At 72.5% G+C, this 112327-nt stretch carries 108 protein-coding genes (1 of these 108 cut by a window edge); 57 read left to right on the forward strand and 51 right to left on the reverse strand.

Features of this window, described 5'->3' with window-relative positions:
• Nucleotides 1–230 precede the first annotated feature (230 nt).
• From IF22_RS0121935 to IF22_RS0121945, 3 genes are all read right to left on the reverse strand, one after another.
• Nucleotides 231–1418: a mechanosensitive ion channel family protein gene (locus IF22_RS0121935; protein WP_030334931.1), complete on the reverse strand. Its 1188-nt coding sequence runs from the start codon at nt 1416–1418 to the stop codon at nt 231–233.
• Nucleotides 1419–1501: 83 nt separating this feature from the next.
• Nucleotides 1502–2323 carry a DUF1206 domain-containing protein gene (locus IF22_RS0121940; RefSeq protein ID WP_030334933.1) on the reverse strand — a complete coding sequence of 274 codons (822 nt, stop codon included), beginning with the start codon at nt 2321–2323 and terminating at the stop codon, nt 1502–1504.
• Between the two features lie 58 nt (nt 2324–2381).
• Nucleotides 2382–2726 (reverse strand): hypothetical protein, encoded by a 345-nt coding sequence (locus IF22_RS0121945; RefSeq protein WP_387221952.1) that lies wholly within the window; start codon nt 2724–2726, stop codon nt 2382–2384.
• A gap of 117 nt (nt 2727–2843) precedes the next feature.
• Between IF22_RS0121945 and IF22_RS0121950 the strand changes: the two genes are divergently transcribed.
• Together IF22_RS0121950 and IF22_RS0121955 are read left to right on the forward strand one after the other, a co-directional pair.
• On the forward strand, nt 2844–4070 hold the full coding sequence (locus IF22_RS0121950) for a cysteine desulfurase-like protein (RefSeq protein WP_030334937.1): 1227 nt from the start codon (nt 2844–2846) through the stop codon (nt 4068–4070).
• Nucleotides 4067–4354 carry a GNAT family N-acetyltransferase gene (locus tag IF22_RS0121955; protein WP_030334940.1) on the forward strand — a complete coding sequence of 96 codons (288 nt, stop codon included), beginning with the start codon at nt 4067–4069 and terminating at the stop codon, nt 4352–4354. The genes IF22_RS0121950 and IF22_RS0121955 overlap by 4 nt, the downstream gene beginning before the upstream one ends.
• A 9-nt stretch (nt 4355–4363) precedes the next feature.
• Here the strand turns inward: IF22_RS0121955 and IF22_RS0121960 are convergent, their stop codons facing one another.
• Nucleotides 4364–5851 (reverse strand): glycoside hydrolase family 3 protein, encoded by a 1488-nt coding sequence (locus IF22_RS0121960; RefSeq protein ID WP_030334942.1) that lies wholly within the window; start codon nt 5849–5851, stop codon nt 4364–4366.
• Between the two features lie 217 nt (nt 5852–6068).
• Here IF22_RS0121960 and IF22_RS36200 point away from each other — a divergent pair, with 217 nt between their 5' ends.
• The 4 genes from IF22_RS36200 (at nt 6069) to IF22_RS0121985 (ending at nt 9532) form a co-directional block, all read left to right on the forward strand.
• Nucleotides 6069–6194, forward strand: a complete 126-nt coding sequence (locus IF22_RS36200) for a hypothetical protein (protein WP_256443624.1) — start codon at nt 6069–6071, stop codon at nt 6192–6194.
• Nucleotides 6195–6281: 87 nt separating this feature from the next.
• Nucleotides 6282–7232, forward strand: a complete 951-nt coding sequence (locus tag IF22_RS0121975; protein ID WP_030334944.1) for a TIGR03557 family F420-dependent LLM class oxidoreductase — start codon at nt 6282–6284, stop codon at nt 7230–7232.
• Between the two features lie 76 nt (nt 7233–7308).
• A complete protein-coding gene (locus IF22_RS0121980; protein WP_030334946.1) occupies nt 7309–8940 on the forward strand; it encodes a RecQ family ATP-dependent DNA helicase in 1632 nt (543 codons plus the stop codon).
• Nucleotides 8941–9028: 88 nt separating this feature from the next.
• Complete coding sequence (locus IF22_RS0121985; RefSeq protein WP_030334948.1) at nt 9029–9532, forward strand: hypothetical protein; 504 nt, start codon at nt 9029–9031, stop codon at nt 9530–9532.
• On the opposite strand, the gene IF22_RS0121990 is transcribed toward IF22_RS0121985, so the two are convergent.
• Complete coding sequence (locus IF22_RS0121990; RefSeq protein ID WP_030334950.1) at nt 9522–11111, reverse strand: MFS transporter; 1590 nt, start codon at nt 11109–11111, stop codon at nt 9522–9524. The two genes, IF22_RS0121985 and IF22_RS0121990, sit on opposite strands and share 11 nt — an antisense overlap.
• A gap of 83 nt (nt 11112–11194) precedes the next feature.
• On the opposite strand from IF22_RS0121990, the gene IF22_RS0121995 reads away from it, so the two are divergent.
• Complete coding sequence (locus IF22_RS0121995; protein WP_030334953.1) at nt 11195–11956, forward strand: TetR/AcrR family transcriptional regulator; 762 nt, start codon at nt 11195–11197, stop codon at nt 11954–11956.
• A gap of 8 nt (nt 11957–11964) precedes the next feature.
• Entirely contained in the window at nt 11965–12999 is a 1035-nt protein-coding gene (locus IF22_RS0122000) for a helix-turn-helix domain-containing protein (protein WP_030334954.1), read from the forward strand.
• 152 nt (nt 13000–13151) lie between these two features.
• Here the strand turns inward: IF22_RS0122000 and IF22_RS0122005 are convergent, their stop codons facing one another.
• Genes IF22_RS0122005 through IF22_RS0122040 form a run of 8 tightly spaced genes read right to left on the reverse strand, consistent with a single transcriptional unit; the run spans nt 13152 to nt 21782 of the window.
• Nucleotides 13152–14135, reverse strand: a complete 984-nt coding sequence (locus IF22_RS0122005) for a DNA topoisomerase IB (RefSeq protein ID WP_030334955.1) — start codon at nt 14133–14135, stop codon at nt 13152–13154.
• The gene (locus tag IF22_RS0122010) at nt 14119–15072 is read right to left on the reverse strand and encodes a glycosyltransferase family 9 protein (RefSeq protein ID WP_030334956.1); all 954 of its coding nucleotides are present in this window, start codon (nt 15070–15072) and stop codon (nt 14119–14121) included. Before IF22_RS0122010 ends, IF22_RS0122005 begins: the two co-directional genes overlap by 17 nt.
• Nucleotides 15069–15770 carry an SDR family oxidoreductase gene (locus tag IF22_RS0122015; RefSeq protein ID WP_030334959.1) on the reverse strand — a complete coding sequence of 234 codons (702 nt, stop codon included), beginning with the start codon at nt 15768–15770 and terminating at the stop codon, nt 15069–15071. Before IF22_RS0122015 ends, IF22_RS0122010 begins: the two co-directional genes overlap by 4 nt.
• Complete coding sequence (locus tag IF22_RS0122020; protein WP_036412071.1) at nt 15767–17227, reverse strand: PfkB family carbohydrate kinase; 1461 nt, start codon at nt 17225–17227, stop codon at nt 15767–15769. Before IF22_RS0122020 ends, IF22_RS0122015 begins: the two co-directional genes overlap by 4 nt.
• Before the next feature lie 16 nt (nt 17228–17243).
• Nucleotides 17244–17936 carry a D-sedoheptulose-7-phosphate isomerase gene (locus IF22_RS0122025; RefSeq protein WP_030334963.1) on the reverse strand — a complete coding sequence of 231 codons (693 nt, stop codon included), beginning with the start codon at nt 17934–17936 and terminating at the stop codon, nt 17244–17246.
• On the reverse strand, nt 17933–19150 hold the full coding sequence (locus IF22_RS0122030) for a glycosyltransferase (RefSeq protein WP_030334965.1): 1218 nt from the start codon (nt 19148–19150) through the stop codon (nt 17933–17935). The genes IF22_RS0122025 and IF22_RS0122030 overlap by 4 nt, the downstream gene beginning before the upstream one ends.
• Nucleotides 19135–20109: a glycosyltransferase gene (locus IF22_RS0122035; protein ID WP_030334967.1), complete on the reverse strand. Its 975-nt coding sequence runs from the start codon at nt 20107–20109 to the stop codon at nt 19135–19137. The genes IF22_RS0122030 and IF22_RS0122035 overlap by 16 nt, the downstream gene beginning before the upstream one ends.
• The gene (locus IF22_RS0122040) at nt 20106–21782 is read right to left on the reverse strand and encodes an HAD-IIIA family hydrolase (RefSeq protein WP_030334969.1); all 1677 of its coding nucleotides are present in this window, start codon (nt 21780–21782) and stop codon (nt 20106–20108) included. The genes IF22_RS0122035 and IF22_RS0122040 overlap by 4 nt, the downstream gene beginning before the upstream one ends.
• Nucleotides 21783–21936: 154 nt before the next feature.
• Between IF22_RS0122040 and IF22_RS0122045 the strand changes: the two genes are divergently transcribed.
• From IF22_RS0122045 to IF22_RS0122055, 3 genes are all read left to right on the forward strand, one after another.
• Nucleotides 21937–22377, forward strand: coding sequence for an SRPBCC family protein (locus IF22_RS0122045; RefSeq protein WP_030334971.1), 441 nt, complete (start codon nt 21937–21939; stop codon nt 22375–22377).
• Between the two features lie 2 nt (nt 22378–22379).
• The gene (locus IF22_RS0122050) at nt 22380–23381 is read left to right on the forward strand and encodes an SDR family oxidoreductase (protein WP_030334972.1); all 1002 of its coding nucleotides are present in this window, start codon (nt 22380–22382) and stop codon (nt 23379–23381) included.
• Nucleotides 23382–23530: 149 nt separating this feature from the next.
• Nucleotides 23531–24298, forward strand: coding sequence for a polyprenol monophosphomannose synthase (locus tag IF22_RS0122055; protein ID WP_030334974.1), 768 nt, complete (start codon nt 23531–23533; stop codon nt 24296–24298).
• A 106-nt stretch (nt 24299–24404) separates the two neighbouring features.
• Here IF22_RS0122055 and IF22_RS0122060 read toward each other — a convergent pair whose 3' ends face one another.
• Complete coding sequence (locus IF22_RS0122060; protein WP_030334975.1) at nt 24405–26018, reverse strand: phytoene desaturase family protein; 1614 nt, start codon at nt 26016–26018, stop codon at nt 24405–24407.
• Between the two features lie 72 nt (nt 26019–26090).
• Here IF22_RS0122060 and IF22_RS0122065 point away from each other — a divergent pair, with 72 nt between their 5' ends.
• A complete protein-coding gene (locus IF22_RS0122065) occupies nt 26091–27524 on the forward strand; it encodes an aldehyde dehydrogenase family protein (RefSeq protein WP_030334977.1) in 1434 nt (477 codons plus the stop codon).
• Nucleotides 27525–27594: 70 nt separating this feature from the next.
• On the opposite strand, the gene IF22_RS0122070 is transcribed toward IF22_RS0122065, so the two are convergent.
• Nucleotides 27595–27996 carry a ChaB family protein gene (locus IF22_RS0122070; protein ID WP_030334978.1) on the reverse strand — a complete coding sequence of 134 codons (402 nt, stop codon included), beginning with the start codon at nt 27994–27996 and terminating at the stop codon, nt 27595–27597.
• Between the two features lie 178 nt (nt 27997–28174).
• Between IF22_RS0122070 and IF22_RS0122075 the strand changes: the two genes are divergently transcribed.
• The 4 genes from IF22_RS0122075 to IF22_RS0122090 all read left to right on the forward strand — a co-directional run bounded on the left by IF22_RS0122075 (nt 28175) and on the right by IF22_RS0122090 (nt 30549).
• Nucleotides 28175–29161 (forward strand): YihY/virulence factor BrkB family protein, encoded by a 987-nt coding sequence (locus tag IF22_RS0122075; protein WP_030334980.1) that lies wholly within the window; start codon nt 28175–28177, stop codon nt 29159–29161.
• A 99-nt stretch (nt 29162–29260) separates the two neighbouring features.
• Nucleotides 29261–29677, forward strand: a complete 417-nt coding sequence (locus tag IF22_RS0122080) for a DUF2795 domain-containing protein (RefSeq protein ID WP_030334982.1) — start codon at nt 29261–29263, stop codon at nt 29675–29677.
• 52 nt (nt 29678–29729) lie between these two features.
• On the forward strand, nt 29730–30191 hold the full coding sequence (locus tag IF22_RS0122085) for an SRPBCC family protein (RefSeq protein ID WP_030334984.1): 462 nt from the start codon (nt 29730–29732) through the stop codon (nt 30189–30191).
• A gap of 97 nt (nt 30192–30288) precedes the next feature.
• A complete protein-coding gene (locus IF22_RS0122090) occupies nt 30289–30549 on the forward strand; it encodes a hypothetical protein (protein ID WP_030334986.1) in 261 nt (86 codons plus the stop codon).
• On the opposite strand, the gene IF22_RS0122095 is transcribed toward IF22_RS0122090, so the two are convergent.
• Complete coding sequence (locus IF22_RS0122095; RefSeq protein WP_030334987.1) at nt 30507–31805, reverse strand: MFS transporter; 1299 nt, start codon at nt 31803–31805, stop codon at nt 30507–30509. The two genes, IF22_RS0122090 and IF22_RS0122095, sit on opposite strands and share 43 nt — an antisense overlap.
• Before the next feature lie 158 nt (nt 31806–31963).
• Between IF22_RS0122095 and IF22_RS0122100 the strand changes: the two genes are divergently transcribed.
• Nucleotides 31964–32173 carry a hypothetical protein gene (locus IF22_RS0122100; RefSeq protein WP_030334989.1) on the forward strand — a complete coding sequence of 70 codons (210 nt, stop codon included), beginning with the start codon at nt 31964–31966 and terminating at the stop codon, nt 32171–32173.
• Here the strand turns inward: IF22_RS0122100 and IF22_RS0122105 are convergent.
• Nucleotides 32170–32619, reverse strand: a complete 450-nt coding sequence (locus IF22_RS0122105) for a hypothetical protein (protein ID WP_030334992.1) — start codon at nt 32617–32619, stop codon at nt 32170–32172. The genes IF22_RS0122100 and IF22_RS0122105 overlap by 4 nt on opposite strands.
• A 163-nt stretch (nt 32620–32782) precedes the next feature.
• Between IF22_RS0122105 and IF22_RS0122110 the strand changes: the two genes are divergently transcribed.
• The gene (locus IF22_RS0122110) at nt 32783–33136 is read left to right on the forward strand and encodes a DUF6401 family natural product biosynthesis protein (RefSeq protein ID WP_030334993.1); all 354 of its coding nucleotides are present in this window, start codon (nt 32783–32785) and stop codon (nt 33134–33136) included.
• A gap of 73 nt (nt 33137–33209) precedes the next feature.
• On the opposite strand, the gene IF22_RS0122115 is transcribed toward IF22_RS0122110, so the two are convergent.
• Nucleotides 33210–34019, reverse strand: coding sequence for a mechanosensitive ion channel family protein (locus IF22_RS0122115; RefSeq protein WP_051708712.1), 810 nt, complete (start codon nt 34017–34019; stop codon nt 33210–33212).
• A 198-nt stretch (nt 34020–34217) separates the two neighbouring features.
• Between IF22_RS0122115 and IF22_RS0122120 the strand changes: the two genes are divergently transcribed.
• The 3 genes from IF22_RS0122120 (at nt 34218) to IF22_RS0122130 (ending at nt 38458) form a co-directional block, all read left to right on the forward strand.
• Nucleotides 34218–36347: an ATP-binding SpoIIE family protein phosphatase gene (locus IF22_RS0122120; RefSeq protein ID WP_030334997.1), complete on the forward strand. Its 2130-nt coding sequence runs from the start codon at nt 34218–34220 to the stop codon at nt 36345–36347.
• Nucleotides 36348–36378: 31 nt separating this feature from the next.
• Nucleotides 36379–37056: an HAD family hydrolase gene (locus IF22_RS0122125; RefSeq protein ID WP_030334999.1), complete on the forward strand. Its 678-nt coding sequence runs from the start codon at nt 36379–36381 to the stop codon at nt 37054–37056.
• A gap of 106 nt (nt 37057–37162) precedes the next feature.
• Complete coding sequence (locus IF22_RS0122130; protein WP_030335001.1) at nt 37163–38458, forward strand: cation:proton antiporter domain-containing protein; 1296 nt, start codon at nt 37163–37165, stop codon at nt 38456–38458.
• Between the two features lie 76 nt (nt 38459–38534).
• On the opposite strand, the gene IF22_RS0122135 is transcribed toward IF22_RS0122130, so the two are convergent.
• The gene (locus IF22_RS0122135; RefSeq protein ID WP_030335003.1) at nt 38535–39488 is read right to left on the reverse strand and encodes an NAD(P)/FAD-dependent oxidoreductase; all 954 of its coding nucleotides are present in this window, start codon (nt 39486–39488) and stop codon (nt 38535–38537) included.
• Between the two features lie 84 nt (nt 39489–39572).
• Between IF22_RS0122135 and IF22_RS0122140 the strand changes: the two genes are divergently transcribed.
• Nucleotides 39573–39785 (forward strand): DUF3072 domain-containing protein, encoded by a 213-nt coding sequence (locus IF22_RS0122140; protein ID WP_030335005.1) that lies wholly within the window; start codon nt 39573–39575, stop codon nt 39783–39785.
• A gap of 9 nt (nt 39786–39794) precedes the next feature.
• On the opposite strand, the gene IF22_RS0122145 is transcribed toward IF22_RS0122140, so the two are convergent.
• Both IF22_RS0122145 and IF22_RS0122150 read right to left on the reverse strand, forming a co-directional pair.
• Nucleotides 39795–40295, reverse strand: a complete 501-nt coding sequence (locus tag IF22_RS0122145) for a metallophosphoesterase family protein (RefSeq protein WP_030335007.1) — start codon at nt 40293–40295, stop codon at nt 39795–39797.
• Between the two features lie 105 nt (nt 40296–40400).
• Complete coding sequence (locus IF22_RS0122150) at nt 40401–42230, reverse strand: glycoside hydrolase family 15 protein (RefSeq protein WP_030335009.1); 1830 nt, start codon at nt 42228–42230, stop codon at nt 40401–40403.
• A gap of 112 nt (nt 42231–42342) precedes the next feature.
• Between IF22_RS0122150 and IF22_RS0122155 the strand changes: the two genes are divergently transcribed.
• The gene (locus tag IF22_RS0122155; protein WP_030335011.1) at nt 42343–42930 is read left to right on the forward strand and encodes a YflT domain-containing protein; all 588 of its coding nucleotides are present in this window, start codon (nt 42343–42345) and stop codon (nt 42928–42930) included.
• Between the two features lie 46 nt (nt 42931–42976).
• Here the strand turns inward: IF22_RS0122155 and IF22_RS0122160 are convergent, their stop codons facing one another.
• Both IF22_RS0122160 and IF22_RS0122165 read right to left on the reverse strand, forming a co-directional pair.
• Nucleotides 42977–43564, reverse strand: a complete 588-nt coding sequence (locus IF22_RS0122160) for a DUF1684 domain-containing protein (RefSeq protein ID WP_030335013.1) — start codon at nt 43562–43564, stop codon at nt 42977–42979.
• A gap of 33 nt (nt 43565–43597) precedes the next feature.
• The gene (locus tag IF22_RS0122165; protein ID WP_030335014.1) at nt 43598–44167 is read right to left on the reverse strand and encodes a TetR/AcrR family transcriptional regulator; all 570 of its coding nucleotides are present in this window, start codon (nt 44165–44167) and stop codon (nt 43598–43600) included.
• A 48-nt stretch (nt 44168–44215) separates the two neighbouring features.
• Here IF22_RS0122165 and IF22_RS0122170 point away from each other — a divergent pair, with 48 nt between their 5' ends.
• Nucleotides 44216–44704 (forward strand): FBP domain-containing protein, encoded by a 489-nt coding sequence (locus IF22_RS0122170; RefSeq protein WP_030335017.1) that lies wholly within the window; start codon nt 44216–44218, stop codon nt 44702–44704.
• An 89-nt stretch (nt 44705–44793) separates the two neighbouring features.
• Here IF22_RS0122170 and IF22_RS0122175 read toward each other — a convergent pair whose 3' ends face one another.
• Entirely contained in the window at nt 44794–45327 is a 534-nt protein-coding gene (locus tag IF22_RS0122175) for a GNAT family N-acetyltransferase (RefSeq protein ID WP_030335019.1), read from the reverse strand.
• Between the two features lie 157 nt (nt 45328–45484).
• Between IF22_RS0122175 and IF22_RS0122180 the strand changes: the two genes are divergently transcribed.
• Both IF22_RS0122180 and IF22_RS0122185 read left to right on the forward strand, forming a co-directional pair.
• Complete coding sequence (locus tag IF22_RS0122180) at nt 45485–45967, forward strand: MarR family winged helix-turn-helix transcriptional regulator (RefSeq protein WP_030335021.1); 483 nt, start codon at nt 45485–45487, stop codon at nt 45965–45967.
• An 11-nt stretch (nt 45968–45978) separates the two neighbouring features.
• Entirely contained in the window at nt 45979–46965 is a 987-nt protein-coding gene (locus IF22_RS0122185) for a pirin family protein (RefSeq protein WP_030335023.1), read from the forward strand.
• Between the two features lie 64 nt (nt 46966–47029).
• Here the strand turns inward: IF22_RS0122185 and IF22_RS36205 are convergent, their stop codons facing one another.
• The gene (locus IF22_RS36205) at nt 47030–47158 is read right to left on the reverse strand and encodes a hypothetical protein (protein ID WP_256443318.1); all 129 of its coding nucleotides are present in this window, start codon (nt 47156–47158) and stop codon (nt 47030–47032) included.
• Between the two features lie 134 nt (nt 47159–47292).
• On the opposite strand from IF22_RS36205, the gene IF22_RS0122195 reads away from it, so the two are divergent.
• Complete coding sequence (locus IF22_RS0122195) at nt 47293–48882, forward strand: phospholipase D family protein (RefSeq protein ID WP_030335024.1); 1590 nt, start codon at nt 47293–47295, stop codon at nt 48880–48882.
• Here the strand turns inward: IF22_RS0122195 and IF22_RS0122200 are convergent.
• On the reverse strand, nt 48831–49580 hold the full coding sequence (locus IF22_RS0122200) for an acetoacetate decarboxylase family protein (RefSeq protein WP_030335025.1): 750 nt from the start codon (nt 49578–49580) through the stop codon (nt 48831–48833). The genes IF22_RS0122195 and IF22_RS0122200 overlap by 52 nt on opposite strands.
• A 377-nt stretch (nt 49581–49957) precedes the next feature.
• Between IF22_RS0122200 and IF22_RS0122205 the strand changes: the two genes are divergently transcribed.
• Complete coding sequence (locus IF22_RS0122205) at nt 49958–50782, forward strand: SigB/SigF/SigG family RNA polymerase sigma factor (protein WP_030335027.1); 825 nt, start codon at nt 49958–49960, stop codon at nt 50780–50782.
• A 115-nt stretch (nt 50783–50897) separates the two neighbouring features.
• Here IF22_RS0122205 and IF22_RS0122210 read toward each other — a convergent pair whose 3' ends face one another.
• Genes IF22_RS0122210 through IF22_RS0122220 form a run of 3 tightly spaced genes read right to left on the reverse strand, consistent with a single transcriptional unit; the run spans nt 50898 to nt 53671 of the window.
• Nucleotides 50898–51488 carry a GNAT family N-acetyltransferase gene (locus IF22_RS0122210; RefSeq protein ID WP_030335029.1) on the reverse strand — a complete coding sequence of 197 codons (591 nt, stop codon included), beginning with the start codon at nt 51486–51488 and terminating at the stop codon, nt 50898–50900.
• Nucleotides 51485–52996, reverse strand: a complete 1512-nt coding sequence (locus tag IF22_RS0122215; protein ID WP_030335031.1) for an APC family permease — start codon at nt 52994–52996, stop codon at nt 51485–51487. Before IF22_RS0122215 ends, IF22_RS0122210 begins: the two co-directional genes overlap by 4 nt.
• Before the next feature lie 48 nt (nt 52997–53044).
• A complete protein-coding gene (locus IF22_RS0122220) occupies nt 53045–53671 on the reverse strand; it encodes a GOLPH3/VPS74 family protein (RefSeq protein ID WP_030335033.1) in 627 nt (208 codons plus the stop codon).
• Between the two features lie 140 nt (nt 53672–53811).
• Between IF22_RS0122220 and IF22_RS0122225 the strand changes: the two genes are divergently transcribed.
• The 3 genes from IF22_RS0122225 to hrpB are packed head-to-tail and all read left to right on the forward strand — an operon-like array spanning nt 53812 to nt 57489.
• Nucleotides 53812–54678: a helix-turn-helix domain-containing protein gene (locus tag IF22_RS0122225; RefSeq protein WP_280940610.1), complete on the forward strand. Its 867-nt coding sequence runs from the start codon at nt 53812–53814 to the stop codon at nt 54676–54678.
• Nucleotides 54679–54719: 41 nt separating this feature from the next.
• Complete coding sequence (locus IF22_RS0122230; RefSeq protein ID WP_030335036.1) at nt 54720–54920, forward strand: DUF397 domain-containing protein; 201 nt, start codon at nt 54720–54722, stop codon at nt 54918–54920.
• Nucleotides 54921–54948: 28 nt separating this feature from the next.
• Nucleotides 54949–57489 (forward strand): ATP-dependent helicase HrpB, encoded by a 2541-nt coding sequence (gene hrpB, locus IF22_RS0122235; protein WP_030335038.1) that lies wholly within the window; start codon nt 54949–54951, stop codon nt 57487–57489.
• A gap of 8 nt (nt 57490–57497) precedes the next feature.
• Here the strand turns inward: hrpB and IF22_RS0122240 are convergent, their stop codons facing one another.
• On the reverse strand, nt 57498–58223 hold the full coding sequence (locus tag IF22_RS0122240) for a PP2C family protein-serine/threonine phosphatase (RefSeq protein ID WP_030335040.1): 726 nt from the start codon (nt 58221–58223) through the stop codon (nt 57498–57500).
• A 273-nt stretch (nt 58224–58496) separates the two neighbouring features.
• Between IF22_RS0122240 and IF22_RS0122245 the strand changes: the two genes are divergently transcribed.
• On the forward strand, nt 58497–61106 hold the full coding sequence (locus IF22_RS0122245) for a glycoside hydrolase family 9 protein (protein WP_030335042.1): 2610 nt from the start codon (nt 58497–58499) through the stop codon (nt 61104–61106).
• A gap of 65 nt (nt 61107–61171) precedes the next feature.
• Here the strand turns inward: IF22_RS0122245 and IF22_RS0122250 are convergent, their stop codons facing one another.
• Nucleotides 61172–61828: an HAD family hydrolase gene (locus IF22_RS0122250; protein ID WP_030335044.1), complete on the reverse strand. Its 657-nt coding sequence runs from the start codon at nt 61826–61828 to the stop codon at nt 61172–61174.
• Nucleotides 61829–62037: 209 nt separating this feature from the next.
• On the opposite strand from IF22_RS0122250, the gene IF22_RS0122255 reads away from it, so the two are divergent.
• Nucleotides 62038–62952 (forward strand): hypothetical protein, encoded by a 915-nt coding sequence (locus IF22_RS0122255; RefSeq protein WP_030335045.1) that lies wholly within the window; start codon nt 62038–62040, stop codon nt 62950–62952.
• A 474-nt stretch (nt 62953–63426) separates the two neighbouring features.
• On the opposite strand, the gene IF22_RS0122265 is transcribed toward IF22_RS0122255, so the two are convergent.
• From IF22_RS0122265 to IF22_RS0122285, 5 genes are read right to left on the reverse strand one after another with little or no spacing between them, the layout of a single operon-like run.
• Nucleotides 63427–63684, reverse strand: a complete 258-nt coding sequence (locus tag IF22_RS0122265) for a UBP-type zinc finger domain-containing protein (RefSeq protein ID WP_030335049.1) — start codon at nt 63682–63684, stop codon at nt 63427–63429.
• Nucleotides 63681–65252, reverse strand: a complete 1572-nt coding sequence (locus IF22_RS0122270; protein ID WP_030335050.1) for a Na+/H+ antiporter — start codon at nt 65250–65252, stop codon at nt 63681–63683. Before IF22_RS0122270 ends, IF22_RS0122265 begins: the two co-directional genes overlap by 4 nt.
• Before the next feature lie 37 nt (nt 65253–65289).
• Nucleotides 65290–66255, reverse strand: coding sequence for a TIGR03885 family FMN-dependent LLM class oxidoreductase (locus IF22_RS0122275; protein ID WP_030335052.1), 966 nt, complete (start codon nt 66253–66255; stop codon nt 65290–65292).
• Between the two features lie 52 nt (nt 66256–66307).
• Nucleotides 66308–67723 (reverse strand): NADP-dependent succinic semialdehyde dehydrogenase, encoded by a 1416-nt coding sequence (locus tag IF22_RS0122280; RefSeq protein ID WP_030335055.1) that lies wholly within the window; start codon nt 67721–67723, stop codon nt 66308–66310.
• Between the two features lie 12 nt (nt 67724–67735).
• Nucleotides 67736–67999: a DUF6343 family protein gene (locus IF22_RS0122285; RefSeq protein WP_030335057.1), complete on the reverse strand. Its 264-nt coding sequence runs from the start codon at nt 67997–67999 to the stop codon at nt 67736–67738.
• 122 nt (nt 68000–68121) lie between these two features.
• Here IF22_RS0122285 and IF22_RS0122290 point away from each other — a divergent pair, with 122 nt between their 5' ends.
• The gene (locus IF22_RS0122290) at nt 68122–68715 is read left to right on the forward strand and encodes an antibiotic biosynthesis monooxygenase (protein WP_030335059.1); all 594 of its coding nucleotides are present in this window, start codon (nt 68122–68124) and stop codon (nt 68713–68715) included.
• A gap of 119 nt (nt 68716–68834) precedes the next feature.
• A complete protein-coding gene (locus IF22_RS0122295; protein WP_030335062.1) occupies nt 68835–69689 on the forward strand; it encodes a GDSL-type esterase/lipase family protein in 855 nt (284 codons plus the stop codon).
• A 15-nt stretch (nt 69690–69704) separates the two neighbouring features.
• On the opposite strand, the gene IF22_RS0122300 is transcribed toward IF22_RS0122295, so the two are convergent.
• The 3 genes from IF22_RS0122300 to IF22_RS0122310 form a co-directional block, all read right to left on the reverse strand.
• A complete protein-coding gene (locus IF22_RS0122300; protein ID WP_030335064.1) occupies nt 69705–70460 on the reverse strand; it encodes an EcsC family protein in 756 nt (251 codons plus the stop codon).
• 49 nt (nt 70461–70509) lie between these two features.
• Complete coding sequence (locus tag IF22_RS35475) at nt 70510–70656, reverse strand: hypothetical protein (protein ID WP_167337326.1); 147 nt, start codon at nt 70654–70656, stop codon at nt 70510–70512.
• Nucleotides 70657–70762: 106 nt separating this feature from the next.
• Nucleotides 70763–71617, reverse strand: a complete 855-nt coding sequence (locus IF22_RS0122310; protein WP_030335065.1) for a hypothetical protein — start codon at nt 71615–71617, stop codon at nt 70763–70765.
• A 419-nt stretch (nt 71618–72036) separates the two neighbouring features.
• Here IF22_RS0122310 and IF22_RS0122320 point away from each other — a divergent pair, with 419 nt between their 5' ends.
• From IF22_RS0122320 to IF22_RS0122330, 3 genes are read left to right on the forward strand one after another with little or no spacing between them, the layout of a single operon-like run.
• Nucleotides 72037–72957: a proteasome assembly chaperone family protein gene (locus IF22_RS0122320; RefSeq protein WP_030335067.1), complete on the forward strand. Its 921-nt coding sequence runs from the start codon at nt 72037–72039 to the stop codon at nt 72955–72957.
• A 37-nt stretch (nt 72958–72994) separates the two neighbouring features.
• Nucleotides 72995–73792 carry an exodeoxyribonuclease III gene (locus IF22_RS0122325; protein WP_030335068.1) on the forward strand — a complete coding sequence of 266 codons (798 nt, stop codon included), beginning with the start codon at nt 72995–72997 and terminating at the stop codon, nt 73790–73792.
• Nucleotides 73793–73809: 17 nt separating this feature from the next.
• Nucleotides 73810–74127 (forward strand): antibiotic biosynthesis monooxygenase family protein, encoded by a 318-nt coding sequence (locus IF22_RS0122330; RefSeq protein WP_030335071.1) that lies wholly within the window; start codon nt 73810–73812, stop codon nt 74125–74127.
• A 191-nt stretch (nt 74128–74318) separates the two neighbouring features.
• Here IF22_RS0122330 and IF22_RS0122335 read toward each other — a convergent pair whose 3' ends face one another.
• The gene (locus tag IF22_RS0122335; protein ID WP_030335072.1) at nt 74319–75287 is read right to left on the reverse strand and encodes a zinc-binding dehydrogenase; all 969 of its coding nucleotides are present in this window, start codon (nt 75285–75287) and stop codon (nt 74319–74321) included.
• A 316-nt stretch (nt 75288–75603) separates the two neighbouring features.
• Here IF22_RS0122335 and IF22_RS0122340 point away from each other — a divergent pair, with 316 nt between their 5' ends.
• Nucleotides 75604–76479, forward strand: coding sequence for an alpha/beta fold hydrolase (locus IF22_RS0122340; RefSeq protein ID WP_030335074.1), 876 nt, complete (start codon nt 75604–75606; stop codon nt 76477–76479).
• A 140-nt stretch (nt 76480–76619) separates the two neighbouring features.
• Here IF22_RS0122340 and IF22_RS0122345 read toward each other — a convergent pair whose 3' ends face one another.
• Both IF22_RS0122345 and IF22_RS0122350 read right to left on the reverse strand, forming a co-directional pair.
• Nucleotides 76620–77285: a class F sortase gene (locus IF22_RS0122345; protein ID WP_030335076.1), complete on the reverse strand. Its 666-nt coding sequence runs from the start codon at nt 77283–77285 to the stop codon at nt 76620–76622.
• Nucleotides 77286–77589: 304 nt separating this feature from the next.
• Nucleotides 77590–78297 carry a hypothetical protein gene (locus IF22_RS0122350; RefSeq protein WP_030335078.1) on the reverse strand — a complete coding sequence of 236 codons (708 nt, stop codon included), beginning with the start codon at nt 78295–78297 and terminating at the stop codon, nt 77590–77592.
• 130 nt (nt 78298–78427) lie between these two features.
• Here IF22_RS0122350 and trmB point away from each other — a divergent pair, with 130 nt between their 5' ends.
• From trmB to IF22_RS33300, 4 genes are all read left to right on the forward strand, one after another.
• Entirely contained in the window at nt 78428–79135 is a 708-nt protein-coding gene (gene trmB, locus IF22_RS0122355) for a tRNA (guanosine(46)-N7)-methyltransferase TrmB (protein ID WP_030335080.1), read from the forward strand.
• A 102-nt stretch (nt 79136–79237) separates the two neighbouring features.
• On the forward strand, nt 79238–81751 hold the full coding sequence (locus IF22_RS0122360) for a DEAD/DEAH box helicase (RefSeq protein WP_030335082.1): 2514 nt from the start codon (nt 79238–79240) through the stop codon (nt 81749–81751).
• 156 nt (nt 81752–81907) lie between these two features.
• A complete protein-coding gene (locus tag IF22_RS0122365) occupies nt 81908–82552 on the forward strand; it encodes a hypothetical protein (protein WP_030335083.1) in 645 nt (214 codons plus the stop codon).
• Between the two features lie 727 nt (nt 82553–83279).
• A complete protein-coding gene (locus tag IF22_RS33300; protein ID WP_051708713.1) occupies nt 83280–83633 on the forward strand; it encodes a hypothetical protein in 354 nt (117 codons plus the stop codon).
• A gap of 128 nt (nt 83634–83761) precedes the next feature.
• Here IF22_RS33300 and IF22_RS0122375 read toward each other — a convergent pair whose 3' ends face one another.
• The 5 genes from IF22_RS0122375 to IF22_RS0122395 are packed head-to-tail and all read right to left on the reverse strand — an operon-like array spanning nt 83762 to nt 89826.
• Nucleotides 83762–84709, reverse strand: a complete 948-nt coding sequence (locus IF22_RS0122375) for an ABC transporter substrate-binding protein (RefSeq protein ID WP_030335085.1) — start codon at nt 84707–84709, stop codon at nt 83762–83764.
• On the reverse strand, nt 84709–85560 hold the full coding sequence (locus tag IF22_RS0122380) for an ABC transporter ATP-binding protein (RefSeq protein WP_030335087.1): 852 nt from the start codon (nt 85558–85560) through the stop codon (nt 84709–84711). Before IF22_RS0122380 ends, IF22_RS0122375 begins: the two co-directional genes overlap by 1 nt.
• Before the next feature lie 19 nt (nt 85561–85579).
• Nucleotides 85580–86767 (reverse strand): FecCD family ABC transporter permease, encoded by a 1188-nt coding sequence (locus IF22_RS0122385; protein WP_245233708.1) that lies wholly within the window; start codon nt 86765–86767, stop codon nt 85580–85582.
• A complete protein-coding gene (locus IF22_RS0122390; RefSeq protein WP_030335090.1) occupies nt 86764–87810 on the reverse strand; it encodes a FecCD family ABC transporter permease in 1047 nt (348 codons plus the stop codon). The genes IF22_RS0122385 and IF22_RS0122390 overlap by 4 nt, the downstream gene beginning before the upstream one ends.
• 60 nt (nt 87811–87870) lie before the next feature.
• A complete protein-coding gene (locus IF22_RS0122395; protein ID WP_030335091.1) occupies nt 87871–89826 on the reverse strand; it encodes a multicopper oxidase family protein in 1956 nt (651 codons plus the stop codon).
• Nucleotides 89827–89944: 118 nt separating this feature from the next.
• Between IF22_RS0122395 and IF22_RS0122400 the strand changes: the two genes are divergently transcribed.
• Nucleotides 89945–90304 (forward strand): YciI family protein, encoded by a 360-nt coding sequence (locus IF22_RS0122400; RefSeq protein ID WP_030335093.1) that lies wholly within the window; start codon nt 89945–89947, stop codon nt 90302–90304.
• Between the two features lie 11 nt (nt 90305–90315).
• Here IF22_RS0122400 and IF22_RS0122405 read toward each other — a convergent pair whose 3' ends face one another.
• Nucleotides 90316–90708 carry a cytidine deaminase family protein gene (locus IF22_RS0122405; RefSeq protein WP_030335095.1) on the reverse strand — a complete coding sequence of 131 codons (393 nt, stop codon included), beginning with the start codon at nt 90706–90708 and terminating at the stop codon, nt 90316–90318.
• A gap of 155 nt (nt 90709–90863) precedes the next feature.
• Here IF22_RS0122405 and hrpA point away from each other — a divergent pair, with 155 nt between their 5' ends.
• Nucleotides 90864–94910, forward strand: coding sequence for an ATP-dependent RNA helicase HrpA (gene hrpA / locus IF22_RS0122410; protein ID WP_030335097.1), 4047 nt, complete (start codon nt 90864–90866; stop codon nt 94908–94910).
• A gap of 6 nt (nt 94911–94916) precedes the next feature.
• Here the strand turns inward: hrpA and IF22_RS0122415 are convergent, their stop codons facing one another.
• Nucleotides 94917–95846 carry a LysR family transcriptional regulator gene (locus tag IF22_RS0122415; protein ID WP_030335099.1) on the reverse strand — a complete coding sequence of 310 codons (930 nt, stop codon included), beginning with the start codon at nt 95844–95846 and terminating at the stop codon, nt 94917–94919.
• Between the two features lie 83 nt (nt 95847–95929).
• On the opposite strand from IF22_RS0122415, the gene IF22_RS0122420 reads away from it, so the two are divergent.
• From IF22_RS0122420 to IF22_RS0122455, 7 genes are all read left to right on the forward strand, one after another.
• A complete protein-coding gene (locus tag IF22_RS0122420) occupies nt 95930–96613 on the forward strand; it encodes a succinate dehydrogenase cytochrome b subunit (RefSeq protein ID WP_081883961.1) in 684 nt (227 codons plus the stop codon).
• A 1-nt stretch (nt 96614) separates the two neighbouring features.
• A complete protein-coding gene (locus IF22_RS0122425; protein WP_030335103.1) occupies nt 96615–98552 on the forward strand; it encodes a fumarate reductase/succinate dehydrogenase flavoprotein subunit in 1938 nt (645 codons plus the stop codon).
• Nucleotides 98549–99313, forward strand: coding sequence for a succinate dehydrogenase/fumarate reductase iron-sulfur subunit (locus IF22_RS0122430; RefSeq protein ID WP_030335105.1), 765 nt, complete (start codon nt 98549–98551; stop codon nt 99311–99313). The genes IF22_RS0122425 and IF22_RS0122430 overlap by 4 nt, the downstream gene beginning before the upstream one ends.
• 733 nt (nt 99314–100046) lie before the next feature.
• The gene (locus tag IF22_RS0122440) at nt 100047–101231 is read left to right on the forward strand and encodes a zinc-dependent alcohol dehydrogenase (RefSeq protein WP_030335107.1); all 1185 of its coding nucleotides are present in this window, start codon (nt 100047–100049) and stop codon (nt 101229–101231) included.
• Nucleotides 101232–101247: 16 nt separating this feature from the next.
• Entirely contained in the window at nt 101248–102177 is a 930-nt protein-coding gene (locus IF22_RS0122445; RefSeq protein ID WP_030335110.1) for an SDR family NAD(P)-dependent oxidoreductase, read from the forward strand.
• A gap of 101 nt (nt 102178–102278) precedes the next feature.
• A complete protein-coding gene (locus IF22_RS0122450; RefSeq protein ID WP_030335112.1) occupies nt 102279–103283 on the forward strand; it encodes a serine hydrolase in 1005 nt (334 codons plus the stop codon).
• Nucleotides 103284–103443: 160 nt separating this feature from the next.
• Nucleotides 103444–104538: an MBL fold metallo-hydrolase gene (locus IF22_RS0122455; protein ID WP_030335114.1), complete on the forward strand. Its 1095-nt coding sequence runs from the start codon at nt 103444–103446 to the stop codon at nt 104536–104538.
• Between the two features lie 13 nt (nt 104539–104551).
• On the opposite strand, the gene IF22_RS0122460 is transcribed toward IF22_RS0122455, so the two are convergent.
• Nucleotides 104552–106063 (reverse strand): deoxyguanosinetriphosphate triphosphohydrolase family protein, encoded by a 1512-nt coding sequence (locus tag IF22_RS0122460; protein ID WP_030335115.1) that lies wholly within the window; start codon nt 106061–106063, stop codon nt 104552–104554.
• A gap of 124 nt (nt 106064–106187) precedes the next feature.
• On the opposite strand from IF22_RS0122460, the gene IF22_RS0122465 reads away from it, so the two are divergent.
• Nucleotides 106188–108662: a Tex family protein gene (locus tag IF22_RS0122465; protein WP_030335117.1), complete on the forward strand. Its 2475-nt coding sequence runs from the start codon at nt 106188–106190 to the stop codon at nt 108660–108662.
• Between the two features lie 198 nt (nt 108663–108860).
• Here the strand turns inward: IF22_RS0122465 and IF22_RS0122470 are convergent, their stop codons facing one another.
• Nucleotides 108861–109808 (reverse strand): DUF389 domain-containing protein, encoded by a 948-nt coding sequence (locus IF22_RS0122470; RefSeq protein ID WP_030335119.1) that lies wholly within the window; start codon nt 109806–109808, stop codon nt 108861–108863.
• A gap of 415 nt (nt 109809–110223) precedes the next feature.
• Between IF22_RS0122470 and IF22_RS0122475 the strand changes: the two genes are divergently transcribed.
• The 4 genes from IF22_RS0122475 to IF22_RS0122495 form a co-directional block, all read left to right on the forward strand.
• Entirely contained in the window at nt 110224–110403 is a 180-nt protein-coding gene (locus IF22_RS0122475; RefSeq protein ID WP_030335121.1) for a hypothetical protein, read from the forward strand.
• Nucleotides 110404–110426: 23 nt separating this feature from the next.
• A complete protein-coding gene (locus IF22_RS0122480) occupies nt 110427–110882 on the forward strand; it encodes a hypothetical protein (RefSeq protein WP_036412082.1) in 456 nt (151 codons plus the stop codon).
• A 291-nt stretch (nt 110883–111173) separates the two neighbouring features.
• Nucleotides 111174–112211 (forward strand): MraY family glycosyltransferase, encoded by a 1038-nt coding sequence (locus IF22_RS0122490; protein ID WP_051708714.1) that lies wholly within the window; start codon nt 111174–111176, stop codon nt 112209–112211.
• Nucleotides 112180–112327, forward strand: the start of a protein-coding gene (locus IF22_RS0122495; protein ID WP_081883963.1) for an NAD-dependent epimerase/dehydratase family protein. Its footprint extends 953 nt past the window's final position; 148 of the gene's 1101 nt are visible here — the first part of the coding sequence; it begins with the start codon at nt 112180–112182; its stop codon lies beyond the right edge, outside the window. Before IF22_RS0122490 ends, IF22_RS0122495 begins: the two co-directional genes overlap by 32 nt.

The following is a 112327-nucleotide window of genomic DNA, read 5'->3' on the forward strand; positions in this document are numbered from 1 at the left end:
GCCCCGGCCCCGCCCCCGCCCCCGCCCCGCAGCGGCGATCATGAGGTTGGCGGGGACAAATCAGGCGTACGCACCCGTCAGTCCCATGATCGTCGGGGTCTGCCGGGCAAGATCGCGCTTGATCCTGGTTGTAGGGGCCTCGACCGCTGTGGAGGCCACTACAACCAGGAAGTTGCACGATCTTCCGGGGCGCGCGGGGCGCGGGCGGGGCGCGCGGGCGGGGCGGGGTGCTACTGGCGGGATTCGTCGGGGCCCACGAAGGCTTCGCTGCGGGCGTCGCCGTCGTCGCTGCCGCCGAAGACCCGGGCGTCGTCGGGCGCCTCGGTATCGGAGGGACGCCGGGCCGGGCGCCGCGGCTGCACCCACTGCCAGGACAGGTTGCTGGTGGAGTCGCCCAGCTCGGTGCGCAGCCGGGGCATCGCGGTCGGGCGGTTGTCCCGGATCCAGGCGACCAGGTGCTCCCGCACGAGGCAGCGCAGGTCCCACAGACTGCCCGCGTCGGCGGCGCTGACCAGCGCGCGCAACCGCACCGTCCCGCCGGTGGCGTCGGTGACCTGGAGGACGCAGACCCGCCCGTCCCACAGCTCGGTGCCCTCGACGAGTCGGCGCAGCTCCTCACGCATGGTCTGCACCGGCACCGCCCAGTCCACGTCGAACTCGGCGGTGCCGAGCACCGCCGCCTCGGTCCGGGTCCAGTTCTGGAACGGCTTGCTGGTGAAGTACGAGGTGGGCAGGATCAACCGTCGGTCGTCCCAGATCTGCACCACCACGTAGCTGAGGGTCAGCTCCTCGATGCGCCCCCACTCCCCCTCCACGACGACCACGTCGTCGAGCCGGACGGCGTCGCTGAAGGCGAGCTGGAGGCCGGCGAAGACGTTGCCGAGCAGGCTCTGTGCGGCGAGCGCGGCCACCACACCGACCACACCGGCGGAGGTCAGCACACCGGCGCCGATGCCCCGCACGCTGGGGAAGGTCATCAGCATCACGCCGACGGTCAGGATGACGATCACCGCGATGGTCAGTCGGCGCAGCATCACCACCTGGGTCCGTACCTGCCGGGCGTGCCGGTTGTCGGGCACGTCGACCCGGAACCGGGCCAGCGCGGTGTCCTCCACGACGACCAGCAGGCAGGCGACCAGCCAGGCCAGTGTGGCGATGACACCGAGGATGAGCAGGTGCAGCAGGAGCCGCCGCCAGCCCTCGCCCACCGCGTACCCCGTGGTGAAGCGGACGGCGAACTGCACGGCGAGGACCGTCGCGGCGACCTGGAACGGGCGGTGCGCGTGCTCGGTCAACTCGGTCAACAGCAGTGACCGGCGACCGAAACGCCGGGTCAACCGGTGGACGACCTCGACCAGGAACAGGGCGACCGCCGCCGCGACGAGCGCGGCGACGGCCGTTTCGAGATAGTTCTGCACGGCTTCGGTGCTCCCCTTCAACCAGACGTCGGGCACTCCGGGCAAAAGCCCAAGAGTGCCCGACGGCCTAGGAATCGACCAGTTCAGACCTTGCGGTACCGGGACTGGAGGAAGCAGTAGACGCCGAAGGCGGCGATGCCCAGGGCGACCAGGGTCAGCAGGAACGTGCCGTACGACTGCTCACGCAGGGTGTGCAGCGCGGCGTCCAGACCACGGGCCTTCTCCGGGTCGTAGTTCACCGCGGCCACGATGACCAGCAGACCGGCGATGCCGTACGCGACACCCTTGGCCACATACCCGGCCATGCCCAGCCGGCGGGCCAGCTGGCGGGTCTTCGGGTTCATCTCGCCGGTCTTCAGGTGCTTCTCGAACTTCTTGAGCGCGCCGTAGATCACCAGGCCGACACCGATCGCGGCGAGCACCAGCCCGGCCAGGCCGACGAGCCAGCGGCCACCGCTGGAGGTCATCAGTTTGCCGGTCAGCGCCTCCTGCTGGTCGGCGCTGTTCGACCCGGCGTCGGAGAAGACCTTGAAGGCGGTCCAGGCGAAGTAGAGGTAGACGATGGTCCGGCCGGCCGACGCGAGCCGTTCCATGACCCGTTCCTTGCCGCGCTCGGCGCGGTGCCCGACCGCCGCCTCCAGCCCCTGCCAGATCGCCATCGCGAGCAGGCCGATCGCGACGGCGATGACGAGGAACTTGCCGAGGGGCTGTTGGGAGAGGGTACGCAGCGCGCCGGACTGGTCGCCGTCGTCGGACGACGTGCCGAACGCGATCTGCAACGCCAGCCAGGCGAAGAGCAGGTGCACGATGCCGTAGCCGATGAAGCCGGCCCGGGCGAGGAGTTCCAGCCACCGGCTGTCCGCCGTACGGGAGGCGGTGGCTTCGGCGTTACGGGTAAGTGACATGGCGCCACAATCTCCGTTTACGAAGATTTCCAAACGTCGGCCACCCCGCCCGCCCGGGTCAGCTCCCCGGGTTACGCGATACGCGGATCTTGATCTGCTGGTCGGTGACGCTGTCCAGGGTCACCGCGAAGCCGCCGGCCTCGGTGGCCTGCTGCCCGGTGGTGAGGGTGAGCTGCTCGCCGGCGACCTCGACGGTCACCTGGTCGCCCTCGGCGCCGACCAGCTTGGCCTCGACACCGAGGATGGTGGCGCTCGCGTCGACACCCCGCTCGAAGGTGACGGTGCAGGCGTCCAGCCCGCAGTCGGTGGAGGCGCCCTGGGAGCTGCACCCGGCGAGCACGGCGAGGCCGAGCGCCAGACCGGCGAAGAGACCGGCGGCGCGGCGGACGGAGGGCATGGGCATGGTGGCGGGTTGGTTCGTCACCTCGCCAAGAGTACGAGACGCCCGCGATGTCACAGTCGATCGGTGATCACCCGGTGGCCGGACGGTGTCGCGGGAGCACCGGCTAGGGTCCGGGACATGCCGTTCGACATCGCCCGTACCCGGGCCGCGTACCCCGCCCTGACCGAGGGCTTCGTCCACTTCGACGGTGCCGGCGGCACCCAGACCGCGGCCGGTGTGATCGACGCGGTCACCGCTGCCATGCGGATGGCGGTCGGCAACCGCAGCGCCGCCAACGTGGCCGGCCGCCGGTCGTTGGAGCTGGTGGCCGAGGCCCGTTCGGCGGTGGCCGACCTGCTCGGCGCCGACCCGGCCGGGGTGGTGCTCGGCCCGAGTGCCACAGCGTTGACGTACACCATGGCCCGCACGCTCGGCGCGACCTGGCGCCGGGGTGACGAGGTGGTGGTCTCCCGGCTCGACCACGACGCGAACGTGCGGCCGTGGGTGCAGGCGGCCGAGGCGGCCGGCGCGACGGTGCGCTGGGCGGAGATCGACCGGCAGACCGGCGAGCTGCCCGCCGCCCAGTACGCCGACCTGGTCGGCGAGCGGACCCGGCTGGTGGCGGTGACCGCCGCCAGCAACGCCATCGGCACCATGCCGGACGTGCCGGCGATCGCCAAGACCGCGCACGCGGTCGGCGCGTTGGTCTACGTCGACGGGGTGCACTCGGTACCGCACGTCCCGACCGACCTGACCTCGCTCGGTGCCGATGTGCTGGTCACCAGCGCGTACAAGTGGTCCGGGCCGCACCTGGCGGCGATGGTGGCGGACCCCGCTCTCTGGGCGACGCTGCGCCCGGCGAAGCTGCTGCCGTCCTCCGACGCGGTGCCGGAGCGCTTCGAGTACGGCACGCCGAGCTTCCCGCTGCTGGCCGGGGTGGCCGCCGCGGTGGATCACCTGGCCGGGCTGGATCCGGACGCGGTCGGGGACCGGCGGGCCCGGCTGCGGGCCGGGCTGGCCGCCGCCCAGGCCCACGAGGAGGCGCTGCTGGACCGGCTGCTCGCCGGGCTGGCGCAGCGCCCGGCAATCACCGTCTACGGCTCGCCGGCCCGGCGCTGCCCGACGGTCTCGTTCCGGGTCGCCGGGATGTCACCAGCGGCCGTCCAGGAGGCGTTGGGCGCCGCCGGGCTCTGTCTCTCCGTCGGCGACTACTACGCCTACGAGTACTTCCATCTGATGGGTCTGCGCGACAGCGGCGGCGCGGTGCGGGCCAGCATCTACCACTACAACACCGCCGACGAGGTGGACCGGTTGCTGGGCGAACTCGACGCGCTGGCCGACGCGGCGGGGAGAATGGCCGGATGAGCACCCTGGTCGAGGACAACCCGGCGAAGCACCGTTTCGAGATCCTGGTCGACGACGCGCTGGCCGGCTACACCGCGTACCTGATGCGCGGTGAGGTCCTGGTCTTCACCCACACCGAGGTGGACCGGGGCTTTCAGGGCAAGGGGGTCGGCGGCGCGCTGATCCGCGGCACGCTGGACCAGCTCCGGGCGCGCGGTGCCACGGTGGTGCCGCAGTGCCCCTTCATGGCCGCGTTCATCGACAAGCACCCCGAGTACGCCGATCTGGTCGCCGACCTCCCGTAGCCGGGCGGGTCAGCGGGCGCCGCTGAGCACCTCGGCGGCGGCCCGTCCGCTGGCCCGGGTGGCGCTGTGGGTGGCCAGGTGCACCGCCCCGGTGACCAGCTCGGGCACGCCCAACTCGACCACCACCGCGTCCGGGCGGACGGCCAACGCGCGGTGCACGGCGGCGCGCATCCAGTCGTGGCGGTGCAGGTCCCGGACGACCAGGACCAGCGGCCGGGTGCCCGCCCCGGCGCCCGGGTCCGCCGGCACGTCGGGTTCGGCGTAGCGGACGGTGCTGGTGCCGGGCAGCAGCTCGCCCAGCGGCCCGCCGATGCCCCAGGGGGTCTCGGCGCCGATGGCGATGTTGCGCAGCGGCTCGAACTCGACGACGTGTGCGGCGCTGGTCAGTGGCAGCGCGCCCGTCGCGCCCGGGGCGGCGGTGACCCGGACGGCCCGGCGGGCGGCGACCAGCCCGACGTCGGCAGCGCGCGCCGCGGCGGAGCCGGTGCCCCGGGCGGCCACCGTCCAGGCGGCGAGTTGACCGACGCGCTTGGCGGCCTCGGCGAGCCGTTCCTCGGGCAACTCGCCGGAGATGACGGCGGCCACGATGGCGTCGCGCAGCTCGCGGGCGGCCTGCTCGTCGGCCCGTTCGCCACCGATGCAGATCGCGTCGGCACCGGCGGCGAGGGCGCGGACCGTCGCACCGGCGAAGCCGTACCGGTCGGCGACCGCGCGCATCTCCATCGCGTCGGTGACCACCACGCCGGAGAAGCCCAGCTCGTCGCGGAGCAGGCCACCGAGGATGCGCTGACTCAGCGTCGCCGGCAGCTGCGGGTCGAGCGCGGGCACCAGCAGGTGACCGGTCATCACCGCCTGCACACCGGCGGCCACGGCGGCGCGGAACGGGGCCAGTTCGCAGGCGTCCAGCCGGGCCCGGTCGGCGGTGATCCGGGGCAGGTCGTGGTGTGAGTCGACGCGGGTGTCGCCGTGCCCGGGGAAGTGCTTGGCGCAGGCCGCGACGCCGCCGGCCTGGAGCCCGCGGACCCAGGCGGCGGTGTGTCGCGCGACCAGCGTCGGGTCGGTGCCGAAGGAGCGGACACCGATCACCGGGTTCGCCGGATTGGAGTTGACGTCGGCGTCCGGGGCGTAGTTGAGGGTGACGCCGGCCGCGGCCAGTTCGACGCCGAGGTCCCGGGCGACGGCCTCGGTCAGCGCCGGGTCGTCGACAGCGCCGAGGGCGAAGTTGCCGGGCCGGGAGCTGCCGTGGACCGACTCCAGCCGGGTGACGTCGCCGGCCTCCTCGTCGATCGCCACGATGACGTCCGGCCGTTCCGCGCGCAGCGTCGCGGTGAGCGCGGCCACCTGCTCGGTGTCGACGACGTTGCGGGCGAAGAGCACCACCGAGCCGAGGCCGTCGCCGAGCCAGCGGCACACCCACGGCGGCGGGGTCGTGCCGACGAAGCCGGGTTGCAGGACGGCGGCGGCGAGCGCCCGGAGGTGCCCGGTGGTCGTGGTCACCGCGCCCCCTCGCAGTGGCCGACGTCGATCGCCGACGACGGTGCGCCCCCGTCGACCCGCTGGTTGCGCTCGCTCATGCGGCCCCCGTACCCCATCTCTCACGCGCCCTCGGCGCACCGCCACCGGCAGGCGGTCCTGCCATGGTCACACTGAGCGATTCAATAGTCAATAAACCTTACAGTTGCCTGGCGGCCCGCTCCCCGGGGAGAGTGCGGGGATGGATCCCGTCCCGCTGGCCGACGCGACGAGCCCGGCCGACATCCCCGGCGTACGCCTGCTCGGCCTGGTGGTCGGCGCTCTGCTGCTGCTCGCCGCGATCCGGGCGATGTTCGGTCGACGCTGACCCGGTCCACGGCGAGCACCGGTGTGACCCGGCCCCACCGGGGTACGGCTCTGCCCATCAGCAGTCCGCGCGCCGAAGGGGTAAGTCATGAAGATCGGATACTTTCTGTCCAGTGAGGAGTTCACGCCAGCCGAGTTGCTGGAGCAGGCGCGCGGTGCCGAACGGGCCGGCTTCGAGGCGCTGTGGATCTCCGACCACTACCACCCCTGGGTGGACGCCCAGGGCCAGAGCCCGTTCGTCTGGTCGATGATCGGCGCGCTCAGCCAGGTCTGCTCGCTGCCGGTGACCACGGCGGTGACCTGCCCGACGGTCCGGATCCACCCGGCCGTGATCGCCCAGGCGGCGGCGACCAGCGCGGTGCTGCACGGCGGACGGTTCGTGCTCGGCGTCGGCACCGGCGAGGCGCTCAACGAACACATCTTCGGCGACGCCTGGCCGCAGGCCGACGTCCGGCTGGAGATGCTGGAGGAGGCCGTCGAGGTGCTGCGCGCGCTGTGGGGCGGCGACTTCGTCAGCCACCACGGCAAGCACTACACGGTGGAGCAGGCCCGGATCTACACGCTGCCCGACGCTCCCCCGCCGATCTACGTCTCCGGCTTCGGGCCGAAGGCGATCGACCTGGCCGCCCGGATCGGCGACGGCTACGTCAGCACGATGCCCGACGGTGAGATGGTCCGGCGCTTCCGCGAGAACGGCGGCGGCGACAAGCCGTGCCAGGCCGGCTTCAAGGCGGCGTACGCCGACAGCGAGAACGAGGGGATGCGGATCGCGTACGAGCGTTGGCCCAACGCCGGGGTGCCCGGTGAGCTGTCCCAGGTGCTGCCCTCGCCGCGGCACTTCGAGCAGGCCAGCGAGCTGGTCAGGCCGGAGATGCTGAAGGAGGCGTTCGTCTGCGGCAACAGCGCCGACGCGCACCTCGAAATGATCGACAAGTACGCCAAGGCCGGCTTCGACGAGGTCTACGTGGCCAACACCGGCCCGCACTACCAGGGACTGTTCGACCTCTACGAGCGCGAGGTCCTGCCCCGGCTGCGCTGAGCTGCGGGAGGCAGCCGAGCCCATGATCGCCCGAAGGCGTTTCGGCGGTCAGGGGCTCGGGTACCTCCGGCCCTCGATGAAACTGTCCACGCACTCGATGACGTTGCGCCGCGCGGCCCGCAGTCTTTTCGGCTGGAAGGCGCTGCGGCCCAACCAACTGGCCGCCATGCGCGCGGTGATGAAGCGGCGCGACGCCCTGGTGGTGTTGCCCACCGGCGCCGGCAAGTCGGCGATCTACCAGATCCCGGCCAGCCTGATCCCCGGCCCCACGGTGGTGATCTCCCCCCTGCTGGCCCTCCAACAGGACCAGATCGCCTCCCTCAACGAGCGGCAACGCCCGGAGCTGCGGGCGGTGCGGATCAGCTCGAACGAGTCGCCCACCCAGCAGGCGGAGGCGATCACCGAGGTCCGCGAGGGCCGGGCGGAGTTCCTCTTCATCACCCCGGAACAGCTCAGCAACCCGGAACGAATGGCCGAGGTCGCGGCGCTGAAGCCGGCGCTGGTGGCGATCGACGAGGCGCACTGCATCTCGGCGTGGGGCCACGACTTCCGCCCCGACTACCTGGCGCTCGGGCACCTCATCGACGGCATCGGCCGACCGCCGGTGGTCGCGTTGACCGCCACCGCATCCCCTCCGGTCCGCGACGACATCATCGCCCGGCTGCGGCTGCGCGAGCCGGAGGTGGTGGTCTCCGGGCTGGACCGGCCGAACCTGTTCGTCGAGGTCGCGCACTGCCCCACCGAGGACTACCGGTGGCGGCGGCTGATCGCGCTGCTCCAGGACGACGAGCGGCCCGGGATCATCTACGTGCCGACCCGTCGCGCCGCCGAGGAGTTGGCCACCCGGTTGACCGACGCCGGCTTCCCGGCGCAGTTCTACCACGGTGGGATGGCGGCCGGCGCGCGCGCCGAACTGCACGAGGCGTTCCTCGCCGACCAGGTCCCCATCATGGTGGCGACGTCGGCGTTCGGCATGGGCATCGACAAGCCGAACATCGCCTGGGTGGTGCACATGGCGCTGCCGGACTCACCGGACAGCTACTTCCAGGAGATCGGCCGGGCCGGGCGCGACGGGCAACCGGCCCGGGTGCTGCTGCTGTGGCAGGCCGAGGACGTGGGCCTGCAACGGTTCTTCAGCGGCGGCCTGCCCGACGTCGACGAGCTGCGCGACCTCGCCGCGCTGCTGCGCAAGAAGGCGGCCACCAAGACCGAACTGCGCGAGAGCACCGGCCTCGGGCCGCGCAAGCTGGGCCAGTACCTCTCCCTGCTGGAGCAGATCGGCGCGGCCGAGCCCCGCGCCCGGCAGCGCATCGGCGCGCCCCGGTACTCCCCCACCCCGGCCGACGCCGCGGCGGCGGCGCTGGCCGAGGCGGAGCGCCAGCAGACGGTGACCCGGTCCCGCACCGACATGATGCGCGCCTTCGCCGAGACCCTGGCCTGCCGCGGGCAGACCCTGCTGGCGTACTTCGGTGAGCAGATGACGCAGGTCTGCGGGCACTGCGACAACTGCCACAACGGCACCAGCGTGGCCGACCACGGCGCGGTCGGGCCGTTCCCGGTGCACAGCCAGGTGCGTCACCCCGAGTGGGGCCCCGGCCTGGTGCTCTCCTACGAGGACGACAAGATGACGGTTCTCTTCGATGAGGTCGGGTACAAGACGTTGTCGGTGCGCGTGGTGTCCGAACAGGGCCTGCTGACCCTGGACTAGCCTGACCCGGGCACCGGTGTCGGGCCCGGTGGATCGACCAAGCAGAGCACCGATTGATCAAGCAGAGCAGGGCGGAAGGGGCGTTGCCGTGATCGAGCAGCCGGCGTACACCGGGTTCGGGTTCTCCGACGAGGAGTGGGGGCTGCTGGTCGGCCTCCCGCAGTCGGTGCTGACCGCGGCGAGCGCCGCCGAGTCCGACGGCACCCGCCGGACCATGGCGGAGAACGCGGCCGGGCTGGAGACCATCGCCGCCGGCCGGGAGTCGGCCAGCCCGCTGGTCGCCGCCGTGGCCGGTGAGATCGTCACCCGGGTCGGCGACCCGGAGACCGGTGAGGAGCTGCCGGTCATCGCGCCCGCCGACCCCGGGGCCTACCTCGACGACGTGCTGCTGCGGGCCGGCCAGGCGGCCGAACTGCTGGCCGCGCGGGTCGACGAGGGTGAGGCCGGCGCGTACAAGCACTGGCTCGTGAAGATCGCCGAGCAGGTGGTGGGCGCCGCGTCCAGCGGTGGGTTGCTGGGCATCGGCGGCGAGTCGGTCAGCGACTCCGAGCGGCGTTTCCGCGACCGGCTCGCGCACGTGCTCATCGACTGACCGACGACAACGAGGTGTCGGCCGGACCGGTCGGCTCGGCGGCAAACGCCGCGGAGTCGGCCGGTCGGACGCCGCGCAGCGCGGCCAGCGCGGTGACGGCGCCCAGCAGCATCACCGCCATGGCGGCGTACGCGGCCAGGTGCAATCCGTCGGTGAACGCGACCCGGGCGGCGTGCAGCAGCGCGTCGGCCAGTTCCGCCGGCAACCCCTGGGCGACCGCGAGCGCACCGCCCAGGGTCTCCTGGGCCGCGTCGCCGGCGTCGGTGGGCAGCCCGGCGGGCAGGCCGTCGACGATCTCGCGGCGGTAGACCGCCGCGCCGACGCTGCCCAGGATCGCCATTCCCAGCGCGCCGCCCAGCTCACTGCTGGACTCGGTCAGCGCCGACGCGACACCGGCCTGCTCAGGCGGCGCCGCGCCGAGGACCAGCTCGGTGACGAGAGACATCACCATCACCAGGCCGCCCGCGTAGACGCTGGCGCCGACGAGCAGCAGCCACAGCGGCGTCTCCGGCGTGACCCGGGTCAGCACCACGAAGCCGACCACGGCGATGCCGAAGCCCGCGCCGATCAGGTACGCCCGCTCGACGCGCTGGGCGAGGGCTGCGGCTGCCGGCGCGACCCCGCCCACCGCGAGCGACGGCACCAGGCTCCACAGTGCCGCCCGCAGCGGGCTCAGGCCGAGCACCAACTGGAGGTGCTGGGTGGTGAAGATGGCGAATCCGACCAGGGCGAACATCGCCAGCAGGTTGACCGCGAGCGACCCGGCGAAGCCGCGTCGGCGGAACAACGCGAGGTCGACCATCGGGTACGCCCGGGTCCGCTGCCGGTGCAGGAAGAGCGCGCCCACCAGCACACCGCCGACGATGGCGAGCACCCGCAGCGGGCTGACGCCGTCGCGGGCCATCTCCTTGATGCCGTAGATCACCGGCAGCAGCGCGCCGAGCGACAGCGCCGCGCTGATCAGGTCGAACCGCCCGGTCGCCGGGTTGCGGAACTCGGGCACCAGCAGCGGGGCGAGCAGGAGCAGCATCAGCATCGCCGGGATGTTGATCAGGAAGATCGAGCCCCACCAGAAGTGCTCCAGCAGGATGCCGCTGAGCACCGGGCCGAGGGCGATGCCGCCGGTCAGGGTGGCGGTCCAGACGCCGATGGCCGTGCCGCGCTGCTTGGCGTCGTGGAACATGTTGCGCACCAGGGCCAGCGTCGAGGGCATCAGGGTGGCGCCACCGACGCCGAGGAGGGCGCGGGCGGCGATCAGCGTCGCGGTGCTGTCGGCGTACGCGGCCAGCAGCGACGCCGCCCCGAACGCGGTGGCACCGATCAGCAGGAGCCGGCGTCGGCCGATCCGGTCACCCAGAGCGCCCATCGTGATCAGCAGCCCGGCCAGCACGAAACCGTAGATGTCGAAGATCCAGAGCTGCTCGGTGGCGCTGGGGCGCAGCTCCGCGCTGATGAACGGGACGGCGAAGTAGAGCACCGACACGTCCATCGAGACCAGGAGCAGCGCCAGCATCAGCACCGCGAACCCGATCCACTCCCTCCGGCCGGCGCGCGCTGCCGGTGTGGTGGTGGTCTTCATGATCATCCTTCTTTCTGCGTATGCCATACGCTGTTATGCGTAGACCATACGCAGAACTAGGATGGCGAGGCAAGGGAGGAAATGTGGCGGCGAAGACAGACGACAGCGGGCCCGTACTCCCGCCGGCCATCGAGAGCGCCTGGGGGCTGCGGGAGCGACCACCCAAGGGGCCCCGGCCGGGAATGAGCGTGCCCACCATCGTGGACGCCGCGGTCCGGGTGGCCGACGCCGACGGCCTGGCCGCCGTGTCGATGAGCCGGGTGGCCAAGGAGCTGGGCGCCGCGACCATGGCCCTCTACCGGTACGTCGGCTCGAAGGACGAACTGCTGATGCTCATGGTGGACTCCGGGTACGGCCCCTCCCTCGGCCCGCCCGGCCCGCGCGACGACTGGCGTACCGGCCTCACCCGGTGGGCCTGGGCCGAACACGAGGTGCTGCGGCGACGGTCCTGGCTGCTGCACGTCCCGATCAGCGGCCCACCGATCACCCCGCAGCAGCTCGGCTGGATGGAGGACGGGCTGCGCTGCCTCGACGGCACCGCGCTCGGCGAGAACGAGAAGATGTCGGTGCTGCTGCTGATCACCGGGTACGTCCGCAACGAGGCAACCCTCACGTCGCAGATCGCCGAGGGCAGCCGGGCGGCCGGCGTCGAGCCCGCCGAGATGATGCCCGGGTACGCCCGGCTGGTGGGCCGGCTCATCGACCCGGCCCGCTTCCCCGCGCTGCACCGGGTGCTCAGCGCCGGCGTGCTCAGCCAGGACGACCACCCCGACGACGAGTTCGCCTTCGGTCTGGACCGGATCCTCGACGGCGTCGAAGCGCTGATCCAGCGCCGAGCGGGTTAGGGCGCCCGATGCTGGCGAGAGACACCATCGACACCACGGTTCTGCCGCCGCGCGAACGGTTCGGCATGTGGCTGGACCTGGTGGCGCGCACCTCGGCGCCGCTGCGCATCCGGTCCGCGCACAGCGACGACTTCGCCGCCCGCGCCGACTTCACCGACCTCGGCCCGGTCCAGCTCGTGCAGTACGAATACCCGTCGCTGGACGCCACCCGGACCCGCAAGCTGGTCCGCCAGTCCGACCCGGAGCTGTACATCCTCGCCCTCACCACCGGCGGCATCGGCACCTCCAGCCAGGACGGTCGCCACAGCGAGATCCTCTCCGGCGAGTTCACCTTCTACGACGGGTCCCGGCCGCACGACGTCTGCCACCACGCCACCGAGCCCGAGCGGGACCAGGCCACCTCGATCATCACGCTGATCCCGCACGCCGCCCTGCCGCTACCGCCACAGCGGATGGCCGCGCTCTACGGCGGCCGGATGTCCGGCAGCGAGGGGATCGGGGCGCTGCTGGCGCAGTTCCTGCTCCAGGTGACCGGGCACCCCGAGCAGTACCACGCCGCCGACGCCGGACGGCTCGGCGCGGTCGGGCTCGACCTGGCCACCACCATGCTCGGCCGGCACCTCGTCGCCGAGGATGCCGTGCCCACCGAGGTCCGCCGCCGGGCGCTGCTCACCCAGGTGCAGGCGTACATCCACCGCCACCTCGGCGAGGTGACCCTCGACCCCCAGGTCGTCGCCGACGCCCACCACATCTCGGTGCGGTCCCTGCACCGCCTGTTCGAGGGCGAGGACGCCACAGTGGCGTCGTACATCAGGGACCTGCGACTGGCCCGGTGCCAACGCGACCTGACCGACCCGGCGCTGCGCAACCAGCCCGTGCAGACCATCGCGGCGCGGTGGGGGTTTCCCCACAAGGCCCACTTCAGCCGGGCGTTCAAGGCCGCCTACGGAATGACCCCGCAGGAACACCGCGACAACGCCTCGGATCTGGCGCGGATCGTCAACCGTCAGGCGTCCACCGTCAACTCGGGACCGGCAGACTGACACCGGCGCGGCCGACCATCGCCTGGTGGGCCGCAACGGGGGCCGTGGCGAGGCGCCCGCCGCGCGAGCGGCGGGCGGCCGCCCGGTGGCACCCTGCTCAAGCCCGAGACTCCGACCCCGTCGCGCCTCCCCAGAATCGCCGGCGGGGCCGGTCAGGCCCCCTCCAGCAGCTTCAGGACGACCCGCTCCGCCTCCTCGCGAGGCGCCAGCGGATCCACCGCCGCCACCACCCCCTCGTGGTAGAGGTCGACCACCCGAGGGTCCACGTACGACGCCCGCGCCACCGTCGGCGTGTTGCCCAGCAGCTCAGCCACCTCCCGCATCACGGCGACCACCGCCTTGCGCCGGGCGGTCACCGAACGGGCCGGGCCGGCGGTGGCCAACTCGGTGGCCGCCAGCACCGTGGCGTGCCAGGTGCGGAAGTCCTTCGCGGTCATCTCCCCACCGCTGGCGTCGCGCAGGTAACCGTTGACCTCGTCGCTGCGCACGTCGCGCCACTCCCGGCCGTCCCAGTAGCCGAACAGCCGCTCCGCCCGGCGCCGGCGACGGCGCAGATTGACGAGCACCTGGCACAGCTCCGGGTCCTCGATCCGGCGTACCTGCTCGATGCCCCCCTTCGCGGGGAACACGAACACCACGCAGCCGCGCCGGGACCGGGCGTGCTCGGGGCGCAGGGTGGACACCCCGTAGGTCGGGTCGTCGCCGTTCGCGTACTGGTCGCTGCCGACCCGGAACATCCCCATGTCGAGCAGCCGGGCCACCGTCGCCAGCACCCGGTCCCGGCCCAGTCCACGGCCGTCCAGGTCGCGCCCCACCCGCTCCCGCAGCGCCGGCAACCGCCGGGCCACCTCCAGCATGTGGTCGAACTTCGCCTCGTCCTGCTTCTCCCGCCACCGGGGGTGGTAGACGTACTGCTTGCGCCCGGCCGCGTCGATCCCGATCGCCTGGATGTGCCCGTTGGGATGCGGCGCGATCCAGACGTCCTGCCAGGCCGGCGGGATGACCAGCTCCCGCAGCCGGGCCAGCACCTCTGGATCCCGCACCGGCGCCCCGGACGGATCGACGAACAGCCAGCCCCGTCCGCGACGACGCCGTCCGTACCCCGGTCGACCCGGGTCGCTACGCCGCAACCGCACCGGAGACCCGCACCACCCTCTCCACCTCGGCCACCGCGGCCAGCACCTCGTCGAGGTGCAGAGCCGCCATCGTCGGGTGGCTTCCTACCCCGTCCCACCTGGGCCAATCCCCCGCACCGGCCCACAACACCCGGTGCCGTGGCCGGTCCGGTGGTGGCCCCCAGTGCGCCGGTGGCACCGGCCCGAAGAGAATCACCGACGCGGTGCCGTACCCGGTGGCCAGATGGGCGACGCCGGTGTCCCCGCTGACCACCAACCGGGCGTCGGCCACCAGCGCGGCGAGCCCGCCGAGGTCGGTCCGGCCGGCCAGAACCGCGTCCGAGGTCAGGCCGGCCGCCTCGGCCACCCGGGTTGCCAACTCCCGTTCGTCGGCCGAGCCGGTGAGCAGCACCCGGTGCCCCTGGTCGGTGAGCGTCCGGGCCAGCGCGGCGAACCGCTCGGCCGGCCACCGTTTGGCCGGGATCTTGCTGCCCGGGTGCAGCACCGTGGCACCGCTGGGCAGCCCCGCCGACCCGGGCCGGCGCAGGCTGAGGTCGGCCCGGTCGGCCGGGATGTCGTACCAGGACAGCAGCCGGCACCACCGGTCCACCTCGTGCTCGTCGGCGGCCCAACGCGGGCCGTCGGCACAGCCGGCGTCCGCGTTGGCGAAGGCGAGCAGCCGACCGGGTCGGGTGGCCGCGAGCAGCCGGTGCGACTGCGGACCGCGGCCGTGCAGGTTGACCGCGACCCGCGGGGCCGACCCGACCCGCAGGGGTCGGTCCAGCCCGGTGGTGTCCACCAGCCGGTCCACCCCGCCGACCAGGTCGACCAGCGGAGCCAGCCCGGCCGGCGCGGCGAGCGCCAGCTCCCGCGAGGGGTACGCGGCCCGCAGCGCCCGCAGCGCGGGCACCGCGGTCACCAGATCGCCGACGCCGAGGGCGCGCAGCACGAGGATCACGGGTACGAGGTCTCCTGCTCGGCGCAGACCACCATCTCGCGCACCGCGCAACCGGCCGGCTGGCTGAGCGCGAACATGATCGCGGCGGCGGTGTCGGCGGGCTCGTTGAGGATCGCGTCCGGCCCCGGCTTGTACTGCGGGTCACGTTCGTCGAAGAACGCGGTGCGCATCCCACCCGGGATGAGCAGGGTGACGCCGACCTGACCGGCCAGCTCGGCGGCGAGGGCTCGGGTGAACCCCACCACCCCGAACTTCGCCGCGCAGTACGCGGTGGCGTCGCTGACCGCCTTGACGCCCAGGGTGGAGGCGACGGTGACGACGCGCCCCCGAGAGGTCAGCAGGAACGGCAGCGCGGCCCGGATCACCGCCGCGGTGGCCAGCAGGTCCACGGCGACGATCCGGTCCCAGGTCTCGCCCGGCAGGTCGGCGAGCCGGCCCGGCACGTCGGTGCCGGCGGCGGTGACCACGGCGTCCAGGCCACCGGCCTGCTCGGCGAGATGCCGGGTGGCCGCCTCGGCGGCGCGCGTGTCGGCCAGGTCGCACTCGGTCCAGGACACCCCGTCGACCGGCGGCTGCCGGTCCAGCACGAGCGGTCGGCCACCGGAGGCGGCCACCGCGGCGACCACGGCGGCACCGAGCCCGCTGGACCCGCCGGTGACCAGGACGGTGGGCCCGGCACCGGGCCGCGTGCCGGTCATCGGGTCCGCTCCGCGAGGGTGCGGACGATCAGGTCGGTGGTGGACCGACCGTCCAGGTAGGGCACCACCACCGTGTTCCCACCCCACCGGCGTACGACCTGCGCCTCGGGCAGGACGGCGGAGGCGTCCCCACCACCGGTGGCGTAGTCGCCGCCCTTGACCCAGACGTCGGGGCGTATCCAGGACAGCGCCGCGTCCGGGGTCGGCTCGTCGAAGATGAGGACCGCGTCGACGCAGCTCAGCGCGGCCAGCAGCCGGCCGCGGTCACCTTCGGACTGCACCGGCCGGTCCGGCCCCTTCAACCCGGTCACGCTGGCGTCGGAGTTCAGGCAGACGATCAGGCAGTCACCGAGCTGCCGGGCGGCCTCCAGGGTGGCCACGTGCCCGGCGTGCAGCAGGTCGAAGCACCCGCCGGTGGCCACCACGGTGCCGCCAGCGGCGCGTACCTCGTTGAGGAGCGTGGCGACGGCGGCGACCCCCACCCGGTCAGCCACCGCACCACCTCGTGGTCCGCTCTGGAGAACGCGCGGCCCCGACGTGCTCCCGGCCCGCACCTCGGGCCCCGACGGCGGCAGCGCCGCCGCCACTCCCCCACCCGCCACGTACGCGGACGCCTCGGCGACCGCCACCTGCACCGCCTCGGAGACCAGCGCCCCCTGGGCCAACGCGAGGCTGGCGGCCGCCGCGAACCGGTCGCCGGCACCGCAGGTGTCCCCCTCGGCGCTACCCGGCGTCGGCACCACCAGCGGCGTCGACCCCGCGTGGCAGAGCAGCGCGCCGTCACCGCCCAACGTCACCGCGACCGCGCCGGCCCGCCAGCGTCGCCGCAGCCCCTGTGCGCCGCGCGACGCGGTGGCCAGTCGGGAGGCGCCGGGCAGCGCGGGGACCAGCTCGCGCACCTCGGACTCGTTCGGGGTGGCCAGGTGGACGCCGGGCACCGCCGCCGGGCCGCGCGGATGCGGGTCCCACACCACCGGCGCGCGGGTGGCGGCCAACGCGTCGCGCAAGGCGAGCTGCCGGGCCACCCCCCGGCCGTAGTCGCTGACCAGCACCGCCGACGCCGACGCGATCACCCGCAGCACCTCGTCGGAGGGCTGACCCGGCTCCCCGGACGTGCCGCCCCGGTCGTGACGCAGCAGCACCCGTCCCCGGGCCCGCAGCCGGATCTTCTCCGGCGTCGCGCCGGAGAGGGCCAGGGGGTACACCTGCACGCCGGCGGCGGTGAGCAGAGCGCTCAGCCGAGCCCCACCGGCGTCGTCGGCGAGCGCGGTCACCAGCACCACCTCGGCGCCCTGCGCGGCGGCGAACACCGCCGCCAGCCCGGCGCCCCCCGGCCGGTCGGTGGCCGCTGTCTCGTCGAGCACCGGCACCGGGGAGTCCGGGCAGAGCCGGTTCACCACGCCTTCCACGTCCCGGTCGAGCAGGGTGTCCCCCAGCACCACCACCGGTCCCCTCACGCCTGCCTCCTCATCCTCACGCGTCGACCTGCTGTCCGGTTCCGCCGTCGAGCACCACCTCGACCCCGGTACGCACGGGCGCCGGCGCCCCGGGCCCGGGGTGCACGACCGCCGGGTCGCCGGCTGCGGCCAGCGCGGCCGGCAACTCCTGTTCGAGGTACTCGCAGAGCAGATGACTGGTCACGAGGTGCAGCTCCTGGACGACCTGGGTGTCCGGGGACGCGACGGCCAGCACGTCGTCGCAGGCGTCGGCGAGCGGATTGGGAGCGACGCCGGTGAGCGCCCAGGAGGTCACCCCGACGTCGCGGGCGGCCCGCGCGGCGGCCACCAGGTTGGCGCTGGTCCCACTGGTGCTCAGCAGCAGCAGGATGTCGCCGGGGCGGCCGTGGGCGCGCACCTGGCGGGCGTACACGTCGGTGTAGCCGTAGTCGTTGGCGATGGCGGTGAGCGCGCTCGTCTCGGCGTGCAGCGCGATCGCCGACAACGGCCGACGATCGTCGCGCAGCTTGCCGACCAGCTCGGCGGTGAGGTGCTGGGCCTCGGCGGCGCTGCCGCCGTTGCCGGCGACCAGCAGGCGACCCCCGGCGGCCAGCCGGTGGGCCAGGTCCGCGCCCCAGCGCGTCAGCTGCCGCTCACACCGCCGGTACGGCACCAGCGCCGCCGCGAGATTCGTCAGGTGGGTGTCGAGCAGGCTGCCCGTCGGCATCAGGCCACCACCCGGGTCGGCCGGCGCACGGCGGCCACCTCGCTGTAGACCTCGACCAGCCGCTCGGCGGTCGCCGCCCACGAGTACCGCGCCCGGGCCCGCTCGCGGGCCGCCGTCGCGTACGCGAAGCGCCTGATCCGGTCGTCGAGCAACCCCTGGATCGCGGTGGCCAGGGCCTGCGGATCCCGGGCCGGCACGAGATCACCGGTCGTCCCGTCGACAACGGTGTCCCGGATGCCACCCACGGCCGTGCCGACGACCGGCACCCCGCACGCCATCGCCTCCAACGGGGTCAGCCCGAACGGCTCGTACCAGGGCGCCGCGACCAGCAGGTCCGCCGAGCGGTACCAGCGGCCCATCTCCTCCCGGGGCACCGCCCCGACCAGGTGCACCCGGTCGGCCACCCCGCACGACTCGGCGAGGGCCCGCAGCCGGCGGGCGTACGGGTCGGTCTCCAACAGCCCCTCGGGTGGGCCGCCGACGACCACGCACTCGGCGTCCGGCACCAACGCCATCGCACGGACCACCGTCTGGAAGCCCTTGCGCTCGACCAACCGGCCCACGGTGAGGATCCGGGCCCGTCCCGGTTCCCTCTCGGCGGCCGGTCCGAGCGGGGCGAAGGTGGCGAGGTTGACCCCGGACGGCACCACCGTCATCCGGGACCGGGGCACCCCCATCCGGACCAGCTCGCCCACCTCGTCGCGGCACTGCGCGACGACCCGGTCGACCGAGCGGCCCAGCTCCCGCTCGTAGGAGATCCGTCGGGCCGGGCTGGTGTCCTGCACCCCCTGGTAGCGGCGCTTCACGGTGCCCAACGCGTGGTACGTCTGCACCACCGGCACCCCGGTCTGCCGGCCGGCGGTCAGCCCGGCCAGACCACTCATCCAGAAGTGCGCGTGGATCACCTCGGGCACCCAGTCGCCGCCGCGCCAGCGTTCGATCAGCCAGGCGCTGAACTCCCGCATGTGCGGCAGCAGGGCGTCCTTGGCCACCGGCTCGGCCGGGCCGGCCGGCACGTGCACCACGTCGTACCCGTCCGGGCTGCGGACGGTCACCGGCAGGTCGGGCGCGTCGCGGCGGGTGTAGACCCGCACCTCGTGCCCGGCGGCGGCGAGCGCGGCGGACAGCTCCGCGACGTGCGTGTTCTGGCCGCCGGCATCCTCCCCTCCGAGGACGGCGAGCGGGCTGGCGTGCTCCGAGATCATCGCGATCCGCATACTTCCTCCTCCAGCAGCCGGTCCCAGTCAGCGAGGAAACGGTCGAGGCCGTACCTGTCGCGTGCGGCGGTTCGCGCCGCCGCCCCGGCCTGGCGCGCGGTCGCCGGTTCGGTGATGAACCGGCGGGCGGCGTCGAGCAGGGTGTCGGTCCGGGTGGCCAGCGCCCCCGCCTGCGGGGGCACCGCCATCACCGCCTCGGTGGTGGCGAGCGCGACGACCGGCATGCCGATCGCCATCGCCTCGATGAGGCTCAGCCCGAGGGAGGTCCACCGGCACAGGTGCAGGTACGCCCGCCGCCGGGCCAGTTCGACGTGCATCCGCTCCTGGGGCACATCGTCGTGGCTGGTGAGCCGGTCGGCGGGCAGCCCCAGGTGGTCGGCCAGGCCGGCGACCCCCATGCCGAACACGTCCAGCGGCGCGATCTCGGCGAACTGGGGCAGCAGGTCGGTGCCGGTGACCCGGCCTCGGCGTACCGGCTCGTTGATCACCACGGCGAGCCGGTCCAACTCGCCCGTGTAGGACGCCGAGGGGGCGACGATGCCGTGGTCGACAACAGTGGTGCGGGTGGCGCCGGTGTCCCAGAAGATCTGGTTGAACCCGGTGACGTGGGCGATGAGCAGGTCGTCGCGGTCGGCCATCGGGTGGCGGGTGTTGGGCACGTCGCCCTTGGGTGTGTTGTGTTCGACGTAGATCGCCGGAAGGTCGCGGCCCGGGCGGCGCCGAAGCCACTCCTCGGCCCGGTCGAGCTCCTCGGGGCGTTGCAGGATCACCAGGTCCACGTCGGCGCCCGGCAGTTCCTGCGGGCTGACCTCGACCGCGTTGTCCGGCCACGGGTAGGTGCGGGCCCGGCCGAGGCCGTACGGGCCGCGGTCGGGTGTGGTGGGAATCAGGTAGCGGTGGCTGCCGTGCACGAACGACGTGGTCCAGGAGCCGTGCACGTGCCAGAGCAGGATGTTCATCGGCCGCCACCACCGCTGATCGCGAGCGTCCGGAGCGCGTCGACCACCTGCTCCGGGTCGATGCCGCTGAGGCAGGGGTGCCCGGGGACCGGGCAGCTGGCGGCCCGGGTGTCCCGGCAGGGCCCGGCGGCGTCGCCGAGCCGGACGGCGGGCACCCGGTAGGGCCCCCACTGTCCGAACCGAACCGTCGGCGCGAAGAGACTCACCACCGGCACTCCGGTGGCGGCCGCCAGGTGCGCGGGCCCGGTGTTGCCGACCACGACCGCGCTGGCGTGCGCGACGATCGCGGCCAGCCCGGCCAGGTCGGTGCGACCGCCCAGGTCGGTGCCGCCGGCCGCGGCGACCCGGGCGGTGACAGCGCGTTCGTCCGGGCCGCCGGTGACCAGCACCCGGTGCCCGGCGTCGGTCAACGCCCCGGCGATCCGGGTCGCCAGCTCGGGCGGGCAGGCCCGGCTCGACGCGGCCGACCCGGGGTGCAGCACCACGTACCCCGGGTCGCCGAGGTCGGCCGGGCGCGGCGGCACGGCGTCCCGGCGCAGCCGGAGCACGGGTTCGTCGCCGTCGGGCAGCCGGTGGCCGGCGGCGGCGGCCAGGGAGAGGGCGCGTTCGGGTTCGGGGACGCCGACCGGCACCCGGTGCCGGACGTCCAGCAGCGAGCCCGGGTAGTCGTCGCTGATCGCCGCGATCCGGTCGATCCCCGCCATCCGCAGCAGCAGCGCCAACGGCAGGGCGGACTGGTGGAACGAGGTGAACACCACCGCCTGGTCCGCGCCGATCGCGCCCAGCCGCGCGGTCAGGTCCCGGATGGCCTGCGGATCGACCGGCCCCGGCGTGGGGTCGATCCACGGCAGCGGGTGCTCGATGATCTCGTCGACGCCGGGCAGCAGGTTGGCGGCGGCGCGACCGCGCGGCCCGCACAACAGCACCACCCGCTGCGCTCCGGCCGCCACGGCGCGGATCGCCGGACCGGTGACCAGCACGTCACCCGCCGAGTCCGAGCGGACCACCAGCGCCGTCCGTACCGGTTCGGTGGGCGGGGTCGCCGGCTGCACGGCCTGTTGCCGGCGCAGGATCTCGTGCACCGCCGACGGCAGGTCGGAGGCCACCCACCCGGCGGCGGCGATCTCCTCCGGTCGGGTCACCGGGGTGGGCACCAACACGCCCGCCGCCCCGGCGGCCAGCGCCGCGGCGACGTCCCGGCCGATGTCGCCCACCAGCACGCACCGGGACGTGGTGGTGCCCATCTCGCGGGCGGCGGCGTGCACCAGACCGGGTGCCGGCTTGCGGCAGTCACAACCGTCGGCGTCGTCGTGCGGGCAGACCAGCCACGCGTCGAACCGGCCCAGCAGCTCCTCGACGCGGGCGTGCACCGCCCGCATCTGCTCCCCGGTGAAGTAACCCCGGGCCAGACCCGACTGGTTCGTGACGACCGCCAGCCGCAGCCCGGCCGCGCGCAGCCGGTCCAGCGCCGCCCGGGCGCCCGGCACCGGGCGCACCTTCTCCGGGTCGCCGTTGTACGGCACGTCCTCGATCAGGGTGCCGTCCCGGTCCAGCAGCACCGCGTCGTACAGGACGGGCCGGGGGCTTGCGACAGACCCGGAACCGGCGCGGTCAGCAGCGGCGTACACCTGGGCTGACCTGCGCTGATACGGATCCTCCTGGTCCTGTCGCACAGGCGGCGGGTTCCCTGCGCCCCGAGGAGTAAACGTCGTCGTCGAGGCGGTGGGCCAGCGCGCCGCGGTGCCCCGGGTCGGCCTTACCCGCCGTGCCGGAGAAGCTAACCCCGCCGGCCGTTAGCCAGTGCCGTGCCCCGGGTATGGAATCCCGGTGGCGATTGTGGAGAAAGTGATCGACGCTCCCCCGCAGCGGGTGTTCGACGTGCTCGCTGACGGATGGACGTACAGCGACTGGGTGGTCGGCACCGCGCACATGCGCGACGTGGACGACGCCTGGCCCCGGGTCGGCAGCCAACTGCACCACCGTGCCGGGCCCTGGCCGTTCTCCCTGCAGGACGCCTCGACGGTGCTGGTCTGCGAACCGCCGCACCGGCTCGTGCTCAAGGCCGGTCTTTGGCCGGCGGGCGAGGCGATCGTGGCCTTCACCCTGGAGCCGGTGGGCGGGGGAGCCACCCGGGTCCGCCTCGGGGAGGACTTCGCCGCCGGACCGCTGCGCTGGGTCCACAACAAGATCAACGATCTGGTGTTGCACCGGCGCAACCGGGAGACGTTGGCCCGGCTCTCCGACATCGCCACCCGGCAGAAGGGGTGAGCGTGACGCGGACCGTGGTGGTGACCGGCGCGAGCGCCGGCGTCGGCCGGGCCGTCGCCCACGCGTACGCGGCGCGCGGCGCCCGGCTGGCGCTGCTGGCCCGGGGCGAGGCGGGCCTGGCCGCCGCCGAGCGGGAGTGCCGGCTGCGCGGCGCGACCGACGTGCGCGTGTACCGGGTCGACGTGTCCGACGCGGGCGCGGTGCAGCAGGCCGCCGACGACGTGGTGCACCGGTGGGGCGGCATCGACGTGTGGGTCAACAACGCGATGGTGTCGGTGTTCGCGTCCGCCTGGGAGATTCCGGCGCGGGAGTTCCACCGGGTCACCGCTGTCACCTACCTGGGCACTGTGCACGGCACGCTCGCCGCGCTGCGGCACATGCGGGCGCACGGGCGGGGCACGATCGTGCAGGTGGGCTCGGCGTTGGCCTACCGGGGCATCCCGCTGCAGTCGGCGTACTGCGCGAGCAAGCACGCCGTGCAGGGGTTCAACGACTCGCTGCGCGCCGAGCTGCTGCACGACTGCCCGGGGGTGAAGGTGTCGATGGTGCAACTGCCGGCGATCAACACGCCGCAGTTCTCCTGGGTCCGTACCCGGCTGCCCCGGCATCCGCAGCCGGTGCCGCCGATCTTCACTCCGGAGCTGGCCGCCCGGGCCATCGTGTGGGCGGCGGACCACGGCACCCGGGAGTTGAACGTGGGTGGCCCGACCTGGCAGGCCCGGCTGGCCGACGCGCTGTTCCCCGGCCTGCTCGACCGGAAGCTGGCCCGCGACGGGTACGACAGCCAGCAGACCGGCGCCACTATCGATCCGGCGACCTGGCGTGACAATCTGGACCACCCCGGCGACGCGGACACCGACCGGGGCGCGGCCGGGGTGTTCCGCCACCAGGCACGTGACCGTTCCGCGGCGTTGTGGGTGAGCACGCACAAGCCGGCACTCTCCGGTGTCGCGCTCGCCGTCGCGACGCTCGCCCTCGGCGCTGTCGCTCGCCGTCGGCGCTGACCAACACAAGCCCCTTGACCAGGGCTGTTACCCCGGAGCGCGGTGGACGACGACGGTCCGCAACGCCCGGGAGGGGTGCCCCCTCGGTGCGAATGCGGCAACTGGATACCCTTTCCATGACCCATGTCCGCAAACCGAGGATGACCGACATGATCCAGCCGGTGCAGTTGCCGTCGCCGTGGCGGGACGCACGCCTGACCGTCGTCGTGCCCACGTACAACGAGGCGGGCAACCTCCCGGCGCTGGTCGAGCGGCTGCTCGCGCTGCCGCTGCCGGGGTTGCGCATCCTCGTCGCCGACGACAACTCCCCCGACGGCACCGGGGAGGTGGCCGACAAGCTGGCCATCGAGAACCCCGACCGGATCGAGGTCGTGCACCGCGCTGGCAAGGAAGGCCTCGGCCGGGCGTACGTGGACGGGATGAGCCGGGCGGTCGCGGGCGGCGCCGAGTACGTGGCGCAGATGGACGCCGACCTCTCGCACCCGCCGGAGGCGCTGCCGGGGATGCTGGGCGCGCTGCTGTCCACCCAGGCCAGCGTGGTGATCGGTTCCCGGTACGTGCCCGGTGGCGAGCTGGACGAGAACTGGCCGCTCTACCGCCGGGCGCTCAGCGGCTGGGCGAACCTCTACGTGCACACGCTGCTGCGGGTGCGCATCCGGGACCTCACCGCCGGCTTCAAGATCTGGCGGGCCGACGCCCTGCGCGACATCGACCTGGAGCGGGTGCAGTCCAACGGCTACAGCTTCCAGGTGGAGATGCACTACCTCGCCACCAAGCTGGGGCACACCATCCTGGAGGTGCCGATCCGCTTCGAGGAGCGGCGCGACGGCGTCTCCAAGATGACCACCGCGACCAAGGTGGAGAGCGCCCTCATGCCCTTCCGCCTCCGCAGCAAACACCGCAACGTAACCCGCTGACCCCCACCCCCACCCCGTCCTGCTGGGTGATCAGGAGGCTCGCGTCGCCGACGGTGGCGAATCTGACGCGAACCTCTTGATCACCGGGACGCGGGAAGGGTGGCGGTCAGGGGGCGGTGGGGTAGATGGCGTTGTGGGCGGTGGCGATGGCTGCGGCGTAGGCGCGGCCGGTGAGCGCACGGTCGCGCGCCAGCGCCGCGCGGGCCGCGTTCGCACCCGGCGCACCGTGCACCCCGCCGCCCGGGTGCGCCGACGAGCTGGCCAGGAAGAGCCGGTCCACCGGGGTGTCCGCCCGCCCCAGGCCAGGGATCGGGCGCAGGAAGAGCTGCTGGTACGCGGCAGCGGTCCCGCCGCCGAGCGCGCCGCCGACCAGGCTGGGGTTGCCCTCCTCCAGATCGACCGGCGAGGCCACGTGCCGGCCCACGATCAGGCGCCGGAAACCCGGTGCCGCGGCCTCCAGCACGTCCTCCATCCGCTGCACGTGCCCGGCCACGTCGTCGGCCCGCCAGGTCCGCCGGAACGGCAGATGGGTGTACGACCAGAGCGACTCGGTGCCCGGCGGGGAGTGGCTCGGGTCCGCCACCGACATCTGCCCGACCAGCAGGAACGGGTCGCGGGGCAGCTCACCACGGGCCAACTCGCTGGCGTAGTGGGTGAGCCCGTTCAGGTCCGCGCCGAGGTGCACGGTGCCGGCGCCGGCCACCTGCCGGTTCGTCCACGGCACCGGCGCGGAGAGCGCCCAGTCCACCTTCAGCGTGGAGCCGTCCCACCGGAAGTGCGCCAGGTCCTCCACCAGCCGCGACGGCAGCGCCGCCGGGCCGACCAGGTCGAGGTAGAGCGCCGGCGCCGGAACGTCGGCGAGCACGGCCCGCCGGGCCCGCCACAGCGCGCCACCGACGGTGCGGACTCCCATCGCCCGGCCCCGGGCGGTGAGCACCCGTTCGGCCCGCGCGCCGTAGATGATCGTCCCGCCGCGCCCCTGTAGCCGATCCACCAGCGCGTCGGTGATCCGCTGCGCGCCGCCGTCGGGCACCGGCCAGCCGACCTGCTGGCCGAGCATGGCCAGCAGCCAGCCGTAGACCCCGGAGCCGGCCTCCTCCGGGGAGAGGTCGGTGTGCAGGGCGCAGCCGGCCAGCAGGGCCGGCCCGCCGGGGCCGTCGAAGAGTTCGTCGCCAAGCTTGCGGACCGGCACGACAAGCCGGCGGGCGAGTCGCAGCGCGCCAGCGACCCGCAACCGCCGCAGCAGGCCGAGGCCTCCGCGTACCGGGGGGAACGGCGCGGTGATCGCGTCCAGCATCGGCTCGGCCACGTCGAGCCACTCGGCGTACGCGTTCAGCCACCGCTTGCCGTCACCGGGAGCGAACTGCTCCAGCGACGCGGCGGTGACGTCCGGGTCCCGGTTGATCACCGCGGCCCGACCGTCGGGCAGCAGGTGGGCCAGCACGTCCGGGGCGTGTCGCCACGACAACCCGTGTCGATCCAGGCCGAGGGCGCCCAGCACCGGTGAGGCGTACCCGAGGGGGTAGAACGAGCTGTAGAGGTCGCTCAGGTAGCCGGGCGCGGTGACCTCGGCGGAGCGGACGGCGCCGCCGGGCGTCGCGGTCGCCTCCAGCACCACCACGTCCCAGCCGGCGTCGGCCAGCAGGTTGGCCGCCACCAGGCCGTTGTGCCCGGCACCGATGATGACGGCGTCCGCGCTCTGCGCGACGGTGGTTGTCATCGGATCCGCCTACCCGGCGCGCAACCGGGCGAAACGCGTTTGCCTCGCCGGGGCCGGGGCATCCAGCGCCGCATGTACACGGTTGCGCAGCTGGTGGGCGGGGTGTGGGGTGCGGGCGGCGACGGCGGCGAACTGGTCGTGCGTGATCCGGCGGACGACCAGCCGGTGAGCACGGTGCCGGTGGCCACCGCCGACGAGGTGGGCAAGGCGACCCAGGCGGCCCGCAACGTGGCGGCCCAGTGGGCGGCGACCGCGCCGGCGGAACGGGCGGCGGCGCTGCACCGGGCCGCGGACGCGGTGGAGGCGGTCGTCGAGGAGTTGGCGGCGGCGGTCACCGCGGAGATGGGCAAGCCGTTGGCGGACGCCCGTGGCGGCGTCGAGGCGGGGATCGGCACCCTGCGACAGTATGCGGAGCTGGCGCCGCTGCGCGGCGGGCGCACCCTCAATGGCGACCCCGACGCGCTGGACTTCCTGACGCCGCAGCCCCGGGGGGTGGTCGCGGCGATCACCCCCTGGAACGACCCGGTGGCGGTCTCCTGTGGGCTGCTCGGCGCGGCTCTGGTGACCGGGAACGTGGTGCTCTACAAGCCGAGCGAACGGACCCCGGCGACGGGTTGGCTGCTGGCCCGCGCGCTGGACCAGGCGCTGCCGGCCGGGGTGTTGTCGCTGCTCACCGGCGGCCCGGAGGTGGGTGCGGCGCTGGCGGCGCAGGAGGTCGACGTGGTGGCCCACGTCGGCGCGACAGCGACCGGCCGGGCGATCGCCACCGCCGCGGCCCGCACCGGCGCGAAGGTGCTCCTGGAGAACGGGGGCAGTGACCCGTTGGTGGTGGACGCGGGCGTCGACCCGCAGTGGGCGGCGGAGCAGGCCGCGCTCGGCGCGTTCGCCAACGCCGGGCAGATCTGCGTGGCGGTCGAGCGGCTCTACGTGCACCGGGAGGTGGCCGACGACTTCGTGGCCGCGCTGGTACGACGCGCCGAGGCGCTGCGGGTCGGGCCGGGCCGGGACCCGGGCACCGAGCTGGGCCCGCTGGTCGACCGACGGCACCGGGACCACGTGCACGGGCAGGTGGCGGCGGCGGTGGCCGACGGGGCGCGGGTGCGCACCGGCGGCGAGGTGCCGCCCGGCCCGGGGGCGTTCTATCCGGCGACCGTCGTCACGGACTGCCGGCACGACACGGCGCTGGTCCGCGAGGAGACGTTCGGGCCGGTCGCACCGGTGGTGGTCGTCGACTCGTTCGACGAGGCGTTGCGTTGCGCGGCGGACTCCCCGTACGGGCTGGCGGCCACCGTGTTGACCCCGTCGATGAGTCACGCGCAGCGGGCCTGGCGAGAGCTGCCGGTCGGCACCGTCAAGATCAACGCGGTGTTCGGGGGCGCGCCGGGCGGTGCCGCGCATCCGCGCCGGGCCAGTGGGCAGGGCTTCGGGTACGGCCCGGAGCTGCTGGACGAGTTCACCGCCACCAAGGCCGTGCACATCGAGGCGCCGGGCGGCGGGCACTGGTAGGACAGCACGGGCGGACGCAGGGGTGGCGCGTCCGCCCGTACCGCGTCGGTGGTGCTCCGGTGCGGCGCGGTCAGTTCCCGCGGGCCTTGCGGGTGGCGCGGTCGTTGGCTTTCTCGATGGCCGTGACCAGCTCCGGCTTGGTCATGCCCGACCGGCCGGGTACGTCGAGTTTGCGGGCCACCGACATCAGGTGGTCCTTGGTGGCGTTGGCGTCCACGCCACCCGCCGTGGGGGCCCGTCGTTCCGGCCCGCCACCGGCGGCCTGCTGGTCGCTGGGACCCTTGCGGCCCTTCGGCTCCCAGTGGTCGCCCACCTTCTCGAACTGGTGCTTCACCGCGGCGAAGGCGGTGCGGTGCGCCCGCTCCCCCTCACCGTAGGTCTCGACCGCCGAGTCGTGCGTCTTCTCCCAGGTGCGCTGCGCCTTATCCGGGGAGCGCCGCAGCGTGCTGGGCAGGTCTTCGCGCCCGGGCATCTCGTCCTCCTCCGTGTCGACAGGGTCACTGTGACCGTTCCCCGGTGACGCGGCGGCAAACCATAGCGGCGTCGGCCGGCCCGGGGGTGGGGTTTGTCGATTTACCCATCCGGGTACCGCCGGGCCAGGCCAGACCGGACGACCGGTCATCCGGCGGCCGGGGCGCAGGGAGCGGGCAATGACGACCACGGAGCCCGGTACCACCCTCGACGGCACAGCGGGCCGCCGGGTGCCGCGACGGATACGGCAGCTGAGCTGGCGGACCTGGCGTGGGGTGCTGGTCCGCAGTGTGCAGAACTTCGTCACCGACAACTGCTCCGACTGGGCCGCCGCGCTCACCTACTACGGCGTCCTGGCGCTCTTCCCGTCCGCCATCGTGGTGGTGGCGCTGGTCGGCCTGGTCTCCAGCGGCGAGCAGACCGTCGACACCGTTGTCGACCTGGCCAACCAGGTGGGCGCCGGGGCGGTGCTGACCGACGACAAGGACGGCGTGATCGGGGTGATCCGCGCCGTGGTGCTCGACCAGAGCAACCCGAAGCTGCTGCTGAGTTTCGGCCTGCTCGGCGCGCTCTGGTCCGCGTCGGGCTTCATCGGCGCGTTCACCAGGGCCTCGAACGCGGTGTACGGGGTGACCGAGGGCCGCCCGGTCTGGAAGCTCCGGCCGCTGCAGATCGGCCTGGCGGCGATCACGCTGGTGCTGCTCGCGGTGGTCGCTCTCGGCCTGATCGTCAGCGGGCCGGTCACCGACGCGGTCGGCGACCTGATCAACGCCGGCGGCCTGGCCCGCACCACGTGGAGCGTGGCGAAGTGGCCGGTCCTCGCCATGATCATGATGGTGCTGCTGTCCCTGCTGTTCTGGATCGCGCCGAACGTGCGCCAGCCCCGGTTCCGCTGGCTCACCCCGGGCGGCGCGGTGGCCCTGCTCTCCTGGGCGGCGGCCTCCTTCGGCTTCGGCCTCTACGTGGCCAACTTCGGCTCCTACGACACCACCTACGGCAGCCTCGGCGCGGCCATCGCGTTCCTGGTCTGGCTCTACCTGTCGAACTCGGCGCTGATGCTGGGCGTGCAGATCAACGCCGAGGTGCAGCGCGGGCGGCAGTTGCAGGGCGGCGACCCGGACCCGGAGGAGCCGGTGCTGCCGCCGCGCCGGCCGGCCGACGAGTGAGGTCCGTTCGGCGATGGTGTCCGGTTCGGCGCCGGGCCGAGGGCCGGTTCGTGGCCCGGTGCCGGTTTAGCGGGCGGGGTGCCGGGTAGCGCAGAAGGCATGGAGCGTGGCAACAGCAAGCACGGACCGAGGATCGACGAACAGATGAGTCAGGAGGTCAGCGGCCTGGTACAGGGGCCGGGGACCGGTGGCTCTCGAGTCGACGAGTTCCGGGTTCCGGAACCGGCCGGTGAGGACCAACCGGAGGCGACCACCGCCCCGGCCGGCGATACGCGCACCGGCGCCCCACAGGGGATGAGCTCGACGGACGTCGAGCAGCGCAGCCGGCTCGGCCGGTTCATCTCGATGAGCGCGCTGCCGGGTGACCGCCTGGTGCTCATCGCCAGCGCCCGCGAGAACGAGGCGCCCGACGACATCGTGGCGGCGCTGGAACGGCTGCCCGAGGGCACCGTCTACCAGACGGTCTCCGAGGTGTGGGCCGCGCTCGGCAACAAGAACGAGACGACTCGCTGGTGAGACGGATCGCCCCCGATCCACCAACCCACCAGCGGCTGAAGGAGGTTCCCCGATGAGTGGCGTTACCGAACACGTAGACGTTTCCGTGCCCGTCCGCACCGCGTACGACCAGTGGACGCAGTTCGAGGAGTTTCCCGAGTTCATGGAGGGCGTGCAGGAGGTCCGGCAGCTCTCCGACACGATGACCCACTGGACCGTGGACATCGCCGGGGTGAAGCGCGAGTTCGACGCGGAGATCACCGAGCAGCTCCCCGACGAGCGGGTCGCCTGGCGGTCCACCGGCGGCACCCAGCAGGCCGGCGTGGTGACCTTCCACCGCCTGGACGAGGACAAGACCCGGGTCACCCTGCAACTCGAGTTCGAGCCGCACGGTGTCGTCGAGCAGGCCGGCGACAAGCTCGGCATCGTCGATCGGCGGGCCAAGGGTGACCTGGAACGGTTCAAGACCTACATCGAACGGCGTGGCCAGGAGACCGGTGCCTGGCGCGGGCAGGTGGACCGTCCGCAGCCGTGACGCTGAGCGGTGACCGGAGATGGCCGTCGGGGTTCCCGGCGGCCATCGCCGTGTCCGAGCCTGTTTGCGATCATCGTGCCCGGGTACGGCTGGAGGTATGACCGACGACAGCATCAGGGTGTGGCGGGACGAGGAGCGGCTTCCGTTGGAGGAGTTGGAGCGCGCCGTGTCGGGCTCCAGCCTCGACGGGCAGGCCGACGACGTGACGGGCAACGACGCCGGCGAGGAAGCCGCGTTCGGGCACGGGGCGGCCGCGTCGGACCGCGAGGGACAGGCCCGGGGCAACAGCCGGGAGGCCACCGACCCGCAGCGCGCCTACCGCCCGTCCACCACCGGCAGGACCGGGCCGGACGTCTGACCCGCGTTCCCGGGCCGGTCGGGCGCGGGCGGCTCGACGGCGGGTCGGCGCGTACCCCACTCGTGCAGCGCGATCAGTGCCAGCGCGAGCACCAGCAGCGCCGAGCCCAGCACCTGCACCGACGTGTTGCCGATCAGCACGCCCAGCCCGGCCGGGACGAGCGCCGCGCCGATGCCAGCGGCACCGATCTGCAGCCCGATGGCCCGGTCCGCGTGCGCCACCCCGACCCGTTCGGCGGTGGTGAGGGTGAGCAGCGGAAACACCGGCGCGGCGGCGAAACCGACAACGACCAGGCCGAGCACCGCCAGGACAGCCGGCCCGGGTACCGCGATCAGCGCCGCGCCGACCGCCATTCCGGCCAGGCTGACGCGCAGCACCAGCCCCGCCCCCAGGCGCTCGGCGACCAGACCCTGCACGACCCGGCCGACGAAGAGACTGCCCCAGTACGCGGAGACGCAGCCGCCGGCCACCGCCGCGCTCAGCCCGCGTCCCTCGGTGAGCAGCAGGAACGCCCACAGCCCGGCGGACACCTCGATCGCCACGTACAGCACGAAGGCGAGCGTCCCGGACCAGACCGCCGGCAGCCGCAGCGTCTCCCCGATCGGAACCCGGACGACCGGTGCCGACCCGCCATCGGTGGCGGAGAGCCCGGCCTGGACGGTCGTGCCCGCCTCGGTGCCGGCCGGGACGCCACGGTGCCAGGCCCGCACGGTGAGCGCGAACGCGGCGGCGAGGACGAGTTGGGCGGCGGCGATGATGCCGTACCCCCAGCGCCAGCCGAGCCCGGTGCTCAACACCGCGGTCATGATCAGCGGACCGATCGCCACGCCCAGGCCGAAGAAGGCGTGCAACCAGTTCATGTGGCGCGCCCCGAAGGCTCCGGCGGCGTACGCGTTGAGCCCGGAGTCGACAGCGCCGGAGCCGAGCCCGAGCAGCAGCGCACAGCCCACCAGCACCACCAGCACGGGGCTGGTCGCATAGCCGGTCAGCGCCAGGCTGGCCAGCAGGGTGCTGCCGGCGAGCAGCGCGCCCACGCCGACCCGGGCCAGCGTGAAGCCGGCCAGCACGCTGGAGGTGAGGTAGCCGACGGTGCCGGCGGTGAGCACCCACCCGACCGCCTCCGTCGGCACGTCGAAGTCGGCCCGGATCGAGGGCCAACCGACGCCGAGCAGACCGTCGGGCAGGCCGAGACTGACGAACGCGAGGTACGCGAGCAGGAGCAGTGCGGCGCGGGGGCGCGCGGGCGGGGTGGACACGACTCACCATCCTGCCGCAGGGGCACCCTAGCGCTGTCGGCACCCGACCGCTCGTGGCGCAAAGAAGTCGTGTCCGTACGGTTGGGAAAACGGACAGCTCATCCAGAATCGGCCGATCGGAGGACGGCAAACCGGCGGGTTCGCGTAAGAATTTCGGGATGCATCAAGGCTCCGGAATCCTCTCCACGCGTCAGCGCCGGCTCGCCTGGCTCGGCTTCCTGCTCGCCGCGCTCCAGGCCCCCGTGTCCGCCTGGCTCGTCACCGACGAGTCGTGGCTGTTCAGCCTCTGCGTCGCGCTGATGGTGGCCACCGTGATCATCGCCGACGACGCGGCGCGGCGACGCCCCGCCGACGCGACCAGCGACTAGGCCCCACCGCCCGGCCGGGCCTCGTGGCCTGGCTGGCCCCGGCTGCGGCGGCGTTCCTTCATCTCCGCCTCGTACAGGTGGCGCCGCCCGCCCACCAGTTCGTCGCGGGCCTGCTGATCCAGCTCCCGGAACAACGCGTGGTAGCCGTCGTCGAAGTCCTCGACGATCTGGAACGTCCATCGTCCGGCGATGACGTTGCGGCCGCGCAGTTCCGTGCCGATCCGGTCGGCGAGGTGCGGGTGACCGGCGGCGCGGAACTGCTCCACCGCGTCGTCGAGCATCAGGTCGGCATGGCCGATCAACTGGTGCATCGAGTAGAGGTGCCCCCGGGCCCGCTCCACACACTCCAACGCCTCACTCAGCTTGCCGAGCGCCGCGACGGTGGCGTCGCTGACCCCGTCCGGCCGCTGGTGCCGCTCGTCGGGTCCGTCCGTCCGCTGTCCCATCCGTGCCTCCGTGCCGTGTGCCGCTGTCTGTGGGTGGTTCTCCTGCTGCCCCGTCTGTGCCGGATCAACCCCCCAGGTCAGCGGCGATCGCCCCAGTGGCGCAGGCGACATCCACCGAGCGGACGAGGCCGACGTGGTGACCGGTCGGTTAGCCTCGGTCACCATGCGTGTGCCGTTCAACCGGGTCGCCTCCCGTACCGCCGTCGACTCGGCGCGGTCCACCCTGGCCGCCCTCACCGTCTCCGTGGGCACTGTCGGGCTCGCCGCCGCCGCCACGCGACCGGGGCTGCTGGCCCAGGTCGACCAGCACGCGGCGGCCGTTCGGGACAGCCTCGACGGTGACCGCACGCCGCTGACCTCTGCGGCGCTCGCCGGCTACGCCGAGGGCGTGCGCGCCGCCGCCCTGGAGCACGGGTGGACGCCGCCCAACGGGCCGGTGGACTGGAGCCACCCGGAGTGGCTGCTCACCCGCCTGCTCGCGGTCTGCGCGCTGGCGCGCGCACTCGACCGGGACTGACCCGACCCGCGAAGGGAGGGCGTCCCGCGTCGTACGCGGAACACCCTCCCCACCGTCGTGCCGTTACGCCCCGTTACGAACGGTACTGCTGGGCTTCGTCCACCCGAGGCATGGCCTGGGTGCGGTCACCCCCGCGGTCGGCCATCTGCCGCTCCACGTCACTACGCCCGGCCGACGCGGCCTGACGCTGCTGTTGCACCGCCCGGGCCTCCTGGGCCGCCCGGTGCAGCCAGCCGTCCCAGCGGTTCTGCATCGGCTTCACGAGACCACCGCCGACGCCGACGATCAGGATGCCGGCCACCGTGGCGAGCACCGCGATCAGCACCGGAGTGGTCACCGTGGTGGCGATACCCACCTGGTTCAGGGCGGCGATCACGCCGAGCGCGATGATGAAGATCGCCGTCAGATCGGCCAGGACCTTGCCGTACGAGAGCCCGCCCAGCGCCCCGGTGACCAGATCCCGCACCGCGTTGGCGATCGCCGCCGCCACCACCACGATGACGATCGCGATGAACGCACGCGGCAGCCAGGCCACCACGCCGCTGATCAGGTCACTGATCGCGTTGGGCCCCCAGACTCCGAAGGCGAACTGCAGCGTGAACAGCAGTACGGCGTAGTACGCCAGTCTGGCCAGAATGTCGCTGGCGTCGTACTTCGTTCTCTCCAGGGCCCGTTTGATGCCACCGCGTTCGACCGCCTGGTCGAAGCGCACCCGTTCCAGCACCGTATCCACGATCTTGAGGACGGCTCTGGCGATGAGCCAGCCGACCACGAGGATGACGATGAAGGCCACTGCCTTCGGGATGAAGAGCAGCACCGACCTCCAGGTGTCGGCGATGGCATCGCCGATGTCGGCCTGCCGGACCGCGAGGGTTTTCAGCATGATGTCCCTCCTGTCGCATGGACTGCGCCGGGCGCATACCCGGCAACCGGTCCGGCAGTCCGCGCAGCGCGCCGCGTTTTTTGCGACAGACCTCCGGACAGGGGCCCTGAACTGCCCGAACGGCCACCTCGACCGACGCGGCGACGGCCCGCCGCCGTGGTCGGATGCCTTTTCCGTCCGGCCGACTAGGCTGCGAACATGCCAGGAACGGTCGGACGGGTCCCCTCGCCAGCGACTCCGGGCCCGGACGCACCCACCGGGCCCGGCCCGGCTGTCGGCCTGCTGGCCCACGACTGGGCCGACACCCCGCTGGGCCCACCCGACGAGTGGGACGTCGCGGTGCGGGCCGTGGGGGAGATGATCCTCGCCTCGCCGATGCCGATGGCCCTGGCGTACGGCGACGATTTCGTCCTGCTCTACAACGCCGGTTACGCCGAGTTGCTGGGCAGCAAACACCCGAGCGCCTTCGGCCGCCCGGCCGCCGAGGTGTTCGCGGAGATCTGGGCCCTGCCCGGCGTCGGTGCGGTGATCGAGCGCTGCTACCGGCAGGGCGTGCCCTTCCTGGAGAAGGAGTCCACCCTGCCACTGGTGCGTGGGCACTCCGCGACTGTGGAACAGGCGGTCTTCACCAGGGGTTACTCGCCGGTCCGCGACAGCGCCGGGCAGATCGTCGGCGTGTTGACGGTGGCGGCCGAGACCACCCACGTCACCGGGCAGTTGCAGAGCCTCAGTGAGGTGGCCGCCGCGCTCGCCGGCACCCTCACCCTCGACGACGTGGCCCGGGTGGCGCTGCGGTACGCGATCACCACGTTCGACCCCGACCAGGCCGCGTTCGCTGTCGACGAGGGCGGCGGCGGCTGGCGCATGGTGCGTCGGGTCCGTGGCGAGTTGCTGGACGAGGCCGACGAGCGACTTCCCCCGCTCTGGCGGCGCGCGCCGGCGGACTGGCCGGCCCCCGTGGTGCAGGCGGCCCGCTCCGGCGGCCCGTCGTTCACCGGCGACGGGCAACCGCTGCGCGACACCGCCGTGGACCGCCACGACCAGAAGATCCGCGCGATGGCGGCCCTGCCGCTGGGCACCTCGGTGGTTCGCGGCGGGCTGGCGGTCGGCTACCAGGTTCCGCACACCTGGTCACCGGCCGAGCGGGCGCTGCTGGCCGCCTCGGCCGAGCTGATCGGTCAGGCCGCGGAGCGGGCCCGCCGGTTCGAGACCCAGCACGGCACGGCCCAACTGTTGCAGCGCAGCATGTTGCCGGAGCACCTGCCGGATCTGCCTCGGCTGCGGATCGCGGCCCGCTACGACCCGGGCGTGGACGGCAACGCGGCCGGCGGCGACTTCTACGACGCGTTCCTGCTGCCCAACGGCTCGCTCGGCGTGGTGCTGGGCGACGTCGCCGGGCACGACGTGCAGGCCGCCGCGCGGATGGGCCAGGTCCGGGCCGCGCTGCGCGCCCTGGCCCTGGCCGACCCGGCGCCCGACGTGGTCCTGGCCGGCCTGGACCGGCTGGTGACCAGCCTCGGCGCGGAGGCCGGCACCCACGAGCTGTTCGTGACGGTGGCGTTCGGGGTGATCGACGCGGAGCGGCGGGAGCTGACGCTGTCCAGCGCCGGTCATCCCGCCCCGCTGATCCGCCGCGGCGATCCGGACGGCCGGTTCCACGCCGAGTACGTCGACGTGCCCGCCGGGCCGCCGCTGGGGCTGGGCGGTCGGCCGGGCACCACGACCGTGGCGTTCCGTCCCGGTGACACTCTGCTGCTGTTCAGCGACGGGGTGGTGGAGCGTCGCCGGCAGAGCCTGACCGTCGGGTTGACCACGCTGAGCGACGCCGTCGCCAAGGCCGGCAGTGGTGACCCGCGCGCGCTCTGCGCGGTGGCCACCGCTGCCCTCCCCGGTGGCACCGAGGACGACGTGGCCGTCCTGGCTGTCGAACACGCCCTCAAGCCGAGTCGTTCGGCGAGCATGGAGGTGCCGGCCGAACCGACCGCGCCCAGCCGGGTGCGGCACTGGCTGACCGGCCAGCTCACCGAGTGGCAGGTGCCCGAGTCGGTGATCGGGGCGGCGGTGCTCTGCACCAGCGAGCTGACCACCAACGCGTTGCTGCACGCCGGCACTGCCGCCCGGGTGGAGATCGACCTCAGCGCCGAGCGGTTGCTCGTCTCGGTCGCCGACTCCGGCACCCGGGGCACCGTGACCCGGGCCCGTACCGACACGTTGAGCAGTCGTGGCCGCGGCCTCGGCCTGATCGAGGAGCTCAGCGACGCCTGGGGCACCGATCCGTCGGTGCGCGGTTCCACCGTCTGGTTCGAGATCGTCACGCCGCAGCCCTGAGACCAGCCCCGGGAGGGGCAGGAGGACGCCCATGGCCACCGATCGCCTCGCCGGAGTCCTCTTCGATGTCGACGGCACCCTGGTCGACACCACCTACCTGCACACGGTGAGCTGGTGGGAGGCGTTACGGCAGACCGACCAGCCGGTGCCGATGGCGGTGGTGCACCGCTCGATCGGGATGGGTTCGGACAAACTCCTCGACCACCTGCTCGGCCCGGAGCGGGACCGCGCCGCCGACCAGAAGCTGCGCGACGCGCACGACACCCTCTACGCCGAGTACTGGGAACGGCTCACGCCGCTGCCCCGGGCGGCCGACCTGTTGCGGGCCTGCGCCGAGCGGGGGTTGCGGGTGGTGCTGGCCACCTCCGCCGCCGAGCACGAGGTGACGGCGTTGCGCCGGGCGCTGAACGCCGACGACGTGGTGGACACCGTCACCTCCTCGGCGGACGCGCGGGAGAGCAAGCCGGCACCAGACATTCTGGAGGCGGCGCTGGCGCAGTCCGGGTTGACCGCCGAGCGGGTGGTCTTCGTCGGCGACTCGGTCTGGGACGTCGCCGCGGCCGGCAAGTTGAACATCCCCTGTGTCGGGTTGACCTGCGGCGGCACCAGCCGCGGCGAGCTGGCCGGCGCGGGTGCCGTGGCGGTGTACGACGACCCGGCCGCGCTGCTGTCCGAACTGGCGGACTCGCCGCTCACCCGACCCCGGTGAGGATCGTTCCGGTTCACCGGCACCGACGCGCATAGCCGGAGCCCTTGCGGGGCAAGGTGTGTCACCACCTGCCCGCGCCCCGCGGGTGCGGCGGAGGGGTGGTGCCGTGGAGCCGGTTGATGTGGCGTTCGCGCTGGTGGGTGTGGGCGCTCTGCTCGCGGGCGTCCTGCCGCGGGTGCTGGAGCGCCGCCCACTGTCCATGCCGATCGCCTTTCTCGCCCTGGGCATGCTGGTGTTCCTGCTGCCTGTCGGGCTGCCGTCACCGGACCCGCTGGCCCACCCGGAGCTGGCCACCCACCTCACCGAGATCGGGGTGATCGTCGCGCTGATGGGCGCCGGCTTGAAGATCGACCGGCCGTTGAGTTGGCGGCGGTGGTCGTCCACCTGGCGGCTGCTGGTGATCGCGATGCCGCTGTGCATCGCGGCGGTGGCGGTGCTCGGCTGGTGGTGGGCGGGGCTGGTGCCGGCCGCCGCGCTGCTGCTGGGTGCCGCGCTGGCCCCCACCGATCCGGTGCTCGCCGCCGATGTGCAGGTCGGCGAGCCGACCGATGTGGAGGATTCCGAGGACGAGGTCCGCTTCGCGTTGACCTCCGAGGCCGGCCTCAACGACGGTCTGGCGTTCCCGTTCGTGTACGCCGCCATCGCCATCGCCTCGACCAGTCTCGCCCCGGGTGACTGGTTGGCCGAATGGTTCACGGTGGACGTCCTCTGGAAGGTCGGCATCGGCGTCGGCGGTGGGCTGCTGATCGGCTGGCTGCTCGGCAAGCTGTTCTTCCGCGCGCCCAGCGAGCTGCGGTTGGCCCGGCACGCCGAGGGCTTCCTGGCGCTAGCTGCCACGTTTCTGGCGTACGGGCTGGTGGAGGTGGTCGGTGGGTACGGCTTCCTGGCGGTGTTCGTGGCCGCCCGGGCGATCCGGGCCGCCGAGCGGACCCACGAGTTCCACTCGGTCCTGCACGACTTCGCCGAGCAGGTCGAACGGCTGCTCACCCTGGTGCTGTTGCTGCTGCTGGGCGGCGCGATCGTGGGTGGTCTGCTGGGCCCGCTGACCTGGCCGGCGGCCGCCGTCGGGCTGGCCCTGGTGTTCCTGGTGCGGCCGCTGATCGGCTGGTTGTCGCTGCGCGGCGCCCCGGGACGCCCGGCCGAGCACTGGGTCATCTCGTTGTTCGGCATTCGTGGCGTCGGCTCGTTCTACTACCTCGCGTACGCCACCACCAAGGCCGACTTCCCGCAGGCCGAGCTGCTCTGGGCGACCGTCGGGCTGGTCGTGCTCGTCTCCGTCGTGGTGCACGGCGTGGCGGCGACCCCGGTCATGCAACTGCTCGACCGGGAGGGAGAGCGGACCTCCGACCCGGCCGAGCGGGACGCCGACGCCCGGCCGGTCGCCGCGGCCGGGCACGCCTGAGCAGGCACCTCAGGCCCGCCGCCCACGCCGGCTCAGCCCAGCCTGAGCGCTCCTTCAGCCCAGCCTGAGCGCTGCTTCAGCCCAGCCGGGCGGCCAGCGCGCGGCCGAGGTCCCGACCGGAGCGCCAGGCGCTCTGCACCCGGGGCTTGCCGAACGCGTCACCGGCCAGGCCGATCCCGTCGGCGTCGAGGTGGTAGGTGGCGTCGGCGGTGGCGTGGGTCGGCTTCGCGTACGTCCAGCGGTGCACGTGCACGTCGACGGCCTGTTCGGGCAGCCCGAGCAGGTCCCGGACGGCCTGCTCGATCGCCGGCCCGGCCCCGGTGGGTTGGGCCAAATGCCCGGCCGCGAACTCCGGCACCGTGTGCGCGACCAGCACCGGCGCGCCGTCACCTCGTCGGTCGCCGTCGTCGCAGACAAGGTTGAGGACCGGGTGCTCGTTGACGAACGCCCCCCGGAAGTCCGGCCAGCGCCGGTGCGGGAACCGCAGCACCGCGGCCAGGGTCGGCGACCACCGCTGCGCCTGCACCACCCGGGTGGCGTCGGTCAGGGCCGGGTCGAGCAGCAGGGCGGCCTGCGGGCCCGGCATGGCCAGGACGACCGCCGCGCACGACTCGCCGTCCACGACCGGGCCGGGCTCCACGCCGAGCACCAACCGGTCGACGGTCACCGGCACCGCGCCGGCCAGGTGCTCGACCAGCGACCGCAGCCCACCGGGGGCGGCGAAGCGCATCGGCCCGGTCACCTCGTGGTTCCCGCTCCGGTCGTACGCCCGGAAGGTGTCGGTCCACTCGCGGACCAGCCCGGCGGCGCGCCACCGCTCGACCAGTGCGACGAAGTCCGGGTCGGTGGCGGTGAAGTAGGCGGCGCCGATGTCCGCGGGACGCCCCTGGAAGCGTTTGCTGGCCATCCGGCCGCCGCGGACGTGCCCCCGCTCCCTGACCCGCACGGGCACCCCGGCCCGGGTCAACTCGACAGCACAGGCCACCCCGGCGATGCCCGCCCCGACCACCACGACGCCCGACCGGTCCATCCGATGATCGTAGGCGGTGACCGACGGGCATGAACCACGGCGATCGGGGTACTGGCACACCTGTTCGAAGAAAGGGTGATGATGATGACCGACCGCCGTAGCGAGGCCGACCAGAACGCCGCGATCAAGGACCCGGACGAGTGGGTCACCGGCGACGAACCGCCGACCGCCGCCCAGGAGTCCTACCTGAGCACGCTGGCCCGGGAGGCCCATGCCGACCTCCCGGACGACCTGACCAAGGCCGAGGCGTCCAAGCGCATCGACGAACTCCAGGCCGAGACGGGCCGGGGCCGGTAACCGGGGCGGTCAGGGGCGGGGCAGCGGGTGGAGCTGCACCTCGCTCAGCTCGCCCCTGTGCACGGTGGCCGTCAGGTAGGTGGCCTGGGGTTGGGCGCGGCGGTCGGTGGGTGAGCCCGGGTTGAGCAGGCGCAGCCCACCGGGCGCCACGCTGTCCCAGGGGATGTGCGAGTGCCCGAAGACCAGCAGATCGACGTCGGGAAAGCGGGCCGCGCACCGCTTCTCCCGGCCGGTCCGTGGCCCGGTCTCGTGCACGACCGCGACCCGTAGACCGTCGAGTTCGACCCGGGCCACCTCGGGCAGCCGGGCGCGCAGCGCCGGGCCGTCGTTGTTGCCGTACACCCCGATCAGTCGGCGCGAGCGCGCGGTCATGGCGTCGAGCAGTGTCTCGTCCACCCAGTCACCGGCGTGCACCACCACGTCGGCCGCCTCGATGGCCGCCCAGAGGGGCCCGGGTAGGTCCCGGGCCCGCTTCGGTACGTGGGTGTCCGCCGTGAGCACCAGCCGCATACCCGCATTGTCCCCCGGGCCCTGACCGTCCACCCGTCGACACGGACGCACCGGCGCCACCAGGAGCGCCAGGCGGCAGCAGCGACAGACCGGTGACGGCGCGGCTCAGCGGTCCACCGGGGAGAAGTACGCCGGGGGCATGCCGGTCTGCCGCACCGTCGGGTCCCGCTCGACGTCGGTCAGCACACCGGCCGCGTTGATCAGGCCGATGTGCGAGAACGCCTGGGGGAAGTTGCCCAGCTGCTCCCCGGTCAACGGGTCGATCTGCTCGGCGAACAGGCCGAGGTCGTTGACCCGCTCCGCCAGGCGCCGGAACAACTCGTGCGCCCGGTCCCGCTCACCGGCCAGCGCCAGGCAGCACACCAGCCAGAACGAGCAGATCAGAAACCCCGCCGGGTCGCCGTCCCAGCGCCGCAGCAGACCTTCGTGGGACAGCCGCCGCTCCACCGCGCGGATCGTCGAGCGCATCCGCGGGTCGTCGGCCCGCAGAAACCCGACCAGCGGCATCACCAACACCGACGCGTCCAGGTCGTCGGTCTCGAAACTCCCGGTGTACGACTGGAGCCGCTCGTTCCAGCCCCGCTCGAGCACCTCCGCGCGTACCGCGTCACGGGCGGCCGCCCAGCGGGCCACGTCCTGCGGCTCGCCGAGCGTGTCACCGAAGCGGACCGCCCGATCCAGGGCGACCCAGCACTGCACCTTCGAGGACACGTGGTGGTGCTGGATGCCACGCTCCTCCCACATGCCCGCGTCGGGCAACGACCAGTCCCGCTCGGCCTGGTCGGCGAGCACCCGGAGCACGTGCCGCACCTCCGGGTCGAACGGCTCCAGCTTGTCGCGCATCAGCCAGGCGGCGTCCATCGCCTCGCCGAAGATGTCGGTCTGCCGCTGTTGCCACGCGTCGTTGCCGATCACCACCGGTGGGCTGTCGCGGTAGCCGCCGAGCTGTTCCAGTCGGTGCTCGGTGAGGTCCCGCTCCCCCAGCACCCCGTACATGATGGGCACCGGCCGGTCGTCGACGCGACCCATCGCCCTGCCCAACCAGGCGAACTGCCGCTGCACCTCGTCCAAGCACGCGGTCCGCCACAGCGCCCGCAGGGTCAGGCTGAAGTCCCGCACCCAGACGTAGCGGTAGTCGTAGTTGCGGTCCCCGCCGAGCTTCTCCGGCAGCGACGTGGTCACCGAGGCCACCACCGCGCCGCTGGGCCGGTACGTCATGCCCTGCACCACCAGCCGGCTGCGCCGCACCTGGTCGGCGTAGAGCCCGTCGTACGGGTGTTCGTCCGACCAGGAGCGCCAGCCGGCGACGGTGTCGGCGATGGTCTGGTCGGCGTCCGGCACCTCGGGCAGCGGGGCGTCGTAGGTCGGGGCGTACCCGAGGGTGAAGGTGTGTTTCGTGCCGGCGCGGGCGGTGAACGTCCCGGTGGCCTCGCCGTCGCCGGCGGTCAACCGCACGCTGCCGCGCAGGGTGAGTCGGGCGGCCCCGGCGATGGCCTCCAGCATGTCCTCCCGCTCGATCAGGTACGCGACGGTGCGGCCGTACTCGAAGCGCGGCCGGTAGTGCACCCGCATCGGCACCGAACCGGACAGCCCCTCCACCGAACGGACCAGCACCTGCGGCGAGTGCAGGCCGATGTCGTGACCGCGCGAGCCGGGCTCGAAGGCCAGCGCGTCGGTGAGCGCGACTTCCCCCTTCGTGGTGCGGAAGACCGTTCGCAGGACCAGGGTGTCGTCGAGGTAGCTGCGGTCGACGCGGTAGTCGCCCTCGGGCTGGATGGACCAGTGCCCGGCGTTGTCGTCGAGCAGCCGCGCGAACACCGACGGGGCGTCGAACCGGCCCGGGCACCACCAGTTCACCGAGCCCGTGGGGTCCACCAGCGCCGCGCTGCGCCCGTCGGCGAGGAAACCGTAGTCGCTGATCTGTCCGCTCTCCACCTGACTGCCTACCCGGGCAGTCAGGTGGCATTCCCCTGCCGCCGGGACGGCGCCGGCCGCGTTACCGGTCGGCCTGGCGGGGAACCCGGGGAGCTGACGAGGGAGGATGCTCATGACGTCAGCTTCGGGGCCGGCCGCCGCCTGGCGGCCCGGCACACAGGGTGGCGACCTGCTTCCATCCGGGCCGGCCGGCCGCCTGTCGACACCGGCCGGGGACGGCCACGGGCCGCAGACCGGCCCGCCGACCGTGACGATCGGCTCGTACCCGGACTATCCGAGCGCGCAGCGGGTCGTCGACTATCTGGCCGACAACCGCTTTCCGGTGGAGCACAGCGCCATCGTCGGCACCAACCTCACCCTGGTGGAGACGGTGCTCGGGCGGATGACCACCGGTCGGGCCGCTCTGCTCGGCGCGGGCACCGGCGCCTGGTTCGGGCTCTTCATCGGCCTGTTGTTCGGCATCTTCACCGTCGGCAACTGGCTGGCGGTGATCCTGGTCGGGCTGGTCATCGGTGCGATCTGGGGTGCCGTGTTCGGCGCTGTCGCGCATGCCATGACGGGCGGGCAGCGGGACTTCACCTCGGCCAGCTCACTGCGGGCCGGCCAGTACGCGGTGACCGTCGACGCCCAGCTCGCCGACCAGGCGCGACAGCTGCTCGGTCGGATGCAGATGCCCGGTTCGGCGGCGAACGCCCGCTGAGCGAACGATCGACCGGCCGTCCCGGCAGCACGCCGGGGGCGGCCGGTCAGTCGTGGTACGCCATCTCGCCGGCGCGCAGTGGCACGTCGACCCGGTTCTCCGGGGGCGCCAGCGGACAGGCCCAACGGTCGTCGTAGGCGCAGCTGGGGTTGTAGAGGTAGTTCGCGTCGAGCCGGACCCGGTCGCCGGGCAGCAGCTCGACACCCCGGCCGAAGGTGCCCTTCACCGTGTCGGTGAGGTACCGCCCACCCCCGTAGCTCTCCCGCCCGCAGGTGCCGTCGCGCAGCGGAACGAACAGCCCACCCCCGTACGCCTCGATCCACCAGAGGGTCAGCGACCCCCACGTCGTCTCGGCCACCGCGACCCGCCGGTACGCGACCACCCCGTCCGGGCCGCCGGTGTCGATGCGCAGCTCGCCGCTGGCCGGGCGCAGCGGCGCCTCGACCACGGCCTCGGGATTGGGTGGGAAGTAACGCACCCCGGGAAAGCCGGGCCGCTGCGCCACGGGGATCGGGCTCTGCGGGTGGGTGGCGAAGAGTTCGTCGCGGCCGGCCCGGAAGCCGATCAGGTCGACGTCGGACAGGTACAGCCGGGCGACCCGCTCCCGCCAGTCGGCCAACTCCAGATCATCCACAGCACCGAGCCTATGCCGTGCCGCCACGGCAGCTCAGCGCGGTGGCCAGTTGGTGAGCACGGCGTCGAGGGCGTCCAGGGCGCGCGACCACGAGTCGTCGGTGGGGCGCGGGGTGTGCCGGAACCCGCCGGTCCGCTCCAGGCTCACGAACCCGTGGAACGTGCTGTGCATCATCCGCACCGCGTCGGTCTGGTCGGGCTCGGAGAGTCGGTAGCCGCGCAGGATCGCCCGGGTCATCTCGGCGTGCCGGACGCCCGCGCTCGCGGCGGCGGTCTCCGGGTCGAGGTCGATCTGCATGGCGGCGTACCGGCCCGGGTGCTCGCGCGCATAGTCGCGGTACGCGTTGGCGAAGGCCACCAGCGCGTCCTTGCCGGCCCGGCCGGCGAGCGCGTCGGCGACCCGGTCGGCCAGCTCCGCCAGCGCCAGCAGAGCGATCCTGACCCGCAGCTCGTGCGCGTTCCTCAGGTGGAAGTACAGGCTGGCGTCCTTCACCCCGAACTGGCGGGCGAGCGCGGCGACAGTCACGTTCTCCACGCCCACCTCGTCGGCCAGCTCGGCTGCGGCCAGCGTCAGGCGCTCGGCGGTCACTCCGGCACGTGCCATCCAACACACCCCTCTAGTTTTTTGCCTAGTAGGACTAGGCTGGCACCTATGTTAGCCCCAACCGAGTCCGCCATCCGCGCGTCCTTCGTCAACACCACCCAGGGCGAGGCGAAGCGGCTGGCCCTACCACATGATCTTGACGCGCGATCCTGGAGCGACCTCGACTTCCTCGGCTGGCGGGACCCCGCCGCGCCGCAGCGGGCCTATCTCGTCACCGAGACCGACGGCGAGCTGGTCGGCGTCGCGCTGCGGGTCGCACCGCAGCAGACCGGGCGGGTGCGACGCAGCATGTGCTCGCTCTGCCTGACCACGCACACCGGCGACGGCGTCTCGCTGATGACCGCGCGCAAGGCCGGTTCCGGCGGACGGCAGGGCAACTCGGTGGGCGTGTACGTCTGCTCCGACCTGGCCTGCTCGCTCTACCTGCGGGGCAAGAAGCACGCCGGGCCCCGCATGCACGAGACGCTGACAGTGGCGGAGAAGATCGACCGCACCACTGCCACCCTCACGGCGTTCCTTCGCAAGGTCACCGAGTGACGGTTTCGCGCCGACGGCGCTCGCCCGTCCCCGGTTAGCGGTCGGCGGCCGTCCGTCCCCGGCTAGCGGTCGGCGGCCGTCCGTCCCGGTTAGCGGTCGGTGGCGAGGCGGGCGTGCAGGTGCTCGTCGTAGCGGCGGCCGTCGCCGTACCGGTACGACTCGCGCAGGGTCCCCTCGGCCGGGTAGCCGGCCCGCTCCGCGACCCGGCAGGACGCCGGGTTGGCCACCGCGTGGCAGAGCTCCACCCGGTGCAGCCCGAGGTCCGCGAACGCCCAGTCGGTGAGCCGGACGACGGCGCGCAGCGCCACGTGACGCCCGCGCGCCGCCGGCGTCGTCCAGTAGCCGATGGAGGCGTCGCCGTGCCGGATGTGGTGCAGCGACACCGAACCCAGCAGGCCGCCGTCGACCGCCGAGGTCACCGCCAGGGAGGCGTGGTCCCCGGCGGACCAGTCGGCGCGGCGGCGCACCCAGAGCAGCGCCACCTCGTCGTCGATCAGGCCGTCACCCTGCGGGTTCCACTGGGCGATGGCCGGGTCACGAAGGGCGTCGCGCACCGCCGGAGCGTCCTCGTCCCGCCAGGGCCGCAGCAACAGCTCGCCGGCAGCGAGTTCCACGTGTTCCACGAGGCCGGAGTCTGGCACACCGCACGGCCTTCGCGCCGCCGGATTACCCCACCTTTACTTCAAAACTGCACGAGCCACACGTGGGACGCGAGGAAAGTGACCCAGACAACGCCCAACCGCAGTATTTAAGTTTTGAAGTAGTGCTATCGTCGTGGGCATGACCGAGAGCCTGGACAGCACCCGAGAGGCCGCCTGGCGGGCCTACATCGAGGCCAGCCAGCGTCTCTACACCCAGTTGGAAGAGGAGCTGCGGGCCGACTGCGACCTCAGCTTCGCCGACTACCACGTGCTGGTCCTGCTCTCCGAGGCACCGGCGCAGCGGCTCCGGATGGGCGAGCTGGCCAGCCGGTTGATCTTCTCGCCCAGCCGCCTCACCTATCAGGTCTCCTCCATGCAGCGTCGTGGCCTGGTCAGCAAGGAGCCCTGCCCGGACGACCGGCGCGGCAGCGAGGCGGTGCTCACCGCGGCCGGGCTGCTCGCGCTACGGGAAGCCGCACCCCACCATCTGGCGTCGGTGCGCACCCATCTGATGGACGACCTCGACGACGCCGAGGTCGCCTGCCTCACCCGGGTCTTCGATCGGCTCGGCGAGCGCCTGCGGGCATCGCGGGACGGCTCGACCACCCCTGCCCCACGTTAGGAGCCTTCGACATGCCCGCGATCACCGTTGACAATGTTCTCGTCCTGCCCCGCCTGCCTCGACTCGACGAGGCCACCACGATCCGACCGGTCCGCACGGTGACCACCGCGCCCAGCGGCTTCGAGGGTGAGGGCTTCCCGGTCCGCCGCGCCTTCGCCGGGGTGTCGACCGCCGACCTGGACCCGTTCATCCACCTCGACCAGATGGGCGAGGTCGACTACGCGCCGGGCGAGCCCAAGGGAACACCGTGGCACCCGCACCGCGGCTTCGAAACCGTCACGTACATCATCGACGGCGTCTTCGACCACCAGGACTCCAACGGCGGTGGCGGCACCATCACCGACGGCGACACCCAGTGGATGACGGCGGGCAGCGGCCTGCTGCACATCGAGGCCCCACCGGAGCACCTGGTGGTCAGCGGCGGGCTCTTTCACGGCACCCAACTGTGGGTCAACCTGCCCCGCTCGGCCAAGATGAACCCGCCCCGCTACCAGGACATCCGGGGGCGCGAGTCGGCGCTGCTCACCACGCCTGACGGCGGCGCGCTGATCCGGGTCATCGCCGGCGAGGTCGCCGGGCACCGCGGCCCGGGTTCGACCTTCACCCCGATCACCATCACGCACGTCACCGTGCAGCCGGGCGCGCAGGTCGACCTGCCCTGGCGCCCCGACTTCAACGCCCTGGTGTACGTGCTGGGCGGTCGCGGCACCGTCGGCGCCGACCGGCGGCCGGTGCGTACCGGCCAGCTCGCGGTGCACGGCCCGGGTGACGCGCTGCGGTTCGGCGCCAACACCACGCAGGACAGCAACACCCCGGCGCTGGACCTCTACATCATGGGTGGTCAGCCGATCCGGGAGCCGGTGGCACAGTACGGCCCGTTCGTGATGAACACCCGCGACGAGCTGCTCAAGGCGTTCGAGGACTTCCAGGCCGGCCGCCTCGGCGTTATCCCCACCGAGCGGCTCCCGCACACCGGCGGCCAGGGCGCCCGGCCCTGACCACGATCGACCACTGAGATCGGCGCCGACGCCTCCGGTTCACCCCGGGGGCGTCGGCGCCGCCTCAGGAGACCGCAAAAATCCCGGCGACACCCAGAATCACCATCACCAACACCGCTACCAGCGCACCCCGCTCGCTCTCCACCGCCGGCTCGCGGTTCTCGGTCATGGGGTTCGTCGTGTCGCGGGGCATCGTGTGGCCTCCTCGGCTGTTGTCGCGTCACTTGCGATGGCGTTGGCCAGGTCACCGCTCGGTTCGCCTGGCGTGCGGACCCGCGGCGGGGGTCCTACCGTGAGGACGTTGCCGACCTCCAGGAGGGCTGGACGGTGCCGTTGCAGGACTGGTTTCTCACCGCTGAGGAACGCGCCAACCCGGTCTCTGGCATACCCGTGTGGACCACGGGAAACCTCGCTGAGCCGTTGATTCACGGTGCCGCCTACTTCGACCGGCTGGTCGACGAGGTCGAGGCGCTGGGCGCCGGGGACCACCTGTTCTTCACCGACTGGCGGGGTGACCCGGACCAGCGGCTGCGCCCGGACGGCCCGACCGTGGCCCAGCTCTTCGCTCAGGCCGCCCAACGCGGCGTGGTGGTCAAGGGGTTGATCTGGCGGTCGCACCTCGATGTCCTGGCGTACAGCGAGGCGGAGAACCGCGACCTCAGCGAGACGATCTCGGCCGCCGGCGGGGAGGTGCTGCTGGACCAACGGGTCCGGCGCGGCGGCTCGCACCACCAGAAGCTCGTGGTGCTGCGACACCCGGGCGCACCCGAGCGGGACATCGCCTTTGCCGGCGGGATCGACCTGTGCCACAGCCGCCGCGATGACGCCGCGCACCACGGCGATCCGCAGCCGGTGCAGATGTCCCAGCGGTACGGGCCCAATCCGCCCTGGCACGACGTGCAGCTCGCGGTGCGCGGTCCGGTGGTCGGCGCGTTGGACACCCTGTTCCGGGAACGCTGGACCGACCCGATGCCGCTGGACTCGGAGAACCCGATGGCCTACCTGCGGGATCGGCTGCGCGGCTCGGACCTGCGCCCCGACCCGCTGCCCGAGCAGCCGGCGGATCCGCCGCCCTGCGGTCCGCACCAGATCCAGGTGCTGCGCACCTATCCGGCCGTCCGTCCCCGCTACTCGTTCGCACCGGACGGGGAGCGGACCGTGGCCCGGGGTTACACCAAGGCGGTCCGTCGTGCCCGCCGACTCATCTACCTGGAGGACCAGTACCTCTGGTCGGCCGAGGTCGCCGACCTGTTCGCGCACGCGCTGCGGGACAACCCGGAACTGCACCTGATCGCCGTCGTTCCCCGCCACCCGGACGTGGACGGCAAACTGGCGTTGCCACCGAACATGGTCGGGCGCGAGCAGGCGCTGTCGCTGTGTGAACGGGCCGCACCGGACCGGGTGCACGTGTTCGACGTGGAGAACCAGGCCGGCGGCCCGGTCTACGTGCACGCGAAGGTGTGTGTGGTCGACGACGTGTGGGCCAGTGTCGGCAGCGACAACTTCAACCGGCGGTCCTGGACGCACGACAGTGAGTTGTCCTGTGCGGTGCTCGACGAGACGCCGGACCAGCGGGAGCCCACCGACCCGGCGGGGCGGGGCGACGGCGCGCGCAGCTTCGCCCGGGACCTGCGACTGCGGCTGTGGCGCGAGCACCTGGACCGTGACCCGGACGGCCGGGACGACGCGGACCTGCTGGACCCGGCGGACGCCGTCGCGGCTGTCACCGCCGCCGCCGACGCGCTACAGCAGTGGTACGACGACGGCCAGGTGGGTGACCGGCCGCCCGGGCGACTACGCCCGCACCGCCCCGAACGGCTGCCGTGGTACACCAGGGCGTGGGCGCTGCCAATGTACCGGTTGGTCTACGACCCGGACGGCAGGCCGCTGCGCGCGAGACTGGCCGGCACCTGGTGAAGCGGCCGGGTGGGCTCGGGCGCGGGGGCCCGGTACACGTTCAACCCACCGGGGTAGGCGAACGACGAGCGGGGTGAGTAGTAGCCGAAGCCGATGGTCAGCGGGTTGGCCGGGCGCAGCGCGTACATCGGGTGGCCGCGCTGGAGGAACTCCACCGACTCGATCTCGAACGGGGCGACCGGCTCGGCGACGAACGGGTAGGCCGAGCTGAGCAGTTGGCCGTCGCGTCGGGTGAAGTAGCGGTGGTGCCCACTGCTGATCGCGTGCCCGGTCTCCCCCACCCGGCACCGCGCCTGGATCACCGTCGTGCCGTCGATCTCCGTCTCGGCGAGCAGGTCCTCGCCGGTCACCTCGATCCGGGTGCGCCCGGCGAACACCGGCGCGCCGCGGGCGACGGCGTACTCACGGACCAGTCGGCTGGAGGCCACGTAGTGGGTCCACCAGCCACCCGCGTTGAGGCCGCCGGGCGCGTCGACGCCCAGCAGCGAGACACCGAGGTAGGTCAGCGAGTACGCGCCGAAGCCGGAGGTCTGCGTCTCGTCGTCGACGACGTACTGATTGAGGAAGACCTGCCGGTCGGGGCGGGGGCTGAGCCCCGGCGGGACCAGGGCGGCGACGGCGTCGGGATCCGCCGGCAGCCAGCTGAAGTAGAGGGTGCGGCTGTTCACGACGAGCTGGGGAGCGGTTGGATCGAGCACGGTGCCTCCGAACCGGGTGTGTACAGGCGACGCTACGGCCGGTCCCGCCAGCGGGACAAGGACGGATAGTCGACACTCCGGCCGACTTGTCGGATTTCGTGTTGACCAGTCGCCGAGGCCCGGGGGCCGATCGGTGGAGCCGGTCGGACGACCGGGCAGCGCTTCTGCGGGCGAGAAAGCGGGTAAGGCTCCTCACAGCGACCTCAACTTCCTGCCTGTTTGCCCGTTTTGTTGCTCGACATCCCTTAAGTACATCAACCTTTCGGCTAGATTTCGGGGAGACGATCAGGTTAAGGTGACTCCCGAACGGCCCATTGGAACTTAAACCAAAGCGTCACGTCTCTTTGTCCGTGGACGAGGTGCAGGGAGGACCACCCATGACCGCGCCAACGATCACCGAGCAGCCGAGCACCGCCGCCAAGGCGAGCGCCAAGCTCGACCCGCGCGCTCTCACCGACAGCGCTGCCGACGTGCTCAACGCGATGGCGGCGCTGCCCGCCAACCACCCGTCGCGCCCCGCGCTGCGAGACCGGGCGATCGAGGCGTGGCTGCCGCTCGCCAACCACCTGGCCCACCGCTACAGCGGGCGCGGCGAGCCGAACGACGACCTGGCGCAGACCGCCGCGATCGGCCTGATCAAGGCCATCGACAAGTTCGACCCCTCGCGCGGTGTCGACTTCGCCGGTTACGCGATCCCCACCATCATCGGCGAGCTCAAGCGCCACTTCCGCGACCGCACCTGGGACATCCGGGTGCCCCGCCGGCTCCAGGAGCTGCGGCTGGCCATCTCCGACGCCAACAGCTCGCTCCTGCAGACCCTCGGCCGCTCGCCGACGGTCGCCGACATCGCCGCGCACCTCAAGCTCACCGAGGAAGAGGTGCTGGAGGGCCTGGAGGGCGCCCGCGCGTACAACGCGGTGTCGCTGTCCACCCCGACCGGCGACGGCGAGCGCGCCACCGAGCTGGGCGACATGCTCGGCGGCGAGGACAGCGAGTTCGAGCTGGCTGAGCTGCGGGTCGCCCTCGGCCCGGCACTGGCCACCCTCGACGAGCGCGAGCAGAAGATCCTCACCCTGCGCTTCTACGGCAATCTGACCCAGTCGCAGATCGCCGACCAGATCGGCGTCTCGCAGATGCACGTCTCGCGGCTGCTGACCCGGGCGCTGACCAAGCTGCGCGGCCAGCTCGACGGCACGTACTGACCGATTCACGCCAGCAGGGCCGGGTCCGATGGACCCGGCCCTGCTCGCTGTCCGTGCTGTCACGTCAACGTGACAGTGCGATCCCTGGCGTACCGGTCGCGTCGACCCGAACGGGTCAGCGGCCGACCGGCTCCCGCCACATCGGCCAGAACGGCGTGCCGTCGGGCACCCGGAACGGCTCGCCGGCCAGATAGCCGTGCTTCGCGTACAGGTCCCGGCTGCGCGGGCTGCTCGCCTCCAGGTACGCCGGCATCCCGTTGGCGTCCAGCCAGGCGTGGTGGTGGCGCATCAACGCGCTACCCAACCCCTGCCCCTGCCGGTCCGGCCGGGTCGCCAGGAAGGCGAGGTGGTGGTGATCCGGATGCGGATGGTTCGCCGCGAACAGCTCGTCGAGGTGCTGGAACCGGTCGGTCCACTCGCCGCAGGCGGCAGCCAGTCGGGCGTCGTAGTCCGCCGGCGGCGGCGCCGGCTCGCCGACCGACGGAAACCAGACGGCGACCGAGGCGCGATCCGCCGTGGCGTGCACCATGCCGTGCCGCATCGCGTGCCCGACCAGGATCTCGAAGTCCCCGGCCAGCACGGCCTCCCGCTTACTCGCGTCCGGGACCAGCCACGTCGTCACCTCCAGGACGGTGAACGCCTCGGCGATCCGACCCGCCACGAGGCTGGTCTCCTCCGGTCCGAGCCGCTCGATGACCACGCTCATCGGGTCACCTCCACGGTGGCCGGCGGCGGCGACGTGACGGCGGCGGCGGCGCTCGCCGCACCCAGGCCGATCCGGGCGTACGTGTCCGGACGGTTGCTGCGCAGTAGCAGGGCCCAGCCGATGCCCAGCAGGGCTGCCACCGGGTACGCGGCGGGCAGCGCCCAGCGCAGGGTGGAGTCCGGGGAGACGCCGAGCAGGTTGGCGAAGTTCGACACGGCCAACCAGATGATCACGAAGAGCGCGATGGTGGCCAGGCCGGGCGCGATGGCCCGCCGCCAGAGGTTCTCACCGCTGGCCGAGCGGGCGAAGTAGGCGATCACCGCCACCGAGGTGGTGGCGATCAACAGCAGGACGCCGAAACCGCCGGTGGTGCCGACCCAGAAGAACAACTGGACCACCGGGTCCCAGTCGTTGATCGCGTACAGCAGGATGACCAGCAGCCCGAGGACGCTCTGCGCCACCGAGGCGGCCCGCGGTGCCCCGGTCCGGGCCGAGGTCTGCCCGAACACCGCCGGCAGCACCCGCTCCCGACCGAGTGCGAACGTGTAGCGGGCCGTGGTGTTGTGGAACGAGATCATCGCGGCCAGCACCGAGGTCAGGAAGAGCACCTGCCCGATGGTGACCACGGTGTCGCCGAGCTGCGCGGCGGCCAGGTTGAAGATCAGCTCGATGCTCTGCTCACCGGCCGCGGCGACGATCTGGTCCTGCCCGACGGCGACCGTCATGGTCCAGGACGACAGCGCGTACAGCCCGGCGATGATCGCCACCGAGAGGTAGGTGGCCAGCGGCACCGTCCGCTTCGGGTCCTTGCTCTCCTCGCTGAAGACCACCGCCGACTCGAAGCCGACGAAGCCGAGGATGGCCAGCACCAGCACCGCGCCGACGCCGGGCACGAGGAGGTTGTCCGGCGAGAACGAGGCGAAGCCGACCTGACCGTCGGCCGGGTTGCTGATCTGTCCGAGGTCGAAGACGAGGACCACCACGATCTCGGCGACCAGCAGCGCGGCCAGGACCATGCCGTTGAGGTCGACCCGGAGCAGGCCGAGCAGGCCGACCAACGCCCAGGCCACCAGGGCCACGACGGCCCAGTGCGGGTGCCCCCCGAAGAGCCGGTCCAGCACCGGCTGGGCCGCCGCCCCGATGGTGCCGTACAGCCCGACCTGCAACGCGTTGTACGCGATCAGCGCGACCCAGGCGGCGCCCACGCCGGCCGGTCGGCCGAGACCCCGGGAGATGTAGGCGTAGAAGGCGCCGGCGTTCTCCACCCGGCGCGACATCGCCACGTAACCCACCGAGAAGAGCGCGAGCACCGCGGCGATCAGCAGGAAGGCCAGCGGGATTCCGGTCACCCCGATGACGCCGTAGCCGGTGGTGACGACGCCGGCCACCACGGTCAGCGGCGCCGCGGCGGAGAGGACGAAGAAGATGACCGACGGGATGCCGAGGCGACCTCGGGCCAGGGCTTCGGAGACGTTGCTGGGTCGGTCGACTGTCGATGTCGGGGGCATACGACTACTCCGGTTGTCGAGGGGAGGGTTGGGGGTTACCGGGACGGGTCAGGGGATGCCGCGCAGCACGGCGGCGCCGACGGCGGCCTCGGTGTGCCCGACGAGTTCCTTGAGCGGGGCCGGCAGCGCGGGGATGAGGACGTTCAACCGGTGGTGGGCCCGGGGGCCGGCGCTCCACAGCACCTCGCGGGTCAGCCCGGCGGCCACGACCAGGCCGAGCAGCAGCGCGTCCGGGACGCCCGGCGGGTCCGGCCGGTCCAGCAGGGCCCGCAGCCGGGTGGCCGGCCAGGCCACCGCGTTGAGGTCGATCGGCAGGTAGGTGACTGTGGTACGCAGCAGCCGGCGGCTCTCCTGCCGGCGCAGCACCCCGGAGCGGGCCAGCCGCTCCCCCACCGAGGTCGTCGCGCTCTGCGCCAGGAAGCTCAGCCAGGTGTTCAGTTCCCGGTGCTGCGACTCGCCGACCAGCTGGTCCAGCACGGTGTGCGCCAGCGCGTCGGCCGGCGGGCGACGGTCGATGACGGTGACCTGCCCGCCCAGCACGGTGATGTGTCCATACAGGATCAGCTCGCCGAGCAGCCCGCCGGCGAGCCCGAGCCCCGTCGCCGCCGGGTGCAGTTTGGCCTTGCCACGACTGTCGTTGTGTGCGATCAGGAAGAACTCGTCGGCGATGAGCAACGGTCCTCCCGCACAGGTGTGTCCACAGTGATCGCGACCGGGAAAGGATGCACCGACAGCTACTGCAACGCAACTCCCAGATTTGAAAGTTGCACTCCGTGCAGGCGCGACCTGCGAATCTGTCGTGGCAGACTCGGACGGTGACCGCCACCCCCGCCATCCGACCCGCTGCCAGCCCGACCGTCCGGCGACGCCGCATCGCGCGGGAACTCCGCCAACTTCGGGAACGCGCGGGCATGACCCTCGATGTGGCCGCCCGTCAGCTCGACATGTCGAAGAGCAACCTCTCCCGGATCGAAACCGCGCAGATCGGCATCAAGCCACGCGACGTGCGGGCCGCCCTCGCGCTCTACGAGGTGACCGGTTCGGATGCCGAGGCGCTCATCGAGATCGCCCGAGGTGCCCAACAGCGGGGCTGGTGGCAGAACTACAGCGACGTGCTCCCCGAGTGGTTCGAGTTCTACGTCGGGCTGGAGGCCGAGGCGGCGACGCTGCGCACGTACGAGGCCGAGTCGGTGCCCGGACTGCTGCAGACCGAGGCGTACGCCCGGGAGATCTTCCGGCGTACCGCTGGTGAGGACGGGTTGGAGCGCAAGGTCGCCGCCCGACTGCGCCGGCAGGAGGTGCTGCGCCGCGACGACCCGGTCGACCTGTCGGTGGTGATCAATGAGGCGGTGCTGCTGCGCCCGGTCGGCGGCACCGCGGTGATGGCCGAACAACTGATCCACATGAGCCGGATCGCGCAACTACCCAACGTGACAATTCAGGTACTTCCGTTCGCGGCCGGCGGACATCCGGCGATGAGCACCCCGTACGTGATCCTCCACTTTGCCGACGCCGGCGACGCGTCAGTGGTTTACCTGGATAACCTCACGATGGGGCTGGCTCTGGAGGAAGCCGATCATGTGCTCGGGTATAGCCTTCTGCACGAGGAGCTGTGCCGGATGGCGCTCGATCCGGCGGCGTCGTTGACCCGTCTTGAGCATGCTTCTCGTAACTTTGCGTGACCGCTCCTGCGGCACGCCGACGCAGACGAGAGGTACCGCGGATGACGGCGTACGACCTGACCCGAGCGGACTGGCGCACCAGCACGCGCAGCAGCGGCAACGGCAACTGCGTGGAGGTCGCGACAGTCGACGGTCAGGTCGCCGTCCGGGACAGCAAGGACCGCTCCGGCCCGGTGCTCACCTTCGGTGCGGCGCCCTGGCAGGCCTTCGTACGCGGCGTCGGCGAGGTCCGTCGCCCCTGACCCACCCGGGCCGGTGCGAGACTGGGCCGTGCTCTCCGACGTAACCCTCGATCTGCCGGTCCGTCCGGTGCTGCCGGCGCTGGTCGCGGCACTGGACGAGGCCGGCGCCGGCGTGCTGGTGGCCCCACCGGGCACCGGCAAGACCACCCTCGCGCCGCTGGCGGTGGCCGACCGGGTGACCGGTCGGGTGGTGATCGCCCAGCCCCGCCGGGTGGCGGCGCGGGCCGCTGCCCGGCGGATGGCCGAGCTGCTCGGCGAACGGGTCGGTGAGCGGGTCGGCTACGCGGTACGCGGCGAACGCCGGGTCGGCCCGGCCACCCGGATCGAGGTGGTCACCACCGGCCTGCTGGTCCGCCGGCTGCACCACGATCCGGAGTTGCCCGGCACGGGTGCCGTGCTGCTCGACGAGTGCCACGAACGCCAACTCGACGCCGACCTCGCGCTGGCCTTCACCGTGGAGGCGCGCGCCACCCTCCGGCCGGATCTGTGGCTGCTGGCGATGTCGGCGACCCCGGACACCGACCGGTTCGCCGCGCTGCTGGGCGGGTCCACCCCGGCCCCGGTGGTCCGCGCCGACTCAGCATTGCATCCGGTGCAGCGGGTCTGGGCGCCCCCGGCCCGCCCGATCGCCGCGCCCGGGGCCGGGCCGGTGGACCGGGCCCTGCTCGACCACGTCGCCGCCACCGTCCGGCGGGCGCTGCGCGAGCACGACGGCGACGTGCTGGTCTTCCTGCCCGGGGCCGGCGAGATCGCGGCGGTCACCGGCCGACTGACCGACCTGCGGGACACTGTCGCGCTCCTGCCCCTGCACGGCCGTCAACGCGGCGCCGAGCAGGACGCCGCCCTGCGCCGCGCGGACCGACGGCGGGTCGTCCTGGCCACCGCGTTGGCCGAGACCAGTCTGACCGTCCCGGGCGTGCGGATCGTGGTGGACGCCGGGCTCTCCCGGGTGCCCCGGATCGACCTGGCCCGTGGGTTGGGCGCGCTGGTCACCGTGCCGGTCTCCCGGGCCGCCGCCACCCAACGGGCCGGCCGGGCCGGCCGGGAGGCCCCCGGGTACGTCTACCGCTGCTGGTCGGCGGCGACCCACGAGCGGCTGCCCGCCCGCGCCGAACCGGAGATCGCCACCGCCGACCTGACCGGTTTCGCGCTGGAGCTGGCCGCCTGGGGCCGACCGGACGGCGTCGGGCTCGCGCTGCCCGACGCGCCGCCGGCCGCCGCGATGACTGTCGCCCGGGACACCCTGCGGACCCTGGGCGCCGTCGACACCGACGGTCGGATCACGGCACGGGGGCGGTCGATCGCCGCCGCCGGGGCGCATCCGCGGCTGGCCCGGGCGCTGCTCGACGGTGCCGACCGGGTCGGCGCCGACCGGGCCGCCGAGGTGGTGGCGGTGCTCGCCGAGGAGAGCGCGGCCGGCCCCGGTGACGATCTGGTCGCCGGTTGGCGTCGGCTGCGCACCGGCGTGGACGCGGGCGCGACGGCCCGCTGGCGTGCCGAGGTACGCCGGCTGCGCGCCGCGCTGCCGACCGGTGCCCCGGCGGCGGGTCGCGTCGACGCCACCGGCCACCGCGGCGCGGGTGGGCTGAGCGACGATCTCGCCGCCGGGCTGCTCGTTGGTCTGGCGTACCCGGAACGGTTGGCCCGGGTGCGGCGGCCGGGCGGTTCGGCGTACCTGATGACGGGCGGGACCGCCGCGGAGCTGGCCGCCGGCTCGGGGCTGACCGGGTCCGACTGGCTGGCGGTCGCGGTCGCGGACCGCACCCCCGGCGCGCCGTCGGCCCGCGTCCGCCGGGCCTGCCCGGTGGACGAGGCGACGGCCCGGGAGGCGGCCGGCCCGCTGCTGCGCACCGACCGTGAGGTCGGCTGGTTCGACGGGGACGTGGTGGCCCGGGAGGTGACCCGGCTGGGCGCGATCGAGCTGGTCCAGAAACGGCTGGACCGGCCGGACCGGGCGGAGGTGGCCGCCGCGCTGCTCGCCGGCCTACGTCAGGACGGCCTCGGGCTGCTGCAGTGGACGCCGGCGGCGCGGGCGCTGCGGGAGCGGCTCGCGTTCCTGCGGCACCACCTGGGTGATCCGTGGCCGGAGGTCGACGACACCTCGCTGCTCGACGCCGCGCCGAGCTGGCTGGGCCCGGAGCTGGCCGCCGCGCGACGCCGGGCCGACCTGGCCCGGGTGGACGTGCCGTCGGCGCTGCGCCGGCTGCTGCCCTGGGCGCAGGCCGCCCGCCTGGACGAGCTGGCCCCGGAGCGGATCGACGTCCCCAGCGGCTCCCGGATCCGGCTGGACTACGGCGACCCGGCCGCGCCGGTGCTCGCCGTGAAACTGCAGGAGACGTTCGGCTGGCCGGCGGCCCCCCGCATCGCCGACGGTCGGGTGCCGGTGCTGCTGCACCTGCTCTCCCCCGCCGGCCGGCCGGTGGCGGTCACCGCCGATCTGGCGTCGTTCTGGCGCACCGGCTACCCGCAGGTCCGCTCGGAGCTGCGCGGGCGCTATCCCCGGCACCCGTGGCCGGAGGACCCGGCCACGGCGACGCCCACCCGGCACGCCACGCCACGTCGACGCTGAGCGCCGGCCTACTCCTCGACCACGTCGGCCACCACGACGGTGACGTTGTCCGGCGCGCCGGCGTGCAGGGCCAGGTCGATCAGTTTGCTGGCGCAGGCGCCCCGGTCCGGATAGCCGCCGAGCACCTCGGTGAGGGTGTCCGGGCGGACCACGTTGGAGAGGCCGTCGCTGCACAACAGCCACCGGTCGCCGGCCCGGGGCACCATCGTCGCGTACGACGGGGAGACCTCGTCACCCTGCAGGGCCTGGGTGACCACGGCGCGGCGCGGGTGGCTGCTGGCCTGGTCGGCGGTGATCACACCCTGGTCCACCAGCATCTGGACGAACGTGTCGTCCCGGGTCACCTGCTTGAGCACGCCCTCACGGAACAGGTAGGCGCGGGAGTCGCCGACGTGCGCGAGGGCCAGGCAGCTGCCGGTACGGGCGAAGAGCAGGGCGGTCAGCGTGGTGCCCATGCCCTGGCGCTCAGGATCCTCGGCGACCGCCTGCCGGATCCGGGAGGTGGCCAGCGCGATGCCGCCTTCCAGCGCGGCCACCAGGGCGTCCTCGGGTGTCTCGACGTCCAGCGGGGCGACCGCGTCGATGGTGAGGGCGCTGGCCAGGTCGCCGGCGGCCATCCCGCCCATGCCGTCGGCGACGGCGACGAGCCAGGTGCCGGCGTGCAGGGCGTCCTGGTTTCCGCTGCGGATCAGCCCACGGTCGCTCGTTCCTACGGAACGCAGCTTCAGGGTCATGGGAGGCAGCCTGCCAGGCGAAGGGCGCAGTTGTCTCTAGGAGATCAGGACGACGGCGCGTGGCGCGGCCAATCTCACGTTCGGGTGGCGGCGCGTCGCGGAGCACCCGCCGGGGTGACCGCCCTCGTCGCACGCCGGAACCCATCCAATCAGATCAATTGACATGAGGTACCGACGCTGGAAACATCGAGCCGACAACTGGGAGCGCTCCCAGAATTCGTCGCCCCACAGTGCCACCACCACGTCCCACTTCCCGTCCCGGAAGGACTCCCCGTGACGCCATCCCGACGCCGCCTCCTGTTGGCTGCGGCGACCACTCTGGCCCTCACCGGCGCGGGCGCCGGCGCGGCCCACGCCGACCCACCACCGGACGCCCCCGAGCAGATCGACAACGGCGACTTCAGCGCCGGGGTGAGCCCCTGGTTCTCCTTCGGCACCGGCCCGCTGGCGGTCACCGACGGCCGGCTCTGCACCACCGTGGCGGGCGGGCTGGCCAACCCGTGGGACGCCGGCATCGGCCAGGACGGCGTACCGCTGATCGCCGGCGCCGAATACACCCTCGGCTTCGATGTCTCCGCCACCCCCGGCGCCGCGGTCAAGGCCGTGTTGCAGCTCGGCAGCGCCCCCTACACCACGTACGCGGCGGTGGACGCCACGGCGACCGGCACCGCCCAGCGGGTCGAGCAGACCTTCACCGTCCCGGACACCAACCCCAACGCCCAACTGATCTTCCAGGTCGGCGGTGCCGCCCAGGCGCAGACCATCTGCCTGGACGACGTCTCGCTGCGCGGCGGCGAGCCGCCCGAGCCGTACGTGCCGGACACCGGGCCACGGGTGCGCGTCAACCAGGTCGGCTACCTGCCGGGCGGCCCGAAGAACGCCACAGTCGTCACCGAGGCCACCGAAGCGCTGCCCTGGCAGCTGCGCAGCGCCGCCGGCGCCGTCGTGGCCAGTGGCACCACCACCGCTCGCGGTGTCGACGCCGCCTCCGGGCAGAACGTGCACACCGTCGACTTCTCCAGCTACCGCACCCCGGGCACCGGGCTCACGCTCACCGTGGACGGCGAGACCAGCCACCCGTTCGACGTCTCCGGCGCCCTCTACGACCAGCTGCGCTCCGACTCGTTGCAGTTCTTCTACGCCCAGCGCAGCGGCATCGCCATCGACGGCGACCTGATCGGCGACGAGTACGCCCGACCCGCCGGCCACCTCGGCGTCGCACCCAACCAGGGCGACACCAACGTGCCCTGCCAGCCGGGGGTCTGCGACTACTCGCTGGACGTGCGCGGCGGCTGGTACGACGCCGGCGACCACGGCAAGTACGTGGTCAACGGCGGCATCGCCACCTACCAGCTGTTGAACACCTTCGAGCGGACCAAGACGGCGGCCACCGCCAACGGCGGCGCCGAACTCGCCGACGGCACGCTGCGGGTGCCCGAGCGCGACAACGGGGTGCCGGACATCCTCGACGAGGCCCGCTGGGAGCTGGAGTTCCTGCTGCGCATGCAGGTGCCCGCCGGCAAGCCGCTCGCCGGCATGGTCCACCACAAGATCCACGACCAGAACTGGACCGGGCTGCCGCTCGCCCCGCAGGACGACCCGCAGCCGCGCGAGCTGCACGCACCGTCGACGGCGGCCACCCTCAACCTCGCCGCCACCGCCGCCCAGTGCGCCCGGCTCTTCGCCCCGTACGACGCGACCTTCGCGGCCCGCTGCGACACCGCCGCGAAGACGGCCTACGCCGCCGCCAAGGCCCACCCCGCGGTGTACGCCAGCCCGACCGACGGCACCGGCGGCGGCGCGTACGACGACAGCAACGTCACCGACGAGTTCTACTGGGCGGCGGCCGAGCTGTATCTGACCACCGGCGCGCAGACCTACCTGGCCGACCTGACCGCCTCACCGCACCACACCGGCAACGTGTTCGACCCGCGGGGCTTCGGCTGGCAGAGCGTCGCCGCGCTGGGCCGCCTCGACCTGGCCACCGTGCCGAACGGGCTGCCCGCCGCCGATCTGGCCCGGGTCCGCGCGTCGGTCACGGCCGCGGCCGACACGTACCTGGCCGAGCTGCGCCGCCAGGCGTACGGGCTGCCGATGCCCGGTGACGCCAACAGCTACTTCTGGGGCGGCAACAGCAACGTCATCAACAACGCCGTGGTGCTGGCCACCGCGTTCGACCTGACCCGCAACGCCGCCTACCGCGACGGTGCCGTGCAGGCGATGGACTACATCCTCGGTCGCAACGCCCTGAACATCTCCTACGTCACCGGGTGGGGCGAGCACGCCGCGGAGAACCAGCACAGTCGGATCTTCGGCCACCAGCTCGACCCGAGCCTGCCCCGACCGCCGGCCGGTTCCCTCGCCGGTGGCCCGAACGCGGCCCTCCAGGACCCGTTCGTGGCGCAGTTGCTGGCTGGCTGTGAGCCGATGTTCTGCTACGTCGACGACATCAACTCGTACTCGACCAACGAGGTGGCGATCAACTGGAACTCGGCGCTGACCTGGATCGCCTCGTTCCTGGCCGACCAGGGTGACGCCGGCGCGGTACCGGCCACCACCTGCTCGGTGGCGTACACCAACTACGGCGCCTGGCAGGGCGGCACCGGGTTCACCGCCCAGCTGACCATCCGCAACACCGGGTCCACCGTCGTCAACGGCTGGAACGTGCGCTTCGCGTTCACCGGCAGTCAGCGGGTCCGCGAGGCGTGGCTGGCGAAGGTCACCCAGTCCGGCGCGACGGTGACCGCGCGCAACGAGTCGCACAACGCCAAGATCGCGCCTGGCGGCTCGGTGATGTTCGGCTTCAATGCGACGACCAGCGGCGGCGCCAACCCGAGCCCTGGCCTGATCACCGTCAACGGCGCGGCCTGCTCGCTGACCTGATCCCCGTCCTGGTGGCCGCCCGGGGAAGGCGGCCACCAGGACGGCACGAACACGCGGTCGGCGGGTCAACCGCCGGCCGCGTTGTGCGTCGCGACGAGGCTCGGCAACTCGACAAGCGAGTCGATCCGGAACAGGCACCGCTCGGCCACCTCGGAGGGGTCGAGGATGTACCCCCACGGACCCCGCCGGATCAGGCACGCCTTCATGCCAACCTCCAGGGCCGGGCGGACGTCGTTGTCGGGTCGGTCCCCGACGTACAGGATCGACGACGCGACCCCGCCGCCCGCGTCGACGACCCGCTCGAAGAACGCCGGTGCCGGCTTCGCCACGCCCCACCCGTGCGACGTGCCGATCACGTCCACGGGAAGGTCGAGATCGCGCAGGGTCGCCTCCGCGTGAGCCGGCTGGTTGCCGGCCAGGCCCACGAACAGGCCCTGGTCCTTCAAGGACGTCAGGCACCCACGCGCGTCCGGGTACAGGTCCTCCTCGGCGAACGACTCCGGCCGGCCGGCGGCCTCCCGACGGGCCAGCTCGGTGGTGAGATCGAAGTCGGGCCGGAAGACCCGGAACACCTCCTGATAGTCCAGACCCCTGGCGATCACCGTGCCGAAGACCGCCGAGAACGTGTGCCGGGGCACGCCGAGCCAGTCGGCCCAGTCGGCGAACTCGCGGGACTCGTCGAGAATGGTGCCGCCCACATCGAAGAAGACCGTGCTGATCATGTTTGTCCCCGTTCCTCGTCGCGGTCGCTGAGGGCGCTGCCGCTGTCGCTGTCGCTGTCGCGCGGTCGCGGTGTCGCTGGAGCCTAGGTGGGGTTGCCGGCACTCGGTGACCCTCTCGGCGGCGCTGTCGAGCTGATGACGTGGATGAATCACCGGACCGGCGGCAAAACCGGTGGAGCGGTAGGGCGGCGTCAGCCACTGTGAGGCCCATGGATGGCGACGAACTGGCCGGTGCGGAGCGTCGGGTGTGGGCGGCGATGCCGGCAGGGACGCGGGCCGCGCTGGCCGGACTGTCCGGGGCGGACCTGCGGACTCTGCTGTTGGCGGTGGCCCGCGACCGGGCGGCGGCGGTACGCCCGTCGGAGGTGGTACGCCGCTGGCGCGAGGACCGTTTCGTCCGCCCGTCCGGCGCGGATCCCCGCGTCCTCGCTCGGCTGGAGGCCCGGATGTGGCAGCTGCTGCCCGCCGACGTCTCCGGTGTGGAGCTGTCGCCGGTCGTACCGGTCGGCACCTGCTCGGCGGTCGCCCGGGGCGGCCAGAACAGGATCGTCACCACGATGCGCGCCAGCGAGGTGCTGAGCGACCCCACCAACGCCCTCGCGGTCGAGGCCGCGGTGCGTCGCCGTCGGCAGAGCGAGGTGCACCTGGCCGCCGTCCACCGGGTGCTGCGGGCGCAGGACTTCGGCGCCGGGACGTCGGCGCACTTCCGGCTCTTCGCCCTGGTGTCCAGCGCCCGGGACACCGGCTCGGGCGACACCCAGGCCCGACTGCTGACCCGCCACCTCACCTACTGGCGGACCGTTCTCGCCGAGCTGGCACCGGACGCCGCACCGCAGCTGCACGTCACGACCTTCGACGACGACGTCGTCCGGGAACGGCTGGCCGACACCGTCCGACCAGCACTCGACGGGGGTGGCGTGCCGCTCGTTGACGAGCCGGAACGCACCCGCGCTCGCGGCTACTACACCGGTTGCGCCCTTCGGATCACCCTCCTCGGCGGCGACCTGGAGATCGGCGACGGCGGCCTCACCGACTGGACCGCCCGGCTCAACGGCGACGCGAAGGAACGCTGCCTCGTCTCCTGCCTCGCCACGGAACGGCTGGCGGACCACGTTGTCCCGTGAGACGGGCTTGCATCGGACGCTGGACTGGACCTTCGAAACCTCCGGCAGCACACTGCGGCCGGCACAAAACTGTCGTACGCCTGTTCTATTTTCGGTCCATGGTGGAGAAGTTGGCGCAGCCTGTCGATGTCAGGTCGGGTGCATGGTTCGTCAGTTCCGATCAGGCAGCCGCGTAGGACGGCCGCCACCGCTCACGGGAGCCAGATGTTCTGGCTACGGACGTGACGGGCGCCGCGCTGTGCGGGGCATCGGGGTGCACGTGACGGTTCTAGGGTCGGTGGATGGGCACCTCCGCGGGATTCCGCGGCCGCTGGCGGTCGTTGTCGCCGCTGCCGCCGCCTGGTCGGCTGCACACCCTGTCGGTCCGATCGGTTGGTCGGTCCTGGCCGGGCTGCTCGCGGTCACCGGGCTGGTCGTGCCGCCGCTGACCCGACGGGCCCTGACGAACCGCGCCGAGCCGCTTCCGGCCAGCGCTCAGCCGATCTCCTCGTCGACGTAGCACCACCGCCAGGCCTCGCCCGGCTGCGCCGAGCGGATCAGCGGGTGGCCGGTGGACGCGAAATGCTTGCTCGCGTGCTGATTGGGCGACGAGTCACAGCAGCCGACCTGCCCGCAGCTGAGGCAGGTGCGCAGGTGCACCCAGTAGGTGTCGCCGATGGCGACGCAGTCGGCGCACTCGTCGGGGGTGCGTGGTTCGGCGGCACCGGCCTCGGTCAGGTGCTGACAGCTCACTTCTCAACCTCTCGCAGCAACGACTCTTCCAGGTCCAGGTCGCGGTAGGCCTGCACCAGCACTTCCTCAGGGATCCGACCGGAGTCCCGGGCAGCCCGGAACACCTCCCGCTCGGCGTCGATCATCTCCTGTCGCAGCCGACCGTACGCCTGCGACGGGGTCTCCCGCTCGTCGCCGCCGAGTCGTTCCCACGCCATGTTGGTGCGGTCCTCCACCGCTCGGCGCAGCCGGGCCACCACCGGGTCCGGGGCGGTGTCGGCCAACTCGTCCAGGCGTTCCTGGGCGGCCCTGCTGGCCTGCTGCTGCACCCCGGCCGCGGAGAGCGCGTCCTGCACCGCGTCGTCCGGCGGCAGCTTCAACCGGCGTGCGACGAGTGGCAGGGTGGCGCCCTGGCCGACCAGGGTGAAAACAATCACGGCGAAGGCCAGCCAGATGAACAACGCCCTGGGGTACGGCTCGTCGCCGGCCAGGGTCAGCGGCAGCGCGAGCGCGGCGGCCAGGGTGACCACGCCGCGCATGCCGGCCCAGCCGATGATGATCGGGACCTTCGGCGACGGCCGGGCGTCACGGCGGCGGACCCGGGGGACCAACCGGGCCAGGTAGGTGGCCGGGAAGAGCCAGACGAACCGGGTCAGGAAGACGGTGGCGAGCACCGCGAGGGTGATCAGGGTGAGCGAGCCGATCGGCTCGTCGAGTTCGCGTAGCACGTCCCGCAGTTGGAGCCCGACCAGCAGGAAGACCAGGCCCTCCAGCAGGAAACGAACAAGTCGCCAGAACGCGCCGATCTGCAACCGGGACGCCGCCGACAGCAGCTGCGGCAGCTTGTGGCCGAGCACCAGACCGGTGACGACCACCGCGACCACGCCGGAGGCGTGCAGGTGTTCGGCGGTGAACACCACCGCGAACGGGATGATCAGCGACAGCGCGTTGTCCAGCAGCGGGTCGGTGATGCGCCGGTGCAGGAAGCCGAACACCAGCGCCCCGAGCGCCCCGATCAGGATGCCGCCGCCGGTGGCCCGCAGCACCTCGACGGCGACCTCCGCCGTGCCGACGGCCGAGCCGACGGTGGCCATCGTCGCAACCCGCAGCAGCACCAGGGCGGTGGCGTCGTTGACCAGGCTCTCGCCCTCCAGGATGGTGACGACCCGGCGGGGCAGCCCGACCCGGCGGGCGACGGCCGTGGCGGCCACCGCGTCCGGTGGGGCGACCACCGCGCCGAGGGCCAGGCAGATCGCGAACGGCACCTGGGGCAACAGCAGGTGCAGCACCAACCCGACCACGAACGCGGTGAACAACACCAGGCCGACCGCGAGCAGCAGGATCGGCCGGATGTTGTTCTTGAACGCCGGCACCGAGGTCTCCAGCGCGGCCACGTAGAGCAGCGGCGGCAGGATGCCGATCAGCACCAGCTCCGGCTCCAGGTGCACCTGCGGGAAGCCCGGCACGAATGAGAGCGCCAGGCCGAGGACGACCAGCACGATCGGCGCGAGCAGGCCGAGCCGGCGGGCCAACGCGGCGCCCAGGGTGGCGATCGCCAGGAAGACGACGACCGGGAACAGGCTTTCCATGGGGTACGAGCCTAGGGGTACGTGAACACCGCTCTGCTCAGCCGCCCGGGCGCAGCTTCGGCAGCACCTCCGCGCCGAACGCGTCGATGAATCCGCGCTGCTCCTGCCCGACGTGGTGCAGGGCGATCTGGTCGAAGCCGAGTTCCAGGTACTCCTCCAGCCAGCCGACGTGCCGGCCCAGGTCGGAGGAGACGTTCACCACCTCGGCGACGCGCTGCGCCGGCACGTCGGCGGAGACCACGTCGAAGTGCTCGGCGGTCTCCAGGTCCCAGCAGACCGGCGGGGGGAAGACGTTGCTGCGCCACTGGTCGTACGCGATCGCCTCGGCCTGTGCCTGTTCCGGCGCCCAGGAGACGTGCACCTGCAGGTGCAGTGGTCCACGCCCGCCCGCGTCCCGGTACGCGTCGATCATCTCGCGGAGGTGCGCCACCGGGGCGTTCACGGTGATCAGCCCGTCCGCCCATTCGGCGCACCAGCGGGCGGTGGCCACGCTGACGGCGGCGCCGACAAGTGCGGGCGGCTGCTCGGGGCGGGTCCACAGGCGGGCGCGATCCACCCGGACCAGCCCGTCGTGGCTGACCTCCTCGCCGGCCAGCAGGGCGCGGATCACGTCGACGCACTCGCGCAGCCGGGCGGAACGCACGTCCTTGCGTGGCCACGGGTCGCCGGTGATGTGCTCGTTGCTGGCCTCGCCGGTGCCCAGCGCGGCCCAGAACCGGCCCGGGTACATCGCGCCGAGGGTGCCGATCGCCTGCGCGATGATCGCCGGGTGGTAGCGCTGACCGGGTGCGTTGACGACGCCGAACGGCATACCGGTGGCCTGCAACGCCGAGCCGAGCCAGGACCAGGCGAAGCCGGACTCGCCCTGCCGGGCGCTCCACGGGGAGAAGTGGTCGGAGCACATGGCGGCGTCGAAGCCGGCCCGCTCGGCGTGCATCACCGCCTCCAACAGGGCGCGCGGACCGATCTGCTCATGGGAGGCGTGAAACCCGAACGACGTCATGGGCACACTTCCTACCCACGACGGCGCCGGCTGACGCGTGCCGCACCGCGAACTATTCGGCGTGCGCGCCGGCGCCGGCCGAGGCGGCGCCCTCGCCCACCCAGACCGTCTTGGTGTTGCAGAACTCCCGCATGCCCAGCGCCGACAACTCGCGCCCGTACCCGGAGTTCTTCACGCCACCGAACGGCAACTCGGGGTAGGAGGTGGTCATCCCGTTGATGAAGACGTTGCCGGCGTCCAGGTCGGTGGCGAAGCGCTCCTGCTCGGCCGGGTCGCGGGTCCAGGCGTTCGAGCCGAGCCCGAAGCTGGTGCCGTTGGCGACAGCGATGGCCTCCTCGTACGACGACACCCGGAACAGGCCGGCGACCGGGCCGAAGACCTCCTCCGACCACATCCGCATCTGCGGGGTGAGGTCGGTGACCACCGTCGGCGGGTAGAACCAGCCGGCACCGGTCGGCCGCTCGCCCCCGCAGAGCACCGTCGCGCCGTTGTCCACCGCGTCGCGGACCTGGGCGTGCACCTCGTCGCGGCCCCGCTCGCTGGCCAGCGGCCCGACGTCGGTGTCCGGGTCCATCGGGTCGCCGACCCGGAGTGCGGCCATGTTCGCGGCGAACTTCTCGGCGAACGCGTCGAAGACGTCGGTGTGCACGATGAACCGCTTCGCGGCGATGCAGGACTGGCCGTTGTTCTGGCAGCGGGCGGTGGTGGCGACCTCGGCGGCCCGGTCCACGTCGGCCGAGGGCATCACCACGAAGGGGTCGCTGCCGCCGAGTTCGAGGACCGTCTTCTTCAGCTCCCGTCCGGCGATCTGGGCGATGGAGCGGCCGGCGGGTTCGCTGCCGGTGAGCGTCGCGGCGCGTACCCGGGGGTCGCTGAGGATGCGGTCGACGGCGTCCGAGCCGACCAGCACTGTGGTGAACGCCCCCTCGGGGAAGCCGGCGCGGCGGAACACGTCCTCCAGCAGCAGCGCGGTCTGCGGCACGTTCGAAGCGTGCTTGAGCAGCCCGGTGTTGCCGGCCATCAGCGCTGGCGCGGCGAAGCGCATCACCTGCCAGAGCGGGAAGTTCCACGGCATCACAGCGAGCACCACGCCGATCGGCTGGTAACGGATGAACGCCCGGGTCGCCTTCACCGCGTCGGCGTCGGCCGGCTCGTCGGCGAGGAACGCGGGGGCCTTGTCGGCGTAGAAGCGGGCGGCAGTGGCGCACTTCGTCACCTCGGCCTGCGCCGCGGCGTACGTCTTGCCCATCTCGGTGGTCATGATCCGGGCGATCTCGTCGCGCTCGGCGTCGAGCAGGTCGGCGGCGGCGTTCATCCACCGGGCGCGCTGGTCGACTGTCGTCTCCCGCAACTGTTGGAACGCGAGGTCGGTGCGCTCGATGGCACCGTCGAGCTGCTCGGTGGACATCGCCTCATAGGTCTTGAGCACCTGGCCGGTGGCGGGGTTGGTGGTGGCGATGTGGGGCATCTCGTCCTCCTGTCACTCGAACAGCGAGTGTCGTACGCCCGGCTCCTCGCGGCGGCGGGCGGCGCGGCGGCGCTGGATCACGACCAGGTCGACCACGGCGACCACGGCGAAGATCGCGCAGAGTACGCCGAGCCAGGCGATACCGGCCCAGAACGCCAGCACCGCGAAGACCACCATGATCACCAGACCGAAGCTGGCGAGGGTGAGCCGGAGGTTCAGCGCGCTGTTCGCGTGGCCGACCGTGCCACGGGCGCGCCGAGGCTGCGATCTCGTCATACCCACCGATCTACCCCCGATCGGCCGGCTTAACCGGTACGGCGCGCGGGCGGACCCGGCCGCGCCGGTGTGCTCCGGCACATCCGTTCGCGCCGCGGCCCCGCCGGCCGGAGGATGAGCGCATGTCAATGACCCTCACCGTGCCGGTGACCGTCTCCATCGCCCGCCGCGTCGACCCCGACCGGGCCAGCGAGATGGTGGCCTGGATGCGGGCCGGCACCGCGCTGGCCGAGGCGTTCCCCGGGTTCCTGGGCGCCGGCTGGGTGCAGAGCGGCCCCGGTTCGCCGGAGTGGCACATGCTCTACCGCTTCGCCGACGCCGAGACGCTGCGCCGGTGGGAGGAGTCGCCGCAGCGGCACTGGTGGCTCAGCTCGGCGCAGGGCATCGTCGAGCACACCCGGGTGGAGCGGCGTACCGGGATCGAGGGCTGGTTCGACAGGCCGCTGGAGCACTCGGTGGACCCGGTGGAGCCGGTCGCGCCCGCGTCGCCGCCCCGCTGGAAGCAGGCGGTGACCATCTGGTTGGCGTTCTTCCCGCTGAGTCTGACCGCCACCCTGCTGACGAGCCGCTTCCTCGACGCGGTGCCGCTGGCGGCCCGGGTGCTCCTGATGACGCTCTGCCTGACCCCGCTGATGACCTACCTGGTGCTGCCCCGGATCACCCGTGCGTTGCACTGGTGGCTGCACGGCCAGCCGGCACCCTGGCGGGACGCATAGCACCTCGACGGCTTCCGTGTCGGCGCTCTGCCGCATACCCGACAGCAACTTCCCGGCACACCGCGTCCTGCGCATAGAGTTACCGCGGTGTCGCTCTGTGCTGCGGAACGGGAGACGTCATGCCTCGACGCTGGGTTGCCGCCCTGGCCTGTCTCGCGGCGCTGGTCGCGCTGGCCTGCGAGGGTGGCACCTCGGCGACACCCCGCCCCACCACGAGCGCCCCGCCGTCGGGTGGGCCCGGCGGCATCGCCGCCCTCGGCGATTCGATCAGCACCGGTTTCGCCTCCTGCCTGGTGCTCACCTCCTGCGAGCGCAACTCCTGGTCGACCGGGGACGGGCTGCGGGTGCAGAGCCACTACCGACGGCTGCTGGACCAGAACTCGGCGATCCGCGACCGGAGGTACAACCACGCCCGTCCCGGCGCCCGCGCGGACGCTCTCGCCGGTCAGGCCCAGGCGGCGGTACGCGACCGCGCCGACTACGTCACGGTGCTGATCGGCGCCAACGACGTCTGCCGGGGCGGAGTGGACGCGATGACGCCGGTGAAGCAGTTCCGGGCCGACGTCGACCAGGGGCTGCGGGTTCTGCGGACCGGCCGGCCGAAGGCCCGGGTGCTGGTGGTGAGCATCCCCGACCTGTACCGGCTCTGGGAGGTCGGGCACGACGACGCCCGGGCGACCCGCGCGTGGCGGCGGGGCGGCATCTGCCCGGCCCTGCTGGCCGAGGCGACCTCGACCGCCCCCGCCGACCGGGCGCGCCGGGCCGCCGTCCGGGATCGGATCGCCGCCTACAACGCCGAGTTGACGGCGGCCTGCCGGGCGTACGGGTCCCGGTGCCGGCACGACGGCGGCGCGTTGCACAAGGTCCGGTTCACGCTGGATCTGCTCAACCCGCTGGACTGGTTCCACCCCAACGCCACCGGCCAGGGCCGCATCGCCGAGGTCACCTGGCGCTCCTCCGGCCTGGCCAGCTGAGGACCGGGACGCACGTCAGGGCTGGCGCGGCTCCGGGACGACGCTGCCACGGGAGCGGTAGAGGGCCCGGGACCGCTGGGCGAGGTCCTTGGTAGCCGACGAGTTGGCCCAGGTGCCGAGCACGATGGCCGCACCGGGGACGATCTTGGCGACCATCCGCTTCGCGGCCCGGACACCGGCCATCTGGGCCAGCCGGATGCCGAGTTGCAGCATGACCCGACCGAGCGGACGCTGGCCGCCCAGGCCGAAGAGCGCGTCGGCGCGTTCCCGGCCGGCGGCCACGCCGAGCGCCAGCCGGGCGCTCTCGGCGACCTTGTGCACCCGCTGGAGCACCAGCAGGTCGGTGGCCCGATCGCTGTGCAGCGGGTCGACGTCGTACGCGGCGGCGATGTGCAGCACCATCCGCGCCTGGGTCCAGGCCAGCACGCCCACGTCGATCACGGCGCCGGGCAGCCCGGCCGCGCCGGAAACCGCGCCGGAGAGCCGAGCCAGGTTGACGAACTTGCGGGCCGCCTGGTCGGCGAGCACATCGGCGGACACCCCGGGCTGCTCGGCCCGGGCCCGGACGGCCCACTGCACGGCTTCCGGCCCGAGGCGGCGCACCGCCTCCAGGGCAAGGTGCTCCGGCGCGTACTGCGGGTCGTCACGCATCCGGTCCCAGAGTCGGGCCGGCGGACCCTCGGGGGCGTCCACCGGCCCGGCCGGCAGGTCGACGGACGGCTGCGGAGTAGGGGCGGCGGGCTGACCGCCGACGGGCGGGGTGTCGGTCACCAGGTCTCCCCAGGGGTGGAAACGGCGGACAGGGCGGCCGATGGAGCGGTCAGCGGCGGCGGTTGGAGAACCGCGCTGCCAACCCCTTCAGCTTCTGCTGGTTGCCCGGCTTGGCCATCTCGCGACGGCCCCGGTCGACCATCTGCTGCCCCTTCGGTGATTTCAAAAACGCGCTGATCCGCTGCATCAGTGACATAACGTCCTCCTGTCGACGATCCCTCAGTCATGTGTACCCCGTACCCGCAACACATGTACCCGGGATGCGACAGCCTCAACCCTGACCGTCCATAGTGGGCGGTAGGTTACCGCCCCGCCGGCACGATGGCGTCGACGACCCGGGTGGCCCGCCACTCGTGCTGCTGGTAGTGCTCGGGGTACGCGGAGACCTGCACCGCCTGGGCGGCGTCGGTGAGCCGCATCCGCTGCCAGCCGGGCACCTGCTCCAGCGCGCTGAGGAACTGCCGGGTCGCGAACTCGGGGTCCATCAGCCGCCCCACCGGGCCCCAGCCGCTGCTGGAACGCTGCTGGAACAACCCGACCGAGTCGTGGTCCCAGCCAACGCCCTGGTGCGGATAGTCCTGCGACTCGGGCAGCACGCCGCTGGCCACGTTGTAGAGATTGCTCTCCTGCATGGCGGTGGCCACCGCGATCACCAGACCCCGGCGTGGCACACCCATCTTGCGGCCGGTACGGACGATCGCCTCGGCGTTCTCCATCTGGTCCTCGTCCAGCCCGGCGACGGGTGCCGGATCGGTCGGGCGAGCCGGGGCGACCTTGCGGGCCGGCGCGCTGGTGTCCGGGTCGGCGGGGCTTGCCGTGGGGGCGGCGGCGGAGGTGCTCGGGGCGGCCGTGCGGTCGAGGGAACGGGAGGCGCGCTGCTGCTCGGCGCGCTGCGCCAGCTCGGCGCTGGAGGGCGATCCGCCCCGGGTCGTCGCTCCGGCGTCCTCGTCGCGGACCTGGACGACGGCGGTCAGACCGAGGCAGCACACCACGCCCGTCGCCAGCGCCAGCTGTGCCCGGCGTCGACCGGTCAGGTCCCGGGCGTACGCCCGGAGCCGGCTCGCGGCGGTTGTCCGTTCGGTTGAGGTGCCATCCTCCGTATCGGCAGTGGGGGTGCTCGGGGCGTACGTCTCGTCGAGGGTGTCGTCGTCACGCATCAGCCGAGGCTAGGCAGGCCGAGAGCCCGATCACGCACGGTGATCACGTGGTCCTCGACACAGATTCGACGGGTACCGGTGGACGCCCCGGGCGGGTCGACCCGCCCGGGGAACGGACCTCGCGTACCGGATGAAGCGGGTGTCGCGCGCGGACCGCCACAGAAGTCGCAAAGCCGGACATCCAACCACCCGGCCTGACATGATCGACAAACTCGGCCTTTGGGCCGAACCGCCCCTCAACCGATCGGCCAGGCGGATCAACCGGCTGGCACAAACAACCGATTGGTCCGGTCATGCCCACCACCCGCCCAACGGATCGCCCGGCGCAGGAATGCACCAGGATGGCGGGTACGTTGCCCGAACGGGTGCCCTCCGTCGCGAGCGCGCCCCGCAGGCACATTTCAGGGAGGTCCGCACCGGTGCTCGACCCACACGAGCTCTACCAGCTCACCGACGATCTGCCCGACCTCGGGCAGCCGGTCCTGATCCAGGCCCTCACCGGGTTCGTGGACGCCGGAAACGCCAGCCGACTGGCGCGTGAGCAGCTGCTCACCTCGCTGGAGGGTCGGCCGATCGCCACCTTCGACGTCGACCAGCTCTTCGACTACCGGTCGCGACGACCGGTGATGACCTTCGTCGAGGACCACTGGGAGAGCGTCGACGCGCCCAAGCTGGAGCTGCACCTGCTGCACGACGACGACGAGACCCCGTTCCTGCTGCTCACCGGCCCCGAGCCGGACCTGCAGTGGGAGCGTTTCGTGGCCGCCGTCGCCGGGCTGGCCGCCCGGCTGGACGTCCGGCTCACCGTGGGGCTCAACTCGATCCCGATGGCGGTCCCGCACACCCGCCCGACCGGGGTGACCGCACACGCCACCCGCCCGGAGCTGATCAGCGGTTACGAGCCCTGGCTGCAACGCGTCCAGGTGCCCGGCAGCGTCGGTCACCTGCTGGAGTTCCGCCTCGGCGAGCAGGGCCGCGACGCGCTCGGCTTCGCCGCCCACGTGCCGCACTACGTGGCGCAGACCGAGTACCCGGCCGCCGCCGAGGTGCTGCTCACCTCGGTGTCCCGCAGCACCGGGCTGCTGCTGCCCGGCGACGGGCTGCGCTCGGCCGCCGAGGTCGTCCGGGTCGAGATCGACCGCCAGGTGGCGCAGACCGAGGACGCCGCGGCCCTGGTCCAGGCCCTGGAGGAGCAGTACGACGCGTTCGCCCGGGGTCGGGGCGAGAAGAGCCTGCTCGCCCCGGACGCCGGTCCCCTGCCCACCGCCGACGAACTCGGCGCGGAACTGGAACGGTTCCTGGCCGAACAGACCCGTCCCGGCGACACCCCGGGCAGCTGAACCAGCGTCGCGCGGGCGAATGCGGCAGGCTGGGGGCATGCGCCTGGCGACCTGGAACGTCAACTCGGTGAAGGCCCGCCTACCCCGGCTGCTGCAGTGGCTGGCCGACACCGGGCCGGACGTCGTCTGCCTGCAGGAGACCAAGTGCCCGGACGGCGCCTTCCCGGTGACCGAGGTGGGCGAGCTGGGCTACACCGTGGCGAGCCACAGCGACGGCCGGTGGAACGGGGTCGCCATCCTGTCCCGGGCCGGGCTGAGTGACGTCCGGGTCGGGTTCGCCGACGAACCCGGCTTCCCCGAGCCCGAGGCCCGAGCCATCTCCGCCACCTGCGACGGGGTGCGGGTCTGGTCGGTGTACGTGCCCAACGGCCGGACGCCGGACGACCCGCACTACGCGTACAAGTTGGCCTGGTTCGCGGCACTGCGTGACGCGCTGGACGCCGAGCTGGCCGCCGGGTTGCCGCTGGCGGTCTGCGGCGACTTCAACGTCGCCCCGACCGACGCCGACGTCTGGGACCCGGCGGTCTTCACCCACTCGACGCACGTCACCCCGGCCGAACGGGCGGCCCTCGCGGCGTTGCGCGACCTCGGCCTCACCGACGTGGTGCCGACCCCGATGAAGGGCCCGCACCCCTTCACCTACTGGGACTACCGCGCCGGCATGTTCCACCAGAACAAGGGCATGAGAATCGACCTGGTGTACGCGTCCGCGCCGTTCGCCCGAGCGGTCCGCTCCGCGTACGTGGACCGCGAGGCCCGCAAGGGCAAGGGCCCCTCCGACCACGCGCCGATCGTTGTCGACGCGGACCTGGTGCCCGCGGTCGAGGCGTTCTGACTGGCTAGGGTGGGCAGATGGCAGTCGTGAAGATCAACGCAATCGACGTCCCGGCCGGCGGCGGCGCGGAGTTGGAGAAGCGGTTCGCCGCCCGAGCCGGCACGGTGGAGAGCTCCCCCGGCTTCCTCGGCTTCGAACTGCTCCGCCCGGTGGCCGGCGAGACCCGCTATTTCGTCTACACGAAGTGGGAGAGCGAAGAGGCGTACCAGGCCTGGGCCGCCGGCCCGTCCCGCGCCGCGCACGCGAGCGCGCCCGGCGACAAGCCCCGCCCCCCGGTCGCCACCGGCGCCAGCCTCCTGGAGTTCGAGGTGGCCCTGCACGTCCCCCAGCCCTAGTTGACCCTCGCGGGGCTTGATCGACTCGGTTTCAGGGAAATCGGGGTGTCCGAATCAGTGGGACACCCCGATTTCAAGGATTGACCGAAGCCACTTCGGCAGTCAGCTCGATCGCCCAGTCAAGCTGCGGACAGTTGTTGCGACCTCGGCAACGGTCCGGGTCGCGGGCCACCGCTTCCGACCAACCCGCCTCAGGGAATGAGCAGGGCCTTGCCTGGGATCGAGCGCGCCTCCATCGCGCGGTGAGCGTCGGCCGCGGAGGACAGCGGGTACTCGCGTGCGATGACCGGGCGGATCCGCCCTTGCACCGCCTCGGTCAGAGCCCTGCTCGCGAGCTGCACCATCTTCGGCGCCTTGAACTGGACGTCCGCGATGCCGTGTACGTCGACGCCGCGCGCCTGAACACTCTGCGGGTCCACCGTGGCGAAGGTGCCACTCGCCGCCCCATGGGCCGAGACCCGCCCGCCGTCGGCCACCAGATGAAAGGCGTCGCTGCCCAGATCTCCCCCGACACCGTCCAGCAGCACGTCGACGGACAGACCACCAAGGGCTTCGCGTACCGCGTCGGCCCACCCCTCCGTGGCGTAGTCGACGACAGCGTCGGCGCCGAGCCGTCGTACAAGTGTGAGCTTGTCCGCGCCACGGGCCGCTCCCACGACCTGCGCACCGAGACCGTGGGCGAGCTGAACGAGCAGCGTTCCCATGCCGCCCGCGGCCCCCAGGATCAGCACCCGGTCGCCAGGCTTGACGCCGAGGCTGTCGATGATGCCCATGGCGGTCACACCGTCGTGTGCGAGACCAGCCGCTTCCCGCAGGCCCAGACCGTCGGGGACCGGCACCAGCCGGTCGACGCTGGTCCGAACCAGTTCAGCGTACGAACCCCGCGTCCCGGCACCCGCGACGACCTGGCGGCCGAGCCAGGACGCGGAGACGCCCGGTCCGGTGGAGACGACCGTTCCGGCCGCTGCGCCGCCCGGCACGTACGGCGGGGTGACGCCGAACCTCTCCCCCCAGCCACTGCGGATCTGAGTCTCCACGTAGATCGTGTCCACGGCTTCGGCCCGAACAATGACCTCCCCCTCCCCGGCCTGCGGATCGGGCAGGTCCACCAGGATCAGAACCTCCGGACCCCCGTACGCAGAGACCTGGATCGCACGCACGTATGTCTCCAATCAGCCGCGGTCCGACGGCTAGGAGCCGCCTCGACACGTCGTCTCAGCGACGCTAGGACTTGAACATTGGTTGAGGTCAAGCCAGAGGTTCGGAGATCGATGGCGGAGTTGACCGGGATGTCGGAACCGCACCGCCACACCCGCGGAGGTGCTCAGGCCGGCACCACAGTCGAATCGCGCCGGACCGGCTGTCTGCGTTGATAGCGTCGAGGCGGCCCGAGCGGTAGCCGGCCACCAGTCGCCCCGCCAGCCGCGCCACGCCGTTCGCCCGGGGCGCATGCCAACGTTCGGGGGGATTCTGGCCATGTTCGACGGCTTCGACGTGTTCGACATCGAGACGCCGGGCGCGACGATCCACGGTCGCCGAGGTGGAAGCGGGCCGCCCGTCCTGCTGCTGCACGGCATCCCCGAGACGCACCTCATGTGGCACAAGGTCGCGCCACGGCTCGCCGAGAAGTACACAGTCGTCGCCACCGACCTGCGGGGCTGGGGCGACAGCGGCACACCGCCCAGCACCTCGGATCACGAGCCGTACAGCATGCGCGCCATCGCCCGCGACCAGATCGAGATGATGCGGATTCTGGGTTACCAGCAGTTCCGGCTCGTCGGCCATGATCGTGGGGCCCGCTGCGCGTACCGTCTCGCCCTGGACGAACCGGACGCCGTCACCCGACTGGCCGTCATGGACGTGGTTCCCATCGGCGACGTCTACAACCGCGCGGACAGGGCGTTCAGCCTCTCCTACTGGGTCTGGTCCTTCCTGGCGGCACCGGCGCCGGTGCCTGAGCAGTTCATCAAGGCAGCGCCCTCAGTGCTCGTCGACTTCATGCTCGACACCTGGCCCGAGGTCAAAGATGCCTTCCCGCCCGAGGTACGGGCGGCGTACGTCAAGCAGTTCAGCGACCCCGCCACGGCGCACGCGATCTGTGAGGAGTTCCGCGCCGCCGCGACGGTGGACTACCAGCAGGACGAGGCGGACCGGGGCAACCGGAAGATCGCCTGCCCGGTGTTGTTCCTCTGGAGCCAGCGCGGCCAGGTCGCGAAGCTCTACGACGACCCGATGGCGATCTGGCGGGAGTGGGCCGACGACGTGCGCGGCGAGCCGGTGCCGGTCGGGCACTTCATCCCGGAGGAGGCCCCCGACGAGACCACCCGCCAACTACTGACCTTCCTGAGTTGACGCTGGGCCGCCCACTGTGCTGACGCTCGGCCGCCCATCCACGGCTTGATCCACTCGGGTTCATTGATCCGGGGGTGTCCGGGCGACGTGGTTACCCCGGTTTCCGTGAAGGCGAGTGGATCAAGCGCCCCGACCGCCGGTCACTGCTTGCGGGTGGACTGGAAGGTGGCGAAGGCGATGACGTTGTCGGCGTAGCCGGTGCGCCCGCCGATGAACTGGCCGCCGCAGGTGATCAACCGCAGCCCGGGTGGCCCGTCGTGGCCGTAGATCCGCTCGGCGGGCAGCTGGTCCTTGGGGAAGTGCTCGACGGTGTCGACCCGGAACACCACCACCGACTCGTCCGCCCGGGCCACCTCGATCAGGTCGCCGGGCTTCAGCTTGCCCAGGTCGTAGAAGACCGACGGGCCGGTCTTCGTGTCCACGTGCCCGACGATCACCGCGGGGCCCGGCTCACCGGGGGTGGGCCCGCGGTCGTACCAACCGGTCTCGTTGTGTTTGTCCAAGGGCGGCACGGCGATCGAGCCGTCGCGCGCCTGCCCGACCGGTGCCACCGGCGCGGCCACCTTGATCGCCGGCACCGAGAGGCGCACCGGGCGGCTGGCCGACAACCCGACTGACTCGCTGCGGGCCGGCCGGTCACCGCCGGCGGGGGCGAAGTCGAGCGGGCCGATCGAGCGGCCCAGCCCCGCCCCGGTGGCGAAGACCCCGGCCAACACCAGCACCACTGCCAGCGGTATCGACCACGGGCTACGGCCGGAGGGGCGACTACGCCGAGGGGCGACGGCGGTCGGCGGACGGGCTGCCACAGTCGGGCGTTCGGGGCTCAGCGGACTGTCGTCCAGCGGCAGGCGGCGATCGTCGTCGAAGCGGTCGTCCGTCGGCCACTGGTCGTCCCGGGCGCGGCGGTCCTTGGCAGGCGAGCGGTCGTCACGCGGGAGCCGGTCGTCCGTCGGCCACCGGTCGTCCCGGGCACGGCGGTCCTTGGCAGGCGAGCGGTCGTCACGCGCCGGGCGGGGCCCGGAAGAGGGGCGAGGGCTCGACGACGGGCGAGGGCCGGGAGACGGGCGAGGGCCCGGCGGCGAGGCGGGTCGGAAGATCTCCATGGCCGGCTCAGCGCCCAGCGCCACGGACCAGACGTGGGCGACGCAGCGCCACCACGGCGAGGATCAGCCCGGTGATGGTCAGCGCCGCACCGGCGGGCAACAGCAGCTCGCCGGTCATGCCGCCCGCACCGCCACCGAAGCCGGTGGCGGGACCGCGACTGGGCTGGGGGGACGGCGTCTTCTTGACCACCTGGAGCATGGTCGAGGCGGTCTCGCCGTCGCGGCACTCCAGCTTGACCCGGTAGTTGCCGGGGCGGGTGCGCTCGCGCACCATCGGCGCGGCGGTGAGCACCCCGCGCTGCGGCTGCACGCCGACCGCGCCGAAGGCGTCGGAGACCACGGTGGCGCCCACCGAGTTGTCCCGACAACTGGCCCGGATGCCGACCAGATAGCCGGGCTGCACCGTGCTGGGACTGACCTCGACGAAGATGTCCACCGGCGACGGCGGTTGAGGCGCCCCACCGGGCGGGCCACCGGGCGGCCCTTCCGGCTGCCGGGCCGGCGCAGCGCCGGCGGCGAGCTGGAACACGGCAGGAGCGGCGAGGCCGCGTTCCGGCGCGAATGCCGCGAGGACGGGCGCAGGTGCCGCCAGGGCGGGCGCGGACGCCGCGAGCGCCGGCACGGACGCCGCGAGCGCGGGCGCGGCGGCCAACAGGGGGCTGGCGAACACGGTCACCAGCGACAGGGTCACGACGCCGCGGGTCAGTCTCACGATGCCCCCTCTCGACGCCGTGCGGCCGGGTCGGGCAGTGGCGCACCCGACCTGCCGTACCAGTTGGATCCTCTCATTTCCGGTCGCACATCACATCCGATCCGCTGGCGGCGTCGCGTAGGCTCGGGACGCTGTGACCGCCACCGACCATTCTCCCGCCGTCCCGCCCCCGAGCCGGACGATCCGCACGTTCCACCCCCGACGGGGTCGGATGAGCGACCGGCAGACCGACGCGCTGAGCCGGCTCTGGCCCGCGTACGGCCTGGATGTGCCGGACGGGCCTGTGGTGCCCGTCGACCTGGCCGACCTGTTCGGTCGCCGGGCGCCCGTGGTGCTGGAGATCGGTTCGGGCATGGGCGACAGCACCGCCGCGATGGCCGCCGCCGACCCGGATCGAGATTATCTGGCGGTCGAGGTGCACACGCCGGGAATCGCCAACCTCCTCGACCTGGTGGAACGCGCTGGCCTGCGAAACGTACGGGTGGCGCAGGGCGACGCGTTGTCCCTGGTCAGCGGCTTGCCCGAGGATGTGTTGGACGCCGTGCACGTTTTCTTCCCGGACCCGTGGCCGAAGTCCCGCCACCACAAGCGGCGGATCATCCAGCCGACGCACGTGGCGTTGCTGCGGTCACGACTGCGCCCGGGCGGCGTGTTGCACTGCGCGACCGACTGGGCCGAGTACGCCGAGGCGATGAAGGCAACGCTGGACGCCGATCCGGAGCTGGTGGACGCGTACGGCGGCTTCGCGCCGCGTCCGGCGCACCGCCCGGTGACGAAGTTCGAGCGGCGGGCGATCACCGCCGGTCGGCCGGTCGCCGACCTGCTGTACCGCCGGCGGTGACCGACGAAACGCCCTAACCGCAATGCGGCGGGGCGTCTGGGCGGGGTCCGGTGCGGGCCCGGTTGGCGTAGCGGGGCATGATCCAGGCACCATGGACAGGCTATGACGCTCACCGCCGCGCTGCCGACAAGCGCCGACCCCGACACCCTCTTCGACGCGTTCGCCGGCTGGGCGAAGGAGCGCGGCCTCGACCTCTACCCGCATCAGGAAGAGGCGGTCATCGAGATCGTCTCCGGCGCCAACCTGATCATGAACACGCCCACCGGCTCGGGCAAGAGCCTGGTGGCGATCGCGGCGCACTTCGCGGCCCTCGCCGACAGCCGCACGACCTTCTACACCGCGCCGATCAAGGCGTTGGTGTCGGAAAAGTTCTTCGCGCTCTGCGAGGTCTTCGGCGCCGAGAACGTCGGGATGCTCACCGGCGACGCCAGCGTCAACGCCGACGCCCCGATCATCTGCTGCACCGCGGAGATCCTGGCCAACCTGGCGCTGCGCGAGGGCGAACGGGCCGACGTCGGCCAGGTGATCATGGACGAGTTCCACTTCTACGCCGAGCCCGACCGGGGCTGGGCGTGGCAGGTGCCGATCATCGAGCTGCCGCAGGCCCAGTTCATCCTGATGTCCGCCACCCTGGGGGACACCACCCGCTTCGTCGACGACCTGACCCGGCGCACCGGGCGGCCGACCGCCGTCGTGCGCTCGGCCGAGCGGCCGGTCCCGCTCATCTTCTCGTACGCGATGACGCCGCTGCACGAGACGCTCGAGGAGCTGCTGGAGACCAAGCAGGCCCCGGTGTACGTGGTGCACTTCACCCAGGCCGCCGCGCTGGAACGCGCCCAGGCGCTGACCAGCGTCAACGTCGCGACCCGCGCCGAGAAGGACATGATCGCCCAGGCGATCGGCAACTTCCGGTTCACCGCCGGCTTCGGCAAGACGCTCTCCCGGTTGGTCCGGCACGGCATCGGCGTGCACCACGCCGGCATGCTGCCCAAGTACCGCCGCCTGGTGGAGACCCTCGCCCAGGCCGGTCTACTCAAGGTCATCTGCGGGACCGACACCCTCGGCGTCGGCATCAACGTGCCAATCCGCACCGTGCTGTTCACCGGCCTGTCCAAGTACGACGGGGTACGCACCCGACTGCTCAAGAACCGGGAGTTCCACCAGATCGCCGGGCGGGCCGGTCGGGCCGGTTACGACACCATCGGCCGGGTCGTGGTGCAGGCCCCCGAGCACGTCATCGACAACGAGAAGGCCCTCGCCAAAGCCGGCGACGACCCGAAGAAGCGCCGCAAGGTGGTGCGCAAGAAGCCGCCGGAGGGTTCGATCGGCTGGGGTCAGCCCACCTTCGACCGACTTGTCGACGCCGAGCCGGAGCCGCTGACCTCCAGCTTCCAGGTCAGCCACTCGATGCTGCTCAACGTCATCGGCCGGCCCGGTGACGCGTTCGCCGCGATGCGGCACCTGCTCACCGACAACCACGAGGAGCCGGCCGCACAGCGCCGGCACATCCGCCGGGCGATCGCCATCTACCGGGCGCTGCGGGCCGGCGGGGTCGTCGAGGAGCTGCCCGAACCGGACGAGACCGGCCGCCGGATCCGGCTCACCGTCGACCTCCAGCTCGACTTCGCCCTCAACCAGCCGCTCTCCCCCCTCGCCCTGGCCACCATCGAGTTGCTCGACGCCGAGTCCCCGTCGTACGCGCTCGACGTGCTCAGCGTGATCGAGTCGATCCTCGACGACCCCCGGCAGATCCTCTCCGCGCAGCAGTTCAAGGCGCGCGGCGAGGCCGTCGCCGCCATGAAGGCCGAGGGCATCGAGTACGAGGCGCGCCTCGAACTGCTCGAGGACGTGACCCACCCGAAGCCTCTGGCCGAGCTGCTGGAGGCCGCGTACGAGATGTACCGGCAGGGGCACCCCTGGGTCGCCGACCACCAGCTCTCCCCCAAGGCCGTGGTCCGCGACATGTACGAGCGGGCCATGACCTTCACCGAGTACGTGCAGTTCTACGGGCTGACCCGCTCGGAGGGCCTGGTCCTGCGCTACCTGGCCGACGCGTACAAGACGCTGCGGCAGACAGTGCCCGAGGACGCCAAGACCGAGGAGCTGATCGACCTCATCGAGTGGTTGGGCGAGTTGGTCCGCCAGGTCGACTCCAGCCTGATCGACGAGTGGGAGCGGCTGCGTAACCCGTCCGACGTGGCCGAGGTGGCCCAGGCGCACGCCGCCCTCGCCGACCGGCCACCGGCGGTGACCCGCAACGCACGGGCGTTCCGGGTGCTGGTGCGCAACGCGCTGTTCCGCCGCGTCGAGCTGGCCGCGCTGCGCCGCTGGGACCTGCTCGCCGAGTTGGACGCCGAGGACGGCTGGGACTACGACGCCTGGGCCGACGCTCTCGGGCCGTACTTCGAGGCGTACGACTCGATCGGGGTCGGGCCGGACGCCCGCGGCCCGGCGCTGCTCATGATCGAGCAGGGCCGGGAGCGGTGGACCGTACGGCAGATCTTCGACGACCCGGACGGTGACCACGACTGGGGCATCAGCGCCGAGGTCGACCTGGCCGCCTCGGACGAGATCGGTGCGGCGGTCGTCCGGATCACCGACGTCGGCCAGCTCTAACAGGCGTCTCGGCAGGGGGTCGTCCGCACGCCGGACGGCCCCCTTTGTCGCGTTTTCCGCACCCCCTCTTTCGCTGGGCGATGTCAGACCCGTCGATTAGAATGTATGTACTAATCGAGTTCCTGACCTGCAGGATTACGATCCGGGAGGACGCCCGTGACCGCGCCCGCCGCCACGCCCCTCACCCCCTACGCCACGCTGCTCGGCTTCACCCGCTACGTCGACCGCACCGGCCCCACCAAGGCGACCTTCGTGGGCGGTCTGCGTAAGCAGCGAGCCAGCCGGTCCGGCTTCAACCCGCACGGGCAGTTCGTCAAGGCACTCAAGGCCGACATCGCCTTCCACACCGGCGGCACCCACCTGACCGGGGTGGTCGACGTGGTCAAGCCTCGCTGGCGCCCGCTCTACCAGGCGCTCGTTCCCGGCGCCACGGCCTGGCTGCACTCCCTCGGCGAGCCGGCCGCCGTCGACCTCGCCCAGACCCGCGACGCCCTGGCCATGCTGGGCGACCTACCCGTCAAGATCAACCCCCATTTCGGTGTACGCCACGCCGACGGCCGCGCCGAAGCGGTCCGCCTGCACTTCGACGAGACCCCGCCGAGCGAGGAATCGGTGCTGGCCACCCTGCACCTGATGGCCCGCCACATGGACGCGGTGCTCCCGCACGCCGAGCCGGTCCTGGTGGATGTCCGCCGTGGCCAGGCCCACCACATGCCCACCGACGCGAAGCCCGAGCAGATCGAACGCTGGCTGGCCGGCGAAGCCGCCGCCTTCCGCGCCATCTGGTCCACCGCCGCCTAACCCGCCCACACCCCCACCCCGCCGCCGTCGCCGCCATCAAGATCCGCGCAACTTCAGGGATGCTGCTGCCTCCCACGATCGGGAAGCAGCAAGAACTCTGACGTTGCGCGGATCTTGTACGTCCGGCCCCACGTGAGGGTTATCCACAGGGGCTGTCGGCGGGCGTACCCGGCCGGCAGGGTGTCTTCATGCCTGCTTCTCCACGGCGTCCGGCAAGGTTGCAGGGGCCTGTCTTCCGCGGCTCCCGCGCCGTCGCGGACGGACTCATCACCCCTGCGGAACTGCGCAGCTCGGCGTGGCGGCCCCTCTTCCGCGACGTCTACGCGGATGCCCGACTAGAGGTCACGCACCGCGCTCGTTGTGCCGCGGCGGCACAACTGGTGCTACCCCCGGGTGTGGTGATCGCCGGGCGCAGCGCGGCAGCGCTCTACGGCGCAGCGTCGGTCGCCGGCAACGAGCCGGTCGATGTTCTCGTGCCCAGCGGCCAGCGGTTCGGACCGGTGTCGGGCCTCGCCGTCCACGTTGGCACGATCGACGGGGCCGACGTCACGCTACGCCGGGGCATCCCGATGACCACGCCGACGCGTACCTGCTGGGATCTGGCCCAGTGGCTGCCGACGGAGGAGGCCGTCGCGATCGTGGATCGGCTCGCCCACAACCATCTGGTGGCACTCGCATCGTTGCGGCAAACGCCCGGGCGCGGGTCGGCGACCGAGGGTGGAAGCGCATGGTGCGGGTGGCCGCCCTGGCTGACGCGGGCGCGGAATCGGCACCGGAGTCCCGACTTCGCGTGCGGATCGTGCTCGCCGGGGTGCCGACGCCGGTCACCCAGTTCGTGGTCGAGCGCGAGGGGAGATTCGTGGCCCGCCTGGACCTGGCGTGGCCACACCTCAAGGTCGCCGTCGAGTACGACGGACTGTGGCACGACGATCCCGAGCAGTTTCACCGCGATCGACGTCGCCTCAACCGCCTGCTCGGTGACAACTGGATCGTGCTGCCCGTGACCGCGAAACGATTCCGGGAGGACTTCGACGGCTTCCTCGAGGAACTCCGTCAAGCCCTCAACTCCCGATCCCGCTGACCCCGACGGGCCCCCGACCCCAAGATCCGAACAACTTCAGGGTTACTGCTGCTTCTGCGGCTTGGGAGGCAGCAGTTTCCCGGTAGTTGCTCAGATCTTGGGGTTCGTTCGCGACGGTGCCAGCGGGGTCAGGCGGCGGGGAGGTACTTGGCCAGGTCGTCGAGGATCTTGTTGGCGGCGCCGACGCCGATGCCGGTCATCCAGACCTCGTCGGAGACGGGGTACGCCTTGCCGGCCTTGACGGCGCCCAGGCCCTTCCAGAGGGTTCCGCCAGCCACCTTGCTCTGCTCGGCGGCGGCCTTGTCGCCGTACGCGGTCACGAAGATGACGTCACCGTCGACCTCGCTGATCCGCTCGGGGCTGACCAGGTCGAAGCGCTTGTCCTCCTTGTTGGCGAGCATCTGCCGCTCGGGGCGGCCGAGGCCGGTGTCGCCGATGACGATGCCGGAGAACGAGTCCGGGCCGTACACCCGGATGTTGCCGGGCAGGAACCGCACGATCGACACCTTGCGCGCGGCGGGGTCGCCGAGGGTGGCACCGAAGTCCTTGGCCCGCTTCTCGTACGCGCCGAGCAGGTCCTTGGCCTGCTGCTCGCGGCCGAGCGCCTTGCCGTCGAGGAGGAGGTTCTCCTTCCAGGTGATGCCCACCTTGTCGGTGAACACGGTTGGCGCGATGGCGGCCAGTTCGTCGTAGAACTTCTCCTGGCGGAACTTGCTGCCCAGGATGAGGTCCGGCTTCAGCGCGTTGATCGCCTCCAGGTCGGGCTCGGTGAGCACCCCGACCTCCTTGATGCCGGCGAGCTTGTCCGCGCCGAAGTAGGTCGGCCAGCTCTTGGCCTCACCGGCGGTGGCGGCACCGACGGGCGTGATGCCCAGTGAGAGCGCCGTGTCGATCTTGTCGGTGTCGAGCACGACCACCCGCTTGGGCTCCGCCGGGACCTTGGTGGTGCCCATGGCGTGGGTGATCTCCCGGGTCTCCCCGGTGGTGGTGCCGGCGACCGGGTCGCTCTCACCGCAGGCGGTGAGTCCGACGCCGAGGGCGGCGGCCGCGGCGAGAGCGGCGACGAGACGACGCATCAGAGTCCTTTCGAGGGGTACGAGCCGGCGAGCGGAATCGCTGCGTCGGCGGGGGTGACCGGGCTGGCGGAGGTGCCACCGGTGTACGCGGGCACCACCAGGGGTGCGCCGGTCACCGGGCAGGGCACGACCACACAGGCCAGCCCGAAGACGTCGCGGACCAGGTCGGCGGTGAGGATCTCCCGGGGCGGTCCGGCGGCCACCACGGCGCCGGCGCGCATCGCGACCAGGTGGTCGGCGTAGCGGGCGGCCTGGTTCAGGTCGTGCAGCACGGCGACCACGGTGCGGCCCCGCTCGGCGCGCAGCCGGTGCAGCAGGTCCAGCACCTCCACCTGGTGGGCCAGGTCGAGGAAGGTGGTCGGCTCGTCCAGCAGCAGGGCGTCGGTGTCCTGGGCGAGGGTCATGGCGATCCACACCCGTTGCCGCTGACCGCCGGAGAGGCTGTCCACCGGTCGGTCGGCCAGGTCGGTCACGTCGGCGAGGGCCATCGCCTGGTCCACCGCCGCGCCGTCCTCCGACGACCACTGCCGCCACCACCGCTGGTAGGGCTGCCTGCCCCGCCCGACCAGGTCCGCCACGGTGACGCCCTCGGGCACCAGCGGGCTCTGCGGCAGGACGCCGAGGCGGCGGGCGACCTCCCGGGTCGGCAGGTCGCGGATCGCGGTGCCGTCCAGCAGCACCGTGCCCCGGCGGGGGTTGAGCAGCCGGGCCATCGTGCGCAGCAGGGTGGACTTGCCGCACGCGTTGGGGCCGACGATGACGGTGAACGCGTCGGTCGGCAGGTCCAGGTCGAGCCCGTCGAGCACGGTCCGGTCGTCGTAGCCGGCGACCAGGTCGCGGGTAGAGAGCATCACACGACTCCTCGAGGCGTCACGACGACCGCCGCCGACCACGCAGCAGCAGGAAGATCAGGTACGGGCCACCGATCGCGGCGGTCAGCACCCCGGCGGGCAGTTGGGTGGGTGCGAACAGCCGCCGGCCGGCCAGGTCGGCCAGCACCAGCAGGAGCGCGCCGAGCAGGGCCGCGCAGACCAGCGGCGGCCGTTCGGCGCGTACCAGCCGGCGGGCCACCTGCGGGGCGACCAGCGCCACGAAGTCCACGGCCCCGACCTGGGCGGTGACCATCGCGGCGACGAGCACACCGGTGCCGGCGAGACCGATCCGGCGGGCCACCGGGCGCAGCCCGACGCCCCGGGCGGTGTCGTCGTCGAGGGCGGTGCTGTTCAGCGCCCAGCCGGCCCAGGCCAGCACCGGCAGCAGCACCAGCAGGGTGCCGGCGATCCAGGCGGCCTCGCTCCAGCCCTTGCCGGCCAGGGTGCCGATCAGCCAGATCTGCGCGCGCAGCCCGTCGATCGGGTCGGCGGTGAGCATGACCACCTCGGTGAGCGCCCGGAAGCCGAACGCGACCGCCACGCCGGCGAGCACGAACCGCTGTGCCGCCAGCCCGTGCCGGGCGCCGAGGGCGAACAGCAGCGCCGCCGCGAGCAGCCCACCCACCAGCGCGGTGGGCGCCACCAGCACGGCGGCCATTCCGCTGGTCAGGGCCACGGTGGCGGCGAGACCGGCACCCTGGGTGATGCCGATGACGTCCGGGCTGGCGAGCGGGTTGCGGGCCACGCTCTGGATCAGCGTGCCGGCCACGCCGAAGGCGGCGCCGGCCACGGCGGCCAGCACGACGCGCGGCAGCCGAAGGTCGAAGACCACGAGGTCGTACGGGGTGCCGGCCCCGGAGAGGGCACGCAGCACGTCGGCCGGGGCGACGTACGGGGTGCCCAGCGAGAGACTGAGCACCACGGCCAGCAGGAGCAGCACGGTCAGCACGGCGGCCACCAGGACCGCGCGACGGCGGATCAGCAGGCTGACCGGGCCGATCCGCAGCAGCGACCGCCCGGCCAGCCGGATCGACTCACCGGACGGCACGGCGGTGCTCGACAGGCCGGCGGCACCGGGCGAGGCGGCGGCGGAGGCGGCGGCGGGCGAGCCGGCGGCGGAGGCGGCGGACGAGGCGGCGGCGTCAGACGCGTCGGAGGGGCCGGAGGTGCGCTGGGTGGTGGTCACGCGGTCACCACCCGGGCGCGACGGACCAGCACGGCCAGCAGTGGCGCACCGATCAGCGCGGTGACGATCCCGGCCGGGATTTCGCCGGGTGGGGCGACGAGCCGACCGACGATGTCGGCGGCGAGCAGCAGCGCCGGCCCGAGCAGGGCGGAGACGGCCAGGGTCCAGCGGTGGTCCGCGCCGACCAGGGCGCGCGCCAGGTGCGGCACGGCCAGCCCGACGAACGCGACCGGGCCGGCAGCGGCCACCGCCGCACCGGTCAGCAGCACGGCGGCGAGGCCACCGCCGAGGCGGACCAGGCCGATCCGGTGGCCGAGTCCACGGGCCACGTCGTCGCCGAGGGCCAGCGCGTCCAGACCGCGGGCCACCAGGGCGGCCAGGACCAACCCGACGAGGACGAACGGCAGCACCTGCGCGGTGACCGACAGGTCCCGGCCGGACAGCCCGCCGACCACCCAGAAGCGGTACTCCTCGAAGGTGCGGGCGTCGATGCTGAGCAGGGCGTACACCCCGGAGGCCAGGCTGGCGTCGAGCGCCGCACCGACCAGCGCGAGGGTGACCGGGCTGGCGCCCTCGCGGGCGCGGGTGGCGATGGCGAAGACCAACAGCCCGGCGATCAGGGCTCCGGCGATGCCGAACCAGACGTACCCGGCGAGCGTGCCGACGCCGAAGACGGAGATCGCCAGGACCACCCCGAACGACGCGCCAGCGCTGATGCCCAGGATGCGCGGCTCGGCGAGGGGGTTGCGGGTGAGCGCCTGGAACAGCACCCCCGCCACGGCGAGCGCGAGGCCGACGGCGAGGCCGAGCGCGGTCCGTGGCATCCGCAGCTCACGGACGATGGTGCTGGCGTCGCCGCCGTCGGGTGCGACGAGCGCGTGCCAGACCTGGTCGACGCCGAGTTGTCGGCTGCCGAGCGCGAAGCTGGCCAGCACGGTGAGCAGCAGCACCAGCGCGGCCCCGACGGTGACGGCCACCCGGCGGCCGGTACGGGTGCCGGACCGGTTGCGGGCCGGGGTCGGCCGGGTGGCGAGGGTGGTCACGAGTCTCCTGCACGTTCACGCTTAGGTTCGCCTAACCTTAGCCGAGCTGCAGAAAGAGGCCTAACCGGCGTCTGTCGATGCCGTCGGGGCTCCCCCGGCCCCGCCCGCCGCGCCACCGTCACCGGCCGCCGCGCCACCGCGCGGCAACACGTTCAGCGGTCGCATCATCTCGTTGTCCTCGTGCTCCAGCAGGTGGCAGTGCCAGGCGTACCGACCCGGCAGGTCGAAGTGCGCCTTGATCCGGGTCACCTCCCACGGGTACGCGAGCACCGTGTCCATCCACCCCCGGTCCGCCGGGCCCGGCTGCACCCTGCCCGAGTGTCCCCGGCCGAGCAGCTCGAACTGGACCTGGTGCAGGTGGACCGGGTGCACGTGCCGGGTGAAGTTGCGCACCTCCCAGACCTCGGTGTCGCCGAGGGTGGGCTGTTCGGTCACCGGATCGCTCCAGCGCAACGGCAGACCCCGGCCGCGCTCGTCGAGGACGCCGAGCAGCATCACCGTCGACCCGCCGGACCCGCGCTCGTTGAGCGCCAGCCGGCGTACCCGCTGGGCCGCTCCGAGCCGAGGGTGCGCCGGCAGCCGTAGCTGTTCCGGTGGGACGCTGGGATCCGCGCCGGCGGCGTCGGTGACCACGAACCGCAGCACCTGCCCGGTGGTCTGCGGGTCGGCCGGCGGGAAGTCCACCCCGGGGCGACCGCCGGCGTACATCCCGTCCGGCCCTTCGTTCACGAGGTACAGCTCGGTGCCGGCCGGGACGTCGGTGAAGTCGACGATCGCGTCGACCCGCTGGGCGGGGCCGAGTGACACGCGTTCGTGCGCCACCGGCTCCGGCAGGAAGCCGCCGTCGCTGCCGATCTGCCAGACCGGCAGCACCGGCCGGGCCGGCCGGGCGGTGGCGTTCGCGGCCACGCTGAGCAGCAGGAAACGGCTGTTGCAGCCGTTGAGCAGCCGGAACCGGTAGCGCCGGCGCCGCACTGTCAGCGTGGGCCAGGTGCGGCCGTTGACCACGATGGTGGAGCCGGAGAACCCGGGCACGGACACTGGCGGCCCGTCGCCGTTGCCGGAGTACCGCTTCGGGTATTGCAGGTCGCCGTCGGCGGTGAAGCTGCGGTCCTGGATCATCAGCGGGATGTCGTGGTACGAGGCGGTCGGCGGGTCGTCGCGGGTCGGCGCCGGGCCGGGCAGCACTTCCTCCGGCAGCTCGTCCCCGCCGAGCAGGTAGAACCCGGCGGGCCCGGCGTAGACGTTCTCGCGGGTGAGCCCGAGCGTGTGGTCGTGGTACCAGAGGGTGCACGGGCGCTGGTCGTTCGCGTACTCGAAGGTGGCCGAGCCCGGCGTCCAGCGCAGCCCGGACCGTTCGGCGAACCGGGACCGGAACTCGCGGTACGCGCTGCCGGACACGGCGAAGTCCGGCGGCAGGTCGCGGGCCGTCGGCAGGTACCACGCCTCCGCGTGCCCGTCGCTCTCCTGGGCGCTGTGCGCGCCGTGCAGATGCACCACCTGCGGCACCGGTCCGCGATACCCCTGCGGGCTGCCGTCCCACCGCCCGTGACGGTCCCGGTGCTCGATGCCACCGGCCGGGTTGGCCCAGTGCACTGTGGGGTCCACCGGCAGCAGGTGCGGCAGGTAGTCGCCCCGGTCGTCGACGAGCTGGTTGACCCAGGTCACCCGCACCGGCCGGCCGACCCGGGCCATGATGGTGGGCGCCGGGTAGCCGAAGCTGCCGGGGTGGGCGGTGGAGCCGTAGCCCCACACTGTGGTGCGCGGCCACGGGGGCGGCAGGATCTGCTGGCGGAACTGTCGTACCGCGATCTCGTAGGTGTCGCGCTCGGGATCGGGCGCCACCGTCGGCATCGCCGGGGGGATCCGCAGCGGCGTGACGTACTTCGGGATGTCACGGGCGTCCAGCGACGCTGCCGCGGCGAGCGCCCGGCCCGATGCCGGCCAGCCCGCCGGGATCAGCGCCGCCGCGCCGCCGGTGGCACCGGCCACGAGCAGCCCACGTCTGGTGACCATGCCGCACCTCCCAATCGTCGCGAACCTCGATATGAGAATGAGATTCGCGGACGACCACAGGACGGACAGATGCTCGATGGCACCCAGAAGAGGGACATTCGCCTCATAGGGTGGGAACATGCGATTCGACCAGCACACGGTCGTCCTGCTGAGCCGACCGTCGGATCCGCCGGAGCTGCCGCAGGACGCCATCGACCGCCTGCAGGACGCCCACCTGGCGCATCAGGCGGGCCTCGTGCAGCAGGGGCTGGTGCTCGCGGCCGGGCCGTTCCTCCACCCCGACGACGAGCGGTTGCGGGGCTTCGTGGTGCTGTCCATCGCCCCGGACGAGGCCCGCGCGCTCTTCGCCAACGACCCGGCCGTGCGTGCCGGTCGCCTGCTCGCGCGGGTGACCACCTGGCTGCTCCCGGAGGGCAACCTGCGCTTCGAGAGCGTGCCGGTGCCGCAGTCGATGCTGGAGGCCGCCGCCGGAGACTGACGCGCGCCCGGTCAGCCGGCCGAGTCGCTGCCGGTCTCCGCCGGCAGCTTCCCGAGCGGGACCACCAGCGGGGCGTCCATCGGGCCGACGATCACCCGCAGGTCCGGGAAGTGGTCGGCCAGCACCTGCCGGCACCGGGCACAGGGCGCGACGACCTCGCGACCGCGGTCGGCGACCGTGACGATCGTCTCCAACGCGGTGACGCCCTGCGTCGCGGCCGTGGCGATCACGACCAGCTCGGCGCAGACCGCTGCGCTGGCGTGCCGGACGTTCACGCCCGTGAAGACCCGCCCGTCCACGGTCCGGGCCGCCGACGCGACAGTGTGGCGCTGGCTGCGGCACCGCAGCTTGGCGACCGCGGTGGCGGCCTGCACCAACGCGCGGTCGGTGTCACGCATCTCCATCCCGGCTCCCCCAGCGCTCGACGTCGGCCGCCAACTCTAGGTCCCGGTCATGGCCGTCACGGGACCGGAGGCCCCCGGTGAACGGCAGTCGAGGAGCGGGCCGCTCGATAACCCGGGGGCGGTGCGCCGCCGGGCTGCCTATCCTTGGGCACGACATGCAGAATCCAACCGCCTCCGTCGCGACCGATCCCGTTCGCGAGCTGCACCGCCGCCTCACCCCTCTGATGTTCCGCGACCAGCGCCGACTCCAGCGGCGGCTGGACGGTGCCCGCAAGCTGCGCGACCCGCAGCGTCGGGAGGCGGCGCTGACCGAGATCACCGCCGACCTGGTCCGGGCCGAGCAGCGGCTCGCCGCCCGCCAGGCCGCGGTGCCCGTGATCACGTACCCGGCGGGTCTGCCGGTCAGTGAGCGCAAGGACGACATCGCCACGGCCATCCGCGACCACCAGGTGGTGATCGTGGCGGGCGAGACCGGCTCCGGCAAGACCACCCAGATCCCCAAGATCTGCCTGGAGCTGGGGCGCGGCGTGCACGGCCTGATCGGGCACACCCAGCCCCGGCGGTTGGCCGCCCGCACGGTGGCCGACCGGATCGCCGACGAGCTGGGCACCGAGCTGGGTGACGTGGTCGGCTACAAGGTGCGCTTCACCGACCAGGTCAGCGAACGCAGCCTGGTGAAGCTGATGACCGACGGCATCCTGCTGGCCGAGCTGCAGACCGACCGGATGCTGCGCCAGTACGACACGCTGATCATCGACGAGGCGCACGAGCGCAGCCTCAACATCGACTTCATCCTCGGGTACCTGCGGGAGCTGCTGCCCCGCCGACCCGACCTCAAGGTGATCATCACCTCGGCGACCATCGAGACCGACCGGTTCGCCAAGCACTTCGCTGACACCGAGGGCAGTCCCGCGCCGGTCGTCGAGGTCTCCGGACGCACCTATCCGGTCGAGGTCCGCTACCGCCCGCTGGTCGAGCTCGCCGAGGGCGAGGACGACGGCGACGCCGACGAGGAGAACGTCCGCGACCAGATCCAGGCGATCGGCGACGCCGTCGAGGAGCTGGCCGCCGAGGGCCCCGGCGACATCCTGGTCTTCCTCAGCGGCGAGCGGGAGATCCGGGACACCGCCGACGCGCTGGGCAAGCTGGTGCAGAAGAAGCGAACGCTGCTCGGCACCGAGATCCTGCCGCTGTACGCGCGGCTCTCCTCCGCCGAGCAGCACCGGGTCTTCGCCGCGCACAACTCCCGTCGGGTGGTGCTCGCCACCAACGTCGCGGAGACCTCGCTGACAGTGCCCGGCATCAAGTACGTGGTGGACCCGGGCACCGCCCGCATCTCCCGCTACTCCAGCCGGCTCAAGGTGCAGCGGCTGCCGATCGAGCCGATCTCCCAGGCCTCGGCCAACCAGCGCAAGGGCCGCTGCGGCCGTACGTCGGACGGCATCTGCATCCGCCTCTACGACGAGCAGGACTTCGCGTCCCGGCCCGAGTTCACCGACCCGGAGATCCTGCGGACCAACCTGGCGTCGGTCATCCTCCAGATGACAGCGATCGGGCTCGGCGATCTCGCCGCGTTCCCGTTCATCGACCCGCCGGACAAGCGCAACATCACCGACGGTGTCAATCTGCTGCACGAGTTGGGCGCGTTGGACCCGACCGAGGTTGACCCGGCGAAGCGGCTCACCGCGCTCGGTCGGCGGCTGGCCCAGCTGCCTGTCGACCCGCGACTGGCCCGGATGGTGGTCGAGGGCGAGCGCAACGGCTGCGCCACCGAGGTGCTGGTGATCGCCGCCGCGCTCTCCATCCAGGACCCGCGGGAGCGACCGGCGGAGAAGCAGGCCCAGGCCGACCAGGCGCACGCCCGGTTCGCCGACAAGGAGTCGGACTTCGTCGCCTACCTCAATCTGTGGCGTTACCTGCGCGAGCAACAGCGCGAGCTGTCCTCCAGCGCCTTCCGCCGGATGTGCAAGGCGGAGTACCTGAACTACCTGCGGATCCGCGAGTGGCAGGACATCGTCAGCCAACTGCGCCAGGTGCTGCGTACCCCGGGCGAGGGCGACCGGCGCGGTGGACGGCCGGCGCCCGACACCCCGGCCGACGCGGACGCCGGCCGGGCCCGCCGTGGTGGCGCGGACCTGCCGGAGGAGATCGACACCCCGAAGGTGCACCAGTCGCTGCTGCCCGGCCTGCTGTCGCACATCGGCCTCAAGGACGCCCAGAAACACGAGTACCTGGGGGCGCGGGGGGCGAAGTTCGCTGTCTTCCCCGGATCGGCGTTGTTCAAGAAGCCGCCGCGCTGGGTGATGGCCGCCGAGTTGGTGGAGACATCCCGGCTGTGGGGCCGCATCGCCGGTCGGGTCGAGCCGGAGTGGGTCGAGCCCCTCGCCCAGCACCTGGTCAAGCGCAGTTACAGCGAGCCGCACTGGGAGAAGAAGCAGGCCGCGGTGATGGCCTACGAGAAGGTCACCCTGTACGGCGTTCCGCTGGTCAGCTCCCGCAAGGTCAACTTCGGGCGGATCGACCCGACGCTGAGCCGGGAGCTGTTCATCAGGCACGCCCTGGTCGAGGGTGACTGGCAGACCCACCACCAGTTCTGGGCGGAGAACAAGCGGCTGCTCGCCGAGATCGAGGAGCTGGAGAGCCGGGCCCGACGCCGGGACATCCTGGTCGACGACGAGACCATCTTCGGCTTCTACGACCAGCGGATCCCGGCCGACGTCTCCTCCGGCCGACACTTCGACTCGTGGTGGAAGAAGACCCGCCGCGAGCGACCCGACCTGCTCACCTTCACCCGCGACCTGCTGATCAACGATGGTCGGGCGGGCGTGGCCGAGGACGACTACCCGGACGAGTGGCAGACCGACGGGGTGAGTCTCCCGCTGACGTACCGGTTCGAGCCGGGCACGCCGGACGACGGCGTCACAGTGGACATCCCGTTGCCGCTGCTCAACCAGGTGCCGGCGGAGAGCTTCGACTGGCAGGTGCCGGGGCTGCGCGAGGAGACGGTGATCGCGCTGATCCGCTCGCTGCCGAAGGCGATCCGCCGCAACTTCGTCCCGGTGCCGGACTACGCCCGGGCCGCCCTGGCGGCGATCACGCCCGGCGAGGAGTCGCTGCTGGACGCGCTCACCCGGCAGCTGCGCCGGATGACCGGGGTGACAGTGCCCCGCGATGCCTGGGAGCCGGGCAAGCTCCCGCCGCACCTGCGGGTGACCTTCCGGGTGCTCGGCGACGACGAGAAGCCGGTCGCCGAGGGCAAGGACCTGCCGGCCCTGCAACGCCAACTCCGCCAGGAGGTACGCCAAACGGTGGCGGCCGCCGCGCCGGAGGTGGCCCGCACGGGCCTGCGGGAGTGGAGCATCGGCACGCTGCCCCGCACCATCGAGCAGGTCCGGGCCGGCTACGCGGTCACCGCGTACCCGGCGCTGGTGGACGAGGGCGCCACGGTCGGGGTGCGGGTGTTCGACTCCCCCGCCGAGGCGGAGGCGGCGCACTGGGCGGGCACCCGCCGGCTGCTGCGGCTCACCGTGCCGTCCCCGGCTCGGTTCCTGCAGGGGCGGCTGAGCAACGAGGCGAAGCTGGCGCTGAGCCGTAACCCGCACGGCGGTGTACAGGAGTTGATCGAGGACGCCGCGGGCGCGGCCATCGACCGGCTGATCGCTGCGGCCGGTGGGCCGGCGTGGGACGCCGACGGTTTCGCGGCGGTGCGTGAGAAGGTCCGCGCCGACCTGGTCGACACCGTCGTCGAGGTGATGGACCGGGTCCGCAAGGTCCTCGCCGCCGCGTACGCCGTCGAGCAGCGCCTCGGCGCGACCCGCAACCTCGCCGTGGTGGCGGCGCTGGCCGACATCCGCAACCAGCTCGCCGGGCTGGTGCACGCCGGGTTCATCACCGAGACCGGGTACGCGCGCCTGCCCGACCTGCTGCGCTACCTCACCGCCATCGAACGTCGACTGGACCGCCTCGGCGGCAACCCGCAACGCGACCGCCAACAGCAGGACCGGATCGCCGTGGTGCAGAAGGAGTACGCCGACCTGCTCGCCAACCTGCCGCCGGCCCGTCGGCAGGAGACGGCGGTCCGGCAGATCCGCTGGATGATCGAGGAGCTGCGGGTGAACGTCTTCGCCCAGGCGCTGGGCACCCCGTACCCCGTCTCGGAGCAGCGAATCTACCGCGCGATGGACGACGCCGAGGGCCGCTGACGCCGGTCAGAGCGGGTCCACCCCGGGCGGGAGCTCGTCGCGGTCGATGGCCGACTGAATGTAGTCGAGCAGGATGCGGCGCAGCTCCCGGCCGGCGTGGGTGGGTACGACGTCACGGCGGCGGGCCACCGCGATGGTCCGCCGCACCCCGGGCGGGGCGAGCGGGGTGATCCGCACGCCCGGTCGGCGCGCCAGCACGATGCCGGGCACGAGCGCGATGCCGAGCCCCGCCTCGACGAAGCTGAGCACGGCGTCCATCTCGCCGCCGTCCACCGCGAAGCTCGGTTCGAAGCCCGCCTCCCGGCAGGCCTGGATGGTCGCGTCGCGCAGGTCGTACCCCTCCCGGAACATCACCATCGGCTGGTCCCGAAGGTCGGTGATGCGCAGCTCGCCCGTCGCCGAGGCGGTCGGCACCTCGTCCACCGAGGCCACCACCAGGCTCTCCCGCAGGATCGGGTCGACCCGCAGACCCGGGTCGGCGCCCTGCGACGGCATGATGATCAGCGCCAGGTCCAGATCCCCGCGCAGCAGGTCACGGACGAGGTCCTGGGAGCCGCCCTCCTCGACGCGCAGGTCGACCGTGGGGTGCGCGTCGCGGAACCGGCGCAGCACCGGCGGGGCGAGCGAGGTGGCCAGGCTGGGGGTGGCCCCGAGCCGGACCCGGCCCCGGCGCAGCCCGACCAGCTCCTGGACCTCCCGGGTCGCCGTCTCCACGTCGGCGAGGATGCGGGTGGCCAACGGCAGCAGCACCTCACCCGCCGCGGTGAGCGCGATGTTGCCCCTTACCCGCTCGAACAGGGGCGCCCCGAGGTCGGCCTCCAGAGCGTGAATTTGCTTACTGAGAGAAGGCTGAGTGATGCCGACCAGGTCGGCGGCTTGGGTGAAATGTCGTACTTCGGCCACCGCGACGAAGTACCGGAGCTGATGGAGCTGCATCTACATAGCCTACGGCTATCAACGCTGCGAGTTTGATGCATTGGACGACTGATCGAAGTGCTCCTAGCGTCGGTCTCGTGGTAATGACGAAAACTCGGTCGCCCATCCGCTCGAACGTCGGCCTCAAGGCCGTCATGGCGGTGACGGGCATCCTGCTGGTGCTCTTCCTCATCGCCCACATGCTGGGGAACCTGAAGGTGTTCACGGGGGAAACCTCGTTCGACCACTACGCGCACTGGCTGCGCGACATCGGCAAGCCACTGCTGCCCGGCGTCTGGTTCCTGTGGATCCTGCGCACCGTGCTGGTGGTGGCGGTCGTCGCCCACATCGTGGCCGCCACCGTGCTGGCCCGGCGGGCCCGCGCCGCCCGCCCGGTCAAGTACGCCCACCGCAAGAAGGTCAACGGCAGCTACGCCGCGCGCACGATGCGCTGGGGCGGCGTGATCATCCTGCTCTTCGTGATCTACCACCTCCTGGACCTGACCACCGGCACGCTGAACCCGGTCGGCAACGAGAGCAAGCCGTACGGCAACGTCGTCGCCGACTTCGCGCCGGAGCGCTGGTACGTCACGCTCTTCTACACGCTCGCCATCGTCACGGTGGGCTTCCACCTGCGCCACGGCGCGTTCAGCGCGTTCCGCAGCCTCGGCCAGCAGACGCCGCGCGGCGAGCGGCGGGCGCGTACCGCAGCTCTGGTCTTCGCCGTGCTGCTCTGCGCCGGGTACCTGGTGGTCCCGTTCGCCGTACTCACCGGATTGGTGTCCTGACATGGAACTCTTCACCGAGGGCGACCCGATCGCCGACACCAAGGCTCCCGCCGGCCCGGTCGAGAAGCGTTGGGAGACCCGGCGCTTCGAGGCCAAGCTGGTCAACCCCGCCAACCGCCGCAAGATGACGGTGATCGTGGTCGGCACCGGCCTGGCCGGCGGCTCGGCCGCCGCCACCCTGGCCGAGCAGGGCTACCACGTGAAGTCCTACTGCTACCAGGACAGCCCGCGCCGCGCGCACTCCATCGCGGCCCAGGGCGGCATCAACGCGGCGAAGAACTACCGCAACGACGGCGACTCCGTCCACCGGCTCTTCTACGACACCGTCAAGGGCGGCGACTTCCGCTCCCGCGAGTCGAACGTGCACCGGCTGGCCGAGGTCTCGGTCAACATCATCGACCAGTGCGTCGCCCAGGGCGTGCCCTTCGCCCGCGAGTACGGCGGTCTGCTGGACACCCGCTCCTTCGGTGGCGCCCAGGTGCAGCGCACCTTCTACGCCCGGGGCCAGACGGGTCAGCAGCTGCTGCTCGGCGCGTACCAGGCCCTGGAGCGGCAGATCGGCCTGGGCAACGTGGAGATGAACGCCCGGCACGAGATGCTGGAGCTCGTCCTCGTCGACGGCAAGGCCCGGGGCATCGTCGTCCGGGACCTGGTCACCGGCGAGATCAGCACCGAGATGGCCGACGCCGTGGTGCTCGCCTCCGGCGGCTACGGCAACGTCTTCTACCTCTCCACCAACGCCAAGGGCTGCAACGTCACCGCCACCTGGCGGGCGCACCGCAAGGGCGCGTACTTCGCCAACCCCTGCTACACGCAGATCCACCCGACCTGCATCCCGGTCTCCGGCGACCACCAGTCAAAGCTGACCCTGATGAGCGAGTCGCTGCGCAACGACGGCCGGGTCTGGGTGCCGAAGACCAAGGGCGACGACCGCAACCCGAAGGACATTCCGGAGGACGAGCGGGACTACTACCTGGAGCGGATCTACCCCTCCTTTGGCAACCTGGTCCCCCGCGACATCGCCTCCCGGGCCGCCAAGAACGTCTGCGACGAGGGCCGCGGCGTCGGCCCGACCAAGCTCGGCGTCTACCTCGACTTCGCCGACGCGATCAACCGGCTCGGCCGCAAGGCCATCGAGGCCAAGTACGGCAACCTCTTCGAGATGTACGAGCGGATCACCGGCGAGGACCCGTACGAGGTGCCGATGCGCATCTACCCCGCCGTGCACTACACGATGGGCGGCCTGTGGGTCGACTACGACCTCCAGTCGAACATCCCCGGCCTGTTCGTGATCGGTGAGGCGAACTTCTCCGACCACGGCGCGAACCGGCTCGGCGCCTCGGCGCTGATGCAGGGCCTCGCCGACGGCTACTTCGTGCTGCCCACCACCATCGCCAACTACCTGGCCTCCGGTCCCCTCGACAAGGTCGACGCCAGCCACCCGGCGGCGATCGAGGCCCGCAACGACGTCGAGGACCGCGTCCGGCGGCTGCTCGCCGTCAACGGCGACCGGACCGTGGACTCGTTCCACCGCGAGCTGGGCCAGATCATGTGGGAACACTGCGGCATGGAGCGCAGCGAGGCCGGCCTGCGCAAGGCGATCGGTGAGATCCGCTCGCTGCGCGAGGCGTTCTGGCAGCGGGTCAAGGTGTCCGGCACCGGCGAGGAACTCAACCAGTCGCTGGAGAAGGCCGGCCGGGTGGCCGACTTCTTCGAACTGGCCGAGCTGATGTGCATCGACGCCCTGCACCGCGAGGAGTCCTGCGGCGGCCACTTCCGGGCCGAGCACCAGACCCCCGACGGTGAGGCGCAGCGCGACGACGACCGGTTCGCGTACGTGGCGGCCTGGGAGTTCACCGCCGACGGTGAGCCCTCGGTGCTGCACAAGGAAGACCTGAAGTTCGAATACGTCCACCCCACGCAGCGGAGCTACAAGTGAACCTGACCCTGCGCATCTGGCGCCAGAAGGGCCCTGAGGACAAGGGTCGGATGGTGACCTACCCGGTCGACGACGTGTCCCCGGACATGTCGTTCCTGGAGATGCTCGACGTGCTCAACGAGCGGCTGATCCTCTCCGGCGAGGACCCGGTGGCGTTCGACCACGACTGCCGCGAGGGCATCTGCGGCATGTGCGGCCTGATGATCAACGGTGACGCGCACGGGCCGCAGCGCGGCACCACCGCGTGCCAGCTGCACATGCGGCAGTTCAAGGACGGCGAGACGATCGACATCGAGCCGTGGCGGGCCAGCGCCTTCCCGGTCGTCAAGGACCTGGTGGTCAACCGCAGCGCCTTCGACAGGATCATCGCGGCTGGCGGCTACGTCACCGCGCCGACCGGCAGCGCGCCCGAGGCCCACTCCACCCCGGTGGCCAAGGCCAACGCCGACGCCGCCTTCGAGTCGGCGGCCTGCATCGGCTGCGGCGCGTGCGTGGCCGCCTGCCCGAACGGCTCCGGCATGCTCTTCACCGCCGCCAAGCTCACTCAGCTCTCGCTGCTGCCGCAGGGCCAGCCCGAGCGGTACACCCGGGTGATCGGCATGGTCGACGCGCACGACGAGGCCGGCTTCGGCGGCTGCACCAACGCCGGCGAATGCACCCCGGCCTGCCCGAAGGGCATCCCGCTGGACACCATCGGCCGCCTCAACCGCGACTACCTCACGGCCACCGCCAAGGGCGCCAACAACACCCCCGGTTCCTGAGGGTCCAGCCCCGTACCGAACGCCCGACCGCCGTACCCCACGCTCTTTCCGGGGTACGGCGGTCGGGCGGGCTCTGGGCGGGCTCACTCTCGGTCGTTGGTTGCGGTGGGGCTGGGGCGGCCGTCCCCGGCTCCGGGCGGTCAGGCTTGATCCCTCCGCCGGGGACGGCCGCCCCAGCCTGACCCCGGTCGCGGCCCGTCCGCATCGCATGATCCACTCGCGTTTCAGGAAATCGGCCGGTTACCGCACGCCGGATACCGCGATTTCAAGAAACCCGAGTGGATCCACCCGATCTCGGCCCAGCTGACCCCGACACCACCACGACAAAGGGGTCAAGACGGACGAGCCGCCACTCAAGGACCCGCGCACACCCGGGTGACCCCCGCCCGGGTGACCTTCGGAGGTGCGGCATCGAGCGGCAGCAACCGGTGTCAGGGCTCACGGACCTCCGCAGGAACGCACAGACGGACGCCCATCAGCGAGGCCTGGGGGGCGACCGTCACCGGCGTAGGGATCAAGCCTGACCGCCCGAAGCCGGGGACGGCCGCCCCCCAGGCCCCCACCGCAACCACCACCAACCCGAGGGGAATGGTCACCCCGGGCCCCACCCCAACCACCGCGAACCCCGAGGCAGACCAGGCCCGGAAGGCAGGAATCCGGGACGGACGGCCGGTTCAAGTGCCCGAGCCCGGGTAGCAGTCCTCTCAGGCAGCGTGGAGAGGGGACGAGGGACATGAAGGCACTCACCTGGCAGGGCAAGCGGGACGTACGGGTCGAGGAGGTCCCGGACCCTCGGATCGAGGAGCCGACCGACGCGATCGTGAAGATCACCTCGACCGCTATCTGCGGTTCCGACCTGCACCTGTACGAGGTGCTCGGGCCGTACCTGAAGCCCGGTGACATCCTGGGCCACGAGCCGATGGGCATCGTCGAGGAGGTCGGGCCGGAGGTGACCGGGCTCAAGCCCGGCGACCGGGTGGTGGTGCCGTTCAACATCGCCTGCGGCAGTTGCTGGATGTGTTCGCGCCAGCTCTACGCCCAGTGCGAGACCACCCAGGTCACCAGCGAGGGCAAGGGCGCGGCCCTGTTCGGCTACACCTCGCTCTACGGTTCGGTGCCGGGCGGGCAGGCCGAGTACCTGCGCGTCCCGCAGGCCCACTTCGGGCCGATCAAGATCCCGCAGACCGGCGCCGACGAGCGGTACCTCTACCTGTCCGACATCCTGCCGACCGCCTGGCAGGCGGTGAAGTACGCGGACACCCCACCGGGTGGCACCCTGGCCGTCTTCGGGTTGGGTCCGGTCGGGCAGTTCTGCGCACGGATCGGCCGCCACCTCGGCGCGGGCCGGGTGATCGGGCTGGACCTGGTGCCCGAGCGGCTGGAACTGGCCCGCCGGCACGGCATCGAGGTGCTCGACGTCAGCGAGCTGTCCGACGTGCCGGGCGCGCTGATCGACCTGGTCGACGGCCGCGGCCCGGATGCGGTGATCGACGCGGTGGGTATGGAGGCGCACGGTTCGCCAATGGGCAAGCTGGCCCAGACGGCCGCCGGGCTGCTGCCGGACAAGGTGGCCCAGACGATGACCGACCGGGCGGGGGTGGACCGACTCTCCGTCCTGCACGCCGCGCTCAAGGCGGTACGCCGCGGTGGGACGGTGTCGATCTCCGGGGTGTACGGCGGTGAGGCGGACCCGATGCCGCTGATGGAGATGTTCGACCGGGGTGTCCAGCTGCGGATGGGGCAGTGTCACGTGCGCCGGTGGACCGACGAGATCCTGCCGCTGCTCGCCGGCGACGACGACCCGCTGGGCGTGGAGGACCTGCGTACCCACCGGGTGCCGCTGGCCCGGGCGCCGCAGGCGTACGAGATGTTCCAGAAGAAGGAGGACGGCTGCATCAAGGTCGTGCTCGCACCATGAGGGCGAGGGGTGCGCCGTGAGCCGGGTGGTCGTGATCGTTGGTGGGAGCAGCGGGATCGGCCGGGCGACGGCGCGGGCGTTCGCCGAGCGCGGCGACCGCCTGGTCCTCGCTGCCCGCGCCGCCACGACCCTGGCCGAGGTACGCGCCGAGTGCGCCGAGGCCGAGGTGCTGACCGTGCCGACCGACGTGACCGAGCCGGACGCGCTGGACACGCTCGCGGGCGCGGCGGTCGAGCGTTTCGGCCGCATCGACGTGTGGGTGCACACGGCGGCGGTGATGGCCTACGGGCGCTTCGACGAGCTGCCGGAACAGGTCTTCGACCAGGTGGTGCGGACCGACCTGCTCGGCGCGGCGGCCTCGGTGCGGGTGGCGTTGCGGCACTTTCGGGTCGCCGGGGCCGGCACGGTGATCCTCACCGGGTCGGTTCTCGGGCACATCACCGCGCCGTACATGAGCGCGTACGTGACGAGCAAGTGGGGGTTGCAGGGTCTCGTCCGGGCGGTGCAGCAGGAGTTGCGCGACCGCCCGGCGATCCGGCTGTGCCTGGTCAACCCGGGCAGCGTGGACACTCCCGTGTACCAGCAGGCGGCCAACTACCTGGGCCGGATCGGGCGGCCACCCGCGCCGATCGCCCGGCCGCAGCGGGTGGCGCGGGCCATCGTGGACTGTGTGGACCGGCCCCGCCGGGAGGTGTCGGTGGGCCGGCTCAACGTGGTGCTGCGCGCCGGTTTCACCGTACTGCCGGGGGTTTATGACGTGTTGGTCGGACCGTTGATGCGGGCGGCGGGGCTCAGCGGACGCCCGGTCGCCGCGCACGACGGCTCGGTCTTCGCGCCGAACCCGGCCGGCGAGGCGGTGCACGGTGGTCACCTTCCCGACCTGCGGCAACTCGTGTTCGGACCGGTTGGCGCGGTGGGCGCCGCGCTGCGCCGGCGGCTCGGCTGAGCCACTCAGGACGATCCGGGGGCGTCGTGTATCGATCAACTCGCATAGGGTGGTGGGCCAGCAAGCGCTCTGGCGCACCACGATCGGGGAGACGATTCATCATGCGACTGAACCGCAGAACGGCACTCGGCCTGGGCACCGTGGCCACCGTCGGCACGGTGCTGGGCGCCGCCGCCCCGGCGAGCGCCGCCGAGGCCACCGAGACGTCGCCGACCACCCCCGCTCGGGCCGCCCGACGGGTCGCCGCCGTCTTCACCAAGCACAGCACCGAGGCCGGTGGCAACTGGCAGGCGTACGTCAGCGTCGCCGACCCGGCCGGTGCGCCGGTGGTCGCGGTGCAGGCCGACGCGGACCGGCGGATCGAGGCGTACAGCGTCAACAAGATCGCGGTCGCCACGGCGGTGCTCGACAAGGTCGACCGAGGGCTGCTCACCCTGGACCAGCAGGTCGAGGTGAGCGCGGCGATCGTCGTACCGGGCGGTGACGGCATCTTCAGCCTCGACGGCGCGTACCCGAGCCGGGTGACCATCGGGCACGTGCTGGCCAACCTGCTGACCGTCTCGGACGACACGGCGGTGCGGCTGTGCGGCCTGGTCGCCCCGGCCGCCGAGATCAACTCCATCCTGGTCGCCAAGGGCTTCCCGAACACCCAGGTCGAGCCGGTGGCCAACCCGAACCGGTTCTTCCTCGGCACCAGCACCCCGCGCGAGACGCACGACCTGCTGCGCGCCCTGGTCGCCGGCACGCTGCTCTCCCCCGCCTCGACGACGTACCTGTTGGGCCTGCTGCGCTCCCCGGTGGCGTTCACCGACGGCATCCGGCGCACGATGTCCTCCGACGAGCGAGCCCGGGTCGCCACCAAGGCCGGCTGGTTCGCCGACGCCCGGCACGAGGCCGGGGTGATCTTCGACCGTTCCGGTGCGGCGGTGCTCACCTACGCGCTCTTCGCCGACGGGCAGGCCAACCCGGAGGACTTCGGCGCGACCCACCCGGCGGTGCAGGCCCGGGCCGCCATGGGCCCCAAGTTCCTGGCCGCGGTGGACCGGATCGCCGGCGTGGGGACCACGTTCCGGATCACCGCCCGACGCCCCAGCAACGGCGGCTGACGCCATCCCGGGTCGGTCGCCACCGTCGGCGACCGACCCGGCGTGGCGACCGCCGGGGCACGGGTCGGTTCGGGTGACTACCGTGTAGGGCGGACACGTCGGAGGGACGGCAATGGCACGAGCGCGGAGCACGGACATCGAACGGTCGCTCGGGCGGCGGATGCGCGGCGCGGCTGGGCTGGCCGCGCTGGCCGGCCTGGCCTGGGTCGCCCGGGATGTGCCGGCGGCGCTCGGCGGCCGGCTCAGCGGGGCCCGCGCCGAACGGGCGGCCCGCTCGCCCCAGTTCCGCGACGGCACCTTCCACAACCAGGCCGGCACCCGCACGATGGTCGCCGAGCCGGGCCGCAACCTGGTCCGCGAGCTGATCTTCGGTAAGCAGAAGCGGCGCCCGACCACACCGGTGCCGCTGCTGCGGCCCGGCACGACGGACGCCGCCGACGCGGCCGACGAGCTGAACATCGTCTGGTACGGGCACGCCTCGACGCTGATCGAGATCGAGGGCCGGCGGGTGCTGCTCGACCCGGTGTGGAGCGACAGGTGCTCCCCGTCTCCTCTGGTCGGCCCGCGCCGGCTGCACGAGCCACCGGTCGGCATCGACGAGCTGCCCCCGCTGGACGCCATCCTGATCTCCCACGACCACTACGACCACCTCGACATGGCCACCGTGCGGGCGCTGCTCGCCGGGCAGTCCGCGCCGTTCCTGGTACCGCTCGGCGTGGGCGCGCACCTGGACCGCTGGGGCGTACCCGCCGAGCGGATCATCGAGCTGGACTGGTCCGAGTCGCACCAGGTCGCCGGCCTGGAGATCACCGCGACGGCCGCCCAGCACTTCTCCGGCCGTGGGCTGCGCCGCGACGGCACCCTCTGGAGTTCCTGGGTGGTGGCCGGGGCCCGCCGCAAGGTCTTCTACACCGGCGACTCCGGTTACTTCGCCGGGTACGCGGAGATCGGCGCCGAGCACGGGCCGTTCGACGTGACGCTGATGCAGATCGGCGCGTACGACCGGGCGTGGCCGACGATCCACATGTTCCCGGAGGAGGCGGTGAACGCCCACCTCGACCTGCGTGGCGGGCTGTTCGTGCCGGTGCACTGGGCGACGTTCAACCTGGCGCTGCACGACTGGTCCGAGCCGGTCGACCGGTTGTGGGCCGAGGCGAAAGCCCGCGACGTGCGACTCGCCGTGCCCCGCCCCGGCGAGCGGGTGGTGGTCGACGAACCGCCCGCCGTCGACGGCTGGTGGCAGGCCATCGCCTGAGCGGTCAGGTCGGTCAGAGCACGAACGCGTCGGTCCAGAGCGCGCCGGACCGGCCGGAGAGGGCGTCCAGCATGGCCACCGCCTGACCGTCGGTGAGCTGCGCGACGAAATCGACGATGGCCCGGCCCCGGGCCCGACCGATCCGGTCCGGGGTACGCGGGTGCAGCTCGGCCTCGGCCAACTCGACCAGGTCGTGCAGCCGGCGGGGCAGCCGGGATTCCTCCTCCGGGTCGAGCAGCCACTCCCAGAGGGCCTCGACCAGGGTGCCCAGCAGCCGGGCCTGACCGCGCTGGTGCAGGGCGAGGTCCGGGCGGGCCAGCACGAACCGGTGGTGCACGAACTTGAGCACCTGCACTTCGTGCCACTGCGCGCAGCCGAGCAGCACGTACCCGGAGCGCACCGACGGCTGATCGGTGACGGTGATCGCCTCGACGAAGCGGGTGGACCAGCGGGCGGAGAAACGCGCCACGTACTGCTCGGCCTCGATCGAGCCGTCGAACGGCATCGCGAGCAGCCCGTCGACCAGCTCCTCGCGGACGTGCTCGACGGCGGCGGCGAACGCGTCGTCGTCGGCGATCCAGGCGTCCTTGCGGTGCAGTTGTCGACGCAACCGCTCGATCGCCGCCCCGGGTCGCCGCGCCGACGTGGCCAACGCCGCGTCGGTGATCGCCCGGAAGTGCCCGCTCTCGCGCTGCCAGGCCATCAACTCGGCGGAGACCGACCCCTGCTGGAGCACACCGACCCGGTAGAAGTCCTCCACGTCGTGGATGGCGTACGCGATGTCGTCGGCGGTGTCCATCACGGACGCCTCCACCGTCTGCTGCCAGTCCGGGATGCGGCCGGCGAACGGCTCCCGGGCCTGCCGCAGGTCGTCCAGCTCGGTGCGGTACGCGCCGAACTTCGACGAGCCGCTGTCCGGGTCGTCCGGCGGAGGGGTGGCTCCGCGCGGCGGCGGATCCATCGTGCGCGGGTGCGGGTCGGGGTGGTCCAGCCGGGTCCACGGGTACTTCAGCATCGCCGCGCGGACCGCCGCCGTCAGGTCCAGCCCGGTGGTGGCCGCGCCCCGGATCTCGGTGCTGGTGACGATCCGGTACGACTGCGCGTTGCCCTCGAACCCGTCGGAGAGGCCGAGGCGCTGACGGGCCAGCCGGTCCAGCACCCGCTCCCCCAGGTGCCCGAACGGTGGGTGGCCGAGGTCGTGGGCGAGCGCCGCCGCCTCCACCACGTCGGGGTCGAGGCCGCCGAGCTTGTCCAGCAGGTCACGCCACCGCTCGTCGGCCGTCAGCCGCTCGGCGATGGCCCGGGCCACCTGGGCGACCTTGAGGCTGTGGGTGAGCCGGTTGTGCACCAGCAGCCCGGAGCCGACCGGGCTGATCACCTGGGTGACACCGCCGAGGCGGGCGAAGAACGGCGAGCCGACGATCCGGTCCCGGTCGGCGCGGAACGGGTTGGCCGCGAGGTCGCCGAGGGCCCGGGCGCTGCCGCCGAAGAGCCGCCGGGCGCGCGGCTCCGCAGCAGATTCCATGATCGCCACGCTAGCGCAGGCCCGCCGGGACCGCCGCCGGTCACCCCGGCCAGCCGCGACGACAGCTGTCGGGGCCGCCCGGCAGAATGCAGGCGGTACCCACTCCCGAAGGCGGATCGAGATCGTGACCCAGTCTGTTCATCAGCGGATCGCCGACGAGCTCGGCGTGGCCGAGCGTCAGGTGCGGGCGGCCGTGGAGCTGCTCGACGGCGGCGCCACAGTGCCGTTCATCGCCCGTTACCGCAAGGAGGCCACCGGCCTGCTCGACGACACCCAGCTGCGCACCCTGGAGGAGCGGCTGCGCTACCTGCGCGAGCTGGACGAGCGGCGGGCGGCCGTCCTGGAGTCGATCCGCGGTCAGGGCAAGTTGGACGAGGCCCTGGAAGCGCAGATCATGGCCGCCGACTCGAAGTCGCGGCTGGAGGACATCTACCTGCCCTACAAGCCGAAGCGGCGGACCCGGGCCCAGATCGCCCGCGAGGCCGGCCTCGCCCCGCTGGCCGAGACGCTGCTGGCCGACCCGACCCAGGACCCGAAGGCCACCGCCGCCGCGTTCGTCGACGCGGAGAAGGGCGTCGCCGACGCGGCCGCCGCGCTGGAGGGCGCGCGGGCCATCCTCATCGAGACCTTCGCCGAGGACGCCGACCTGATCGGCACGCTGCGCGAGCAGATGTGGTCGCGGGGCCGGCTGGTTTCCCGGGTACGCGACGGTCAGGAGGCCGCCGGCGCCAAGTTCGCCGACTACTTCGACTTCTCCGAGCCGTACCCGAAGCTGCCCTCGCACCGGATCCTGGCGATGTTCCGGGGCGAGAAGGAGGGCGTGCTCGACCTGACCATGGAGCCGGAGGAGGCCGGTGAGGCGGACGCGGCGCCGACCGGCCCGACCCGGTACGAGGCGGCCATCGCCGGCCGGTTCGGGGTGTCCGACGCGGGCCGCCCGGCCGACCGCTGGCTGACCGACACGGTCCGCTGGGCGTGGCGTACCCGGATCCTCATCCACCTCGGCGCGGACCTGCGGATGCGGCTGTGGCAGGCCGCCGAGGAGGAGGCGGTGCGGGTCTTCGCCACCAACCTGCGGGACCTGCTGCTCGCCGCGCCGGCCGGCACCCGGCCCACCATGGGCCTGGACCCGGGCCTGCGCACCGGCGTGAAGGTGGCGGTGGTGGACGCCACCGGCAAGGTGGTCGCCACCGACACCATCTACCCGCACGAGCCGCGCCGGCAGTGGGACGCGTCGGTGGAGACCCTGGCCCGACTGGCCGGGGCGCACGGGGTGGAGCTGATCGCGATCGGCAATGGCACCGCCTCCCGCGAGACGGACAAGCTCGCCGGTGACCTGATCGCCCGGCACCCGCAGCTCAACCTGACCAAGGTGATGGTCTCCGAGGCCGGCGCGTCGGTCTACTCCGCCTCCGCGTACGCCGCGCAGGAGCTGCCCGGGATGGACGTGTCGCTGCGCGGCGCGGTCTCCATCGCCCGGCGTCTGCAGGATCCCCTGGCAGAGCTGGTCAAGATCGACCCGCGGTCGATCGGCGTCGGCCAGTACCAGCATGACCTGTCCGAGGTGAAGCTGTCCCGGTCGCTGGACGCGGTGGTGGAGGACTGCGTCAACGCGGTCGGCGTGGACGTCAACACCGCCTCCGCGCCGCTGCTGACCCGGGTCTCCGGGATCGGCGCCGGGCTGGCCGAGAACATCGTGCTGCACCGGGACGCCAACGGGCCGTTCCGCTCGCGTACCGAGTTGAAGAAGGTGGCCCGGCTCGGCCCGAAGGCGTTCGAGCAGTGCGCCGGCTTCCTGCGCATCCCCGGCGGCGACGACCCACTGGACTCGTCCAGCGTGCACCCCGAGGCGTACCCGGTGGTGCGCCGGATCCTGACCAGCACCGGTCAGGATCTGCGCTCGGTGATCGGTAAGAGCACGATCCTGCGCGGGCTGCGGGCCACCGACTTCGTCGACGACCGGTTCGGCCTGCCCACCGTCACCGACATCATCGCCGAGCTGGAGAAGCCGGGCCGCGATCCCCGCCCCGAGTTCCGCACCGCCACCTTCGTCGAGGGGGTGGAGAAGATCAGCGACCTGACGCCCGGCATGGTGCTGGAAGGGGTGGTCACCAACGTGGCCGCGTTCGGCGCGTTCGTGGACGTCGGGGTGCACCAGGACGGTCTGGTGCACGTCTCGGCGATGTCCCGGACCTTCGTGAAGGACCCCCGCGAGGTGGTGAAGTCCGGCGACGTGGTCAAGGTCCGGGTGCTCGATGTGGACGTACCCCGCAAGCGCATCTCGTTGACCCTGCGCCTGGACGACGAGCCGGCGGCCGGCGGTGCTGGTCGGACGAGCCAGGAGGGGCGTGGCGGCCCGGCGCAGCGCGCACCGCAGGGCGGTCGTGGCGGCCAGGGCGGTGGCGGCGGCCAAGGTGGCCGCGGCGGGCAGGGAGGTCGTGGCGGGCAGGGCGGTGCCGGCGGGCAGGGTGGTCGTGGCGGTCAGGGTGGTCGCGGCGGCGGGCAGCACGGCGGTCGCGGCGGGCAGCAGCGGCAGGGCGCACCGGCGCCGGCCAACGACGCGATGGCCGAAGCCCTGCGCCGCGCCGGCCTGGCCTGACCCCGGTCAACCGGCGCGAGCGATCGACCGAAACGCCCCCGCCACAGCAGATCTTGGACAGTTTCCGTTCAGACGGAACGGAAACTGTCCAAGATCGGAGTCCGTCCGGGCGACGACCCGCGCGAAACGCGAGCCAGGCCGATGACGTGGTCGCGGCCGGTGGCCGCGACGGTGAGTCGATCCCGTTGCGGACGCTGCTCACCCGGTTGCTGGACGACGGGACCGACGAGCCAGACCCCACCACCAGACCTGCTGCACCACGAGGGTGAGCAGTCCGGCCAGGACGATCGCACACAGGTTGATCACCAGTTGGAGGGCCGAGCCGCCCGCTTCGTCCCACACTCCGTAGGCGGCGGCCACCGCCACGTTCGCGGCGGCCGGGACCGTGGTCACCGAGATCAGCACGCCGACCAGGCTGCCGGACTTCTTCGACGTCAACGAGAGCATCCCGGCCACGCCGGCAAGTAGACCGACCACCCAGGACAGCGCGTCCGGCCGCCAGATGAAGTCGGTGAGCGGACGTTCGGCGAGCAGCATCTCCCGACTGACCAGGCCGGCGGCGGTCAACGCCCAGGTGCTCAGCACGGTGACCGCCATGGCCGCCATAAAACCGACAGTCAGGGCAAGCACCGAGCGGCCGATCACGTCCAACCGACGACGTAGCAACGCCACGCAGAGCGCGGCGAGCGGGCCGAACTCCGGACCGACCACCATCGCCCCGACAATGAGGATCGGCTGGTCCAACAGCACACCGATGCCGGCGATCATGGTGGCCACCACGATCAGTACGAGGTAGGTGCCGGACAGTTCGGTCTGCTCGCCAGTCTTCGCGGCGATCTCGTCCCAGACCACCGCGTCCGCCCCGCTGCCCGGTGCCCGCTCCGCCGCTCGGTCAGCCGCGGCGGAGACGGTCAACTCCACATCGTCGGCCGCGATGCCGCCGGTGTCGTCCACCCCCATCCGCTGCAACTCCTGCAACACCCGGTCGGCGCTCTCCCGCACGACGTCGAACTGGATGAGGTCGCCCGGGGGCTGCCGGGCGACGCCGGGCAGCACCACCAGGTGGGTCACGCCGGGCTCGGCGGCCAGCAGGTCGATCACGTTCGCCGACTGCTCCGGCGAAGCGATCACCCTCAGGTGCAGCACGTGTCCTCCCCCTCACCCGACCGGCCGGTCCCCTACCCGCCCGACCGGCCGGTCGAGACCCTACCGCCCGGCCGCCGGCCGCACCGACCGCAGGAGGGCGTACGGCTGCTGAACCCGCAATGGCCTGGTCGACCGACCCTGCCCGGCGACGCGTGCCGGGCGCAACCACGCGGCGGGTTGCCGGGCAGGGCAGCCGCGCCGGGCAAAGAACCTCTTGCGGCATCCTTTGGAGCTGATGCGGCAAACGAATCGCGCCGTATCCCGCGCCACCGCGTCGCTCCGAATCTGATACGACGAGCGGGTCATGCCGTGATGTCACAAACGGGTCAGCTCGAAAGGACTCGCCAAGCACTCCCAGACCGGGCGCGGGACACAGGTGGCGCAGGGGAGGACGGGACCGTCCACAGCGGCGGCTGTGGACGACCCCGCGCAGCGCCCGCTCGACCCGCTCGGCACTGGCGGCGCGCGGAGAGCGAATGGCCCGCAGGAGCGCAGCGGGCGGCTGGACGCTGTCATCGACCTGGGTGCGGTCGGCGTGGTCGACCCCGCGGTGGACCTGATCGTCCGGCACACGCTGCGGGCCGTACTCGACTGAGCCGGTGGCGTACCGTCACCCTCGTGGGTGAGCGGGACGCCCGGGAGTGGCGGGATCAGCAGCGGCAGGCGGTGCGGGCGCACGCCGACGCGGACGCGCGGCGGCGGGCCGCCGAGCACGCGCAGGCGGCGGACCTGGTGGCCTGGTTCGTGGCTGAGGCCACCCGGCGAGGGCTGCCCACCACCCGGTTGGCCGCCCGGGGGTACGACGGGCGTGGACGCTACCGGACCAGGCTGACCGGCTGGTATGTCGACCGGGCCGAGACCCGGGCGGTGGACGTGGATGGCCGGTTCCACCTGTTGACAGTGCCGGGTGGTTGGCGGGCCTGGCTCTTCGGTGTCGACCCGGAACCCAGCCCGGCGCCGTTGGTCGTCGGGGCCGGCGGTCGCGACGGCGAGTCGATCCCGTTGCGGACGCTGCTCACCCGGTTGCTGGACGACGGGACCGGCGAGCCGGGTTCGACCCCCGCCCGACTCTGAGGGGGCCGGCCGGCCCGTCTCACATGCGGTGGCCGGCCACCGTCACCGTCACGTCCGCCGGGGTGACCGACGAGGTCAGCCCCCGCATCGGGCTGCCGGACGTCGTCGAGAACAGCGCGAGCGGTTTCAGCCGCCTGTTCCACACCGAATAGCGCGAACGGTCGTTTGTCCATAGTAGCGACCCCCTATGATTGATTCATCCTCGTTTGACCAGTTCAAACCAAAGGCCCAATTGGTGAATCTCGTACGCATTCAAGAGGATCCTCACTGCATTTCGTCAGGAATCACGCCATGCTGAGTGTTCCGCTCGCTGGCGGAATCGTTCTCGCACTCGTCGTCGGCACGCTGCTGCAACCGCTCGTTCTTCGCCTGCTGAGAGCAGCAGCGGTGCTCGACATACCGTCGGAGCGGTCCTCGCACAGCACACCGGTTCCGCGCGGCGGGGGCGTGGGAGTCGCCGCGGCGGCGGGGCTCGCGCTTCTCCTGAACGAACACGCCCGGTCCATCGCCGTACCGCTGCTCTTCTTCGCGGCGATCGGGCTCCTGGAAGACCTGCGGGGGGTCCCGATCCGCAGCCGACTGCTCCTGCAGGTGCTGGCCGGCCTGGGCACGGCGGTGATCCTGGTGCCCGGCGGACAGACCTGGTACGTCCACGTGCTCCTCGTCCTCGCCCTGGCGGCCTGGGTGACCTCGTACGTGAACGCCTTCAACTTCATGGACGGCATCAACGGCATCTCGGCCGTGCACGCGATCCTCGGCGGGTTGGCGTACGCCGTGCTCGGAGTGCTCACGGACCTTCCGCTACTGATCGCGGCCGGCAGTCTGATCGCCGCCGCCTCGCTGACATTCCTGCCCTGGAACGCCTGGGTCGCGAAGGTCTTTCTCGGCGATGTCGGGTCGTACGCCCTGGGCGGTGCGCTCAGCACGATCGCCGCCTACGCCATCGTGCGCGGCACGCCGCCGGAGGCCGCCGTGGCGCCACTCGCGTTGTATCTCGCCGACACGGGCTGGACGCTCCTGCGCCGCATCAGCAAGGGCGAAGCCTGGTACCGCCCCCACCGCAACCACGCCTATCAGCGGCTGACGGACGGCGGTTGGTCGCACCAGCGGGTCACCGCGACGACCGCCGTCGTCGGCGCGGCAGTGGCCGGCTGCCTGGTCGCCGCGTCCTTCAGCGGACCAGTCACCCGGGTCGCGCTGGACGCCACGGCCCTCGCCATCCTCGCCGCCTACCTCGCTGCCCCCGCCTGGCTCACCGCACAGCGGGCCCAGCCTTCGCCGGAAGGAAGAACGATCCATGCCAGAACTGTCAGCTCAACGAGCCGGTGACCCGGCCGGCCCCGGGAACCGGCCGGTGAAGAAGGTCGCGGTGCTGGGCAGCAGCGGCTTCGTCGGCCGCGCGGTCGTCGCCGAGCTGCGCAGCAGAGGTGTCGAGGTCCAACTCG

The organism is Micromonospora parva (assembly GCF_000718515.1).
Lineage (GTDB): Bacteria > Actinomycetota > Actinomycetes > Mycobacteriales > Micromonosporaceae > Micromonospora > Micromonospora parva.

Coding starts and splice junctions, on each gene's coding strand:
- IF22_RS0121940 (WP_030334933.1), bottom strand. CDS start 2,323: ATGTCACTTACCCGTAACGCCGAAGCCACCGCCTCCCGTACGGCGGAC.
- IF22_RS0121945 (WP_387221952.1), bottom strand. CDS start 2,726: ATGCCCATGCCCTCCGTCCGCCGCGCCGCCGGTCTCTTCGCCGGTCTG.
- IF22_RS0121950 (WP_030334937.1), top strand. CDS start 2,844: ATGCCGTTCGACATCGCCCGTACCCGGGCCGCGTACCCCGCCCTGACC.
- IF22_RS0121955 (WP_030334940.1), top strand. CDS start 4,067: ATGAGCACCCTGGTCGAGGACAACCCGGCGAAGCACCGTTTCGAGATC.
- IF22_RS36200 (WP_256443624.1), top strand. CDS start 6,069: ATGGATCCCGTCCCGCTGGCCGACGCGACGAGCCCGGCCGACATCCCC.
- IF22_RS0121975 (WP_030334944.1), top strand. CDS start 6,282: ATGAAGATCGGATACTTTCTGTCCAGTGAGGAGTTCACGCCAGCCGAG.
- IF22_RS0121980 (WP_030334946.1), top strand. CDS start 7,309: ATGAAACTGTCCACGCACTCGATGACGTTGCGCCGCGCGGCCCGCAGT.
- IF22_RS0121990 (WP_030334950.1), bottom strand. CDS start 11,111: ATGAAGACCACCACCACACCGGCAGCGCGCGCCGGCCGGAGGGAGTGG.
- IF22_RS0122000 (WP_030334954.1), top strand. CDS start 11,965: ATGCTGGCGAGAGACACCATCGACACCACGGTTCTGCCGCCGCGCGAA.
- IF22_RS0122015 (WP_030334959.1), bottom strand. CDS start 15,770: ATGACCGGCACGCGGCCCGGTGCCGGGCCCACCGTCCTGGTCACCGGC.
- IF22_RS0122030 (WP_030334965.1), bottom strand. CDS start 19,150: ATGCGGATCGCGATGATCTCGGAGCACGCCAGCCCGCTCGCCGTCCTC.
- IF22_RS0122035 (WP_030334967.1), bottom strand. CDS start 20,109: ATGAACATCCTGCTCTGGCACGTGCACGGCTCCTGGACCACGTCGTTC.
- IF22_RS0122055 (WP_030334974.1), top strand. CDS start 23,531: ATGATCCAGCCGGTGCAGTTGCCGTCGCCGTGGCGGGACGCACGCCTG.
- IF22_RS0122060 (WP_030334975.1), bottom strand. CDS start 26,018: ATGACAACCACCGTCGCGCAGAGCGCGGACGCCGTCATCATCGGTGCC.
- IF22_RS0122065 (WP_030334977.1), top strand. CDS start 26,091: ATGTACACGGTTGCGCAGCTGGTGGGCGGGGTGTGGGGTGCGGGCGGC.
- IF22_RS0122070 (WP_030334978.1), bottom strand. CDS start 27,996: ATGCCCGGGCGCGAAGACCTGCCCAGCACGCTGCGGCGCTCCCCGGAT.
- IF22_RS0122075 (WP_030334980.1), top strand. CDS start 28,175: ATGACGACCACGGAGCCCGGTACCACCCTCGACGGCACAGCGGGCCGC.
- IF22_RS0122080 (WP_030334982.1), top strand. CDS start 29,261: ATGGAGCGTGGCAACAGCAAGCACGGACCGAGGATCGACGAACAGATG.
- IF22_RS0122085 (WP_030334984.1), top strand. CDS start 29,730: ATGAGTGGCGTTACCGAACACGTAGACGTTTCCGTGCCCGTCCGCACC.
- IF22_RS0122090 (WP_030334986.1), top strand. CDS start 30,289: ATGACCGACGACAGCATCAGGGTGTGGCGGGACGAGGAGCGGCTTCCG.
- IF22_RS0122100 (WP_030334989.1), top strand. CDS start 31,964: ATGCATCAAGGCTCCGGAATCCTCTCCACGCGTCAGCGCCGGCTCGCC.
- IF22_RS0122105 (WP_030334992.1), bottom strand. CDS start 32,619: ATGGGACAGCGGACGGACGGACCCGACGAGCGGCACCAGCGGCCGGAC.
- IF22_RS0122110 (WP_030334993.1), top strand. CDS start 32,783: ATGCGTGTGCCGTTCAACCGGGTCGCCTCCCGTACCGCCGTCGACTCG.
- IF22_RS0122115 (WP_051708712.1), bottom strand. CDS start 34,019: ATGCTGAAAACCCTCGCGGTCCGGCAGGCCGACATCGGCGATGCCATC.
- IF22_RS0122120 (WP_030334997.1), top strand. CDS start 34,218: ATGCCAGGAACGGTCGGACGGGTCCCCTCGCCAGCGACTCCGGGCCCG.
- IF22_RS0122125 (WP_030334999.1), top strand. CDS start 36,379: ATGGCCACCGATCGCCTCGCCGGAGTCCTCTTCGATGTCGACGGCACC.
- IF22_RS0122135 (WP_030335003.1), bottom strand. CDS start 39,488: ATGGACCGGTCGGGCGTCGTGGTGGTCGGGGCGGGCATCGCCGGGGTG.
- IF22_RS0122140 (WP_030335005.1), top strand. CDS start 39,573: ATGACCGACCGCCGTAGCGAGGCCGACCAGAACGCCGCGATCAAGGAC.
- IF22_RS0122145 (WP_030335007.1), bottom strand. CDS start 40,295: ATGCGGCTGGTGCTCACGGCGGACACCCACGTACCGAAGCGGGCCCGG.
- IF22_RS0122155 (WP_030335011.1), top strand. CDS start 42,343: ATGACGTCAGCTTCGGGGCCGGCCGCCGCCTGGCGGCCCGGCACACAG.
- IF22_RS0122165 (WP_030335014.1), bottom strand. CDS start 44,167: ATGGCACGTGCCGGAGTGACCGCCGAGCGCCTGACGCTGGCCGCAGCC.
- IF22_RS0122170 (WP_030335017.1), top strand. CDS start 44,216: ATGTTAGCCCCAACCGAGTCCGCCATCCGCGCGTCCTTCGTCAACACC.
- IF22_RS0122180 (WP_030335021.1), top strand. CDS start 45,485: ATGACCGAGAGCCTGGACAGCACCCGAGAGGCCGCCTGGCGGGCCTAC.
- IF22_RS0122185 (WP_030335023.1), top strand. CDS start 45,979: ATGCCCGCGATCACCGTTGACAATGTTCTCGTCCTGCCCCGCCTGCCT.
- IF22_RS36205 (WP_256443318.1), bottom strand. CDS start 47,158: ATGCCCCGCGACACGACGAACCCCATGACCGAGAACCGCGAGCCGGCG.
- IF22_RS0122205 (WP_030335027.1), top strand. CDS start 49,958: ATGACCGCGCCAACGATCACCGAGCAGCCGAGCACCGCCGCCAAGGCG.
- IF22_RS0122210 (WP_030335029.1), bottom strand. CDS start 51,488: ATGAGCGTGGTCATCGAGCGGCTCGGACCGGAGGAGACCAGCCTCGTG.
- IF22_RS0122215 (WP_030335031.1), bottom strand. CDS start 52,996: ATGCCCCCGACATCGACAGTCGACCGACCCAGCAACGTCTCCGAAGCC.
- IF22_RS0122230 (WP_030335036.1), top strand. CDS start 54,720: ATGACGGCGTACGACCTGACCCGAGCGGACTGGCGCACCAGCACGCGC.
- IF22_RS0122240 (WP_030335040.1), bottom strand. CDS start 58,223: ATGACCCTGAAGCTGCGTTCCGTAGGAACGAGCGACCGTGGGCTGATC.
- IF22_RS0122250 (WP_030335044.1), bottom strand. CDS start 61,828: ATGATCAGCACGGTCTTCTTCGATGTGGGCGGCACCATTCTCGACGAG.
- IF22_RS0122255 (WP_030335045.1), top strand. CDS start 62,038: ATGGATGGCGACGAACTGGCCGGTGCGGAGCGTCGGGTGTGGGCGGCG.
- IF22_RS0122270 (WP_030335050.1), bottom strand. CDS start 65,252: ATGGAAAGCCTGTTCCCGGTCGTCGTCTTCCTGGCGATCGCCACCCTG.
- IF22_RS0122275 (WP_030335052.1), bottom strand. CDS start 66,255: ATGACGTCGTTCGGGTTTCACGCCTCCCATGAGCAGATCGGTCCGCGC.
- IF22_RS0122280 (WP_030335055.1), bottom strand. CDS start 67,723: ATGCCCCACATCGCCACCACCAACCCCGCCACCGGCCAGGTGCTCAAG.
- IF22_RS0122285 (WP_030335057.1), bottom strand. CDS start 67,999: ATGACGAGATCGCAGCCTCGGCGCGCCCGTGGCACGGTCGGCCACGCG.
- IF22_RS0122290 (WP_030335059.1), top strand. CDS start 68,122: ATGTCAATGACCCTCACCGTGCCGGTGACCGTCTCCATCGCCCGCCGC.
- IF22_RS0122295 (WP_030335062.1), top strand. CDS start 68,835: ATGCCTCGACGCTGGGTTGCCGCCCTGGCCTGTCTCGCGGCGCTGGTC.
- IF22_RS35475 (WP_167337326.1), bottom strand. CDS start 70,656: ATGTCACTGATGCAGCGGATCAGCGCGTTTTTGAAATCACCGAAGGGG.
- IF22_RS0122310 (WP_030335065.1), bottom strand. CDS start 71,617: ATGCGTGACGACGACACCCTCGACGAGACGTACGCCCCGAGCACCCCC.
- IF22_RS0122325 (WP_030335068.1), top strand. CDS start 72,995: ATGCGCCTGGCGACCTGGAACGTCAACTCGGTGAAGGCCCGCCTACCC.
- IF22_RS0122330 (WP_030335071.1), top strand. CDS start 73,810: ATGGCAGTCGTGAAGATCAACGCAATCGACGTCCCGGCCGGCGGCGGC.
- IF22_RS0122340 (WP_030335074.1), top strand. CDS start 75,604: ATGTTCGACGGCTTCGACGTGTTCGACATCGAGACGCCGGGCGCGACG.
- IF22_RS0122360 (WP_030335082.1), top strand. CDS start 79,238: ATGACGCTCACCGCCGCGCTGCCGACAAGCGCCGACCCCGACACCCTC.
- IF22_RS33300 (WP_051708713.1), top strand. CDS start 83,280: ATGGTGCGGGTGGCCGCCCTGGCTGACGCGGGCGCGGAATCGGCACCG.
- IF22_RS0122375 (WP_030335085.1), bottom strand. CDS start 84,709: ATGCGTCGTCTCGTCGCCGCTCTCGCCGCGGCCGCCGCCCTCGGCGTC.
- IF22_RS0122380 (WP_030335087.1), bottom strand. CDS start 85,560: ATGCTCTCTACCCGCGACCTGGTCGCCGGCTACGACGACCGGACCGTG.
- IF22_RS0122395 (WP_030335091.1), bottom strand. CDS start 89,826: ATGGTCACCAGACGTGGGCTGCTCGTGGCCGGTGCCACCGGCGGCGCG.
- IF22_RS0122400 (WP_030335093.1), top strand. CDS start 89,945: ATGCGATTCGACCAGCACACGGTCGTCCTGCTGAGCCGACCGTCGGAT.
- IF22_RS0122405 (WP_030335095.1), bottom strand. CDS start 90,708: ATGGAGATGCGTGACACCGACCGCGCGTTGGTGCAGGCCGCCACCGCG.
- hrpA (WP_030335097.1), top strand. CDS start 90,864: ATGCAGAATCCAACCGCCTCCGTCGCGACCGATCCCGTTCGCGAGCTG.
- IF22_RS0122415 (WP_030335099.1), bottom strand. CDS start 95,846: ATGCAGCTCCATCAGCTCCGGTACTTCGTCGCGGTGGCCGAAGTACGA.
- IF22_RS0122420 (WP_081883961.1), top strand. CDS start 95,930: ATGACGAAAACTCGGTCGCCCATCCGCTCGAACGTCGGCCTCAAGGCC.
- IF22_RS0122425 (WP_030335103.1), top strand. CDS start 96,615: ATGGAACTCTTCACCGAGGGCGACCCGATCGCCGACACCAAGGCTCCC.
- IF22_RS0122440 (WP_030335107.1), top strand. CDS start 100,047: ATGAAGGCACTCACCTGGCAGGGCAAGCGGGACGTACGGGTCGAGGAG.
- IF22_RS0122450 (WP_030335112.1), top strand. CDS start 102,279: ATGCGACTGAACCGCAGAACGGCACTCGGCCTGGGCACCGTGGCCACC.
- IF22_RS0122455 (WP_030335114.1), top strand. CDS start 103,444: ATGCGCGGCGCGGCTGGGCTGGCCGCGCTGGCCGGCCTGGCCTGGGTC.
- IF22_RS0122460 (WP_030335115.1), bottom strand. CDS start 106,063: ATGGAATCTGCTGCGGAGCCGCGCGCCCGGCGGCTCTTCGGCGGCAGC.
- IF22_RS0122490 (WP_051708714.1), top strand. CDS start 111,174: ATGCTGAGTGTTCCGCTCGCTGGCGGAATCGTTCTCGCACTCGTCGTC.